A 115343-nucleotide genomic window follows, 5' to 3' on the forward strand; every position below is an offset into this window, starting at 1 on the left:
CGGCACGCGGGGGTCGTTGCCGCCGGTCGCCACCAGCAGAGGAATGCTGATCCGGTCCACGCTGTTCAGGGGCGAGATTTCCTGCAGCTTCGCGCGCTGGACGGGATCGCGCTCGTCGCCATATTCCACCCGACGCAGGTCGCGACGGTAGGACTGGGTGTTTTCAAGGAAGGTGACGAAGTTCGAGATGCCGACGTAGCAGCTGGCCCCCTTCAGCTGGTCGCTGTAGTGCACCGCCGTGGCGTAGCACATGTAGCCGCCATACGAGATGCCGGTCACGGCGAAGCGCGAGGCGTCCAGATCGGGGTTCTGCTTCAGCGCGTCCAGGAAGGCGCCGATGTCCTTGACCGTGTCCTCACGCTTGAACGGGCCGTTGTCCAGATTGACGAACCGGGCGCCATAGCCGGACGAGCCGCGCACGTTCGGGAAGAACAGGGCCACGCCCAGCTCGTTCAGCAGATAGTTCTGCGGCCCCAGGAAGTCCGGGCGGGTCTGGCCTTCCGGCCCGCCGTGGATGTCGATGATCAGCGGACGCTTGCCGGGGAATTTCGCCGCGTCGGGACGATAGAGGAAGCCCGAGATCACTTCGCCGTCGAAGCTGGGGATCTGCACCAGCTCCGGCTCGACATTGACGGCCGGGTCCAGACCGCCCGTCTCGCTGTGGGTCCACTGGGTCACGGCCAGGGTGCGGGGATCGACCGAGAAGGCGTCGCCCGGCGTACGGGCCGACGACATCGACAGGCCGATGGCGCCCCAGGGTGCGATCTCGATCGCATGGCCGATGCTGTAGGGGATCACGCCTGACGGCAGACCACTGACGGTGCGCACCGCCCCCGAAGACGTGTCCAGGATCTTCAGGCGCGATACGCCCGCCTCATTGACCGCATAGGCGATGAACGAGCCGTCAGGCGCGATGGCGTAGTCGCTGACATCCCAGCGCGGCTCAGTGCTGACCGGGGTGAAGCGACGATTGGAGATGCGGCCCAGCCGCAGGAAGTCAGAGTCCGCATTGGAGGTCGCCCAGATGGCGCCGTCCGGCCCGTATTGCGGATCGACGTAAGAGAATTCAGCACGCGGATTCGTCAGCTGCGTCATCCGCCCGCTGGCCAGGTCCAGTTCATAGACCTGCGCGTGGTTGATCGACATCCGGTTCAGGACCAGGGCCTTGGCCCCGTCAGCCGAGAAGTCGGTGATGTTCCAGCCGCCGCCCGAGACCTGGGCCACCAGTCGGTCGCTGGAGGGATCGCGCGGATCAACGACATACAGGTCCATGTCCGCGCCGTTGCGACGCGACGAGGCATAGCCGACCCGCTTGCCGTCGCGGCTCCAGGCGCCGAACCAGTTGCGGCTCTTGCCGTCGGTCACCAGCGTCAGGCGGCCCGAGACCAGGGTGTAGAGTTGATAGAATTCGTCGCCGCCATTGTCCTTCTGGACCACCAGCACGTCGCCGGAGGGGGACAGGGCGCCCGCCATCACCGGCTCGTTCTCAAAGCTGATCTGACGACGGGCGCCGTCAGGGCCTGCCACCGAATGGATCTGATCGGTGGCGCCGAAGCGCGTCTTGATCAGCATCGAACGGTCCGAGGCGTTCCATCCCAGGAAGGCGGCGCGGCGCGACTGCAGATAGGGACGGGTCTCGTTGGCCAGCGCATCGGGCACGGACGGCAGGCCGTCGGCGACGATGGCGGCGGGCTTGGGGACCTCGGCCAGAGCCACAGGGGCCAGGGCGAGCGGCGCCGCCGACATGGCCAGAGCCAGGGCGAGCGAAAGGCGGGAGATCATGAGCGGCCTCTTCAGGCGGGAAGAAAAGGAGCCGCCGACCCCCGGGGTGGAGACCCGGGAGCCGACGACATGAGGTTCGGAACCAGAACTAGAAGCGGTACCGAGCCCCAACCGTGACGTACCGGCCGATTACATCGTAATACGGCGAGAACGACGCCCCCACGGGGGGTTCTTTGTCGAACAGGTTCGTGGCCTTGGCGTACAGTTCGACGCCGTCTGCGCCATACTTCGCCAGGTCAGCCGTCACCCCCAGATCGACGTAGGTGAAGGCGTCGATATGGTTGTTCGAGATAGGGATGGTGGAGTTGTAATTGCCGGCCGAGATGTAGCGGGCGCGCAGATCGACGCCGAACACTTCGCCCTTCCAGCCCAGGCTGGCGTTCAGGCGCAGCTTGGGCACGCCCAGACCGAACGAATAGCCCTGCGACTTCACATATTCGATCTCGGTGATGCCGTCGTCGGTGGTCAGGCTGTTCACCCAGGTGCCGACCAGACGCATCTTCAGACGACCCGTGGCGCCAGGCACCCACAGATCAGCCGCCGACGAATAGGACACCTCGGCGTCCACGCCGTCCGTCTGATACTTGGCCAGGTTCACGAAGGTGGACATGGTGCGGACCAGGTTGCCGCCCGCGTCACGCTCGATCTTGGCGCACAGGGCCGTATTGCCCGAGTTGCAGCGGTTCACCAGATCCTGCGGCGCGATCGTCGTGATCACGTCGTCGATCTTGATGCTGTAATAGTCCAGCGACAGGTTCAGGCCCGGGATCGAAGGCGGCGCATAGGTGACGCCCAGGGTCAGGGTGTCCGCCGTTTCCGGCAGCAGGTTCGGGTTGCCGCCGCCATTGTTCAACACATAGACGTTGGCGCCGTTCTTGGCCGGATCGTTGATCCAGTTGTAGCCGATGGTCGTCGTCGTGAAGAGTTCCGACAGGTTGGCCGAACGGATGTCACGCGACTGGGTGATCCGGCCGCGGAAGCCGGGGAAGAACTCGTTCGTGGCGCCGACCTTCCACGACCAGATCGAGCCAGTTGTGTCGTAGTCGGAGATACGGGCAGCCGCGTTGAACTGAAGATTATTCAGGATCGGCAGATCGCGAACGATCGGCACCAGGACTTCGGCAAAGGCCTCCTTGACGGTGAAATCACCCGCCATGGCCGAGAAGCTGAAGGTCTTGAACGCCTTGGCGGCGTCCAGTTCGCTGACGGTCTGCTTCAGCGATTCCTTGCGGGCTTCGAAGCCGAAGGCCACCGAGACATCACCCGCCGGCAGGGTGACGGGCTCGCCGCGCAGGCTGAAACCGACCGAATCCAGCTTGGTCGTGGCGCGCTGCTGCGGCGTGCCGGTGACATAGTCGATGGCTTCCTGCGACGGCGAACCCAGGCCGAACAGATTGATCGGCACGCAGCCCGAGTTGGCGTTGGTCAGGGTGACGCGGCAGACCGGCTTGCCCGACACCGGGTCGATGACGCTGTCCACGGCGTTGGCGAACTGGGTCTTCAGCAGGAAGCCTGGAGTGTCGATGTTGTTCTCGAACTCGCCGTGGCTGTAGTAGGCGCCCCAGCGCCAGTTACGGCCGAACTCGCCGTCCACCGCCAGGGTGGCCTGGGTCGTCAGACGCTCGAAGTCGATGGTCGAATACGACAGGTCCGAGTTGAAGCGGCCGAACTTGAAGCTGGTCTCGCCTGCAGCCGCCATGGCGCTGCGGATGGCGGGCGACAGGAAGGCGTTGTCGATGCCGATGGTCAGGTCGCCACGGTCGTGGTCGCCGAACCAGATGTAGTTGTTCCACATCCGCGAGTGGCGGATGTCGGCGGTGACGCGCAGGGTGTCGCTGACCTCATAAGTCGCGCTGGCCATGGCGGTGTAGCGCTGCTGCGGCGTGACCAGCGGGCTCAGGTCATCGTTGGACGGGCCTTCGCCGCCGACGGTGTTGGAGCCGCTCTTCGTACCGAAGTTGAACGGACGCAGCGTGCCGTCCGGGTTGAAGACCTTGCCGTTGTTGACGCCCGACAGGATCAGGCCGCCGTAGGCCGCATCGGCCATGCCGACGTTCGGCGTCAGCGCGCCGTTGACGGTCGCCCAGCGGCCGATGTTCGGGCGCGAGTTCTTCGGGATCACGCCGTCGTTGTTCAGATATTCGCCGCCGATGACGAAGTGGCCGCGCCCATCGGCGAAACCACGCCCCCAAGCGCCCTCGTAACGCACCTGCTCGGCGTCGTCATAGGACGAGATGCCGTATTCGGCGCCCAGCTTGCCGCCGGTGAAGTTGCGGTCGATGCCGACGTTGACCACGCCTGCCACAGCGCCCGAGCCCCAGGCCGCCGAGGCGCCGCCGGTCACGACGTCGACGCTCTTCACCAGAACCGACGGGATGCTGTTCAGGTCGTTTTCGCTGGAGACGCGGCGACCGTCGATCAGCACCAGGGTGCGGCTGATGCCCAGGCCGCGCAGGTCCACGGGCGCATTGCCCGCGCCGGTGTTGGTGCCGGTCGTCTGGGGCGAGGTGGTGGCGCGGAACTGGGGCATGTCGTTCAGCGCGGCAGCGATGTTGGGACGGGCGCCGACCGACAGGTCTTCGGCCGTCAGGCGCACGGTCGGGGTCGGGGCTTCAAAGCCGGCGCGGTCGATGCGCGAGCCGGTGACGACGATGTCGCTGACGGATGCGGTCTGTTCCGGGGCGGGTTCTGCGGTCTGGGCCAGTGCGGCTCCGGCGCAGGACAACAGGGCGATGGCGCTGCTGCAGCTGATCAGGCGGGTGTTCAAGCGAGACAAGACGAGATTCCTCATGGACGGCGGCGACGTCCCCTCCCAGGGAAGTCCGATGCGGTTCGGCGCTCTGACGGCGCCATTTCACCCCCGCTGTCTTCGTGCCTGAGAGTTTCAGGCCATCGGCCCTTGCTCCTTCGGCGAAGGCCGCACCCCCCTCGGGTCGCCCTGCTCTCCAGCGTTCATCGTGCAGCTCGGTCCGTTTGCCTGAGCGTTTCCGGGGCGGTTGCGCCTTCGGCGTCGGGGAAGTGTCCGAACTCTCCCGAGCTGCGATCGCCAGTAAGATATCGCAGAGACCTGCTGTCAAACGTCGCGTTTTTGCGTTTTAAAGCCCACAAAACACCGATATATAGAATATTATTCCACTTTCGGTCGCAGCAGAGGCTTCAGCATAAGGCCCAAAACCGTCCAGCGCCCGGACGTGACGGCGTCGTGACAGAAATGCGGCCTTTGCATGATCAGAAGTTATCCACAGGAAACCCTCAGGGCGCGTGCGGATCCAGCGGCGCGCGCGGCGCCCCCTCCATGGCCGCACGCCAGCGGCCCAGCAGCTTCTCGCGACGCTCATGATCCAGATTGGCCAACAGGCCCGGCCCCACCCGAATGGGACGCGCGCCGGGCGGCGATGGACGCAGCGCCGGATCAACGTCATCCCGCGCCGGTCTCATGCCCGCCTTGGCGACCGCCGCCTGACCTTCGCGCGATAGCAGGAAATCCAGAAAAAGCCGCGCCGCATTCGGATGGGCCGCATTGCGCGGGATAAAGGCGACCCGCGAAATCAGCAGGTGGTAGTCCGTGGGCGTGACCAGGGCGATGTCGGGGTGGTCCCTGACCCAGATCCGCCCATAGGACTGGTTCATGTTGAATACGAACAGGGTCTGTCCCGTCGCCAGCCGCCACATCATCCGCTGCCCCGAGGTGTCGAGACGGGGCTTGCGGCGGCCCAGGGCCTCCATCATCCGCCAGGCGTCGGGATAGATCTGGGTGTCCGACGACAACTGCATCAGGGCCACGCCGCTCTGCTCGGCATCATAGACCGCCAGGCGACCGTCGAAGATTTCAGGCCGGGCTTCCAGCAGCCGGATCAGGTCCGCATGGCTGTTCGGCGTCAGCGCAGGCGGCAGCAGGCGACGGTTGTAGGCGAAGACCACCGGCTCGGCCGTGATGCCGAACCCCTGATCGCGCCAGACCATGCCGTCGGGCATGGCGCGCCGGTGGGGCGACCTGTAGGTCTGGGCATAGCCGTCGTTGATCAGCTTGATCTGCACGTCCATCGCGGAGCTCCAGACCAGGTCCGCGCCCGGCCGTCCGGCCAGCACATCCGACACCACATTGCTGGCCAGCATGGTGGAGTTCATGTCCTCCAGACGGATCTCCACCTTGGGATACCGCGCCCGAAAGGCGTCGATCACCGGCCCCAGCATGCTGGTGTTGGTGCGGATCAGCAGCGCGCCTTCCTGCTCGGCCCGCCAGCGGATGTGGGGCGCGGTGCCCGCCCCCTCCGGCTCGCGTCCGCAGGCGGTCAGGGCGAAGGCGGCGGCGAAGATCACGGCGAACAGACCCCACGCCTTCACCACTTCGGCTTTCTCGCTATTGTGGCGCCCATGTCCCCGCTCCCCGCATCTGTGACCCCATGAGAATACTCGTCGTCGAGGATGACAAGGCGCTTCAACATTCTCTGGACGCCAGCCTGCGCAGTGCGGGGTTTGAGCCACGCTGCACCGACCAGGGCGCCGAAGCCCTGAGGCTTGAGCAGACCGAGGATTTCGACGCCGCCATCCTCGACATCGGCCTGCCCGACATCGACGGGTTCGAGATTCTGGCCGCCCTGCGCCGTCGCGGCTCGACCACGCCGATCCTGATGCTGACGGCCCGCGACGCCCTGGGCGACCGGGTGGCGGGGCTGGACCTCGGGGCCGACGACTATCTGGTCAAGCCCTTCGCCCCCGTGGAACTGATCGCGCGCCTGCGCGCCATCGTGCGGCGCCGCCAGGGACAGGCGGCTGGCTCCGTCGTCATCGGCTCGCTGGTCTGCGACTGGCAGGCGGGCCGCGCACAGGTCGGCGACCGCGAACTGGCGTTGCGCCCGCGCGAATGGGCGGCGCTCAAGGTGCTGGCGTCACGCGTCGGACAGGTGGTGGACCGCGACATGCTGGCCGCAGAGGTCTTCACCCAGGACGAAGCGCCTTCGCTGAATGCGCTGGAGATCCACGTCGGCCGCCTGCGCCGCAAGCTGCAGCCTGACGGCCCCGCCATCACCAACATCCGCGGACGCGGCTATCGCCTCGACCCATGACGCGGGCGCCGAGCAAAACCTCGCACAGCCTGGTCAACCGCCTGCTGATCGCCCAGGTCGTGCCCCTGACGGTGTTCGCCATCGTGCTGCTGGGCGTGGGCGCCTGGACCGCGCACCGGGTGGTGGAGCGTACGTCCGACCGCCTGCTGGCCGGCGCCATGCAGACCATTCTGCAAAGCGTCTCTCTGGACGATCAGGGCGTGACCGTGGACGTGGCGCCCTGGTCCCTTGCCCTGCTGGACACGCCGGAACGCGACGCCGTCTTCTACGGCATCCGCGAGGGCGACCGCATGGTCACCGGCTATCACGAACTGCCGACGCTGAAGACCGCCAACACCGAACGGCCGGTCTTCGCCAACCTGACGGTGCGCGGCGTGCCGGTCCGCATGGCCCAGCAAACCGTCATGATACCGGGCCGCACCGCCCCGGTGGTCGTTTCGGTCGCCCAGAGCCTGGATTCCCGCCGGGCCAGCCTGCACGAACTGTACGGCAGCCTGCTTCTTCTGCCCGGCCTGCTGGTGGTGCTGGCGGCCTTGCTGATCTGGCCCGCCCTGCAATGGGGCCTGAACTCGCTCAGGCGGCTGGTCGATGAACTGGCGGCGCGGTCGTCGTCGAGCACCACGGATTTCGCCCCCGCCGCCGTCACCCTGGCCCCGCGCGAGCTGACGCCGGTTCTGACCGCGTTCAACGCCCTGCTGGCGGGGCTGGAGCGGTCGACGTCGGGGATGCACCGGTTCGCCGCCGACGCCTCGCACCAGCTGCGGACGCCGCTGGCGGTGATGGCGGCCAACCTGGATCTGCTGGCGGCGTCCAAACGCCCCTGGACCCGGACGGAGCAGAGGCTGCTGACGGACTCGCAATCGGCCGCCGCCAGCATGACCCATCTGATCAACCAGCTGCTGTCCACCGCCCGCGCGGACACCGCCCATTCGGACGCGACCGCCGACCTGGGCCGCGCCGTCAGAAAGGCCTATCAGGTCTTTGCCGACCGACACCCGCTGACGCCCGGCGCGCTGCGGCTCAGACTGCCGCTCGAAACCGTCGAGGTTCGGGGCTCGCAAGACCTGATCGTCGAGCAGTTGCTGAACCTGATCGACAACGGCTTTCGCCACGGCGCCGCGCCGGTCATCGTCCATGTCTCGAACAGCCCCGAGGGCGCCGCCGTCACGGTCTGGGACCACGGCGAAGGCGTCGACTACGCGGTTCTGCCCAGCCTGACCGAGCGCTTTTTCCGCAGCAATCCCAACCGCTCCACCGGCTCCGGCCTGGGCCTCGCCATCGTCGAAGCCCTGAGCACCGCCCAGTCCGGCCAACTGCGCCTGGCCAGTCGCGGACCGGGCAAGGGTCTGGCGGTCCGGCTGTCGTTCAGCAGCCCGGATGCTTCGCCCTCGACCTGAAATCAGGCCATGTCCCTATGGCCGCCCGGCGGGCGACAGGGTGCTGGCGGCGGCGGGGGAGGACAAGGTTCGCGGTGAGGAGCTGCCGGCCCCCGAACGGATCCGCATCTCGCAGGAGACCTGCCTCGTCTCGACGGCCGGGGCCAAAGCGCAGCGAGAGGACTTCAGCACACGGGTTGCAAACGAAGAGGGCATGACCTTGAATGCAGCGCGCATTCAAGATCATGCCGAAAAATGGCGGACAGAGAGGGATTCGAACCCTCGGTAGGCTTTCACCTACACACGCTTTCCAAGCGTGCGCGATCGACCACTCCGCCACCTGTCCATGTCGCCAGTCACTGCGAGGTCGCGTCACTACCTATCTGTATTGTCGGCGTCAATCCGGATTGGGCGGTTTAGGACAGATTGGCGATGGGTTGAGGGGTTGGGCCGCCCTCGCCGGTCGCCTGACGGATGGCGGCGGCGGCGGCGTCGATGACGACGCGCAGGCGGGGCAGCATGGGCGCATAGTCGGGCCACAGGGCGTAGATGGGGCGGTGGCCGGTGACGGCGTCGGGCATCAGGGCAGTCAGGCGGCCCGAGACGATATCGTCGGCGGCCAGCCATGACGGGATCAGGCCGACGCCGCGGCCCGCGCGGATGGCGGACAGGGCCAGGGCTGCGCCGTCCAGGATCAGGCGCGCGGGCGGAGCCCAGACCACCTCCCTGCCCGCTTCTGTGAAACGCCACGGGGCGGGGCGGCCGTCGATGGCGGTGGCGATCAGCTCATGGTCCTGCAAATCGCTGCGGTCCGCTGGCGCGCCGCGCGCGGCGATGTAGTCGGCAGAGGCGCACAGGGCCAACCGCTGCACGCCGATGCGCCGCCCGATCACCCCCGCGACATCGGGCGGGTCGCCGATGCGTATGGCCAGATCGACCTGCCCGCCGCGCAGGTCCACAGGCGTGCGGTCCAGGCTGAGGTTCAACGACAAGCGGGGGTGTTGGTCGGTCAGGGCGAACAGGGCCGGGGCCACGATTTCGGCGCCCAGCAGCGGCGGCAGGGTCACGCGCACAAGACCGGCGGGTTCGCTGGCGGACAGGGCCAGCGCCTCCTCCACCGCGCGGACGGATCCGACGGCGACGCGGCAGACGGCGCGGTAATGTTCGCCCTCCGGCGTGATGCGGAAGTGGCGGGTCGAGCGTTCAAACAAGCGCACGCCGATGCGGCCCTCCAGCCGCGCCACGCCCTTGGCCACTGCCGATGCGGTCAGGCCCAGCGATCCTGCCGCCCGCGCGAAACCGCCATGGTCGCAGACGGCCAGGAACAGCCGCACATCACCGCCGGGCCCGATGTCGCCCATCGTCATTGCCGAAAATCCTTCGCCACAGATCGGATAAATGAGCACGACTGGCGCGCACAGTTCCGCATTATGACCCATCCGCATGGAACACAGAACCTATGCGATCATCGGCGGAGGCTCGGGCATGGGGCTGGGCGTGGCCCGGGCGTTGGTCAGGCGCGGCGATCATGTGCTGATCGGCGGGCGCACCCAGGCGCGGCTGGACGCGGCGCAGGCCGAGTTGGGCCAGGCGGCGCGCACCCGTCAGGTGGACACGACCGACCGTGACAGTCTGGCCGCCTTCTTCGCCGACGCCCCCGCCCTGTCCGGCCTGTTCACGCCCGGCGCCGACTATCAGACAGGCGGGTTTCGCGAGTCGTCGCCGGAGACAGCCGAGAGCCCGTTCAGGAACAAATTCTGGGGCCAGTACTGGGCCGTCCACGCCGCTCTGCCCGTCCTGGCGCCGAATGCGGGGGTGGTGCTGATGTCGGGCGCGGCGTCGGTGCGGCCGCTGGGCAATCCGGCATACGCCGCCTGCAACGCCGCCATCGAGGGCCTGACGCGGGCGTTGGCGCAGGAGCTGGCGCCGATCCGGGTCAACTGCCTGTCGCCCGGCACGGTGGACAGCGACCTGTGGCGGCGCCGCCCGGACGAGGTGCGCGGCCCGGCCTTCGACGCCTATGGCCGCCTGTCGGTGGTCGGGCGGCCCGGCCATGTCGATGAACTGGTCGAGGCGGCGCTGTTCCTGTTGGACAACGGCAATATGACGGGCGCGACCCTGTATTCAGATGGCGGCTACAGCCTGCGCTGAGGCCCGATTGCGCGGCTGGCGGGCGACTGCGACCTGATGGCGCGCGCAGGAACCGGCGGGTTTAGGATGGCTTGTTTCTCTGCACGCAAAAAGGAGAAACCGATGACCGACATCAATCGAAAGCCCGATCCCAAGACCGAACAGGACGACGACAAGACGACCACCAAGCCACCCCGCAAGCTGCGCACGAACGCCGCCGGCAAGGCGCCGTCGGCGCCGGCGACAGGCGGCCTGGGCGCGGCCGGCGCAGGCGGTCCCAAGGGATTTGGAACAGGCGCTTAAGGCCTTCGCCTGTGCTGGCCCTCAGTAGCGCAGCAGGCGGTTCAGGAAGGCGTCGGCGCGCGGGCTGCGCACGCCGCCCTCAGCAAAGAACACCTTAGCGGGCGCGTCGTCCAGAATCCGCCCCTCGTCCATGAAGACCACGCGATCGGCGACACGGCGGGCGAAGCCCATCTCGTGCGTGACGCAGATCATGGTCATGCCGTCCGCGGCCAGACCGGCCATGACGTCCAGAACCTCGGCGACCATCTCGGGGTCCAGCGAGGAGGTCGGCTCGTCGAACAGCATGACCACCGGATCCATGCACAGGGCGCGGGCGATGGCAACGCGCTGCTGCTGGCCGCCCGACAGCTGGGCGGGGCGTTTGTCGCGGTGGTCGATCAGGCCGACCCGCTCCAGATAGATCAGGCCGCGCGCCTGGGCCTCGGCCTGGGACCGGCCCAGCACCTTCACCTGGGCCAGGGTCAGGTTCTGCATGACCGTCAGGTGTGGAAACAGCTCGAAATGCTGGAACACCATCCCGACGCGGCTGCGCAAACGGGTCAGGTCGACCCTAGGGTCATCCAGACGCACGCCGTCCACGGTGACGGCCCCCTGCTGGAACGCCTCCAGCCCGTTGACGGTCTTCAGCAGGGTGGACTTGCCCGAACCGGACGGGCCGCAGATGACCAGCACCTCGCCCCGCCGCACCGACAGGGCGCAGTCGTTCAGCACCTGGAAGGCGCCGTACCATTTGCTGACGCCCTGAATATCGATCACGACCGGGACATCGGTAGGGGCGGTCATGCGGGCAGGCTCCGGTAGCGACGCGCCAGCCGTCCGGCGGCGAGCTCAAGCCCCGCGCACAGAATGAAATAGAGGACGGCGACGAACAGATAGATTTCGGCGGGATAGACCATGACGCGGTTCGATACCTGGGTGGCGACGAACGACAGTTCGGCGACACCGATCACATAGGCCAGCGAGGTGTCCTTGGTCAGGGCGATCCACTGGTTGACGACAGAGGGCGCCATGCGGGGCAGGACCTGAGGGGCCACGACCAGCCACAGGGTCTGGCGGCGCGACAGGCCCAGCGCAGAGGCCGCCGCCCACTGGCCGCGCGGCAGGGCCTCGATCCCCGCATGGACCGTATGGGCCAGATAGGCCCCGCCGATCAGGGACAGGGCGGCAACGACCGAACCCACGCCCGGCACGTCCAGACCAAAGGCGATCGGCGCCAGGAAATAGATCCAGAAGATCAGCATCAGCACCGGAATGGCCCGGAACAGGCCCAGCCCCAGCCTGAGCACCGCCAGCCACGGTCCGCGCAGCACCGACAACAGGACGCCGAACACCAGACCCAGAACCCCGGATATGGCCGCCGACAGCACCGTCAGGATCACGGTCAGGGCCGCGCCGCCCAGCGGCCCCTGCGGCCAGGGACCGACCAGGAAATAGATCAAGTTGTCGGTGATGACGGAGGGGTTCATCGCGTGCCCCCCGTCGGCGGCGTGGAGCGACCCCACGTCAGCTGGCTGAACCCGCCGATCAGGGCCACCGCCCCGATGTAGAACAGGGTCGCCAGACCAAAGGCCTGAAACGCCTGAAACGTCTCGGTCTCGACCTGACGCGCGGCATAGGACAACTCGGCCAGACCGATGGCCATGGTCAGGGACGAGTTCTTGACCACGTTCATCACCTGTCCCGCCAGCGGCGCACGGGCGATGCGGACGGCCTGGGGCAGGATGACGGATAGCCAGATCCGGGTCGAGGTCATGCCCAGCGCACGACCCGCAGCCGTCTGGCCCGGCGCAACGCTGTAGATGCCGGCGCGGAACTCCTCGGCCATGAAGGCGGCGCTGTAGAGGGACAGGCCCAAAAGGCCCGCCAGCATCTCGAACGGCGGCCATGGCGCCCCGAAGGCCTCCACGCCGATGCGGTGCGGCGCATTCAGCCACGCCATCACACTGTCAGGCAGCAGGGCCGGCACCCCGAAATACCAGAAGAACAACTGCACCAGCAGCGGCGTGTTGCGAAACGCCGACAGCCAGGCGGCGGCCAGACCCGCGACCAGCCTGGACGGCGACAGACGCAGCACGCACAGCACAAAACCCAGCACCAGAGCGATCACCGACGCCAAAGCCGACAGGCCCAGGGTCACCCCCAGGCCATCGATCATCCAGCCGATGTAACGCGGCGCAAGAAACCCGTCGAACATCGAGACAATCAGTGGGCGGCGACAGCCGCGCTTTCACCGATCCGGTACGAACGCGCCAGAGGCGTGCGGGTGTCGGGACCGAACCAGCGGTCATAGATGCGCTGGGCCTGACCGCTGGCCTCCAACTCGACCAGGGTGGTGTCCACGAAGGTCTTCAGCGCCGTCTGCCCCTTGGGAATGCCCACGCCGATCAGGTCCTGCGAGATGGAGAAGGCCGGGATTTCATAGCCCGAGGCGTCGGGCGCATTGGCCAGCACGCCGATCAGCTTGGGTCCGTCCTGGCTGATGGCCTGCACATTGCCGTTGCGCAGCGCGGTGAAGGCGAAGGGGGTGTCGTCATAGGCGACCAGAACGGCCTGCGGATATTTCTCACGCAGATTGATCTCGTTGACCGTGCCCTTGTCCACGCCGATGCGCAGGCCGTTCAGTTGGTCGGGCGAGGTCAGGGTTCCGGTCTTGGCGATGAACTGCTGGCCAGAGGCGAAATAGGGGATCGAGAAATCCACCTGTTTGGCCCGCTCCTCGGTGATGGTGAAGTTGGCCAGGACCAGATCGACCTTGTTCGACGCCAGCAGGGGAATGCGGTTGGCCGGATTGGTCGGGGTGATCTCCAGCTTGACCCCCAGCTTGTCGGCCAGGGCCTGGGCATAGTCGACGTCCAGCCCCTCGATCTTGCGGGTGGTCGGATTGACCGAGCCGAAGGGCGGATTGCTGTCGAAGGTGGCGACCCGTAACACCCCGGCCTGGCGGATGGCGGCGAGACGATCCTGCGGCGCATCGTTGCGCCCGCAGGCGGCGACAGCCAGCGTCATCATCAGGGTTATGGCGGTCAGGGCCAGACGCATCGGTCATTACCTCAGGACGGGAGAAGGTCCGGGACCGATCAGCGACAGGGGCCGCAGGGTCAACCGCAGAAAAACTGACCCGGTTTTAGAAAAGATATTGGCCAGCACGCCTATCCGAACGTGGGGGTCCGGTACGCAGACGTGCTGGCCGCCGACGACGCGATCACGAAGCCCAGGGGCGGCGATACTGAGTTGCGACGTAGGCTTTCGAGGCGTCCAGCCAGCCTTTGGCAAACTTGCTCAGGGCAGCCGTCAGGGACAGACGGTGGAGGGCGGACGGGGCGTGTGCGTGATGCAGGGTCATGGGGAGGAACCTTGTTTCAGTCGGGGAGGACTGATCGCAATTCATCACAAACCCGGACCTTCCGCCAACGAATGGATCGACGCAGATGATAAGCTGTGATTATCATCTGCCATGCGCCCGCTTCCGCCCCTCGCCGCCGTCCGCGTGTTCGAAGCCGCCGCCCGGCATGAGAACTTCACCACAGCGGCTAATGAACTGGGCATGACCCAGGCGGCGGTCAGCCACCAGATCCGGCTGCTGGAGGAACGGCTGGGGATGCAGTTGTTCCGGCGCGAGAAACGCCGCGTCATCCTGACCGACGCCGCGCGCCGGGCGGCGGCGGGCATCGGGCGCGGGCTGGACGAGATCGAGGCCGCCTTCGCCGAACTGCGGGCCGAGGATCAGGGCACCCTGACCATCTCCACCACCCAGACCTTCGCCAACGCCTGGCTGGCCTGGCGTTTGGGCAGTTTCCAGATGGATCATCCCGAAATGGCCGTGCGCCTGCTGGTCAACAACAACCTGTCGGACTTTGCCTCAGAGGGTCTGGATGTCGCCATCCGCTCGGGCATCGGCCCGTGGGAGGGGCTGGATGCGCACCGGCTGCTGACCCAGGACTTCACCCCCATGTGCAGCCCCGCCTTTCTGAAGCGGCACGGCGGCCATCTGACGCCCCAGGACCTGACCCGCCTGCCCCTGATCAGCGCCCATGACCCGGCGTGGCGGCAATGGCTGAGCGACGCCGGCATCGACGCCCGCCCCCTGAACGTTCCGGGCGTGCGTCTGGATTCCCAGGCCAATGACGGACACGCCGCCATGGCCGGTCAGGGGGTGGCGATCCTCAGCCCCTTCTTCTGGCGCATGGACATGGCCGAAGGGCGGCTGGTGCGGCTGTTCGACCAGGTTTCGACCCTGGGCCACGCCTACTGGATCGTGTGCCAGCAGCACCGGCGCTCGGTGCCCAAGATCAAGCGGTTCCGCGACTGGCTGCTGACCGAAATGGACGGCTGATCCGCCCCCCGGCTGCCCGCTTTCAGTGAACCGGACGCGCCAGCTCCAGCGTGTCATAGACATGGGTGACGTCGTCGAAGCGCACGCGCGGCGGCTGGCTGCCGATATGGCCGGTGGTGAAGAAACGTCCCGTCGCGGACAGTTTCAGCGGATCATCGATCTTGTCGTTGTTCCAGCCCAGCAGCAGCAGTCCGCCCGGCTTCAGAATGCCCGCCATGGCCGTCATGGCCTGTTCCTGCGACGCGGGTGAATCCACGCCGAAGCCCAGCACCCCGTTGCAGACGATGGCGTCGAAGCGCAGGTCGTCGAAGACCTGATCGATCTGGCACAGGTCGCCGGTCTGGTGACGGCCTGCCCGGCCCCAGCGCGCGGCCTTGGGGTCGATGTCGGTGGTCCAGACCTCGGCGCCCCACTGCTCCAGCGCCGGATAATCCTCAGCCGTATAGGCCCGGCAGCCGACCCACAGGATGAGCCCGCCACGCGCCGCCAGCGCCGGAATATAGGCCGTGGCCAGCAGGCGGCGGTCGGGCAGGTCGCGGATGCGATCCGCGCCCCTCTTGCGACGCTGGAACAGGCCTTCAAACCGAACGGACAGGGCGGACAGGAGATCGGTCATCAAACAGGCCTGGTCAGGGTCGGACTAATGCGCGGGGCGCGGTCGACGGGTGGCTAGGGAACGGCTTTCGGTCAGGCGCAGACGCAGATCGTCCAGTTCTGCGGCGCGCAGTGCGGGCGCATGGGTCTGGGCGACGAAGGCCTGGGCCTCACGCGCCATGTCTGCCCGTTCGGCGTCATGGCGGACAAGATGCTGCATGGCCGCAGCCAGCCCGTCGGCCTCGGGCGGATCGACATAGATGGCGTGCGGGCCGCTGGCCTCGCGCAAGCCCCCTCGCCCTGACGAGATCAGGGCCGCGCCCGCCGCATGGGCCTCCAGCGCGGTCAGGCCCAGGGCTTCGGCGACGCGCGAGGGCACGACGGCGATGGCGGCGCGGCGGGCCACGGCGATGACCTGATCGGGCGACGCGGACCTGTGGATTTCGACCCTGTCGCCGAACCGGTCCAGCGCGCGCAGGTGCGGCTCGGCCCAGTCCCTGTTCCGCTCCCATTCGCCCAGCATCAGGGCGCCGCGCCAGTCAGGCGCCTGGTCCAGCGTCTCGGCCAGGGCCGCGCAGAAGGAATCGACTCCCTTCTCCTCCAGCGTGCGGCCGGAGAAGAAGATCAGGTTTTCGCGCTTGCCCGCATCCCCGCGCCAGACCTCGACGTCGATGGGATTGCAGATCACCACGGCGGCGGCGCCGAACCCCGGATAGTCGCGCAGGAACTCTTCGCGCGCCGCCCTGCTGACGAAGATCAGCCGATCGAACGCCTTCAGCCGCGCATGATAGCGCCAGCGGTCGATCAGGTTGGAGGCGGGCTTGAACCGCGTGTGGCGATAAAGGACGTGCACGCGTCCCGGCAGGCGCCTGGCGATGTCCGCCGCCCCGGCCAGCTGCTGGTGATATTCGATCACGTCGGGCTGGAAGGCCTCCAGCGCCGCGACCACGGCGGCGGTGTGGCCCCGCTTGCCCAGACCTGACGGCACGAACAGGGTCTGATCCGGTGCGGCGGGGTTGGCCGCCCCGTCCTCGCAGACGAAACGGATGTCGGCGTTGAAACGGCTCCAATGGTTCAGGGTCAGGGCGACCCGCTCCATCGAATTGATCTTGCCGACGTCGAACAGGCTGCCGCGCGGCAGGACGACGGCGATCTTCATGCCGCATCCGTTTGGTTGCGCCGACGCGGACCATTCAGCCCGAACAGGCGACGCAGCTTGTACTGCAGCTTGATCCGCTTCTCGGCCGGCGACCGGCGCAGCCCCTTCACGTCGATGACCGTCAGCCGCTGATCGCCCGACACCGTGTGCAGCCCGTCGGCGAACCCGTCCAACAGCCCCTTCGGCGTGATCCTGTGCACCAGGCTGGCGGAGAAGTCGGTCGGGGTCAGGGCGTCGATCCTGAGCAGCCGGATCGCCGCGCCATAGGTCGGTCGGCATTCCTGCACCGGCAGATAAAGGAGGCCCTCATGCGCGAACGCCGTCCCGCCCGGCCGCGATTCCAGAAACCCCGTCCGGACCGGATTGCCGGGGTGCGACATCCACGGCCCCTTCAGGTCGTCGGCATAGGCGACGTGCAGTTGACGCATGGCCCGGTCGTCCGGTCCCGGCAGGGCGTGGAACATCCACCACCGCCCGTCATGCTTGACCACGGTCGCGTCGATGGCGGGCAGGTCCAGCAGGCGCTGAACCGGCGTCCAGCGATCCGGGAAACGCTCGCACCGATACAGGGTCAGGCCGCCGCTCTTGTAGCCTTCCGGCAGCATATACAGTTCGCCGCCGTCCTCGATCAGACTGGGATAGGACAGGTGGAACGGCTCGGCCAGCGCCAGCCCCTGCCCGATCAGGGCGTCGCCCCGGTACTGATAATAATGGATTTCGCCACGTCGCACGCGATAGTCGAAGGCCTCGACGAAGATTGTCGTCACCCCGTCGCGCTCGATCCCGAACGGGTCGGCGATGAACTGGAAACTGCGCGGGCACGGCGGCAGCCAGACGATTGCGTCCGCCGTCAGCGCCTCCGGCTCAAGCACATGGTTTATCGGTCGCCGGGTGAAGCCGACCCGCCATTCGTCATACATGGCGCGCGCTCAGCGAAGTTCCGGCAGACGCCGCATCAGGGACCGTTGCAGCCGCAGACCCCGATCCGCCGCCGTCTTGGACTTGGTGCGCCCGCAGTAGCGCAAGCCCTTGCCCCATAGCGAATGGATGGGGTCGGCCAGATGCGGATGGCGGTCGTGCTGGTGGACGATGGGACTGAACCCGCCCGTGGGATTGACCACCCTGCCCTCATGGAAGTGCAGCATATCCCCCGGCGTCATGCCGATGGTGGCGACCCGGCGATAGTTGGGCTGGACCGACGCCCGGACCAGTCCGTAGTGGATGGCCATGTTGAAGACGGCCTGATCGGCCCCAAAGGCGCCGCCGATCTCCGACCGGGGAATGGCGGCCAGCATCAGCATGGTGCGGCACAGGCGCAGCACGTCGTCGCGCGGACCGATGATGGTGCCGACGCACAGGCAGGCCTTGTCGGCCAGGCTGGCGGCGATGTCCTCGCCGAACACGGCGGTCAGATGTTTGGTGTTGAAGGCGTGGGCGCCCAGGTCGCCGCCGTCCCACTCGTTGAAGACTTCCATCTGCGCCGGACGGGGCGCGAACGGATCGCCCTGGAAGACGACGTCGCGCACGTCGGTCACAAAGACGCTGTCTGCATCCGGCCAGCGTTCGATCAGGTCGGCATAGGCGGAAAAGCGCGCCACCACCGCATGGGGCTCCCAGCCCGCGGCCGGTTCGGGATGGACGGCGACGACCTCGTGTTCTTCCAGCAGGGCCAGGACATCATCGCGCCGGTCGACCACCAGGGCGATGGTTCCGTCAAACCACGACCGCAGCGAGCGCACGAAGGGCGCGATCACCGCCGCGTCATAGCCCGTCGCATAGCCCAGCACGAGATCGGCGCGCTCGGTCCGTTCGGGCGCGACCTTTTTCGCCGACGCCAATACGCGGGAAAGCCAGCCGAGATAGGCGGTTTTCGGCGCAACGGTCGTCATCATCGTCCTCGATCGGGTTTGCGGCTCTTGCGGCCCCTCGACTCAGATGACGCCGCCATCTGGCGCTTGCCTCACGACTTTCGCCACGGCATTAAACAAACGCAGTTCGAACAGGCTGTGCTGCGCCTGGCGACACGCGCATGGGCGTCCAGCGGAGATGAGTTCAGTTTGCCCCCGTTCGACCCGCCCCGCCTCACCACCGTCTATCTTGAGATGCGCGACGATCTGGGTCGGTTCGCGGCGTCGCGGCTGGGCGGACGCGGCGATGTCGAGGATGTCCTGCAGGAACTGTTTCTGAAGGTGTCGCGCACCCCGGCGGACGCCGAAATCCGTGATCCGCGCGCCTACCTCTATCGCCTGACCAACAATCTGTTGCTGGACCGGTGGCGCTCCAGCCGCCGTTCAGCGGCGCGCGACGGCGCCTGGCGGGTGGCCATGCACGGCGCCGAAGACGGCGACGACGTCGATGACGCCCCCTCGGCCGAGGCCGTGGTCGCGGGACGCCAGCGGCTGCAGACCCTGATGACGGCGCTGGACCAGTTGCCTGAAAAGACCCGCACGATCTTTCGGCTGCACAAGTTCGACGGCCTCAGCTACGCCGAGGTCGCTGAAAAACAGGGCATATCCCGCAGTTCTGTCGAGAAGCACATGATGGACGCCCTGCGTATTCTGGCCGCGAGGATGCGCAAATGAGCAGATGTCTCGACACCCGCTCACCCGTCGGTGACAGTATTCTTGGAGGCGCCGCCCGCGTGGCGACGTCGTATCCATGGGTGCTGCATGGTGCAGCACAGGGATGGGCGGGCGCATGACGCAGCACAGGCAAGTCGAGGAGCAGGCGCTGACCTGGTTCGTGCGCCTGAGCGACGTCGAGGCGTCGGAGGCCGACTGGCGCGCCTTCGGCGACTGGATCGCCGTCTCGCCCGCGCACCGCACGGCCTATGACGCCCTGGAGCAGGTCTGGGTCGATCTGGACGACGCCCTGGCCGCCGAACCCGTCGCGCCCGCCGTCGTCCCCATGACGACGGTGACGCCGCTGCGCCGCGCGGCCAACGATGACGCGCGCGTGTCACGCCGTCGCGTCTGGCTTTATCCGGTCGTCGGCGTGGCCGCGGCGGCTGCCCTGACGGCGGGCCTGTGGCCCCAGTTCATGGATCGGCCCCTCACCTATCAGACCCAGGACGCGCCCCAGACCATCACGCTTGAAGACGGCTCGACCGTCAAACTGAACCGCCATTCCAGCCTGCAGGTCCGTTTCAACGACGGCCGCCGCCAGGTCGCGCTGAAGGACGGCGAGGCCGCCTTCGACGTGGCGCATGACGCCGGCCGCCCCTTCACGGTCGAGGCGGACGGGCGCGAGGTCCGCGTGATCGGCACCGCCTTCAACATCGTCAGCCACAATGATGATTTCGTCATCGGCGTGGAGCGGGGCGTCGTCTCCGTCCAGCCGAAGTCGGCCAGCGCGCCCGTGCGCCTGACGGCGGGCCAGCGACTGCATCAGGTCGGCGGCGACGCCGTAGAATTGGGCGCCGTCGACGCCGACAGCGTCTCCAGCTGGAGCAGCGGCGTTCTGGTTTACCGCGACGCCTCCATCACCGATATCAGTCGTGACCTGTCGCGCTATTTCGACAAGCCGTTTACAGTGGCCGCCTCCGCGCGAGGCCTTCGTTTCACGGGCGCCCTGCGCATTGCAGATGAAACGACCATGTTGGCTCAACTTCGCGACTTTTCTCCCGTCACCGTAGAGCGCACCCCGAGCGAAGTGCGCCTGTCCGCACGCGTCCCCGGCTAGGCTGATCGCCTAGCCTTCGTCGCACATGCGTGGCTTGATGGAGCCGGCCCTCGGCGGCCTGGTGACGCTGCTGCTTGCGGCGTCGCCTGCGCTTGCCTCGTCGCCCCGAACCTTCAGCGCCAACATCCCCGCCCAGACCGTGCGCGGCGCCCTGCTGGACCTGGCGGTTCAGGCCCGGGTGTCGCTGGGCGGCGATGTGGCGTCCTGCACCGGCGCCTCGCCCCGTCTGACCGGGTCCATGCGGCTGGATACGGCCCTGACGCGCGTGCTGGCCGACAGCAACTGCGTCTATCAGATCCGCCCCGACGGCGCGGTCATCATCCGCCGCGCGGCGCGCCCGGCCGCCCCGCCGCCAGCGCCGCCCGCGCCCGCCCCCCGCCCGCCTGCACCGGTTACGGCCCTCAGCCCGACGCTGAGCGACGTCATCGTCACCGCCACCCGCAGTTCGGAATCGCCCCAGACCGCCCCCACCGCCCTGACCGCCTTCACCGGCCAGCAGATCATCGAAAGCGGCGCGGTCGGCGCCTCGGATCTCAGCGCCCTGGTCGCGGGCATGACGGTGACCAATCTGGGATCGGGCCGGAACAAGATCCTGCTGCGCGGCATGTCGGACGGCGCCTTCACCGGCCAGACCCAGTCCACTGTCGGTCTTTATCTGAACCGCGTCCCCCTGACCTACAGCGCCCCGGACCCGGACCTGAAGCTGATCGACATCAACCGGGTCGAGGTGGTGCGCGGCCCGCAGGGCGTGCTGTACGGCACCGGCCCCATCGGCGGGGTGCTGCGCATCGTGCCCCAGGCGCCGGACACGGAAAAACGCCTGCTCAGCCTGTCGGCGGGCTATGCCGACACGCGGGGCGGCGATCCCAGCGGCGAGACGGCGATCGTGGGCAACCTGCCGCTCCTTGACGGCCGGGGCGCGGTGCGGCTGGTCGCCTATGAGGAGGAGACGGGCGGCTATATCGACGACGAAGCCCTGAACCTGCGCCGGGTGAACAACGGCCGACGCTCGGGCGGGCGCCTGTCCTACAGCTTCGACCTCACGCCCGAATGGAACCTGTCGGGCGGCGGGGTGGGCCAGCAGATCAAGACCGAAGACACCCACTACATCTACCGCACCGTCAACGGCGCCCGGCGCGAGAACCTGGTGCGCGAGCCGCACGAGAACATCTTCAGCATGGGTTACGCCCGCCTGGTGGGCAATGGCGACTGGGGTCGTCTGGAGGCCACGGCGGCGCGGGTCAGCCATTCCTTCGTCAGCCGCTATGACGCCTCCAGCGGTCTGAAATTCTTCGGCTCCAACGGACGCATCGGCGCCCTGGACGACCACCGCGACATCGACCTGAACGTGCTGGACATCGCCTATAGTTCGCCGCGCGGCCAGCGTCTGCGCTGGCTGACCGGCCTGTTCTGGTCCGACACGGTGATCGAGAACAACGTCGACCTGACCGCCCTGTGGCCGACCCAGTACGCCGTCTATGACGAACACCGCCAGGACTGGCAGAGCGAGTTCGCCGGCTTCGCCCAGGCGACCTATGACCTGACCGACGACCTCAGCCTGATCTTCGGCGGGCGCTACTATGTCGTCGACTACGAGACCGCCTCCATGGTCCGTCAGGGCAAGGATGAGCGCCCGTTCGACGGTAAGGGGCGCACGTCCGGCTTCTCGCCCAAACTGGCGTTGAGCTGGCGGCCTGACGACAACTGGTCCTTCTACGGCCAGATCAGCCAGGGCCACCGCGCCGGGGGCTTCAACACCGCCGGCCCCATCACGGAACAGTTCGCCAGCGCCGTGGTCAGACCTCTGCGCGCCTATGGCGGGGACTCGCTGTGGAACTATGAGTTCGGTGCCAAGGGCGTGATGCAGGATGGACGCATCCAGATGCGCGCGGCCCTGTTCTACGCCGACTGGCGCAACCTGCAGAGCGACCAGTTCCTGCCCAGCGGCCTGTCCTACACGGTCAATGTGGGCGACGGGGCCAACACCGGGCTGGAGATCGAGGCGAACTGGCGCCCTATCGAAAGCCTGGAGATCCGAACCAACGCCCTGCTGGCCCATCCGCGGGTCACCAGGTCGTACGATCTGTTCAACTCAAAGGGCAACTCGGGCCTGCCGGGCGTGCCTGCGGTGTCGACCAACATCAACGTCAGCTGGCGCCGTCCGATGAGCGACCGGATGGACCTGATCGCCGATGGGTCCGTCGCCTATGTCGGGCCGTCGCGCCTGACCTTCGACGCCGAGAAACGCCACAAGATGGGGGACTATGTCACGGCCCGCGCCTCAATCGGCGTCGAGACGGGGCACTGGCGGGCCAGCGCCTATGTCACCAACCCCTTCAACACCTCAGCCAACACCTTTGCGTTCGGCGATCCCTTCCGCCTGCCCGAGGCCCTAACCACCACGCCGTTGCGTCCGCGCACCATCGGCGTGACCATGACCTGGACGACGAACTAGAGCCAGTCGAGATTCGTCCCACAAGCGTCATTCCGGGGCGTCCGCAGGGCGAACCCGGAACCCAGGAGACTCTCATCCGGCGGAGGGATGCGTTTAAGGGGCGCGACCGTAGCCCTGGGTTCCGGGTTCATCGCTTCGCTCGGCCCCGGAATGACGATCTGAGAGATCAGCCACACGAACGTCGATTAGGCTAGGCGCCAAACGCAAGACGGCGGCCCTTGCGAGCCGCCGTCAGACGATCAGAACCCGGTCCCGATCAGGTGACCTTCTTGGCCACCGTGAAGCCCAGGATCAGGAACACGGCGAAGACGATCAACGCCAGCACCGCCAGGAACTTGGCGATGCCCGCCGCCGCCCCTGCAATGCCGCCAAAGCCCAGCAGACCGGCGACGATGGCGATCACCGCAAAAATCAAAGCCCATTTCAGCATGTCGTCTCTCCTTGATGGGAAACGAACGATTCGATGCCGGGCCGGTTCCAGAAGATGGCATTTCATGGACAAGACCAAAAACCTGCGTCATGTGCGGCGTCATGACGCACGCAGAACCGCAGACCTTCTCGCCCCTGGAAAAGCGCGTGACCCTGATCGCGCTGATGATCGTCTTCCTGCTGTCCGCCCTGGACCAGACCATCGTCTCGACCGCCATGCCGCGGATCGTGGCCCAGCTTTCAGGGCTTGAGCTCTATCCCTGGGTGACCACCGCCTATCTGCTGGCCTCGACGGTCATGGTGCCGATCTATGGCAAGCTGTCGGACATCTATGGCCGCAAGCCGATCCTGGTGGTCGGCATCGCCATCTTCATCATCGGCTCGGTGCTGTGCGGTCTGTCGGGCGAGTTCGGCGACCTGCCTCTGCTGGGCGGCGGCATGGTCCAGCTGATCGTCTTCCGCGCCATTCAGGGTCTGGGCGGCGCCGCCCTGATCACCTCGGCCTTCGCCGTCATCGCCGATCTGTTCCCGCCGCGTGAGCGGGCCAAGCTGGGCGGCCTGTTCGGCTCCACCTTCGGTCTGGCCAGCGTGATCGGCCCCCTGATCGGCGGCTTCTTCACCGACCTGCCGACCGCCCACCTGCTGGGCTATGAGGTCGCGGGCTGGCGCTGGGTCTTCTACATCAACCTGCCGCTGGCGGGGCTGGCCCTGTTCATGATTCTGGTGAAGATGCCGCGCCTGACACATCGTGTGGGCGGCAAGATCGACTTCGCCGGGGCCGCGCTTCTGATCACCACCTTCGTGCCCCTGCTGCTGGCCCTGAGCTGGGGCGGCATGGCGGGCTGGAATGCGCCGCACATCCTGGGCCTGTTCGCCCTGGCTGCGGCGTCGCTGGTCGTCTTCCTGATCGTGGAGGCGCGGGTCGGCAACCCCATCATCTCGCTGGACCTGTTCAAGAACCGCACCTTCGCCACGGCCAATCTGGCGGCCTTTTTGATGTTCATGGCCTTCATGGGCATGGTGTCCTTCCTGCCGCTTTATCTGCAGACGGGTCTGGGTCTGGCGGCGACCACCAGCGGACTGGCCATGACGCCGCTGACGCTGGGCCTGATCCTGACGGCGACGGCCAGCGGCTTCCTGGTCAACAGGATCGGCCGCTACAAGATGGTCATGGTCGGGGGCGCGGCCCTGACGGCGTTCGCCGCCTTCCTGCTGTCGCAGACGCCGTCGGACGCAGGCCTGTTCGACATCATGTGGCGCGTGACCCTGCTGGGTCTGGGGCTAGGCCCGGCGCAAAGCGTGTTCAATCTGGCGACCCAGAACGCCGTGCCGCGCGACAAGCTGGGCGTGGTGACCAGTGCAGGCCAGTTCTTCCGTCAGGTCGGATCGACCGTTGGCGTCGCCGTGTTTGGTGCGGTGCTGACCCACAATCTGGCCGCCCCGATGAAGACCGCCCCGAACGCCGAACCGACCGCCCAGGTCCGCACCCTGTCGCTGGCCGAACTGGAGCGGATGACGGTCGAGGCCCATCAGTCGACCCGGAACGGCGCCCCCGTCGCCGTCGATCCAGAAGTGCGCGAGGCCGTCAGCAGCGCCATCCTAGGCGTCATCTTCGCCGGGTTCATCGTCTGTCTGCTGGGCTTCGCCGCGACCCTGCTTGTGCCCGACCTGCCTTTGCAGGCCAGCCGCAGACCCGAGCCCCTGAATGTGCGCGCCCTGGGCGAGGCGCCCGGCGAACCACCCGCGAACTGAGCCTCATGACCCGCCCAAAGAGCAAAATATTCGTGCGCTGATCGGCGCCAGCCCGTTTCGGTAACAAAGAATTTGCCGGAGATTGATAGCCCGGCAATCGCCGGAGTATCGCGATGTCCCCCATTCACAGCAGTATGGACCCCATTAAGGCATCGCCTGACGGGGACGAACAGCGTGAGGAGGGCGCGCGGGACTGCCTGTGCGACGAGCGGCTGGCGGTCCTGGACATGGCGGGGGTGGGCCACTGGCGCATCGACTGGGCCACCCGCGCAATCAAATGGACCGACACGACCTTTCGGCTGCACGGGCTGGACCCGGCGGACGGCGAGCCCAGTCTTGAAACCTTCCGCACCATGTTTCCAGAGGAGGACCGCGCCCGGATGGCTGCGGCGATCCAGCAGGTGGTCGCCACCGGGCAAGAACAGCATTACCGCCTGCGCCTGAACCGGCACGACGGCGTGCAAAGGCACGTCATGGTCCAGGCGCGCCCGGAACTGGCCCCAGACGGCGCCCTGAAGGCCATCTTCGGCGCGGTGACCGACATCACCGACCTGGAGCAGCAGGTGATCCAGGCCCGCAAGGATGAGGCGCGCTACAAGCTGCTGGCCGACAACGTCGCCGACGTCATCACCCGCGTCCGGCCCGACGGCACAAGCAAATACATCTCGCCCGCCATCTATAATCTGTTGGGCTGGACGCTGGAGGAGATGTCGGGCGATCCGCTCGACTACGTCTATCCGCCCGACCGCAGAAAGGTCAGCAAGGCGATCCAGGACGCGCTGAGAACGGGCGAGCAGAATCGTCTGGAGCACCGCGCCGTCCACCGCGACGGCACCGTCATCTGGGTCGAGTGCACCTTCAGGGCCACCGTCAACGCGCAACACGGGCGTGAAGACGCCATCGTCGTCATCCGCGACATCAGCGACCGCAAGGCGATGGAGGCCGAACTGCGCGAGGCCAAGGAGCGGGCCGAAAGCGCCGCCGCCGCCAAGAGCGAGTTCCTGGCCAACATGAGCCACGAACTGCGCACGCCCCTGACCAGCGTTCTGGGCTTCTCCAACCTGCTGACCTCCAGCAAGGCCCTGCCCGAGACGGAGCGCGGCTATGTCCACCGCATCGCCACGGCGTCGAAGGCGCTGCTGGCCGTCATCAACGACGTGCTGGACTATTCCAAGCTGGAGAAGGGGGCCATCGACCTGGACCCCCGCCCTTTCAATCCGGTCCAGTTGACCGACGACGTCAGGGAGATCATCGAGACCCAGTGCGCCGCCAAGGGACTGGCGCTGCAGGTCGCCGTCGACCCCGCCCTGCCCGCCTCTCTGCTGGGCGACGAAGGGCGGCTGCGTCAGGTGCTGCTGAACCTGCTGGGCAACGCCGCAAAGTTCACGGCCCAGGGCGCGGTCTGCCTGCACGTGGGGGGACACCCGGGCGATCATGACGACTGGCGCCTGAAGATCACGGTGACCGACACCGGCATCGGCATGACGCCGGACACCCTGGCCAATGTGTTCGAGCGTTTCGCCCAGGCGGACCCCTCGACCACGCGCCTGTACGGCGGCACCGGCCTGGGGCTGGCGATCTCCAGATGTCTGGTCGAGGCGATGGGCGGCCGTCTGTCGGCGGTCAGCCAGCTGGGCGAGGGGTCGACCTTCTCGTTCGAGGTCGGCCTGCCGCTCAGCGTCGGGGCCGCCGCGCCCCTTAGGGATGAGATCGGCGGCCTGAAGGGTCAGCCGCGCATTCTGGTGGTGGACGACACCCAGGCCAACCGCGAGCTGTTCTCGACAATCCTGACCAAGCTGGGCGTCCAGGCGACCACGGTCGACAATGGCGCAGAGGCCCTGAACGCCCTGCGGTTCGGCGCCTATGATCTGGTGCTGATGGACGTGCAGATGCCGGTGATGGACGGCCTGACCGCCACGCGCGAGATCCGCCGCCTGGAAGCCCCCGGCGACCGCCGCATCCCCGTCATCGCCCTGACCGCCAATGTCCAGCCCGAGCAGATCGCCCACTGCCGGGCCGCCGGGATGGACGACCATCTGGCCAAGCCGCTTCAGATGCCGCTGCTACTGGCCGTCCTGTCCAAATGGCTGGGCTGAGGCGCGCAGGGGGCGGACCGAAACCCGCCCCCCGCGCCCGCAATCACCACTTCACGCTGACGCGGCCATAGACGAACCGCCCGTTGAAGCCGAAAGGCGAGAAGGACGAATAGGGCGAACCGCCCGTCGACCCCAGGAAGGCGGCCGGGGTCTGCTTGGGATAGGTGTCCAGCAGATTGTCCGCGCCCAGGGCCAGCACCACGCCGTTCGACAGGGTGTAGCGTCCCTCCAGATCGACCACGCCGCGCACGCCCGTGCGCACGTCGCCGCTGCCATCCGCAGGCGTGCCTGCGTTCAGGGTGTCGCCATAGAAGGTGGTGCGGGCCGTCACGCCGAACGCCTCATAGCTCCAGTCCGTCTGGAAGTTGACCTTCCACTGCGGCACGCCCCGCTCGAAGCGGACGCGCTCGCGGCGGTCGAACAGATCGACCTCCTGCGGCAGGACCGTGGTCGAGGAGAAGGTGCGCGTCGTCGGGTAGCGGGTGACCTTGAAGTCATTGATGTTGCCCGCGACCGTGAAGTCGAACCGGCCGACATCGGCGCTGTTCCAGCGATAGCGGCCGACGATGTCGATGCCCTTGGTCTTGCTGTCGACGCCGTTGATGAAGAAGCGGGCCGAGGTGGCGCCGCCCGGCACCGAGTCCAGCAGATCAGCGATGATCTTGGCGTTGGTTCCCGCCGCCGCCGTGCGGTTGCCGCTGAGCAGACCCGACAGGATGATCCGGTCTTCGACATTGATCTGATAGGCGTCGATGGTCAGCTCAAACCCGCCGTAACGCCACACCGTGCCCAGCGAATAGTTGACCGAGGTTTCCGGCTCCAGGTCCGTGCCGCCCAGCGCGCGCCCGATGACGCTGTTGGAGGGGAAGGTGCCGGATTCGGTGAAGGTGGTCGGACCGCCCGGCGTCGCAGGCGGCACCAGGGTGATCGAGGTCTGGGTGAAATACTGCTGCTGCAGGCTGGGCGCACGGAAGCCCGTCGACACCGCGCCGCGCACGGCCAGGTGCGGATTGAAGTCGTAGCGCGCCGCGACCTTGCCCGTCAGGGTGTCGCCGAAGTCCGAGTAGTTTTCGTACCGCAGGGCCGCCGAGGCGGTGAAGTTCTCGACCAGTTCGCCTTCGACATCGACATAGACGCCGACATTGCTGCGGTTCTTGGACAGGACGTTGGAGGGCGCGAAACCGCCATAGCCCTGCGACGCCGAGCCCTTGCCCGCGACCGGGCCGCGATCATACGACTGGGGCTCGCCCGCGCCGATCTCATAGGTTTCGCGGCGGGCCTCCAGACCAAAGGCCACGTTCAACGGACCGGCCAGACCCACCTCATAGGCGCGGTTTGCGTCGATGCCGAACACCAGCTGATCATAGGTCACCGAACCGGCGTAGAAGTCGGTCTTGGACTGGGCGCCGTATGAGGCGTTGATGGTGTCATGGACGCTGTAGTCCAGCGCATTGCGGCCATAGCCCAGGCTGACGTCGATATCGAAGCCGCCCGCCTGTCCGCGCACGCCGCCGTTGGCCGTCAGGTCCTGGGTGTCCACGCCGATCAGCGGCAGATAGCCGTCAGGGAAGATTTCCGGCACGCTCTGCGTCGGCTGGGTCAGCGGATTGCGATAGCTGGCCGCCGACAGGGCCGAACGCTCCTGATAGCCCGCCCAGCCATAGGCCGACCAACTGGCGTTCAGCGGCTTTCCGGCGTTGGCGTAGATCGACCAGTCGGTGCTTTCCGGGTCGCCGAACCGGCCTGTGATCCGCTGCGGCACGGCGGTCGGGTTCAGGTCCGCGCGGTTGCTGTAGTCGCGGTCGCGGTATTCCGCCGACACCGTCAGGAAGCCGTCGGCGCCCAGGGCGAAGCCCTGCCAGGCCGAAACCGTCAGCTGCTTGCCGTCGGTGAAGTCCTTCTTGCCCGCATTGGGCAGGTTCACGCTGGAGAGATACGAACCATAGGTCGCCGAGGCCCCGCCGCCGCTGGAGGCTTCGCGCAGACGCAGGTTGATCACGCCCGCAATGGCGTCCGAGCCGTATTGGGCCGATGCGCCGTCGCGCAGCACTTCAACCCGGTCCAGGGCCGAACTGGGGATGGCGTTCAGATCGACCGGGGCCGAGCCGCGCCCGACCGTGCCGTTGGTGTTCACCTGGGCCGAGACGTGGCGGCGGATGCCGTTGACCAGCACCAGGGTCTGGTCCGGTCCCTGTCCGCGCAGGGTCGCCGGGCGCACCGAGTCCGTGCCGTCGGTCAGCGACGGGCGCGGGAAGGCGATGGAGGGCACAGCGACGGCCAGCTGCGACGCCAGTTCGGTCGTGCCGCGCTGCTGCAGCGCTTCGCTGGTGACGACGTCGACGGGCACCAGGGTGTCCAGACGGGTGCGGCCCGGAACGCGCGTCCCGGTGACGACGACTTCGTCAATATCAGCGGCGCTGGGCGCGCCTGCGCTTTGCGCGGCGGCGCCAGTCGCGATCGTCAGAACCGCTGTCGATGCGGCGGCGAACAGAAGGGCGCGATGGCCGGTGAATTGTCTCATGAAAAATCCCCTTGAACAGAAAACATGACAAGCCCGGGCGATCGGTTCGTGCCGTCGCCTTCCGTCTGCTGTCGTGTGTTACGTGGCCGCTGGTGACAGCGGATGTGCCGAAAACCCGGCCTAAAGCCGCGTCAGAGCCTCGATGTCTCGACATCGGATGATGCGCATTCGTGATCCCCTTTTAGTCAGTCGTCGAACTGACGCCCCCGTCAGATCATCCCCATCATCGCGACCACAGGGCCGCGGTCAACGGTGAAGCTTTTTAGAAATACTGTCGTTATCGTCAATTTTCCAGGCAGCGTGCGCGCGTGACCAAGCGTCATCACAGTGGTGCGGAGCCGCTTGCCTGACTGTGGAGGCGGGGCTGGATCAGCCGAAAAGCTGCAGTCCCGGGGGTGCGTATTGCACCGGCTGGCCTTGGCGGCGGCGCATGGCGTAGTCGACGGCGGTCTGGACGGCCTGTTCGTCGGCGGGCTTGGACAGGACGCCGATGGCCCCGGCGACGCCGTCGCGGACCATGCCGGGATTGCCGGTCATGAACAGCACCGAAACACCCAGGTCCTGCTCCAGCTCACGGCCCAGGTCGATGCCGGTCGGCCCGTCCGACAGGTGAATGTCCACCAGGGCCAGGTCGATCTCGGACTCATGGACGATGTCGCGGGCTGACTTGGCCGTCGCGGCGACGCCCACCACGTCGTGCCCAAGGTCTTCCAGCACGAAGCGAAGCTCCATGGCGACCAGGGCTTCATCTTCAATAATGAGGATGCGGGCGGGCATAAACTTTCAGTACCAATCCTAGTTAGCGTCTCGAACGCATGATGGGCCGCACAGTTTCAAATTTGTCCTAATCAGAGACTCTTTCCCGCCGCGCGGCGCCGTGACAGCGCGGCGGCGGGCAGATCCACGACCATTTGCAGGCCTTCAGGCCGCCATTCGCGCTCCAGCCGCCCGCCCAGCTGGGTCTCGACAGACAGGGTGGCCAGGGAAGAGCCGAAGCCGTTGCGCGTGGGGGCGCCGTTGATCGGCGGCCCGCCTGTCTCCCGCCAGCTCAGGATGAAACGGTCGCCTTCATGCCGGGTGTTCAGGTTGACGCGCCCGCGTGAGGCGGACAGGGCGCCGTGCTTGGCCGCATTGGTCGCCAGTTCGTGGAACAGCAGCGCCACCGAGGTCGCCGACTGGTCGTCAAAGACCGTGTCGTCGCCGCTGATCAGCACCCGTCCCTGCCCCTTCTCATCGGCATAGGCGCTGAACAGGTCGTGGAAGAAGGCGTGCAGGGTGGTCACGCCGACCGCGGGCTGCGACGTCTCGGTGTGCGGCCGGACAAACTCATGCGCCCGCGCCAGGGCGTTTATCCGCGTGCGCAGGGATGTGGCGAAGTCCCGCGCCTCGGGGTGCTGGCGCGCCGACAGGGCCACCAGGGCCGACACCACGGCGAAGATGTTCTTGATGCGGTGGCTCAGCTCCTGACTGACCAGCTCCCGCTCGTGCTCCAGCCGCTTCAGGTCGTCGATGTCGGTGCAGCTGCCGAACCAGCGCGTGATCTCGCCCGCCTCGTTGCGGGCCGCTTCCGCCCGCGCCAGCGCCCAGCGATAGCCCCCGGCATGGTGTTTCAGCCGGTATTCGACCTCATAGGGTTCGCCGCTCTCCAACGACTGCCGCCACAGGGTCTGACCGCGCGCGCGGTCGTCCTCATGCACCAGATTGTCCCAGCCCTGGCCTTCGCTGGAGCCGGGCGTCGTGCCGGTGAAGGCGTACCAGCGGGCGTTGTAATAGTCGGGATGGCCGTCCGGGGGCGAAGACCAGACCATCTGGGGCATGGCGTCGGCCAGAGAGCGGAACCGCGCCTCGCTGTCGGCCAGCTGCAGCACCGCCTCAGCCAGATGCGCGTCCTGGCGACGGCGCGCCGTGATGTCGGTGGCGATGCCGGGAAACCGCACCGGCGCCCCCTCGTCGTTCAGATAGATATGGCCGCGCGCCTGAATCCAGCGCTCGCCGTTCTCCTCGTGCAGGATGCGGTATTCGCTGAGGAAGGCCCCGCCCGTGATCATCAGGGCGTCGATCTCCGCCTCCACCCGAACGGCGTCGTCGGGATGCACATTGCGCAGAAAAGCGCTTAACGGCGCGCCTTGCGCGGCGACTTTCGGGTCCACGCCATAGATGTTGGCGAAACGTTCGTCGGCGACGATGCGGTCGCCGGGCACGTCCCAGTCCCAGGCCCCGACATAGTTCGACGCCGCCAGGGCGCGACGCGTCGTCTCCTCGCTCTTGGCCCGCTGGATCAGGGTGCGGCGCAGCTCCAGCTGGCTCATCACCTGCCCGGCCAGGGTTCTCAGCGCCATGGCCTGAACCTCGGTCAGCCCCTCAGGCCGAGGCTGGGTGTCCAGCACGCACAGGGTGCCCAGCGGCAGACCGTCCTGGGTCTTCAGCAACTGTCCGGCGTAGAACCGCAGATGGGTGTCGCCCGTCACCAGCGGATTGCATTCGAACCTCGGGTCCACCGTGGCGTCCGGCACCTGCATTCCGTCTTCCAGCAGCAGGGCGTGGGCGCAGAAGGATGTGGCCAGCGGCGTCTCGCGCACGCCCAGTCCGACCTCGGCCTTGAACCACTGGCGGTCCGCGTCGATCAGATTGACCACCGCGATCGGGGTTTCGCAGATGCGGGCGATCAGTTGGACGACATCGTCGAACGCCTGCTCTCGCTCCGTGTCCAGTATGTCGTAGGAGCCCAAGGCGTTCAGGCGTTCAAACTCATCCCACTGTGGAACATCAGGAACGGGGTCGGTCAAACAGGCGTCCTTTCGCGGTCGGAGACATCCGACCCAGATGAATGCGCCGAAGGGGGCTGGCGTTGCATTACCACATCTGCGCCGCGTCAGCTGGACGGACGTCCGACCTCCTCAACCGCCATCGGCGTGACCCCGACGGGCGCGACGGTGACGGCGGGCGCAGCAGGCTTGGCGGTTTCAAAGCTCTGCAGCCGCGCATTGATGGTGGCGACCTCTTGCGGCGTCGGCAGGCGGCGGCCCGCCATGCTGGCGACGCCGACAACACGCTGTTGGCCGTCGATCTCGACCGTTTTCAACGGCCCGTTCGGGGTCAGGGGCGCATCCGCCGCGCCTGTGCTGGCCGTCATCATCCGGGGACGGGCGAAGCGCGCCTCGTCGATGTTCGGCTCGCGGCCCTGATAGACGGTGCGGAAGGCGGCGGTTTCGCCATAGACGCCCTTCCAGCGATAGAAGATGTGCGCCCCGATCTGGTTCACCTTGGCCACCGTCGGCGCCCACCACGGATGGACATAGTCGGCGTGATAGTGGGTCGCCGTGCCGACCTGCTGGGCGACCTCGCCGTTCAGGGCCTTCTCGGCGACCTTGCGCGCCCGGTCCCAGGCCCAGGCGACCGGCGCCTGCGCCAGCGCGCCGTCGCAGGTGAAGCTGAACTGGCAGCCCGTCGTCCGCTCCGCCCCTTCGAACACCACACCGCAGACCGTATTGGCGTAGTTGGGATCGCGCACGCGGTTCAGCACCACCTGCGCCACCCCCGCCTGACCGGCATCGGGCTCCAGCGCGGCCTCGTAGTAGACCGCCTGGGTCAGGCAGCGCAGGGCGCGGCGGCGATCCTCGGCGCTGCCCTTGAAGACAAAGGGGCGCGCGGGCCGCAGCGCGCCCGCCGCCACCGCCATGGCCGCATTCAGCTTCTGGGCCTCGGCGCCGTATTCGCCCGGCATCACCTGCGCCTTGCCCGCCAGAAGCACCGCCTCCCAGTTCGGCGCCAGTCCGTGCAGGGCGGGGATCAGCAGGGTCGGATCATGGCTTTGCGCCAGCGCCAGCTGTTCGGCGGTCAAAGGCGCGGCCAGGCCGTCTGGCCCCGCAGATGCGACCTTGCCGTCCAAGCCCTCTGTCTGCACCTGCATCGCCTGCGCGCGGTCGGCGTCGGGCCTTGCGGTCGATCCCGCCGACATGGCGACGCCCAGCACAGCGCAGGCCGCCGGCAGGGCCGCCGCGCCGCGCCGCAGCGCCGCCCACATCGTGATCAGTCCGGACTGTTGCATTCAAAACCCAAAAAGCGACGCCCTATCTGATGAGGACGTCGCCATTTCCAAACCCTGCGCCTGATTATGGGCGGATTTCAGGCCATCAACAAACCGCTGTTATGGGTGTGGTTTCAACGCTAACTAAAGCCTGTCGGGCGATGACCGACGCCGGAACACAAGACCCGACACAGCGTTGGACAACATTCGAACGCCGTCCGCGCGCGACGAAGGCGGCTGGGGTCTGACAGAATATGAAGGCGGGGGGTATTCTGCAGCGCATTCCAAATGTCGATGAGGCCTTGCTGCGTCTGGCGCGCATCGACGTCTCGTCGCCGCTGAAGCAGGTTCTGGTCGGCCTGGGCTTCGCCGTCCTGGCGCTGGGCGTCCGCATTCTGCTGAAGTCGTTTTTCGGCGACATCACCGGCTTCGCCATCATGCTTCCGGCGGTGATGCTGGCGGCCCTGGCCGCTGGCAGACTGGGCGGACTGGTCGCCCTGGCCGCCGCCCTGATCGGCGCCTGGAGCGTGATCGTCATAGGCGTTCCGGGCGAACACAGTCTGGTGCGCATTGTCGCCCTGCCCGCCACCGCCACCTTCGTCTTCATCGGCCTGTTCTGCATCCTCGTCGCCGCCTCGCTGCGCAAGACCCTGACGCGGCTGGAGGCTTCGGCCTCCGCCCTGCGCCAGTCCGACGCCCGCGTGGACGAAACCGAAGACCGGCTGAAGGTCATCAGCGAGTTCGCCCCCACCATGCTCTGGATGAGCGATCCGCAGGGACGCTGCATCCACATGAACGCCGACCAACGCCAGTTCTGGGGCGTGCAGGAAGGCAGGATCGACTTTGACGCCTTCGACTTCCGCAAGATCATACACCCAGAAGATCACGACGCCTTCGTAGCGGATACGACCCACGCCCTGACGGCGGGACGCCCCTTCGAGGTCGAAGCGCGCCAGCGCCGCGCCGACGGCGTCTATCGCATCGTCCGGTCTCACGCCCGCCCGCGCATCAACCGCAACGGCGACTATCTGGGCATGATCGGCGTCAATCTGGACGTCACCGACGCCCGCGCCGCCGAAAAGGCCCTGCGGGAAAGCGAAGTCCGTTTCCGCCTGACCGCGGACACCGCCCCCTCGCCCGTCTGGCTGACCAACGCCAAGGGCGAGGTCGAGTTCGCCAATGAGGCGCTGGTGGAGTTCTACGGCCGACCCGCGCCCGAGATTCACGGCCACATCTGGAAAGGCAGCGTCCACCCCGAAGACGCCCCCATGGTCGCGGACGCCCAGGGCTTCGCCCGGCCCGCGCGCCAGCCCTATGGGTTCGAGGCGCGGTTCCGCCGACATGACGGCGAATGGCGCTGGATGCGCATTTCGGCCAAGCCCCGGTTCGACGACACGGGCGCCTTCCTGGGCTATATCGGCATCTCCTTCGACGTCACCGCGACCCATGAGGCGCTGGACGCCCTGGGCCGTCAGGAACGGCGCCAGACCTTCCTTCTGGCCCTGGTCGACCGGCTGCGCGACCTGACCGATCCCGACGCCATCATGGCCATGGTCGAAAGCTCGCTGGGCGAGCTGCTGGAGGCGGACCGCGTCGGCTATGGCGAGGTCGATCTGGACGCCGGAGTGATCGCCATGAGCCGCGACTGGACGGCGGGCGTCGCCAGCGCCAGCGGCCAGTTCAAGCTGATCGACCTGGGCGCGGAGCTGATCGCCGACCTGGCGTCGGGCCAGACCGTCCGCGTCGATGATGTCCGCACCGACCCGCGCACGGCGGCCGCCTGTGAAGTGTTCGACGACATCCAGACGCGCGCCCTGATCCGCGCGCCCCTGATCCGGGGCGGTCTTCTGCGGGCCTATCTCTACGTTCACTCCGCCACGCCCAGGGTCTGGACCGACGCCGAGGCCTCCCTGCTGGAAGAGGTCGCCGCCCGCACCTGGGCCGAAGTCGAACGCGCCCGCGCCGAGGCCAAGACGCGCGAAAGCGAGGCCCGCTTCCGCGCCGTCGCCGACATCGCCCCCGTTCTGATCTGGGTCAGCCGCAAGGACGGCAGCCGATCCTTCGTCAACCAGGCCTATTCCGACTTCTACGGCAGCCAGTACGAGGACGCGCGCGAGGCCGACTGGCTGGCCTCGGTCCATCCCGACGACCGCGAACGCATACGTCTGGCCTCGTTTGAAGGCGAAGCCTCGGGCGGCCCCTTCTCGCTGGAGGCCCGCTATCTGCGCCACGACGGCGAATGGCGCTGGATGAAGTCCTGGTCGCGTCCGCGCCGCAGCGGCGCGACCCTGCTGGGCTATGTCGGCGTGGCCTTCGACGTCACCGACATGCGCGAGGCCCAGGCGCGGATCGAGGAATCCGAGACCCGCTTCCGCATCGTCGCCGACAGCGCCCCGGCCCTGATCTGGATGAGCGACGACGCCGCCCAGCTGAATTTCGCCAACAGACGCTATCGCAACTTCTTCGGCATCAGCTCGTCGCGTCAACTGGTCGGCAGCTGGCGCGCCCTGATCCATCCCGACGACGAGGCGGTGTTCAGCGCCGCCTATATGCGCGCCTTCGAGGCCCGTGACATTTTCGAGGCCCTGGCCCGGGTCAACCACCCCACGCTGGGCCTGCGCTGGCTGCGGACCGAGGGCGTGCCCCGTTTCGACGCAGAGGGCCGGTTCCAGGGCTATGTCGGGGCCAGCCTGGACGTCACCGACGCCAAACGCGCCGAAGACGACCTGAAACGGATCAACGAACTGCTGGAGGAGCGTGTCAGCGCCGCCCTCGACGAAAAGGCCCTGGCCGAGGCCCAGCTGGCGCACGCCCAGCGGATGGAGGCGGTCGGGCGCCTGACGGGCGGCGTGGCCCATGACTTCAACAATCTGCTGACCGTCGTGATCGGCGCCCTGGACATCATCCTGCGCAGCGAAGACCCCGCCAAGCGCAAGAAACTGGCCGAAGCCGCCCTGGCCGCCGCCCGGCGCGGCGAAAGCCTGACGCACCAGCTGCTGGCCTTCTCGCGGCGCCAGGCCCTGCGTCCCGAGGAGATCGACCTCAACACCCTGATCCGTCAAAGCGCGCCCCTGCTGCGGCGGGCGGTCGGCGAAGCGGTGGATTTCAACCTCAGGCTCAAGCGCGGCGCCGCGCGCGTCCGGCTGGACCCGGCCCAGTTCGAGGCGGCGCTGCTGAACCTTGTCGTCAATGCGCGCGACGCCCTGGGCGACGTCACGGGCGGCCAGATCCGCGAAGGCGGCCAGGTCACCGTCCAGACCACCGCCCGCCGCATCGACGCGGGCGAGGTCGCCGAGCTGGCGCCGGGCGACTATGTCTGCGTCACCGTATCCGACAATGGCGAAGGCATGTCGCCCGAGGTCATTGATCGGGTGTTCGAACCCTTCTTCACCACCAAGGGCGTGGGCAAGGGCACGGGCCTGGGGCTCAGCCAGGTCTATGGCTTCGCCCGTCAATCGGGCGGCGGGGTGCAGGTCGCATCGACCATGGGCCAGGGCGCCGCCATCACCCTGTGCCTGCCGCGGCTGGTGACCCGGCGGACCAGCGTCCCGCCCCTGCCCCCGCCCCAGCCGGACGTTCCCTTCGCTCAGGGACGGCGCCTGCTGCTGGTCGAGGATGACGTCGCGGTCGCCGCGGTTGCCGTGGATCTGCTGGAAAGCTTCGGTCTGGAGGTTCAGCGCGCCGAAAACGGACCTGCGGCGCTGGAGGCCCTGCGCGCCAGCCGGTTCGACCTGATGCTGACCGACGTGGTCATGCCCGGCGGCATGAGCGGGGTCGATCTGGCGCGCCGGTCCGCCCGCGACTGGCCCGAGATGCGCATCGCCCTGACCTCCGGCTATATGGGCGAGGACGTGGACCAGATGCTGTCCGACAGCCCGTGGCCCTTCCTGCGCAAACCCTATTCCGCCGAGGCCCTGCGCAATCTGGTCGAAGGCCGCGCGCCCCAGGGCGTCGATTAGGCTTCAGGCAAAGAAAAACGCGCTGCAGAGGCGAATCCGCAGCGCGTCGATCCCTGAACAGACAGACCTGTCTTAGCGGCGCGCCTTGCGGGCGGCGTAGCGCGCGTCGCGCTTGGCCTTCTGCTCTTCCTTGGTCAGTTGCTTGCGCGCCTTGCGGTCGGCGCGCTTCTCGGCGTCGATCTCTTCTTGGGCCAGGCGTTCGGCCTCCAGACGGGCGGCTTCCTTTTCCGCCTTTTCACGGCGCAGCTCGGCCTTGGCCAGTTCGTGCTGTTGACGCAGGGCTTCCTTCTCGGCGGCGCGCTTTTCAGCGAGACGCTCGAATTCGGGGTCGGGGGCGGCGGCCTTCGGCTTGAACTTGGCGAGCAGGGCTTTCTTGGCTTCCTGCTGGGCGGTCAGGCGGTCGGTGAATCCGGTCTTCAAATCTTTCATGCGAAAGCGTTCAGGTTCCTTGTGGTCCGGCCGAAAGCGGCCGTCGGGGGGTCAGGCGGCGAAAACGCACGGCCGGAGCGGGCCGCACAAAACCGAAACCAGCGGCAAAATCAAGGTTCGTCATGAACGAACACGCGGCTTCGGGCGGATCGGGGGCCGATCCGCGCGCAGTGATGCAGATAGGTCGCGCCTCGCCAAAGGCAAGGGCGCGACCCTGTGCAGACGTCAGTTGGGCTTCTGGGCCTGGCCGACGGCGGTTCCAGCGGCGCCGCCCACGGCTGCGCCAACCGGGCCGCCGACGACGGCCCCGGCGACGGCGCCCGTGGCGGCCTTCTGTTCAACAGTGGCTCCGCAGGCAGCCAGCGCCAGGGCGCTGAAGACGGCGGCGGTCAAGACAATCGGACGGGTCATGTGTTTTTTCCTCCAGGGGCCAAGCTTCAACGTGAACCCGACAGGTTCGTTCCACCGCAAACAAACCCCCGAATACAGAAGCCGACACGCCACGAACAACTGTCACAATTGGATAAGCTGACTTCAACGATATGGCGCAAATAACGAACAACCTGCGTGTATCGGAATACAGTATTCGCGCGATAGATTGTCCGAAATTAAACCAAATACGACCACAATCTCGGATAACCCGAAAAAATACCTATTGGTTTCTAGGCCTTATCCAACATCTTGCGAATCAACCACATTCCGGTCACAAATAGCGGTATATAGGCCCGTCCTCCGACGCCCGGGCCCATCGAGCCGAGCGCCGGATTTGCAGGCTGGAACAGCGACCGCAGAGTCGCCCGGCTGGCGAGACTACCCCGGGGGCTGCGTTTCTCGCCCTGCTTAACAGGACTACCTCGTTGTCGCATTCCTCGCAGACGCGCGCCGTTTCGCGTGCCGAACGTGTGGCCAAGATCAAGCCCATGACGGCGGCCGCGGCCTTTGGCGGGCTCGTGGGACTGGCGATCGGCAGCGCCTATCTGGGCGGCATGACGGCCCGCGCGACGACGCTGCGGGTCCAGGCTGAACGGATTCAGGGCGCCACCGCCGCCGGCTTCACCGAAGAAGCCCTGGCCGCCGCCGCAGGCGGTCTGGACGCCAGCGCCCTGACGATTGCAAGACGACACGACCCCTACACCAGCGCAGGCTCCGCCCAGCGCGACCGCCAGGCCGAGCTTCTGGCCGCCCGCCTCGAACAACTCCGCGCCCCTGCCGACAACGGCCTCCGCCAGGTCAACGTCACCGCACCGACCGGCGCGCGCCCCTTCCAGATGGATCACGCCCTGGACGCCAGCCGCGACCTGGATTGCCTGACCCAGGCTGTCTATTACGAAGCGCGCGGCGAAGGCCGAGACGGCATGAAGGCCGTGGCTCAGGTGGTCCTGAACCGCGTCCGCCACCCGGCCTTCCCCAAGACCATCTGCGGCGTCGTCTTCCAGGGCGCCGCCCGCGGTTCGGGCTGCCAGTTCTCCTTCACCTGCTCGGGCGTCATGCGCGGCGGCGTCAACCGCGCCGCCTGGGACCGCGCCCGCGCCGTGGCGTCCGGCGCCATGTCCGGCTCGGTCTTCGCCAGCGTCGGCAACGCCACCCATTTCCACACCACCGGCGTGTCGCCCACGTGGCGCAATTCTCTGATCCAGGTCGGCCAGGTGGGCAGCCACCTGTTCTATCGCTTCGGCGGCCGCTCGGGCTCCAGCGATGCGTTCAACTATGCGCCGCGTCCCTCCGCGGGGGGTGAGCAGCCGCGCCTGATCCAGGCCGGGATCAATCCGGTCGAGGCCGCCCGTCAGGCCGGACAGGCCGTGGCCTATTCGCTGGTCCTGGCCCAGGAAGGCCTGTCAGGGTCCGAAACCCCGCGCCCCGCCGCAGCGCCGGCCGCCGCCGCACCCAAGGCCGAAACCCCGGCGCCCCGCGCACAAGCGCCGCAAACCGCCGCCCCGGTCGCCGCCGCCTCTGCACCGGCCCCGCGCCCTCAGCCTGCGGTTCAACCGGCCCGCACCGCTCAGACGGCGCCCAAGACCGAGGCCGCCACGGCCGCTACGCCCGCCTGACATCATCGTAACTGGACGCGCCTGGCTTCAGAGCGCGTCCAGACCGATGTCCAGCACCGGCGCCGAATGGGTCAGCGCCCCGACCGAAATCACGTCCACGCCCGTCTCCGCGATGCCGCGCACGGTCGTCAGATCGACCCCGCCTGACGCCTCCAGCGTGATCCGGCCCGCGACCCGCGCCACCGCCGTGCGCAGGTCCGACAGACTGAAGTTGTCCAGCATCACCACATCCGGCGCCGCGCCCTCGTCGATCAGGGCCAGAACCGCGTCCAGCTGATCCAGCCCGTCGACCTCGACCTCCACCTTCATCAGATGGGGCGCAAAGGCCTTCGCCCGGCGCACCGCCTGGGCGACCCCGCCGCAGACGGCGACGTGGTTGTCCTTGATCAGGATGGCGTCATCCAGCCCGAAGCGGTGGTTGATCCCCCCGCCGCAGGCGACGGCGTGCTTCTCCAGCGCGCGCAGGCCCGGCGTCGTCTTGCGCGTGTCAGCGATCCGCGCCTTCGTCCCCGCGACCGCCTCGACATAGGCGCGCGTCAGGGTGGCCACGCCCGACAGCCGCCCCAGCAGGTTCAAGGCCGTGCGCTCCGCCGACAGAAACGCCCGCGCATCGGCCTCGACCACCGCCAGCACCGCCCCCGCCTCAAACGCCGCGCCGTCGCTCAAACGCACGTCCACGGTCGCCTTGGGGTCCAGCGCCAGAACGGTCAGACGCACCGCGCCGATCCCCGCCAGTACGCCAGGCTTCCTCGCCGCGAAGGCCGCCTTCATGCGCGCGCCCTCGGGGATGCAGGCCTGGGCCGTCATGTCGCCCGCACGGCCCAGATCCTCGGCCAGGGCCATCCGCACCACGGGTTCGATCATCAGATCAGGAAGGGTCCGCATCATTCCGCCACCGCCAGGATCGCGGGCTGGACCAGCCGCACCCGCGTATGTTGCGCCACCACCGCCGTCTCGGGATAGTCGGCGCGGTAATGCCCGCCCCGGCTCTCATGCCGGTCCAGCGCCGCCTGCACGATCAGCCGCGCCGCCAGCAGGGCCGCCGCCGATCCATGCTGGCCCTCCAGCCGGTCGATCAGGGCGATCAGATGCGACAGACCCGCTTCGTCGCGCACCACCCCGGCACGATCCGTCATGCCCGCGCGCAATTCCGCCATCGCTTCATCCGGCAGGTCCGGCCCCGCTGCGGCAGGCAGGGGCTTGCCGCCGCCCGCCTCAGCCGCCGCCGCCACGCCCGCGCGCCGCCCGAAGGTCGCCGCCTCCAGCAATGAATTGGACGCCAGACGGTTGGCGCCATGCACCCCCGTCGCCGCGCATTCGCCCACGGCGAACAGGCCCGGAACCGTCGTGCGTCCGTCCGCATCGGCGGCGATCCCGCCCATGTGATAGTGGCAGGCCGCCATCACCGGAATGGGGCTGACGCGCGGGTCCAGACCGGCGCGCATGCAGGCGGCGAACACCGCCGGAAACTCGTGCGGGAAGGCCTCGCCTATGGCCGTGCGGGCGTCCAGACAGGCCCCGCGTCCAGAGGCCCGCGCCGCATGGACTGCGCGCGCCACCACGTCGCGCGGCTTCAGGTCCGCATCATCCTCTTCGCCCAGCAGAAACGCGCCCTGCCCGTCGATCAGCCGCGCCCCCTCGCCGCGCAGGGCCTCGGTCGCCAGAGGCGCGGGGTCCAGTCCGACGTCGATGGCCGTGGGGTGGAACTGCACGAACTCGGGATCGAGGATTTCAGCCCCCGCCAAAGCGGCCAGCGCCATGCCCTCGCCCTTCAGGGCCGCAGGCGTCGTCGTGGCCGCGAACAGGCCGCCCGCCCCGCCGGTGGCCAGCACGACCGCCGTCGCCGTGATCTGGGTCAGCTTTCCGCCCGGCCCGCGCGCGACCAGCGCCCCGACCACCCGTCCGTCGGCGTCCCGCAGCAGGCCCTTCAGCCGCGCGTCGTCCCAGACCTCGATCCGCTTCTCGGCCCGCACGGCCGCCACGATGGCCGTCAGGATCGCCCGGCCCGCGCCGTCGCCGCCGACCCGCGCCACCCTCGCGACCGAATGGGCCGCCTCCAGACTGACGACGAAGCCGCCGTCGGCATCCCGGTCGAACGGCGCGCCCAGGGCCGCCAGCCACTCCACCGTCTCGCGCCCGTTTTCGGTCAGGGCGCGCGTGGCCTCGGCCTCGACCAGACCGGCGCCCGCCGCCTCAGTGTCCCTGGCGTGGCGTTCGGCGGAATCCTCCGCCGTCAGGGCCGCCGCCATGCCCCCCTGCGCCCAGGCCGACGAACAGGCGTTCAGCAAGGGCTCCGGCGTGACCACCAGCACCTTTGCGCCGGCCTTCGCCGCCTCCAGCGCGGCCGACAGCCCCGCCAGACCTGCGCCGACGACCAGAGGCCCGTCATGTCGAACTCGGCTCACACGCGTACTCCGATATAGTTCAGGCCGAACCTCACGGCCTCGACCGCCGATCCGTCGGCCAGAGGCAGCAGGGCGCCGATCGCCGCCGCCGCACAGACCGCCGCCGTCGCCAGAAACAGCCCCAGGCTCTTGCCCGCCTCGGGCCAGCTCAGTTGGCCCCATTCCTCACGCCAGACGCCGCGCTTCAGATGGCCGAAGACCGAAATGGCCAGAAAAACCGCCAGGATGTAGCGCCCCGTCGAGACGCCCCACAGCACCACCCCGACCCCGATGGCCAGCAGCACCAGATGCTCCAGTCGCGGATGCACCCGCGCCAGCACCGGCCCCAGCGCCTTTGACCCGTCCAGCGGCGGCGCAGGCAGCAGGTTCACCAGATTGAGCATGGCGATGAAGAAGGCGCCCAACAGCCACTCGCCCTGACCTGTTACGGCCCACAGGCCCACGAACGGGACCATGGCCAGAAGCCCGAACGCCGGGCCCGCCAGCGACACCAGCACCCCGTGCCACTCGCTGTTGGGCGCCCTTTGCCCCTTGGCCAGGCCGCCCAGGAAGGGGATGATATAGATGCGCGCCGGGCCCATCCCGACCTTGTTCATCGCCAGAACGTGCCCGTATTCGTGGACGAACAGGCCGAACACCACCGCCACCGATACGACCCAGCTGCCGGTGATCCACCACAGGAAGCCGCCCATCAGCAGGGTGGAGATCACGGCCCAGCCGGGGCTCTGGCCCTTGTCCAGCGCGCCGGTTTCGGACTGCGGCCCACGCAAGTCCTTGGGCGCGTCCTTGCGCACGGCCAGGTCTTCAGGCTTGGGATCCCAGGGACCGGGACGGCGGATAGGTGTGTCGATGTCGCTCATGGCGTCCAGATGGGCGCACGCGACCCTTCCGCACAGGGGACGGATCGCCGCGCCATGGCCTTAGATCAGCTCAACGGCGACGTGGTGTTTGGCCTTGATCAGGTCATAGCGCGCCGGGACGACAGGCGGCGGCAGGTCGATCATCCGCTGCACGGCCTGACGCCCGCGTTCGATCATATCCTGCGGCACGGTCACCTCGAACTGCATGTGAAGCAGGCAGTCCCGGATATTCTCCAGCGTGATCCGCTTCATGTGCGGGCACAGGTTGCACGGGCCGATGAACTGCACGCCCGGAACGTCGCCCGCTACGTTCGACGCCATCGAGCATTCGGTGATCATGACCACCTGTTTGGGCCGTCTGGCCTCGACATAGTCGATCATCGCCGCCGTCGATCCGGCGAAGTCCGCCGCCGCCATCACGTCCTCGGGGCATTCGGGGTGGGCCAGGATTTCAGCGCCCGGATAGGCGGCGCGCATCTCGGCGATGTCGGCGGCGGTGAAGCGTTCGTGCACCTCGCACCGGCCCTTCCAGGCGAGGACGCCCACCGTCGTCTGGGCGGCGACATTGCGCGCCAGATATTCGTCGGGGATCAGGATGACGCGGTCCACGCCCCATTCGCGCGCCGCCCATTCCACCACCTGAACGGCGTTGGCGCTGGTGCAGCAGATGTCGGTTTCGGCCTTCACGTCGGCCGTGGTGTTCACATAGGTCACGACAGGCAGGCCGGGATAGCGCTGCTTGATCAACCGCACGTCCGCCCCCGTGATCGAGGACGCCAACGAACAGCCCGCGCGCAGATCAGGGATCAGAACGGTCTTTTCCGGCGACAGGATTTTCGACGTCTCGGCCATGAAGTGAACGCCCGCCTGGACGATCACCTTGGCGTCCGACCGCGCGGCCTCCTTGGCCAGGCCCAGGCTGTCGCCGACATAGTCGCCGACCCCGTGGAAGACTTCGGGCGTCATATAGTTGTGGGCCAGGATGACGGCGTTGCGCTCAACCTTCAGCCGGTTGATTTCGCTGATCAACCGGGCCTGTTCGGGCCATTCCATCGGGGTGACATGGTCCTTGACCTTGGCCCACACCCCGGCGGTCTCCCGCTCCAGTTCCTTCGTCAGACCAAAGGCGCCATCCGCCATGACCATCCTCCCACAACCCTTATGCTCAAAGTTAGCATAAGCAGGAACAATGTAGGCCGATGCGGCTGGCGCGCAAGTCACAACTTTAATCGCTCAGTTCGAACAGTGCGCCCAACGGCGCGTCCAGCGCCTTCGCCAAGGTCAGGGCCACCACGACCGAGGGCGTGAAAATGCGGTTCTCGATAGTGTTCACCGTCTTGCGGGAAACCCCGGCGCGATCCGCCAGCTCCTGCTGGGTCAAACCCGCCGCCGTGCGCACTTCTTTCAAACGCACGATCAATCTGGGCTCAGCCACGTGACGCCTGCCGGTCCAGCCACCAGTAACGAAGCGCGGCGGTGAGCGCCGAAATCTCGAATACGACAGGCATCCCCGCCGTCGCCAGCGGCGCATTGATAAGACCTGCAATATAGACCCCGGCCATCGCGATCAAAGCCGCCACAAAAGACCAGGTGACGGCGCTGCGCCGGAAATGGATCGTCAGTTCGTCAGCATCTTTCTCGGCGGCGCCTGGTCGCCTTTGCACCCTCTTGCCGCTCAAGATCATTTTGATGACGACGGCTGGCAAGGCCAAAGAAACCACCGCCGCCTGCCAGTCCGCCAGATCGCCATTCTGTAATGCGATCTGCCACGCCGCCCTCACACCGAACGTCATGTACAGCAGGCCAAACGCCGCCATAACGACAACTTGCAACGCCTCGGCGCTCTGCACCTGATCTCGATCCCAGGCCTCCCTGAGCGCATCTCGATCGGCGTCACGACGCCCCCAGAGGTCGAAGAACAGCAGGCACGTCAGCCCAAGGACAGTCAGAGACAGGGAAACGGCGACCATCGCCACCAGAGGCGGCACTGGGTTTTGAAACGCCATGACCATCAAGATCAAAGCCCCCGCCGCCAAACAGCCCAGCATCACCCCCTCGCGCCGGCGCCGCATCAAGCGCGCGCTCACCAGCATTTTTCGTTTTTCGACCTCGACCTGATCCACCACGTCCATGCACTCAATAACGATACCTGCAGGTTACATATAACCTACAGGTTACACTCGCAACCAAATTATCTTGCTGGCGACGCTAGATATTTACCCGGATCATATTATCTGGCATTTAACCCGGATAAATAGGAGATCGCCATGACTGGCGCCGCACGCAAAGACCTGATCGCCGCCTACAAGGAACGCCCCACGATCGCGGGGGTGTTCGCCGTCATGTGCACCGCCACCGGCCAGACCTGGGTGGGGCAGAGCCGCCATATCGACACCCAGCAGAACGGGCTGTGGTTCGCCCTGAAACAGGGCGCCAGCCCCTTCGCCTCGCTCCAGCAGGCGTGGAAGGCGCATACGCCAGAGGATTTCCGCTTCGAACAGCTGGACCGGCTGTCGCCCGATCTGTCGGATATGGCGCGCAAGGACGAGCTGAAGAAACGCGCCGCCCTGTGGGCCAACCGGCTGCAGGCCGACTTGATCTGACCGCGCCCGAGGTCCGGCACCGTTTTTGCTCGACCTTGGGCGCACACGCCCCTATCGACACATTCAATCCGGGCATCGCCTCAAATTCGATAGAAACGTGCAAGACACCATCCGCCGCATCCTGACCGCCCGCGTGTACGACGTGGCGGAGGAGACCCCGCTTGATCCGCTGCGCCGCCTGTCGGCGCGGCTGGACCGGCCCGTCCTGCTGAAGCGCGAGGACCTGCAGCCGGTCTTCTCGTTCAAGATCCGCGGCGCCTACAACAAGATCGCCAATCTGTCGGAGACGGAGCTGGCGCGGGGCGTCATCTGCGCCTCGGCGGGCAATCATGCGCAAGGGGTGGCCCTGGCCGCCGCGCGTCGCAACACCCCCGCGACCATCGTCATGCCGACCACCACGCCGGGCATCAAGGTCGCCGCCGTGCGCGCCCTGGGCGGCGAGGTCGTGCTGCATGGCGACAGCTTCGACGAGGCCTATGCCCACGCCCGCCATCTGGAGGCCCAGACCGGCGCCGCCTTCATCCACCCCTTCGACGATCCCGACGTGATCGCGGGGCAAGGCACCGTCGGGCTGGAGATCGCCCGCCAGCACGCCGACCCCATCGAGGCCGTCTTCGTGCCCATCGGCGGCGGCGGTCTGGCGGCGGGGGTTGCGGCCATACTGAAGTTCCTGCGTCCCGAAACCCGCGTCATCGGCGTCGAGCCGGTGGACGCCCCGACCATGAAATCGGCCATCGACGCAGGCGAGGTGGTCGCCCTGAACGAAGTCGGCCTGTTCGCCGACGGGGTGGCCGTGCGCCGTGCGGGCGACCAGACCTTCGCCCTGTGCAACGCGTTGCTGGACGAGATCGTGCTGGTGGACACCGACGCCATCTGCGCCGCCATCAAGGACATCTTCGACGACAGCCGCGCCATCGCCGAACCGTCCGGCGCCGTGGCCCTGGCGGGGCTGAAGGCCTGGTCCGCCGCCCATCCGGGATCGGGCAGCCTGATCGCCATCAACTCGGGCGCCAACGTCAACTTCGACCGCCTGCGCCACGTCGCCGAACGGGCCGAGATCGGCGAGGGCGCCGAGGCCCTGCTGGCCGTGGCGATGAAGGACGACCGCGACGACTACCGCCGCTTCCTGAACAGCCTGGACGGCCGCTCGGTGACCGAGTTCAACTATCGCTGGTCCGGCGACGGCCTGGCCCAGATCTTCGTCGGCGTGGCCCTACGCGACGGTCCTCACGAACGCGACGATCTTATCCAGAGCCTGCGCACGGGGGGCTATGCGGTCGAGGACATGAGCGACAACGAGACGGCGAAGCTGCACGTCCGCTACATGGTCGGCGGGCGCACCGTCGGCCTGCCGCACGAACGAATCCTGCGTTTCCAGTTCCCCGAACGGCCGGGCGCCTTCCTGCGCTTCCTCAACAGCCTGCAGCCGGCCTGGGCCATGACCCTGTTCCACTACCGCAACCACGGCGACGATGTGGGGCGGGTGCTGGCGGGCATCTGCGTGCCGCCGCAGGAACAGCATCTGCTGGAGGACGCCCTGGCCCTGCTGGGCTATCCCTATGTCGATGAGACCGCCAACCCCGCCTGCCGCCTGTTCCTTGACGGCGTCGCCTGACGAAAGTGCGTTCCGTCTCAGCCGACGGGCGCTGCTGGCCGCGCCGGTCGGCCTGAGCGCCTGCGCCGCCCTGCCCCAAACCGGCTGGCCCCGCGCGGGCTTGGCGGCGGACCAGACCGTCTGGACCTTCGACCGGCTGTCCGACATCGGCGGTTTCAGAACCACGGTCGAGGGCGCGCCGCGCCTGATCGACAGCCCGTGGGGTCAGGCCGTCTGGTTCGACGGCGCGGGCGACGCCCTGTTCATCGACAATCATCCGCTGGCGGGCGCCAGGACCTTCACCTTCGAAGCCCTGTTCCGCCCCGACGGCGGCGCCTTCGAACAGCGGTGGTTCCATCTGGAAAGCGACCCCGCGCCAGATGCGCCCGAGGCGCGGATGCTGTTCGAGGTGAGGGTCGTCGAACAGGGCTGGTATCTGGACACCTTCGCCCTTGGTCCCGGCTATCGCCAGCCGCTGATCTTCCCCGACCGCATCCACCCGCTGGGCCAGTGGAGCCATGTGGCCCAGACGTTCGACGGCGCGACCTACCGCGCCTATGTCAACGGCGTGTTGCAGGGCGAGGCGCCGCTGGCCTTCAAGCCGCAGGGACCGGGCCGCGCCTCGGTCGGCATCCGCATCAACCGCGCCTATCCGTTCCGCGGCGCCGTCCGCCAGGGCCGCTTCACCCCCGCCGCCCTGCCGCCGGAACGGTTCACCATGGGCTGAAGCCAACCTCGCCAAATACGGGTATTCATGCTTACTCTGGCGTTCCAAACAGACAGGAACGCACTTCATGCTTCGCATCCTGGCCGCCAGCCTTGTGCTCGCCACCGCGCCCTTGAGCGTTTCCGCACCCGCAACCGCTCAGACGGCGCAGCTTCGCGCCGCCAACTTCCAGACCCGTCAGGAGGTTCGCGACGCTCAGACCTATGACCGTGCAATCAAGGATTTTCAGTCGCGCGGCTATGCGGGTCTGACCCGCCATCTACCCGCTCTACGCGCTGCGTTTGACCGCATGCCTGACGACTATGCCCAGGTGGTCGTTCAGCATGAAACAAGCGTCGCGCGCCTGAGCGACGGCGGCGACGTCTTGCTGATGATGGTCATGCTGTCCGCGCCCGACGATACCGGCAAGTCCCGGGCCGCCATCACGCTTGCGAATGTCTATGGCGACATCGCCCTTCTGCTGGCCTCTGAGGCTGTGGAAGGCCGACGCTACGACGAAGCCCTCGCCTATCTGGACCGCGCCCTGAAGATCCAACCGGCCAACTGGCTGCTGCTCTCGGAAAAAATCGTCGCCCTGCAAGGCGCGCAACGTTGGGACGAGGCTCTGGCCCTTGCCGACGAAGCTCTGGACAGCGACGACATCCTGCTGACCTTGCACGATGATGCCTTTCATCGCCGACGCGGTTTCAGCCTGATCGAACTGGGCCGTCTGGATGAAGCCAAGGCCGCCTATGAGGCCGCGCTGGCCATTGACGAGGATGACGCCAACGCCAAGCGTGAGTTGGACTACATCAACAAGCTTCAGGCGGGTGCGCCGCCGACGGCGATCAACTTCGTCGCCCCCGCATCGACAACCCCGCCTCAGCCGCTGAATTAAATCAGCCGCCCGCCCGCTTCGTGCGCCAGCAGCCAGCGCTTGCGCTCCAGCCCGCCGGCATAGCCGGTCAGGGTTCCGTTCGCGCCGACCACCCGGTGGCAGGGCACGATGACGGCGATGGGGTTGGCGCCATTGGCCAGACCCACGGCCCGCACCGCCTTGGGCGATCCGACCGCCTCAGCCAGTCGTCCATAGGTCCAGGTCTCGCCTGCCGGAATGGTGCGCAGCGCCCGCCAGACCGACCGTTGGAAATCGGTGCCGCCGGTCTTCACCTCGACGCCGTCGAACGCCGACAGATCGCCGCCGAAATAGGCCTGAACCGCCCGCCGCACAGGCTCTGGCGCAGAACCTGGAACCAGGGTCACCTCGCCATAATGGCGGCGCAGCAGACGCAGGAACCGCGCCTCATAGTCATGAAAGTCGAGCGCCCGCACCGCGCTCTGGGCGTCGGTCGCCACCAGCACCTCGCCGACCGGGGAACCGATGCGGTCCAGCGTCAGGATCAGGTTTTCAAGCGGCTTCGTCATCACGCGTCTCCTTGATCGTGTTCCAGTACAGCGCCCCATAGGCGCGCCACGGCCTCCAGTGTTCGGCCCGTGCCGTCAGGGCCGCATCCGTCGTCGCCAGCCGGTCGCTGGGCGCATCCTCGCCCGCGTCGATCCAGTCTCCGGGCGGGCGCAGACCGGGCCGCGCCTCTATCGCCGCCGCCAGCGCCGGATCGTGCGAAAGGTCATGGGCGATGGCCTCTGGGTCGGCGGCCAGATCAAACACCCGCCGCACCCGCGCCAGAACCCCCGGCAGAGCCTTCAGCTCGGACACCCGCGCCTGGACCGCCAGCCGGTTCGCCGCGCCCGGCTGGACCGACACCAAGCCCTGCGTCCCGTCCGTGTCCGGCGTCAGGCGCCGCGTCCAGACGCCCGCCTCGACCGCCTCGTCGTCCGCGTCCCGTGCGCCCAGGGCCGCGATCATCGCGTCCCAGTCATAGGGCGGGCGATAGGCCAGACTGATCCGCACCGCCTCGCCGCGCGCCTCGTTCACCGTGCGACGGCGCAGTTCGGAAGGCGGGCGGCCGTACAGGGCCTGGAATGTCTCGTTGAACCGCCTGACGCTGCCGAAGCCGGACGCCATCGCCACCTCGGCCATCGACAGGTCGCTGTCGTGGATCAGCTGTTTGGCCAGCAGCACCCGCCGCGTCTGGGCCACGCTGACCGGGGCCGCGCCCAGATGCTGGCGGAACAGGCGGCGCAGATGCCGTTCGCCCACGCCCAGCCGCGCCGCCAGCGCATCGGCGTCCCCCGTATCCAGCGCCCCCGCCTCGATCAGGGCCAGGGCCCGGCTGACGGTGTTGGAGGTGCCGCGCCAGGCGCCCATCTCGGGCGCCGTCTCAGGCCTGCATCTCAGACAGGCGCGCAGACCCGCCTCCTGCGCCGCCGCCGCCGTGGGGTGAAACACCACATTGCCGCGATTGGGCGTCCGCGCCGGACACACCGGGCGGCAATAGATCCCCGTCGACAGCACGCCGGTGAAGAACCGCCCGTCGAACCGGACGTCCCGCGCCACCACGGCGCGCCAGCAGGCTTCCTGATCCAGCATCTGTTCCATGTCGGACAAGATGGGCGCTCGCCCGCCTCATGTCTCGCGGTTTTCGGACATGGATCGCCTGCACCGATGTTCAAGCCCAGCGAGATTCGATTCGCGCTCAGATCGCGACAGGCATAGCCTCACCCCGTCTGCACATAAAAAAGAGGGAGTAACGCCGTGGTTCGCCTGCCTCATCTCGTTGTCATCGGCGCCGTCGCCGCGATGGCTTTCAGCGCCTCCGCCCAGCAACGCACCAGTCCGCCCCGCCCGCCCGGCGGCGGCGTTCCGCCCGGCTCGTACCAGCAGACCTGTCGGGGCATATCCCTGAACGGCAATCTGCTACGCGCCCAATGCACCAATGAGCGAGGCGCGCCTGTCTCCTCGACCCTGGACACCAACAGCTGTCGCGGCAGCGACATCCGCAACGACAACGGCTATCTGCGCTGCGGTCCTGGCGGCGGCGGTCCTCGCCCGCCCGTGCCGCCCGGCCCCGGCCCACGCCCGCCTGAGCCTCCACGTCCTCCGTCCGGCGGCGCGTTCGAAGTCATCGCCTACACCCGCGCCAACTACAGCGGGCAGCAGCTTCGCATCCGCCACCCCATCGACAATCTGGCCGACCATCGCGGCTTCAACGACAATATCCGCTCGATCCGGGTCATCCGCGGCCGGGTCCAGATCTGCGAAGACGCTCGTTATCGCGGACGCTGCACCACGATCAGCCGCTCAACCGGCGATCTGAACCGTGTCGGCATGGCCAACAGGGTCTCCTCGATCCGCTGACCTGCACCGGCCCCGGCTGCAACCGGGGCCGGACTTCGGCTGCTCAGGACTCGCGCCCCACGATCAGCCGCGCCGTCGATTTGATCATGCGCCACACCTCGGCGATATAGCCCCAGACCACGGCGATCATGATCACGGTCGCCACCTGGAAGTCACCGCTGCGGAACAGGTCCACGACCCGCTGCCAGAAAGCCTCCGCCGTCGGAACCCAGATCAGCGGGCTCAGCGGCGAATGGAAGAACAGCCACCACATGGCCCAGGCCGTCGCCGCGGCGAACACCAGGTCGCCCAAGGCCGTCAGACGCACCGGCGATCCCGTCGCCGCCCGCGTGATGTCAAAGGCGATCCGCGCCAGGGCGAAGACGATCACGGGCCAGTACGCCGTCTCGACAATCCCGCGCAGGATGACGCCATAGTCCACGCCGCTGATCACGCCCGCCAGGTCCTGCGGCCGGACCGGCGTGATCGGCGTCAGATTGGTCCACCACAGCAGCAGCACCGTCCAGCCGATGGCGCTGGCCACCGCGCGCGCCGCCGGCGACATCTGGGCGTTCTTGCGGACCTCGACGCCCTTCTGGGCCTTGGGCCCGGACCAATCTCCCTTGGCCAGCCGCTCGCCCCAGGTCTCGGCGTCCAGATTGCCGATCTCGAACAGAGCCAGATCCTTGACCCGCCATTCCGAGATGAATTTCGGCTTCCTGTCCTGCCGCTCGATGAAGAAGCCGATGACGGTCAGAACCCCGACCAAGGTGAAGCCGCCGCTGATGAAGCCGTTGATCGCCTGGCCGATCGCCTTGCCGACATAGATGTCGCCGGTCGCCACCCGCGCCACGGCGCCCAGCACCGTCACGCAGACCAGCACCATCAGCGCCACCTTCACCGCGAACCACCACCAGGGATAAAGCTCCGCCCCGATCAGCGCCTGCGGGCCGGACCGATAGCGCGCCGCCACCGTCAGCGGATGCCCGACCTCGCGCAGCAGAGCCTCGACTTCATCATCCGTCGCCGCCCGCCCCAGACGCCCTTCCAGCGCCTCCAGACGCCCCATGATCTCGTCGCGCAGTTCGGCGACGATGTCCTCGCGCACATCCTTGGGCAGTTGCGCCGCAACGGCGCTCAGATAACGCTCCACCAGGTCCATCCCGGCCTCTCCCGTCTGATTTTCCGTTTTCACAGCATCTTCTCCAGCGAGGCCGACAGCCCGCGCCATTCCGTCGCCAGCCGCGCCAGCATCGCCTCGCCCCGCCCCGACAGCCGATAGAACCGCTTCTTCCTGCGGTCCTCCTCACGCCATTCGCTGTCCAGCAGGCCCTGGCTCTCCAGACGGCGCAGCAGCGGATAGAGGGTGCTCTCCTCCATCTCGATCCCCGCCTCGCCCAGCGCGACCCGTAGCGAATAGCCGTATTGCTCGCGCCTCAGACTGGCCAGCACCGCCAGGATCAGCGACCCCCTCCGCAGCTCCAGCCGCAGGCTTTCAAACAGAAGCTCCTCATCCTGACTCACCCGCCGCCACTCCATGCGCCGCATAGTGTGCGACACACAGTGTATGAGACATACTGTGTGAGGGAGTCAAGCACGCGCCTTCACATCCGCGCGCGCCGACCCTCCGCGCAAAGAAAAAGGGCGGCGGACCGAAGTCCGCCGCCCAAATTTCCAACCCGAAGGTTCGTCCGACTTAGAACGACTTGGTCAGGTTCAGGAAGGCCGTACGGCCCAGGTAGTCGTAGCCAGAGTACAGCGGAGCGTTGCCGATCCGGTTATACACGCCCGACGAGATGGTCGGGGGATCTTCGTTCAACAGGTTGCGAACACCCGCCGTCAGCGTCCAGCCTTCGCCCGAGTATTGAACCGAGGCGTTGTGCAGCCAGTAGTCGCCGACCGCGAGGTCGTACTGGCTCGTCGCCGGATCTTCCTCGTAATAGGCATAGCTGTCGGTGCCCTTGACCCACTCAACACCGTAACGCACCCGCCACTTGTCCCACGCATAGGAGACGTCAGCCGTGCCGGTGAACTCGGGGTTGTTGATCATCCCCTTGTAGTCTTCCAGCGGATCGTCCTCGAACAGCTTGTTCGAGACTTCCGTGTATTGAGTGATGGCCAGGTTGAACAGCGCCGTGCCAGGACCAACGTCCTTGCGATAGCGGACCGTGTAATCCAGCCCCTTCACGATGTCGGTAGCCAGGTTCACGTAGCTGTCGTGGACCGTCAGGGCATGCGTAACCGAGTCACGCTCGACCAGGCGGCAGAAGCCAACATCTGCATTGAAATCGGCAGGGTTGGAATCGTAGCAGCGCGTCAGGATGTTGGAGAACCCGGTGCGATCAACGCCGTTCTTGACCTCGATCTCATAGTAATCGACGGCGAAGGCCAGATCACCCCAACCCGACGGAAGCGGCGGTTGCAGCACCAGACCAATGGTCTTGTTGGTGGAGGTTTCCGCCTTCAGACCCGCATCAGCACCGCCAGCGGTGATGACCCTAACGCTCTGCGTGGACTGGTAGTCGGCAGCAAGACCTTCAGCCGTACAGTTGGCTACGCGGTTCGGGTTGACGCCCGGGGCAGTATAGTTGTTGCAACGATCCTGAGTGCTGGACTGGAAGCCGGTCGTTGCGCCAACGAACTGCTCGAACAGCGCCGGTGCGCGGTAGGAGGTGCCGTAGGTGCCGCGAACCGTGATCCAGTCGATCGGGCGATAGACCAGACCGATCTTGTAGGTCGTGTCGTCGCCGTAGGAATCATAGTCCGTGTAACGGAACGAACCATTCAGCGTCAGCTCCTTGGCGAACGGCGCATCCCGCAACAGAGGCGCTTCGATTTCACCGAAGGCTTCCCACACCGAGTCGGAACCACGAGTGATCGCCGACGTCGAGTAGTTGTAGGTATTGCCCGTTTGGGAATCCAGACCTGGCGTATCATCGATTTCCGACTTGCGATATTCCAGACCAAAGAAGCCGACGACCTGACCTGCGGGCAGGCTGAACAGCGGACCGTCGATACCGGCGCTTAGAATGGTCTCGGTGAACTCGGTCGTACCGCGAACCGGACGGAAGACGTAATCGACCCAATCCTTGGGCAGCTTGCCGCCGACAACGCTGCTGGACAGCGCCGGTGCAGCGATACAGCCGGGGTTAGACGCCAGTGCACGGCATTCGAAGCCGCCCGCACCATTGCTGACCACATCCAGGGTTTCAATCAGACGGTCCGTGAGGAACTGCTCGCTCGTGTAGTCCGAGCGCGACCGCGAATAGCTGGCCGACACATCATAGCGCCAGTCGGGCAGGAAGAAGTCGCCCTTCAGGCCTACCACGTAACGCGAGAAGTTCACTTCCTGCTTGGAGGTGTCATTGCCGAAGCCGATGAAGGCGCGAACACCCACATCCTGATCCTGGTTCAGGCCCTGATCGGGGGAGAAGGTGCTGAAGGCCAGGTTCGACGGGATCAGCGGGCTGCCCTTCGCATAGTCCAGCGCCAGCTGGCGATAGCCCGTCTGCGACGACTTGCGGTTATTGAACAGGACTTCGCCGTAGAGTTCGGCGTTACCCAGCGCATGAAGTTGATAACCGCCTTCACCATAGATGGTGGTGATCTCGACCGGCGAGATCAGCGATTCATTGAGCATACGGTCGTCGAAGGTGTCGCGAACGTTCAGATTGTTGGCGCCGCCGCCGACGCCTTCAAAGCCGATCACCCCTGAGTTCACGCCGGAGTTAGGACGCCAGCGATTGAACGAGGTCCCAACTGCGCCCTGCGCAGCAACGCCGGTCGCGAAGCTCGTTCCGATCGAGTTGATCGCCGACCCGTTCGAACCGGTCGTGGTGATCGGATAGCATTTCGATTTGCCGGTCAGCGGGTCGATATAGTCTTCGCCCTGCAGGAAACCGTCCGTTTGACAACGCGTGAACGCGCGGTCGCGCAGAGTCAGTTCGTCACGATCATAATGCTCGATCGAGCCAGCGGCCCGCCAGCGGTCGCCACGTGCGCCTGCCGTCAGCGAGAAACGGGTCGATCCGCCTGCGCCATTGGCTTCGAGCGGCTCATTACGTTGAGCTTCGAAAACAAGTCCTTCGAAGTTCTTGCGGGTTTCAATGTTGACCACGCCAGCCACGGCGTCAGAGCCGTACACCGACGACGCGCCGTCGCGCAGGACTTCAACGCGATCAATCATCGCGGTCGGCAGGACGTTCAGGTCGGCTGCGCCGACGGAACCGCGCGAACCAGCGGGCGAAACGCGACGACCGTTCAGCAGCACCAGGGTGCGGCTCGGACCCATTCCGCGCAGGCCAATGGTGTTGACGCCGCCGCCGCCGTTCACAACGTAGCCGCCGTAGGCATTGGTGATCTGCGACGTGCCGCCGGTGACAGCCGTGCTTTGCAGCGCCTCAGTGGTCGAAGCGAAGCCCTGCAGGGTCGCCTCCTCGCGCGTCACGACCTGCGTGGGCGACGGCGCATTATAATTGTCGCGGCGGATGCGCGAACCGACAACTACAACTTCGTCAACGTCCGAAGCTTGACTGTTAACCGAAGTCGCAGCCGCCTGCGCAAAAGCAGCGCCAGACGAAAGCAGCGTCAGAGAAACAGCAGCAGCCCCAGCGACTACTGTCGTGCTGAGGAGGAGATTCTTACGAGTACTCATATATCCCTATACCTATGAACGGTGAACAGGAAACACATCGTTACGCGAACGGTGTATTACGTACCAATGTTCGATCGTGTCGTGTCTTTGGTGCAATCATGGCTATGCAATACCCAAGTTAACAGCAACCAAAACAAGTCCAAAAAGCAACGCTATTCGAAAAGGTGCGGCATTTTTGACAACATTTGAACCAGAGAGCGACAACAATTGTCGATTTAGGCCGCATTGTGTTCGATATTGTTGGTATTGCGTCGATATATTGAAGTAATTTAGCCTTCCATTGTACTCTTTATCCTGAAGTCTCAAATTGAGCATGATTTAGAAAATCATTGTTTGCTGGATAGAGGTCATCCGGCTGCACTGGCGCGTACTCGCCCTGCACACTAAGTTCTGTTCATGCCTCGTTCCGCACCGCCGAAGTCGTCCGCGCCCCAGATCGCCAAGCCCGTCCATGTGCCGAACCCCGGCGTGCAGGAGGCATCGGCTCAGTTCATGCGCGAGACGGGAAAACCCGCGAAGGCCATGCCGATGTTCGCCCCCGTCACCGGCCCGCGCCTGACGCCGGAGGAGCCGGTCGCCGCGCCTGCGGGCTGGGCGCCGCACCGCCCCTCGCGCGAGGGAACCAAGAAGGGCGGCGTCTTCCGGCTGGAGACCAAATACACCCCCGCCGGCGACCAGCCCGCCGCCATCGCCGAACTGGTGGCTCAGGCCGAGGCGGGCGACCGGGATCAGGTGCTGCTGGGCGTCACCGGCTCGGGCAAGACCTTCACCATGGCCAAGGTCATCGAACAGACCCAGCGCCCGGCTCTGATCCTGGCGCCCAACAAGACCCTGGCGGCCCAGCTCTATTCCGAGTTCAAGGCCTTCTTCCCGGACAATGCGGTCGAGTATTTCGTCAGCTACTACGACTATTATCAACCGGAAGCTTATGTTCCAAGAACAGACACTTACATCGAAAAAGACTCGTCAATAAACGAGCAGATCGACCGGATGCGGCACTCGGCGACGCGGGCGATTCTGGAGCGGGACGATGTGATCGTGGTCGCCTCGGTCAGCTGCATTTACGGCATCGGGTCGGTGGAGACCTACACCGCCATGACCTTCAGCCTGAAGGTCGGGGACCAGATTGACGAGGCCAAGCTGCGCGCCGACCTGATCGCGCTGCAGTACAAGCGCAACGACCTGAACTTCGACCGGGGCATGTTCAGGAAACGCGGCGACGTGATCGAGATCTTCCCGGTCCACCTTGAGGACCGCGCCTGGCGCATCAGCCTGTTCGGCGACGAACTGGAGGCGATCCAGGAGTTCGATCCCCTGACCGGCAAGAAGACCGCCGACCTGACCGAGATCACCGTCTATGCGGCCAGCCACTATGTCACCCCGCGCCCGACGCTGAACCAGGCGACCCTGGGCATCAAGGCGGAGCTGAAGGAGACGCTGGACTGGATGGTCGAGAACGGCAAGCTGCTGGAGGCCCAGCGGCTGGAGCAACGCACCCGCTTCGATCTGGAGATGATGGAGGCCACCGGCTCCTGCGCGGGGATCGAGAACTATTCCCGCTGGCTGACGGGCCGCGCGCCGGGTGAGCCGCCGCCCACCTTCTTTGAATACATCCCCGACAACGCCCTGCTGTTCGTGGACGAGAGCCACGTCACCATCGGCCAGATCAACGGCATGTTCCGGGGCGACTACCGGCGCAAGTCGACGCTGGCGGAGTACGGCTTCCGCCTGCCCTCCTGCATCGACAACCGCCCGCTGAAGTTCGAGGAATGGGACGCCATGCGGCCCCAAACGGTTCACGTCAGCGCCACCCCCGGCCCGTGGGAGATGGAGCGGGCGGGCGGCGTCTTTGTCGAGCAGGTCATCCGCCCTACCGGCCTGATCGACCCGCCGGTCGAGATCCGCCCCGTCTCGGGCGCCACCCGCAACCAGGTCGACGACGTCATCGACGAGGTCAAGGCCACGACCCGCGCCGGCTACCGCTCCCTGGTCACCACCCTGACCAAGAAGATGGCCGAGGACCTGACCGAATATATGCATGAGCAGGGCATCCGCGTCCGCTACATGCACTCGGACGTGGACACGCTGGAGCGGATCGAGATCCTGCGCGACCTGCGGCTGGGGTCGTTCGACTGTCTGATCGGCATCAACCTGCTGCGCGAGGGTCTGGATATCCCCGAGTGCGGGCTGGTCGCCATTCTGGACGCGGACAAGGAGGGCTTCCTGCGCTCCGAGACCTCATTGATCCAGACCATCGGCCGCGCCGCGCGCAACGTCGACGGCCGCGTCATTCTATATGCCGACCGCATGACCGGCAGTATGGAGCGCGCCATCGCCGAGACGGACCGCAGGCGCGAGCGTCAGGTCGCCTACAACACCGAACACGGCATCACGCCCGAAAGCGTCAAGCGCGACATCAAGGAGATCCTGGAAAGCCCCTATGAGTCCCGCGACCTGGACCGCCTGACCAAGCCGGGCGTGGCCGAGGCCTCCAAACCCTTCGTCGGAACCAACTTCCAGGCCGCCCTGCGCGATCTGGAAGGCCGCATGCGCGAAGCCGCCTCCAACCTAGAGTTCGAAGAAGCCGCCCGCCTGCGCGACGAGATCAAGCGCATGAAGCTGATGGACCTGGAGTTCGCCAACGAAGCCCTGACCGGCGCAGGCGAAGAGGTGGATCGCTCAGCCCCGAAGAAATGGCGCAAGGAGGCGGCGGCGGAGGCGCAGGAGCGGTTCAGGAAGGGGCGGCTGTAGACTGGTCGATCTTAAGCTAAAGCAGCTGGACTCAGTTCAGCCCTAAATAGCCTTGACCGACGTAAGGTTCGTCTAGCTTCTTCGACCCACCCTCTGTCATTGGATGACTCGTCATAGAGGCATAGAGTTAAGCCATCACCTCGACCATGGTTTATCCGACGCGCAATGGCATGAAGTCCATGCCCACGAGGATCCGCCACCGCAACAGCATAGTCGAAATAATGTATTTTTCGATATTCCAGATACCTAAAAAGCTCAGAATGGATAAACTTTGGCCTCCTAAACACCGGCCTTGTGCGTATATCCAGCATAGAAACCACGGCATTTCTTGTCACAATATCGATTAGACCATCCTGATCGAGACTTTCCACATCGATAAACGCAATGAGGTTTGACCCGCAAACATGGTGTCCAAAAAGTTCAAGCTGAACTTCTTCGCGCTGCCTGTGCTCGCGATCACCAAATCTTGGAAGGCGAACGACGTTTTCCACAAAACCCTCACATCGTTGGGACCAGAGCTGCGGCACGCTCCTCGACATTAGCCATTTCCCGCAGCCTGACCGACTGGCTTGGCACGGTAGCTTCAGGAGAAACGTATACACCTCCAGGCCCCTTTAGTGCCACGCGCTTAGTGAAAAAGTCCTCGTACATTCTGGGCCCGACACCGGTGAACGGAAGAATGATCATCTTCTGTTGACGTTCGGTCACGCCCAATTCGGCATTTGAGATCGCATCGGAATGAAGTTCGATTGCCAAACTCTTAACATACGGCTCAACATAGAAAACCCGGCTAACTCCAGCACTCACCAAATGCCTTGCACAATTGTGACACGGATATGTGGTGCAATATAAGGAACTTGCAGTTGGTGAGTTACCGGATCTAGCAGCAGAAAGAATAGCATTCATCTCTGCATGTATCGCTCGCGAGTATTCGATCAATTCTTTCACACCAGGGAGCTCGCTCAACGCCGAGCCTTGGCTCAAGAAATATTCTCGAAAGTCCTTTGCAGAAAATTTTCGCGCCCGATCCGCAGTATCAGACCCCACAGCAGGTTTCGGATGCGCTATTAACGCCAGTTCGTCTGAAAACTTATCTGCGATCCAGCCCGCGATCTTTGTCCGCAATTGATCCTTTTTTCTATCATTATGGCAGCCGCGGAACTTTTCATTCGCAGGATCCCAGAGCCAAGCATGGCAACGATGATCTTGCGTCGAGTCCTCGCCGTAAACCCCGCCTCCAAATGCTGGAACGTCATTTGTCCCTGTTCCGATTATCTCACCGCTTGATGAGACGAGAACAGCACCGACTTGTCTAGACAGACACGAACTTTGCAAAGCAGCTGCATGAGCGTAGTTCATAGCGCGTTCGCCTGCGGTGGGACGAACTAGGCCGGCCCCCAACATAAGATTTACGAAACGCTCCACGTCCGCGTTCAAAGACGTGCCATCGGCCGCCCCCGTGTTGTTATCTAAAAAATAATCCGCAAGATAAAATGCATCTCGCACCTCTTGACCACTCTTGTTGACTCCGTCCTTCTCATCCCTATCCATGTAAGATCTAACAGACAGTTCGGACGCACCCCTATACTTAGCAGGCGAAGCCAATTGGCCTATTAATCGCCTTTCTCTAGCTGATCGCTCTCCGTGTATGGCGATCAGCCGAAATGCCTGCCCATACACATCTCGAAGAAACTCAACTTCAGATCTGTGCTTTATGGAATCTATTACGTAGGCAATTTTCTCATTTCCAGGTTCTGCTTGACCTCGCAGCTCTCTTATCCGTCTGACACCCAGTGAAGCTACGGCATAATTTCCATACTTACCGCGAAGATCATCTCCAAGATCTTGAAGCAATACAGCTCTTTCGAGCTTCATAATCCCTTCTTTTGGCCCCTCAATAGGCTGCATAGCGCCGGATTCTGGATAACTTTCTAGTATAAGTTCACTTAATCTCACCCTGTGAACAAGATATCCACTGTCCTCAAGAAAGACCTTTAATCTTTTTCCCGCAGTTGAACAGCCTGATCCAGCATACCCAACCAGACCGATAAATATTTCCTTAGAGAGTGGTGAGAGGTCGCCTGCTATTTCGGCTGAGTCATTGGCTGATTTCGGCTTGGAGATTACGGCTTGGGGCATTGAGCGATTATCCAATTCAATTCAACACAACCCTAAGCCGAATCGCAAACAGCCGGAAGATCACCAATCAACGTTAGAAAACAATCTTCACAACTCATTCAGCGCCTCCTCCATTCCTCCGCCTACACGATCCCGCGCTAGGTATTCAGGTAAAGGTCGCACCCTTTTGGGAGATGCGGCGGACCTGTTCGCACTCGATGACGGTATCAAGGTCAGCTTCGCGCAGCTGGATCTCGAGGACGTCCGATCCTGACGTTCGACGCTGCTACAGCGCGCCCATGACCTACGGCCCGATACGGAAAATCCGTTCTGAGAACACCTGGTGGGAGATCAGGCGGGCGTGGGAGCGGGGCGAGACGGGGGCGTCGCTGGCGTTGCGATATAATGTGGGGCTGTCGAACCTGTGGCGGCGGCGGGCCTCTGAAGGCTGGCGCAGGCTGAAGGGCGAAGACCCGCCGCCCGAGCCGCTGGAAGGTTGGCCTCGCTACGCCCGCCGACAGCGCGAGGCGTTCAATGAGCGACTGCGCGACGCACGCGATCTGGCCCAATGCCTGATGGAGACCGCCAAGGACGAGCGGCTGATGCAGGCGCCGCACTGGCACATACCCTGGCTGTACTGGTGGCGGGCCGAACATCTGGGACCGGCGGCGACGGCGCGTGACCGGGCGCGGGCGCGCGAGACGGGTCAGCCGTGGGCCGAGGTCTTCTGGGATGACGACGGGCGGCTGAGGCCGCTGGAGGTGCTGGACGCGGAAATGGCGCGGCTGCACCCGCAGGAACTGCGCGACGAACTGGGCGTGCCAGAGGACGTGGAGATATGACGCCTCTCCCTCCCCGTTCCGGGGAGGGTGGTCGAGCCGGAGGCGAGACCGGGTGGGGGCGGCAGGGCGACGTCCCACGGTCTATGGTTCAGCAGGTCAGTGCGGCCTTGCCGGGTCGGCCCCACCCGGCTTCGGCTGACGCCTCAGCCACCCTCCCCCGCAGGGGGAGGGAAAAGATCAGTGCGCGATCAATCCTCGTCCATCTTGAGCGCGGCGATGAAGGCTTCCTGCGGGATTTCGACCTTGCCGAACTGGCGCATCCGCTTCTTGCCCGCCTTCTGCTTCTCCAGCAGCTTCTTCTTGCGGGTGGCGTCGCCGCCGTAGCACTTGGAGGTCACGTCCTTGCGCAGGGCGCGCACCGTCTCGCGGGCGATGATCTTGCCGCCGATGGCCGCCTGAATCGGGATCTGGAACAGGTGCGGCGGGATCAGCTCCTTCATCTTCTCGACCATGCCCCGGCCGCGCGTCTCGGCCCGCTGGCGGTGGACCAGCATGGACAGGGCGTCGACCGGCTCGGCGTTGACCAGAATGGACATCTTCACCAGATCGCCGACCTTGTATTCGGTGATCTCGTAGTCGAACGAGGCGTAACCCTTCGAGATCGACTTCAGCCGGTCGTAGAAGTCGAAGACCACCTCGTTCAGCGGCAGCTCATAGACCACCATGGCGCGGCTGCCGACGTAGGACAGCTCGATCTGCTGGCCGCGACGGTCCTGGCACAGCTTGATCACCCCGCCCAGATATTCGTCGGGCGTCAGGATGGTGGCCTTGATCCACGGCTCGGCGATGGTCTCGATCTGCATCACGTCGGGCAGATCGGCCGGGTTGTGCAGGTCCATCTCGGAGCCGTCGCGCAGGCCGATCTTATAAACGACCGACGGGGCCGTCGCGATCAGGTCGAGGTTGAACTCGCGGCTGAGGCGTTCCTGAATGATCTCCAGGTGCAGCAGGCCCAGGAAGCCGCACCGGAAGCCGAAGCCCAGCGCCGCCGAGCTTTCCATCTCATAGGTGAAGGAGGCGTCGTTCAGGCGCAGCTTGCCGATGGCGGCACGCAGGTCCTCGAAGTCGGCGGCGTCCACCGGGAACAGGCCGCAGAAGACCACCGACTGGACTTCCTTGAAGCCCCGCAGCGGTTCGGCGGTGGGCTTCTTCTCGTCGGTGATGGTGTCGCCGACGGCGGCGTGGGCCACTTCCTTGATCTGGGCGGTGATGAAGCCGACCTCGCCGGGGCCAAGCTGGTCCACGGGGGTGTTCTTGGGCAGGAAGACGCCGACCCGGTCGATCAGGTGGGTCGAGCCGTTGCGCATCATCTTGACCCGCATCCCGGTCTTCAGCACGCCGTCGAACACGCGCACCAGAACCACGACGCCCAGGTAGGGGTCGTACCAGGCGTCGACCAGCATGGCCTTCAGCGGGGCGTTGATGTCGCCCTTGGGCGCCGGCAGCTTGGCGACGATGGCCTCCAGCACATCCTCGATGCCGATGCCGGACTTGGCGCTGCACAGCACGGCCTCGGAGGCGTCGATGCCGATGACGTCCTCGATCTGAGCGCGAACCCGCTCGGGCTCGGCGGCGGGCAGGTCCACCTTGTTCAGGATCGGCACGATCTCGTGGTTGTTGTCGATCGCCTGATAGACGTTGGCCAGGGTCTGGGCCTCAACCCCCTGCGAGGCGTCGACCACCAGCAGCGAGCCCTCGCACGCCGCCAGCGACCGCGACACCTCATAGGCGAAGTCGACGTGCCCCGGCGTGTCCATCAGGTTCAGCACATAGTCCTGACCGTCCTTGGCCTTGTAGTTCAGGCGGACCGTCTGGGCCTTGATGGTGATCCCCCGCTCCTGCTCGATCTCCATATTGTCCAAGACCTGCTCGGACATCTCGCGCGCGGTCAAACCGCCGGTGAACTGGATCAGGCGATCGGACAGGGTCGACTTGCCGTGGTCGATGTGCGCGACCACGCTGAAGTTGCGAATGTTCGAGATAGGGGGAGTCGTCATCCGCGCGCCCTATCACGCGGACGTGTCGGGGACCAGAGCGAGCGCTGATCTGCGCCTTTGTCAGTGCCAGATTAAGGGTTTGCAACAATCGCTTTCGGCGTTTGAGAGGAACAAACACAAGCTGTAAACAGCTTTGCCCTACAGGCTCGGCGCAAGCCGATGATCCGCTTCGCCTGCAACCGAGGATTTCCCCGTGTCAAAGACGACCCGAACCGCTCTGGGCCTTAGCGCCGTTGCGCTTTCCGCCCTGTTGCTCGCAGGCTGCGGCGGACACGGAGGCGATGAAAAGAAGGACGAAAAAGCGGGCAGTTCGCGTCAGACCGTCACGGCGGCGACCGTCGCCCAGACCAGTCTGAACCGCGTCATCACCGCATCCGGCACCGTGTCGGCCTGGCAGGAGGTGCCGGTCGGCGCCGAGACGGGCGGCCTGACCGCCGTGGCCCTGTATGTGGACGAGGGCTCCTACGTCCGCGAAGGCCAGCCGCTGGTGCAGATGAACGACGTGCTGCTGCGCGCCCAGGTGCAGCAGCAGCAGGCGGGCGTGCAGACGGCCGAAGCCAACAACGCCCGCGATGACGCCGCCCTGGCGCGTGCGCAGGAGCTTAAGGATCGCGGCTTCCTCAGCCAGGCGGCGCTGGACACGGCCCTGGCCAACCAGCGCGCCTCAGCCGCCAACCTGGCCTCGGCCCGCGCCTCGCTGGCGGAGACCCGCACCCGCCTGTCCCAGGCCACCATCCGCGCGCCCGTGTCCGGCCTGATCATCAGCCGCAGCGTCACCAAGGGCCAGATCATCGGCGCGGGAACCGAACTGTTCCGCATGGTCCGCGACGGTCGTCTGGAGTTGAACGCCCAGGTGCCAGAGACCCAGCTGGGTCTGGTCCGCGCCGGTCAGTCGGCGACCATCTCCTCCAGCGAGGGGGGCGATACGACCGGCACGGTCCGTCTGGTCACGCCGGAGGTCAACGCCAGCACCCGCCTGGGTCTGGCCCGCATCACCCTGGCCAGCGGCAGCCACCTGCGCCCGGGCATGTTCGCCCGCGCCGACATCGCGGCGGGTGATCAGCCCGCAACCACCGTGCCGACAGCGGCGGTCCTGTACCGCAACAACAAGCCGGGCGTCTTCGTGCTGAACACCGACAGTTCGGTCCACTTCCAGCCGATCACCGTCCTTTCGCGCAGCGACGCCCAGACGGCGGTCGAGGGCGTCGCCGTCGGCGCGCGCGTGATCGTGGACGGCGCCGGCTTCCTGAACGAGGGCGACCGGGTCACCGTGGCCCAGACGCCCGCCCCTGCCCCGACGCCTGCCGCCCAAGCTGCGGCCAAGTAGGACCGATCATGAACCAGATCTCGTCCTGGGCGATCAAGAACCCGATCCCGATCATCCTGCTGTTCGTCCTGCTGACGCTGGGCGGGGTGGTCGGCTTCTCGGGCATGCGGATCAACTCCAACCCCGACATCGACTTCCCGCTGGTTTCGGTCACGGCGGCCCGTCCCGGCGCGGCGCCCGCCGAAATGGAGGTGCAGGTCACCCGGCTGATCGAGGATTCCCTTGCCGGTCTGTCGGGCGTGCGCCACATCACCTCCAACATCAGCGACGGCGTGTCGTCCACGGTCATCGAGTTCGAGCTGGGCACGGACACCGACCGCGCCACCAACGACGTGCGCAACGCCATGACCGGCCTGCGCGCCTCCCTGCCCCAGGACATGCAGGAACCGGCGGTCCAGCGCATCGACATCACCGGCGACGCCCTGATCACCTATGTGGTCCGGTCGCCGACCATGACGCCTGAACAGATCAGCTGGTTCATCGACAATGAGATGAGCCGCGCCCTGCTGGCCCTGGGCGGGGTGGGCGAGGTCAACCGTTCGGGCGGCGTGGACCGCGAGATCCGCGTCGAACTGGACCCGCAGCGTCTGGCCTCATACGGCGTGACCGCCGCCCAGGTCAGCCAGGCCCTGACCAACGTCAACAACAACCTGCCCGGCGGCCGCGTCACCATCTCCGGCTCGGAGCGGGCCATCCGCACCCTGGGGGCCGCGGCTTCGATCGAGCAGCTTCGCGCCACCCTGATCCCCCTGGGCAATGGTCAGACCGTGCGCCTGGATAATCTGGGCGAGGTCGAGGACAAGTGGAGCGAACCGCGTCGCCTGGCCCGCTATAACGGCCAGGAAGCCGTCACCTTCAACTTCCTGCGCTCGCGCACGGCCAGCGAGGTCAAGGTCGCCGACAAGGTGCGCGCCGAGGTCAAACGGATCGACGACGCCCACCCGGAATTGACCATTCAGCAGGTCACGGCCAGCGTCGAGCAGATCGAGGAAAGCTATTTCGCCTCGCTGGAGGCCCTGGTGGTCGGCGCCATACTGGCGGTCATCGTCGTCTTCATCTTCCTGCGGGACTGGCGGGCGACCTTCATCGCCGCGACGGCCATGCCGATGTCGCTGATCCCTACCTTCGCCATTCTGGGCCCGCTGGATCAGTCGCTGAACGTGGTCACCCTGCTGGCCCTGTCGTTGACCATCGGCATCCTGGTCGACGACGCCATCGTGGAGATCGAGAACATCGTCCGGCACATGCGGGACGGCAAACCACCCTATGACGCCTCCATCGAGGCCGCCGACGAAATCGGTCTGGCGGTCGTGGCGACGACGGGCACGATCGTCGCCGTCTTCGCTCCCGTGGGCTTCATGCCCGGCATCATCGGCCAGTTCTTCAAGGCCTTTGCGCTGGCGGCCTGTATCTCGGTCGTCTTCTCGCTGGTGGTGGCGCGGACGCTGACGCCGCTGATGGCGGCCTTCATCCTCAAGCACACCCATCATGAGGACAAGGACCCGTTCTGGATGAACGGCTATCTGAAGGCGCTGCGCTGGTCGCTGGCCAACCGGTGGAAGGTCTTCATCCTGGGCATCCTGTTCCTGGCCGCCTCGGTCGGAACCTCGTACCTGGCCAGGATGTCGTTCGAGTTCATGTCGCCCGGCGATACCGCGCGCGCGGCCTTCCAGGTCGAACTGCCGCCCGGCGCGACCCTGCGCGAAACCGACCGGATCGTGCAGCAGGTCACCCGCAAGCTGGAGGCGCGCGACGAGGTCACCTCCGTCTATGCCGCCATCGGCGGGCAGGACGTGAACCAGGCCAATATCTACGCCGACCTGGTGCCGAAGGGCGACCGCAAGCTGAGCCAGCAGGTCTTCGCCCGCACCATGGTCGATGAGTTGAAGCAGATTCCCGGCGCCCGCATCCGCGCAGGCATCGCCCAGCAGGGCGGCGGCCCAGGCGACGGCACCACCTACACCTTCTCGATCCTGGGCGATAATCCCGAGACGCTGAACGCGGCAGCCCGCAAGGTCGAGGAGGAGATGCGGGGGGTCAAGGGTCTGGCCAATGTCGTCAACTCGGCCGCCATCGCGCGGCCCGAGATCCTGGTCACCCCGCGTCCTGACGAAGCGGCCCTGGCGGGCGTGTCCGCCGGCGCCATCTCCCAGGCCGTGCGTGTGGCCACCATCGGCGACGTCGATCAGTTCCTGCCCAAATACAACCTGGGCGACAGGCAGATTCCGATCCGCCTGCAACTGACCGAGGCGGCGCGCGAGGACATCACCGTGCTGCAGAACCTGCGGGTTCCCGCCAACAACGGCGAAACCGTGCCGCTGAGCGCCGTCGCCGACATCCAGTTCGGCGCAGGCCCGGCGACGGTGCGCCGTCAGGACCGTTCGCGCATCGCCTCGATCAGCGCCGAACTGGACGGCATCGCCACCGGCGCCGCCAGCGCGGCGGTGCAGAAGCTGCCCTCGGTCAAGAGCCTGCCGGAAGGCGTGCGTCAGGTTCCGGCCGGCGACCAGGAGTTCATTCAGGAGATGCTGAAGGGCTTCGCCATCGCCTTCGCCTCGGGCATCTTCCTGATGTACGCGGTGCTGACGCTGCTGTTCAAAAGCTTCGCCTATCCGATCACCATCATGGCGGCCCTGCCGCTGGCCATCGGGGGGGCCTTCATCGCCCTTGCCATCGGGGGGGCCAACTTCTCCATGTCGGCCCTGATCGGGGTGCTGATGCTGATGGGGATCGCGGCCAAGAACTCCATCCTGTTGGTCGACTATGTCATCATGGCCGAACAGGGCGGGATGCCGCGTCGCGAGGCCATTCTGGATGCGGCGCACAAGCGCGCCCGTCCGATCCTGATGACCACCTTCGCCATGGGCGCGGGCATGGTGCCTATCGCCCTGGGCGTCGGGGCCGACGTGCAGTTCCGCGCGCCCATGGCCATCGCCGTGCTGGGCGGGTTGATCTCCTCGACCTTCCTGTCCCTGCTCTACATCCCGGCGATCTTCACCCTCGTCGACGACTTCGCCCAGTGGATCCGCGGCATCCTGCACCGCAAAACGGCGGGCCAGCGCCAGTTGGCCCAGCCGAAGCCGAGGACGACGACCGAGTGAAGACAATCACCCTTTGCGGACCCTCGCTGGGTCCGCGAAGGGTGGGAAGCGGACCCCATCATCAATAGCTTCGCTGCATGTCAGAACTCATCGATCAAGCCCTTGCCGCTGTTGAAGATGCCCTTTCTGGACATCGGAGAGGTGATCCAGCGGCGCCGTTTTCGCCGAAATTCCTCGCTTCGGTCAGGGCGGACTTGGAGCGCATGGCCGTCTCGCCTCAGTATCAGCCAGCCTACCCACGCTTCGTTCTCGACTGGCCCGACAAATCCGGACCGTTGGGCAGTCTTCTTATGAAGGTGTCAGACGCACGATATCGTTCGACGAAGGGCCGCTGAGGGTCGAAAACCGAATTTGGGACCACATCTGAACACGGACATTGCGCCCATCCCCTGTTCGCACCCCAAGAAAAAGGGCCGCCCGGTTTCCCGGACGGCCCTTCGTCATTCAGCCATGCGGCTGGATGATCAGTATTTGACCCGCAGCGTCACGCCCCAGGTGCGCGGTGCGCCGAGGTAGGCGTTGTAGGTCGCCGTGTCGGTGGCCTGGTTGTAGTAGGTGCCGTTCGGCTGCGGCGTGTTGACGTCAGCAAAAGCCGTGCCCTGCAGCGGCGCGGCGAAGCCGACTTGGGTGTATTTTTCTTCGAACAGGTTCTGGGCCCAGACATCGACCGTCCAACGCTCGTCCTCGGCGCCGATGGACACCCGGCCGTTGACGACCGTGAAGGCGTCCTGATGCTTGTACGGCAGCAGGTCGGAGCCGGTGTTGTATTCGGTCGAATATTTGGCCGACAGGTTGAAGCCGCCACGCAGCCCGCCGCCCAGCGAACGGTCGAACGACAGGGCGCCGGTCAGCGACCATTCCGGAGCGAACGAAGCGCGCGCGCCCGGCAGCAGCGACAGCTGCGGGAAGCGGCCCGGGCTGGACATGTCGGCGGCGGTGAAGTGGCCGTATTTGGCGTCGGTGTAGGTCACGCCGCCCTGGAACATCAGGCCTTCGATCGGCGTGAACCAGACCATGTCGGCGTCGACGCCCTTGGAGCGCAGCTCAGGAATGGACTCCACCACGAAGGCGGTGCCCAGGAAGGTGTTGAGCTGGAAGTTCTCGAACTTCTGATCGAAGTACGAAATGTTCAGCAGCATGGTGCGGTTGAACAGGGTCGTCTTCAGACCCGCTTCATAGCTGTCGACCGTCTCGGCCTTGAACAGCAGCGAGGGATCAGGCGTCACGCCCGTCTGCACGCGGTCCATGTTGTAGCCCGCGCCCTTATAGCCGCGCGCATACGAGGCATAGGCCATGATCGACTTGTTGAAGCGGTAGGACGCCTTGAACGTGCCGCTCAGGTCCGTGTCATCGAACTTCTCGGAGATGGCGCGGTTGTTATACAGCGGGTTCGACCAGGGCAGGCACAGCAGACCCAGAGCGGCGGCCGGCGTCGCGACATTGGCGGTGCCAGGGATCGGCGACGGTACGCGATTGGCCGGATTCTGATTGGCCAGCGCGCCCAGGCAAGCCGATCCGTTGGCGCCCAGGTTCTGCTGAACGCCCAGCAGACGCTTGCTGTCATAGGTGTAGCGCAGGCCCAGGTTCAGTTCGAAGGCATCGGTCACGCGCCAGGTGTTGTTGGTGAACAGGGCCACCGACTGCGACGATTGCGAATAGTGGTCCTGATAGGCCTTACCCGTGCCGAAGGTCGGCGCCGTGGCGCTAGGCGGAACCAGACCCAGCGCACAGAGCGGTTGCCCAGCCGTGGCGCCCGCCGTGCCGACCAGGAAGCCTTGCGGATTCGTGAAGCAGCCGGTGCGCGACGGGCTGGGTCCGCCAAAGGCCGCCGGAACCGAAGCCGTCAGCAGCAGGGATACAAAGGCGTTGTAGTCCGAACCATAGACGTAGCTGTCGTCGCGATAGATGTCTTCCTTGGTCGCAAACAGGCCGACCAGCCAGTCGAAGCGGTCCGTCGTGCCGGCCAGACGCAGTTCCTGGGTCAGGTTGCGCACGCCATAGCCGTTCGAGCCGTCATTGTCCCGGTGCAGGATGTCGGCGCCGGTGTAGTCCAGGTCCATGCCCTGCTGGAACGACCAGTCGCGCCATGAGGTCTGCGACGTCAGGGTGGCGTTGATGCTGGGGAAGTCGATGGTGGCTTCCGCCGACAGACCCATGTCCTCCATCTGCTGCGGGGTTTCGCGGTTGGCGTAGGCCAGTCGCGAATAGGGCACGACACCGAAGCCTGCGACGGGCGGCGTCTGGCCCGGCCCCTTGGCGCCGGTTAGGGCGGCGATGAAGGCTTGCGACGGACCAACGCGGGTCTGGACGGCGGCGCAGCAGTATTCGTCGCGCTTGCTGTAGTCGGCGATCAGGCGGATCGAGACATCGTCGTTCGGCAGGATCAGCAGCTGGCCACGGCTGGTCCAGTAGTTCTGGGTGCCGTCGTCGGTGCGGGTGTTGGGGCCCTTGCCGTCGTTGACCTCATAGAAGCCGTCACGCTCGCGGTGGGCGACGAACAGGCGACCGGCGATCTTGTCGGTCAGGGGGCCGGTGGCCGAAACCGAACCGCCGATGGCGCCATAGTTACCTGCAGTCAGCTCGGCCTCGACCGAAGGCGTGAACGACGGACGCTCGGTGATGATGTTGATGACGCCGGCCGAGGTGTTCTTGCCGAACAGGGTGCCCTGCGGGCCCTTCAGCACTTCGATGCGGCTGAGCTCGCCCAGATCGCCGAAGCCGACGGCGTTGCGCGAACGATAGACGCCGTCGATGACCACGCCGACCGAGCTTTCCAGGCCGGGGTTGTCGCCCACGGTGCCGGCGCCGCGGATGCGGACGGTGGTGGAGGCTTCCGACTGGGTCGAGGTGACCGTCATGCCGGGGGTCAGGATCTGCAGATCCTTGATGTCCTGCACGCCCGCGCCGGTCAGCAGTTCCTGCGACAGGGTCGTGACCACGATCGGCACGTCCTGCAGGCTCTGCTCGCGCTTCTGGGCGGTGACGATGATGTCGTCGACGCTGGACGGGACCGACTGCTGGGCCGAGGCGACGCCCGCGAAGCCAAAGGCGGCGGCGCCGATCACGACGGCGGACACAGTGGTCTTGAGATGTTGAATTTGGCGCATAAGCGACCTCCCGGCTGGAGCCCGATCGCACTGGCGACCGCAGCGTTCCCTGTTCCCAATCGACCCGCCTCTGCGTGGAGACGAGTTCAGTAAGGCAGAGGCTAAGCGTGGTTCGGGCCGCCTCACAAGCGAGCGTTGTTCCCTGCGTCGATTTTTCGCCGCAGTTGCGGCCTGCTGTGACACGGAAGCGACATAAAATGCTTCCGCAAGGTCAGTATTTGCGTGAAAATTCTGTAATTTTGCAACGCACAAAGCCCCTCAGGTTGCGCTGCACAATCAAGGCCGTTCGACAACGTCGGGGCGGCGTCCGCGCCCCGCCAGGCCCAGCACCGCCGCCGCCGCGAGCGCCGACAGGATGGACCCGCCGATGACGCCCAGTTTGACCTCCACCTGTTCCGGCGAATCCACGGCGCCGGGGAAGGCCAGAACCCCGATGAACAGGCTCATTGTGAAACCCACGCCGCACAGCAGAGAAACGCCGTAAACCTGCAGCCAGCTGGCGTCCGTGGGCCGCGCGCCGATCTTGAGCGCCGAGGCGATCCAGGCCGCGCCGAACACCCCGATCTGCTTGCCGAAGAACAGGCCCAGGGCGATGGCGATGACCAGGGGCGCAAAGGCCTGCTCCAGCGACAGACCCGCGAAGGACACCCCGGCCTTGGCGAAGGCGAACAGCGGCAAAACCAGAAAGGCGTTCCACGGATGCAGGTCGTGGATGGCCTCCTTCAGCGGGCTCTGACCGTCTTCGACGCGCGGCTTGATCGGCACGATCATGGCGAAGGCCACGGCGGTCAGGGAGGTGCTGAGCCCCGACTGGACCGTCAGATGCCACACCGCTGCGAAGCCCAACACCCAGAAGGGGGTGGGAATGCGGATGCGATGGGCGACGACCCCGCCCACGGCCAGAAGGCCCAGGGCCCACAGCAACGGCGTCCAGTTCGCGCCTTCGCTGAACAGAATGGCGATCAGGGCGATGGCCCCGAGGTCGTCGACGATGGCCAGGGTCAGCAGGAACACCCGCAGCGAGGACGGCAGACCACGCCCGACGAAGCCGAAGATGGCCAGGGCGAAGGCGATGTCGGTCGCCAGAGGAATGGGCCAGCCCTCATGCGGCGCGCCGATCACGCCCGACAGCAGAAGATAGACCGCCGCTGGTCCGGCCATGCCGCCCAGCGCCGCCAGAACCGGCGTCGCCAGCTTGCGCGGATCGCTGAGCTCGCCGCGCACGATCTCGTATTTGATCTCCAGCCCCACCACGAGGAAGAAGACCGCCATCAGGCCTTCCTTGATCCAGTTGGAGATCGTCTCCTCCAGCCGGATCGGGCCGATCTGGACGATGTGATAGGATTTCAGCCAGCCGAAATAGTCCGCCGACCAGGGCGAGTTGGCCACGATCAGGGCAGCTATGGCCGCCAACGCCAGGGCCGCGCCGGATGCGGCCTCGGTCTTGAGGAAATCGAGAGTCAGTTTGCGCGCCACGGCGGCCTCCAAACGAAAGGAAGAAACGTCGTGACGCCAGGTTATCGACGGGCGTCGGACCAGATTCGCCGCCCGCAGGCGACGCCAGCCTGACCGCACAGGGCGGCCTGATGTCTGAAGGCAGAATAGCGGATGCGGCCCGGCCTCGCCACCCCTGCGCTCGTCCTTCCGGGGCGTCCGCAGGACGAACCCGGAATCCAGGAGGGCTTCTGCGGCGCTTGATGCGTCTGGCGTTCGCCTTGTCTTCCTGGGTTCCGGGTTCTTCGCGACACTCAGCCCCGGAATGACGTGGTGAAGGTTGCGCTCGCGCCGTCGGACACGCAACTAGCCCTCCATGCTCGTCTCCCCCGCCTATCGCCCCGAACCGCGCTTCATCGACCTTGGCCCCGACTATTCGGATGAGGTGAAATCGGCGGATTTCCCCCAGACCACCCTGCGGTTCCGCAACGACCGGGCCGCCGCCGAAGTCGGGCTGGAGGGACTGACGGACGCCGAATGGATCGCCGCCTTCGGCCGGTTCCAGCCCCTGCCCGGCCAGCCCGGCCCCATCGCCATGCGTTATCACGGCCATCAGTTCCGCCAGTACAACCCGGACCTGGGCGACGGGCGCGGCTTCCTGGCGGCCCAGATGCGCGACGCCAATGGGCGGCTGCTGGATCTCGGAACCAAGGGCTCGGGCCAGACCCCGTGGTCGCGAAACGGCGATGGCCGTCTGACGCTGAAAGGCGGGGTGCGGGAGATCCTGGCGGCCGCGATGCTGGAGGCGCTGGGCGTGCCGACCAGCCGCGCCTTCTCCCTGATCGAAACGGGCGAGGCGCTGGAGCGCGGGGACGAACCCTCGCCCACCCGGTCCGCCGTTCTGGTGCGCCTGTCGCACAGCCATGTGCGGTTCGGAACCTTCCAGCGCGCCGCCTATCTGGGCCGGACCGACCAGACGGAGGCCCTGCTGGAGCACGTCCGCAGCCTGTATCACCCGCAGATCGCACCCGGCGACGCGCCCGGCCTGCTGCGCGCCGTGGTCGAGGCCTCAGCCAGATTGACGGCCCGCTGGATCGCGGCAGGCTTCGTCCACGGGGTGCTGAACACCGACAATCTGAACGTGACGGGCGAAAGCTTCGACTATGGGCCGTGGCGGTTCCTGCCCCACTATGACCCGGCCTTCACCGCCGCCTATTTCGACCAGACGGGCCTGTACGCCTTCGCGCGCCAGCCCGAGGCCGTGTTCTGGAACCTGACCCAGTTGGCAGGGGCGCTGAAACCGGTCGCAGACGGGCCCGAGGGCCTGACCGAGGCGCTGAACAGTTTCGGCCCCGCCTATATCCGCGAACTGCGCGCCGCCTTCCTGATGCGCCTGGGGGTGCTCAGCCTGGGCGAGGCCGCAGACCAGCGCCTGCTGGATGCGGCGCTGGCCCTGCTGCGTGAAAACGGCGAGGCCATGCGGTGGGAGCCGCTGTTCTTCGACTGGTTCGGCGGCTTCGCCTCCTCGGCCCGCGCCCTGTCCGGCCCGCGTGGCAAACTGTACCAGGGCGAGGCCTTCGACGCCTTCCGCTTCGCCCTGATGGAGCACGAACCGGACCGGATCGAACGGCTGGAGCACCCTATGTTCGCCGCCCGCGAACCCGAGGAGATGCTGATCGACGAGGTCGAAACCATCTGGTCCGCCATCGCCGCCGACGACGACTGGTCGCCCCTGAACGCCAAACTGGCCCGACTGGAGGCGGCGCGCACGGCCTGGGGGTTCAGGGCCTGAGCCCCCATCGCGGATGCTCGTCGGCGCCCGACAACCTTATTCGGGATTGGACTCGTCAATGGCGCCCAGCACGGTCGTGGCGGTCAGGGTCGGGGCCAGGATGGCGATGTCATAGCCGAGCGCCAGATTGCGCCACTCCGACGGCGCGGACGCCAATCCGCCCGCACGCAGCCTGCGCAGATCGATCAGGATCCAGTCGTCCGGCGAGACGTCGGCGGGGCGCATGAGCAGGACATCCTTGCGCCAATCCGGGCCTTCGTCCTCCGTCACGTCGAACGGTTGCGCGGTGGCTGCGCGGCCCACGCCGGCATAGCTTCCCTCAGTCCCCTTGGCGCCCAGGACCATGACGTGCAGGGCGGTGACGCCTTCGCCCTCCGCCCGCTCGGCGACGAAGGCGCCGATATCGCGCTGATCCAGCGGATTGAGGCTCTTGTAGACGTGCCAGGCGCCGAACTTCATCAGCAGCCGCGCCTTCGGATTTTCCGCAAGGTGAGCCGCAAGGGTGCGTTTCATCAGACGCGCCCGACGGCCATTGGGGTCGCCCGAACGGGACTGCGAGGCGTGATAGATCGCATGGGTCTCGGTCAGGAGGCCAAACAGGTATCGGGCGCGCTCGCCGCCGTCGCGGGCGATGGCGGCGCCGGCCTGGTCCAAAGCCTCCTGCGTCACGTCGAACAGGAACAGGTCGCCGGGCGAACCGGATTCAAGTGCGGCGGCCGTCGTTTCCCGATCCTGTGCGGCCAGGCCCTCGATGGCGGCGCGGGCGATGGGGCCGGGGTTGGATTTCAGCATCTCCTCCAGCAGGTGGCCGCTGGCCCCGAGGAACTCCTGATCCAGCCCCCAGAGTTGGAGATCCGGCCCTGCAGCGGCGGCGCAGTCGGCAGCCATCTGGCCTTCGTCCCGCCCATTGAAGAAGGCTATGGCGTCGGGGTGTCGGCGCGCGAAGTCAGCGATGCGCGCCTCGCGATCAGGGGACCGCATCATGGAGCCCACGGCGCGCGCCGCTTCCGGTCCTGTCTCGATAGCCATTGCCGTCAGCCCGGTGGGCGCCATCAGGCGACAGACCTGGGTCGTGAAGGCGGGAATCTCCCGGCTCATATGGCTTTCGCCGATCAGCACATACTGACTGCCCGCCACGGCCTGCCCCAGCACAGACGCGCCTGCGCCTGAAAGACCGTTGGGACCGACGCCCAGGGGCAGGCTGGCCTGGCTGATCAGTTGCGTAAAATCGGCGGGCGGGGGCGTTTGCGCATAGGCCCCGCTCGCGAACACGGCCCAACTCGCCATTCCCATGGCGCAAGCCAGTTTCCGGATCTTCACTATCGATACCCCCTCACATTCATCCGCCGTTTAGCGAGGCGAGAGCGGGCCGCCCAGTGAACATGCGTCCATGTTGGCCACCAGAGCTTCCTGGGCGGAGACGACCCGGTCCCGGCGCCGCGGGTGCAAAACCTTACGAAAGCTTCATCTCGTTTATCGATAACGATATTGCTCGCTTATCGATAAATCCATATCGATAGTCGGGAAGACGTCGCAGAGAGCGTCGTCAGTGAGGATTATCGGATGAAGCTTATCGGCAAACGCTCCGCCGCCAGCGCCCTGCGCTGGGTGTTGGGGCTTCTGAATGTGTTTGTGATGCTGGCGGCGATCGGCGTGGTGGTCGTTCTGGCGCTATCGATGATCATTCCCGAGTTCGGGGCGACAGTGCTGGAGGCGCTGAACGAAAACCGCGTGCAGGCCGGGGCGATCACGGTCACAGGCCACCTGACCCTGTTGGGCGCCGCCATCTCGACCGGCCTGACCTGGTGGATCATCAATCGCCTGCGTCGCATCCTGTTGTCGGTCAACCAAGGGGACGCGTTCGAACCGGCCAATGTCGGGCGACTGCAAGCGGTCGGGTTCAGCCTGCTGGGGGTTCAGGCCGCCGCGCTTTTGCTGGCCACTGTCGCCCCCCTGTCCATCGGAGAATCCTCCATCGACTATGACCTGAGCCTGGGGTCGTGGCTGGGCATTCTGGTGGTCTTCATCCTGGCCGAGGTGTTCCGGCAAGGATCAGCGATGCGCGACGAACAGATGACCACGGTCTGAGGAGAGGGATCATGATCGTCATTCAACTGGACCGGTTGCTGCTGGAGCGCCGCATGTCCCTGACCGAGTTGTCCGACCGTGTCGGCGTGACCCTGGCCAATCTGTCGATCCTCAAGACCGGCAAGGCGCGGGCCGTTCGCTTCTCCACCCTGGACGCCCTTTGCCGCGAACTGGACTGCAGCCCCGGCGACCTGATCGGCCAGACTCCAGGAACACAGCCAGAGCCACAGGAATGAGGGCGTTTTGGAAAGCTTCTTTGTCTTGATGTAAAATACGCTTGACTACATCCATCCAACGAACGTAAAGCTCCCTTGTCACAACGACAGGGGAGCTTGTCATGAATAACCAGATCGAAACCCAACCCCATTCCGGCCAATCCAAGTCCGGCCAATCCAAATCCGGCCAGGATAAGATCACGCCCAGCCTGGCCATGCTGGTCGTGGTCGGGGTCACCGCCACCGCCGCCACGCCATTCTGGCCCAAGGCGCTGGGCGCTCCGCCCTCCATCGGCGCCGTCGTCCTGCTGGCGGGCCTGGCCGTCGCCATCGTGTGGCATTCGCTCATCTGGTGGCGCGACCTGAACGAGGCGCAGCGCCAGATCCACCGCAGGGCCTGGTGGCAGGGCGGAAACATCGGGATCCTGCTGGGCGCGGTCGGCCTGCTGGTCGTCCTGGCCGCGGGCGCGCCGATCGCCCCCCCGCCTCTGGCCGACCGCCCCGCCGTCTGGGCGCTGTTCGGCTTTCTGTCGCTGCTGGCCGGACAGGCTGTCGGCTATGGCGCGGCCTGGGTCTTTCACCGGGTGCGGGCATGAGCCCCCTGAACAACCGGGTGCGCGACCTGCGGAGCCGTCAAAGCCTGTCCGTCGCGCAGTTGGCCAACCGGATCGGCGTCTCGCGCCTGACGCTGCACGCCCTTGAATCCGGCCTCTATACGCCGTCGCTGCCGCTGGCGGTCCGCCTGGCCCGCGCCCTGAACCATCCGGTCGAAGACGTCTTCGTCGTCTGATCTCGCGACGCCCCGCCGCAAACCCTCTCAACACATCAAGGAACAAGACCATGAATCTCCAGATCGCTCTGGGGCGCGCCGCCTCGCGCCTGCAATTCATCGGCTTCGGCGTCGCCGTAGGCCTGGCCGCCAGCGTCGCCTTCCTGGCCGTGGACGCCCACGCGGCCGAAACGCCCCCCGCTGCCGCCCCCATCGTCCCCGCCCCCATCGCCCGGGCCGCCGGCGACGGTCCGGCCCTTTGGGTCATTCGCGATGCGGATTCGACCATCTATCTTTACGGCGCCATCCATATGCTGAAAGACGGCACGGCCTGGGGATCGGACAAGGTGGACGCCGCCTTCGACAGCGCCTCCAACGTCTGGTTCGAGGTCACCAATCCAGACGATCAGTCCGCCCTGGGCCCGCTGTTCCAGCAATATGCAATGTCGCCAGACAAACCTCTGTCCAGTTGGCTGACGCCGCAGGAGCAGGCCACCCTGGACACGGCGGTTCGCGCCGTCGGCATGAGCCCCGCACAGATCGACCCCGCCCGCCCCTGGTTCGCCGCCCTGATGATCGCCACCGGCCCGCTGAAGGCGGCAGGGTTCGCGCCCGAAAACTCCGTCGAACTGAACCTGCGCGCCCGGGCGCTGGCGGCGGGCAAATCCATCCACGGGCTGGAGACACTGGACCAGCAGGTCGGCGGCCTGGCCCGGATGAGCGACGAGGGTCAGATGATCTATCTGCGCAGCTATCTGTCCACCTATGCGACCGCCGCCGACCAGATGCAGCGCGCCGTCGCAGGCTGGAGCACGGGCGACACGACCGCGATGGATCGTTTCGCCTTTGAAAACGGCCGCGCCATCTCAGAAGAAGTCCACCAGATCTTCCTGGCCAAACGCAACGCCGACTGGGCGGACCAGATCGAGGGCCTGCTGAAGGGTTCGGGCGTCAGCTTCATCGCGGTCGGCGCCGCGCACCTGGCGGGCGACGACAGCCTGCAGGCCCTGTTGGCGGCGAAAGGCATCACCGTCACCCGCGAATAATCCCTCCGCGCCCGTTGCTTCGGCGGCGCGAATCGCCACAAGCGCGCCGCCCGAAACAATTCGTCATCATTCAAAGTCATCAGCTGATGTCATCGGGTGATGACTATTTTTAAAAGCGCAGCTATAGACCCTCTTGCGAAGCGGTGACGACGAACCGATATCGTCACTGTTACGGATTAGGCATTTCCTCCCCATGACCACCACCACCCTGACTTCGGGCCGCGCCCGGACCCATTCGACCTACAAGAATGTCGCTCTCTGGACCTTCCAGGGATGGATCGCGATGTTCTTCATCGCCGCCGGCTACGCCAAGCTGACCGAGCCGATGACCAATCTGATCGCCCTGATGGGCTGGCCCGCCGTCGCGCCCGACAACATGGTGCGCGGCGTCGGCGTGGTCGAGCTGGTGCTCGGCCTGGCGGTGCTGACGCCCCTGATCTCGTGGCGCGTCGGCCGTCCGATCCTGCTGACCGCCGCAGTCGGCCTGATCGCGATGGAGGCGACCATGCTGATGGTTCACGCCCTCAGCCACGACATCGGCCTGGCCGTCGTCAACCTGCTGCTGCTGGCCATCACGGTTCCGGTGCTGCTGGGCCGCCGCAAGGCCTGAGCCGCGCCACGGCTTCGATCGCCGGAAGCCCCCACCCTCAGCAACCGGCGTATCGCGCCCGGAACCACTCCCAGGTTCCGGGCTTTTTCTTGCCGGACCGCCTGCGACAAAAGCTTACCCTTACGTGCGCGTAAAGCCTCTTCCCTTTACGTACGCGTAAAGTTATGAAGGCGCATGGCCACTGCCGACGATCATCGCACCTATTCCATCCGCCAGCTGTGCCGCGAGTTCGGCGCGACGGCCCGTGCGCTTCGTTTCTACGAGGACAAGGGCCTGCTCACCCCTGCCCGCAAGGGTCAGACGCGGGTCTATGATTCCCGCGACCGGGCACGGCTGAAACTGATCCTGAGGGGCCGCCGCATCGGCTTCACCCTGCAGGAGATCCAGGACATGATGGATCTCTATGATCAGAAGGACCACAACGTCCATCAGATGGCGGTGGCGCTGGTGCGTCATCGCGCACAGATCGCGGCGCTGAAACAGCAGCTCGAAGACATCGAGGGCGCGATCGAGACGGCGGAAACCGCCTGCGCCTGGATGGAATCCAAGCTTTCAGAACACCGCCCGGACCTGCTGCCGGGCGCCGAGGACTATGAGAAGCTTCTCCAGTCCCGCCTCAACCACGACCATCACCCCTTCAAAGCAAGAGCGTAACTCATGGCCTATAAGTCGCCTGTCCGTGACTTCACCTTCATCCTGAATGAAGTCCTGGAAATCGACCGCTACACCAACCAGCCCGGTTTCCAGGACGTGTCGTCGGACCTGATCGGCCAGATCCTGGAAGAAGGCGCCAAGTTCGCCGACGAGGTGATCGCGCCGATCAACAATCCGGGCGACAAGGAAGGCTGTCACTGGGCCGAGGGCGGCGTGGTCACCGGTCCCAAGGGCTGGAAAGAAGCCTATAAGGCCATGTCGGAAGCGGGCTGGATGGCGCTGGCCGCCGACCCGGCCTACGGCGGTCAGGGCATGCCCAGCGTGGTCGCCTCGGCCTTTGGCCAGATGACGGCGGGCGCATCGGCCGCCTTCTCGATGTATCCGGGCCTGACGGCGGGCGCCTATGCAGGCATCCACGCCAACGCCTCGGAAGAGCTGAAGCAGAAATACCTGCCCAAGATGGCGACCGGCGAATGGTCGGGCACCATGAACCTGACCGAGCCGCAGTGCGGCACCGACCTGGGCCTGGTGCGCACCAAGGCCTTGCCGAACGGCGACGGCTCCTATTCGATCACCGGCCAAAAGATCTGGATCTCGGCGGGCGAGCACGACTTCGCTGACAACATCATCCACACGGTGCTGGCCCGCGTCGAAGGCGCGGTTCCGGGCATCAAGGGCCTGTCGCTGTTCGTGGTGCCGAAATATCTGGTCAACGAAGACGGCTCGCTGGGCGAGCGCAATACGCTGGAATGCGCCGGTCTTGAGCACAAGATGGGCATCCACGGCAACGCCACGGCGGTCATGCAGTATGACGGCGCCAAGGGCTGGCTGATCGGCGAAGAAGGCCGGGGCATGAACAACATGTTCGTGGTCATGAACGAGGCGCGCCTGGGCACCGGCCTGCAGGGTCTGGCCATCGGCACCGCCGCCTATCAGGCCGCCGTCGAGTTCGCCCGCGACCGTCTGCAGGGCCGTTCGCTGACCGGACCGAAGAACCCGGAAGGCCCGGCGGACAGCATCATGGTCCACCCCGACGTGCGCCGCATGCTGCTGGAATCCAAGGCCTTCGTCGAAGGCGGTCAGGCCTTCATCCTGTGGACCGCGCTGCAGGCCGATCTGGAGAAGTCCGAAGACGCCGCCGTCGCCACCAAGGCCAAGGACTACATGGGCCTGCTGACGCCTGTGCTGAAGGCCTATCTGACCGACAAGGGCTTCCACGTCGCCTCGCTGGGCATGCAGGTCCACGGCGGTTCGGGCTACACCGAACACTTCACCGCCTCGCAGTATCTGCGCGATGCGCGCATCACCATGATCTATGAAGGCACCAACGGCATCCAGGCCCTGGACCTGGTGGGCCGCAAGCTGCCCGCCAACGGCGGCCGCGCCATCATGACCTGGTTCGGCGAAATCGACGCCTTCGTCGCCGAGAACGGCGGCAATGAAGCCATCAGGCCCTTCGTCGACGGCCTGGCCGACGTGAAGACCAAGCTGCAGGAAGGCACCATGTGGCTGATGCAGAACGGCATGGCCAACCCGGACAACGCGGGCGCCGCCTCGACCGACTATCTGAACGTCTTCGGCCTGACGGCGCTGGCGTACATGTGGGCCCAGATGGCCAAGGCGGCCCAGGCGCAGGTGGAAGCCGGCTCGACCGATCCTTACTACGCCACCAAACTGCAGACCGGCCGCTACTTCGTCGAGCGCATCCTGCCCGACGCCGAAGCCCACCTGAAGAAGCTGAAGACTGGCGCCGACGTGCTGATGGCGATGCCCGCCGAGGCGTTCTGAGGCTTCGCGATTAAATACCGTCACCCTCGGGCTCGTCCCGAGGGCCCACGGTTCCACCGCACGAGAGGAACCGTGAATACGACGACCTGAACTGCGCGCCTATTCGCTCGTGCGGCGGATAGGTGGGTCCTCGGGACAAGCCCGAGGATGACGATTATAAAAAACATCAGGGACGAAACCGATGAACGTGCTGGGCAGCCCCGAACCCGCCTTCATGCAAGAAGAGGAAATCACCCTCTTCTCCGACAGCGTCGGCAAATGGATCGACGAGCACGCGCCGCAGGACAAGTTCCAGCAGTGGATCGCCAACTCCAGCGTGCCGCGCCAGCTGTGGAATGACGCGGGCGACGCAGGGCTCTTGGGCCTCAGCCTGCCGGAAGAGGACGGCGGCTTCGGCGGCGACTATCGCCATGAGGTCGTGCTGATGCGCCAGCTGGGCTGGAAGGGCGCCGACCACTTCGGCATCTCGCTGCACAATGCGATCGTGATGCCCTACATCTGGCACTACGGCACCGAAGAGCAGAAGCAGCGCTGGCTGCCGCGTCTGCAGACCGGCGAACTGGTCGGCGCCATCGCCATGACCGAGCCGGGCGCGGGTTCCGACCTGCAAGGGATCAAGACCACCGCCATCAAGTCCGGCAACGGCTATGTGGTCAACGGCTCCAAGACCTTCATCACTAATGGCCAACTTGCCAATCTGATCATCGTCGTGGCCAAGACCGACCCGTCGCAGGGCTCGAAGGGCACGTCGCTGATCGTGGTCGAAACGGACGGCGCAGAAGGCTTCGAACGCGGCCGCAACCTGCACAAGATCGGCATGGAGGCCAACGACACCTCCGAACTGTTCTTCAATGACGTGAAGGTTCCGGCCGACAACATCATCGGCGGGACCGAGGGTCAGGGCTTCGTCCAGCTGATGCAGCAGCTGCCGCAGGAGCGGCTGAACATCGCCGTTCAGGGCGTCGCCGCCGCCGAGCGCGGGCTGGAAGCCACCATCGCCTACGTCAAGGAGCGCAAGGCCTTCGGCAAGTCGATCCTGGACTTCCAGAACACCCAGTTCAAGCTGGCCGAAGTCAAGACCAAGCTGACCGTCGCCAAGGTCTTCACCGACCACTGCATCGGCCTGCACCTTGAGGGCAAGCTGGACGCCGCCACCGCCTCGATGGCCAAATACTGGGTCACCGACATCCAGGGCGAGACCATCGACGAGATGCTCCAGCTGTTCGGCGGCTATGGCTATATAAACGAATACCCCATCGCCCAGCTGTACAAGGACGCCCGCGTCCAGCGCATCTACGGCGGCACCAACGAGATCATGAAACTGCTGATCGCGCGCACCCTGTAAGTCTCTTGGCGCGGGCGGTTCGACAGGCGTAAGGCCTGCTGCATGATCGTCCGCGCCAAACCTACGCTGTTCGAGATCGCCTTTGCGCTGCGCGGCTCGATCCTGCCGCGCATCATCTGGCGGCTGGCGGCCATGACGGCGGTTTCAGCTCTGGCCGTCTGGCTGACCCAGCGCTGGCCCGGACTGGTCGGACAGCTCAGCGCCACGCCCTTCGCCCTGATCGGGCTGGCGCTTTCGATCTTCATGAGCTTCCGCAACAACGCCTGCTACGACCGTTGGTGGGAGGCGCGCAAGCTGTGGGGCGAGCTGATCATCGCCTGCCGGGGCTTCGCCCGCCAGACCTCCACCCTGTCCGCGCCGGAACGCGAGCCGATGCTGCGCGGCCTGATCGGCTTCACCTACGGCCTGAACGCCCGGCTGCGCGGAAACGATGAGGTTGTCGCCATCGCCCCGTGGAGCGCAGGCGTCGCCGCCGACCGCCCCAATCCCACCGACGCCGCCCTGTCGCAGGTCGGGGACCGTCTGGGCCGACTGATGCAGGATGAGCGGCTGACGCCGATCCATTATTCGGTGCTGGAGCTGCGGCTGGGCGAGCTGACCCATGTTCAGGCGGCGTGCGAGCGGATCAAGAACACGCCCCTGCCCTTCGCCTATTCGCTGCTGCTGCACCGGACGGCGCATCTGTTCTGTCTGTTCCTGCCCTTCGCCCTGGCCCCGGCGCTGGGCTGGTGGACGCCGCTGCTCAGCGTCATCGTCGGCTATGCCTTCTTTGGTCTGGATGCGTTGGGCGATGAACTGGAAGACCCGTTCGGCGAGGACGACAACGACCTGGCGCTGGACGCCATGAGCCGCACGGTCGAGCGCGAACTGCTGGACGCCATGGGCGTGCGCCCTCTGCCGGACCCTATCGCCCCCGTCCGCTATCACCTGACCTGACCGCCTCAGCGGCCCAACCACGCCCCTGCGATCAGGGCCAGGGCGATCATCCCGCCCGCGCCCAGGATCGACACGCCGATCCAGCGCCCGGCCTTCGTCACGGCCTCAGCTGTCTGCCGGTCGGAAGCCCCGGCCTGCCTGCCCGGATCATCCAGCAGACGCCGCGACACCGCGCGGATGAGGCGCGGCAGGTCGCCGCCTGACGCAGACAGGTCCAGAAGGGCGCCGATCACCTGGTTCTGCACCGCTCCCAGACTGCGCCGCGAGAACACCACCCGCTTCCAGGCGCCGCTCATCGCCCGCACCAGATCAAACTGGGGATCGACGCGCGACAGCACCCCTTCGATGGTGACCAGGGCCTTGAGGATCAGCATCAGGTCCGGCGGCGCCGAGACCCGCTCCTGACGCATCAGGGCCATCAGGTCGGCGACGATGGCGGGCAGATCGACATCCCCATTGCCGTGGCGCGCGATCAGCCGCTCCGCGCCTGCCGTCAGGCTTTGAGACGGGACATCGGCCCCCTCGGTCCAGTCAGCCAGGACCTCGGCCATCCGCTCGGCGTCGCTGCCTGCCAGCGCCTGGACAAAGCTGATCAGTTCGGCCCGGCGACGTGGCGTGACCGTGCCCACCATGCCGAAGTCCAGCAGCCCCACCCGGTCGCCCGCCATGCCCCGGAGGTTGCCGGGATGCGGGTCGGCGTGGAACCGCCCGTTGACCAGAACCATGTCCAGAACCGCGTCCGCCCCGATCTGGGCCAGCCGATGAGGATCGACGCCCCCCGCCCGCAGCCGCTCGGCGTCGATCGGCGCAATCCCGTCCAGATAGTCCTGAACCAGCACCCGGTCCGTGGTGTAGTCCCAATGGACGGCGGGAATGACCACATCGCGATTATGCGCGAAGTCGGCGGCGAAGCGGTCGGTGTTGCGTCCCTCGGTGGTGAAATCCAGCTCGTCCAGCATGGCTTCGGACAGCTGGGCGACCAGGGCGCGGGGGCGGTAGCGGGCGATCTCGGCGCTGGCCTGCTCAGCCTTGCGCGCCAGTTCGGCGATCAGGCGCAGGTCGGCCTCGACGCGGGGACGAACGCCGGGGCGGCGGATCTTGAGCACCACCTCGGTTCCGTCCTGCAGGGCCGCGCGGTGGACCTGTGCGATGGAGGCGGCGGCCAGAGGCGTCACATCGAACCGGGCGAAGACCAGCTCGGGGGGCCCGCCCAGGGCGGCCTCAACGTCCGGGCGCAGGACGTCGAAATCCAGCGTCACGCCGTTGCTCTGCAACTGCTCGAACTCTTCGATCCAGTCCGGGGGCAAAAGGTCGGACCGCGTCGACAGGATCTGACCCAGTTTGATGAAGGTCGGCCCCAGCGCCTCCAGCGCCTGACGCGTGCGGCGCGACAGCGGCTCGCCCCCCTCGTCGTCCGCGCCGCCCCCGCCCAGACCCAGCCGCGCCAGGACGGCGCCCAGCCCGAAACGGGCCGCGATGCCCGATATCTCCGTCAGACGTTTTCGGTCGCGCGCGGCAACAGCCAAGGTTGTGAACATGGCCAGACAAACGCCAGGCGCGGCGCGACGTTCCACATCGGCTGCGAACCCGCCGTCAGGGATTGGTTCAGGCGCCGAAACCGCGATATGCACGCGCCATGATCCGTCTGCATGTTCAGGGCGACCTTGCGCCCGCCGCCCCCGTCGCGCCCACGCTGGACCAGTCCCGTTATCTGACCCAGGTGATGCGGCTGAAGGTCGGCGACGACCTGTTGGTGTTCAACGGCCGTCACGGCGAATGGCGCGCCTCCGTCGCCGAGGTGCTGAAGAAGGGCGTCATCCTGCGCGCCGAGGAACAGGTGCGGCCCCAGACCTATGGCCCCGATCTGGAGTTGATCGTCGCGGTGGTGAAGAAGGCCCGCGTCGAGACCATCGTGGAGAAGGCCGCCGAACTGGGCGCGCGCCGCGTGCGGCTGGTCCTGACCAAACGCACCAACGCCGACCGCATCCGCCTGGACCGGCTGGACGCCATCGCCGAGGAGGCCGCCGAACAGACCGGGCGTCTGGATGTTCCCGTCGTCGATGATCCGGTCAAGCTGGATGCGGTTCTGGACGGCTGGGAGGACGGCCGCCGCCTGATGTTCTGCGACGAAACCGGCGGCGCGCCAGCGATGACCGCGCTGCGTGAGGCAGGCGAAGGCCCCTGGTCCATCCTGATCGGCCCCGAGGGCGGTTTCTCGCCGGAAGAAGGCGAGCGGCTGCGGTCCCTGCCCTTCACCACCGCCGTTTCACTGGGCCCGCGCATCCTGCGCGCCGACACCGCCGCCATCGCCGCCATGACGCTTTGGCAGGCGGCTGTTGGCGATTGGGAACGATAAGTGCGCCCTCAAGCAGCGAGCCGCCGCGCGGCGAGCGTTAGGGAAAGAAAGCCCGCCCCCTTGAGCATGGCGACAACCTCGCCCATCTAGCGCGACACGCCGTCGCGATGGTTGCGCCGGAGAGGGGCTATACTGCATGTCCGAAAACGCGCCGCTGACCCGGGACGCCCTGATCGAGGCCATGTCCAAGGGCGCCAAGCCCAAGGATCAATGGCGCATCGGCGCCGAGCACGAGAAGTTCGGCTTCGACAAGACCACCCTGGCGCGTCCCGCCTATGAAGGCGCGAACGGCATCAAGGCCATGCTGGAAGGCCTGCAGCGCTTCGGCTGGGCGCCGGTCGAGGAAAATGGCGTCCTGATCGGTCTGGAACGCAAGAACAACGAGGGCTTCACCGCCTCCGTCAGCCTGGAGCCGGGCGGCCAGCTGGAGCTGTCGGGCGCGCCGCTTCTGACCATCCACGACATCTGCAACGAGACCGGCCAGCATCTGATGGAGGTCAAACAGGTCGCCGATCAGATCGGCGTGGGCTTCCTGGGCGCCGGGTTCGACCCGCTGTGGACCCGCGAGCAGGTGCCGGTGATGCCCAAGGGCCGTTACGACATCATGCGCGCCTATATGCCCAAGGTCGGGTCGCTGGGCCTGGACATGATGCTGCGCACCTGCACCATCCAGGCGAACCTGGATTTCGACAGCGAAGCCGACATGGTGCTGAAGTTCCGCACCTCGCTGGCGCTGCAGCCCATCGCCACGGCCCTGTTCGCCTGTTCGCCCTTCACCGAGGGACGGCCCAACGGCTTCCTGTCGGCCCGCGCCAATGTCTGGACCGACACCGACGCCGACCGCACGGGCATGCTGGGCTTTGTGTACGACGACGGCTTCGGGTTTGAGCGCTACGCCGACTACGCTCTGGACACGCCGATGTATTTCGCCAAGCGGGGCGGCCATTACGTTGACGCCTCTGGCCAGTCGTTCCGTGATTTCCAGGCGGGCAAACTGCCTGCCCTGCCCGGCGAATATCCGACCATCAAGGACTGGAACGACCATCTGACCACCCTCTTCCCCGAGGTGCGGCTGAAGGCCTATCTGGAGATGCGCGGCGCCGACGGCGGTCCCTGGAGCCGCATCTGCGCCCTGCCCGCCCTGTGGGCCGGGGTCCTGTACGACGCCCCGTCGCTGGCCGCGGCCTGGGATCTGGTCAAGGACTGGGACATCGCCGACCACGAACGCCTGCGCCGCGACGTGACCCGGTTAGGTCTGAAAGCGGAAGTCGCGGGCCGCAGCGTGCGCGACATCGCCGTCGACCTGGTCAACATCGCCAAACAGGGCTTGAAGAACCGCGCCAAATTCTCGGGCGGCATGGTGGACGAGCGCGGCTATCTGTCCGAACTGGAAGACATCGCCGACAGCGGGATCACCCCGGCCGAACGCCTGCTGGACCTGTACCACGGCGCCTGGCAGGGCGATGTGAAGCGGATCTACGCCGACTTCGCGTACTGAGCCTTACGGAACCGTATAGTCGGAACAGTCCGGCAAGGGGCGGTCGGGTTGATAGACGCCGGTCGCAGCGTCGAAGGTGAAGCGGCGTTCGAAACTGCAGGTCGGATCACGCGTGGCGACCAGATCGGCAGGCTTCAGCGGCGGGTTCTCCAGCGAATCCTTGGACCGCGACACGCCGCGCGGAAAGGCGGTCGCGGTGGTCGCATAGATCAGGGTCGGCATGACGCCGGACCCGGCGTTCGGCGCCGCCGTCAGCTTGCCTTCGAAACTGTATTCGTCGTGGCAGGCCCCGGCGCGCTGCTCCATGTCCTTTTCGCCGAAACAGGCGCGGATAAGCACGGATGACATGACCGGAACGGTCAGGACCGGGCCGCCCATCGCGTCGCCCGCCGCATCCAGACGATACAGCGCCACCGTCGACGCCTGTCCCCCGCCGCCGGAATACATGGCGCTGGAGCCCACATCGACACCGGCCAGAAACCCGCCGTCGGCCAGCGACATCAGGCCGTTCCAAGGCTGATGGCTTTCCTGACCATAGCTCACGGCGCCCGTCGCGCCCGGCAGGGCGGAGCCGCCAGCGCGCACCACGGGCCGCACAGCCGTATCGTCGCCCGCCACCCCCTCCAGCAGGCCCACGCACCAGCGGCCATCGGCCGTGCAGGCGAAGTCGTCGTCGCGTTTCAACGGCTGGAACTGAGCCTCGGCGGTCGGCGCGGCGCCGACCTGCAGCAGAACGGACAGAAGGACGGGCAGAATCATCGCATCAGCCTAACGGGTTTTGAGTGACGAAACGCCGCGTCTGCGCCTAAGGCTGCGGCTCGTCATGGGGGATAAGCGAAGTGACCGCGTTCGAGTTCTTTTTCAGTTTCTACGGCCTGATCCTGGGCCTGTCGGTCGCCGTCATGGCCACGGGCGCCGCCCGCGCCTTCAAGCATCGCAAATCCATCCCGATCGGCTGGAAGACGCCGCTGCTGGCGGTGTTCGCGGCGCTGGACATCGTGACCTTCTGGGACTCGGCCTGGGTCAGTTTCAATAACGCCCCCTACAGCTATGGCCTGCTGGTGGCGGGTCTGGTGGTGGCCCTGATCTATTTCATCGCCGCCAGCCTGATCTTCCCCGACGCCGAGGACCGCGTCGCCAGCATGGACCAGCATTTCTGGGCCAACAAGCGGGCCGTGCTGCTGTTGCTGGTTCTGACCAATCTGCTGATGACCGGGGCGACCATCTGGATGAAATGGGGGCAGGCGGACGCCACGCATCTGCTGCTCATCTATGGCCAGAACCAGTTGCTGTATCTGGCGCTGATCGTGCCAGCGGCCCTGACTCGCCGCGCCTGGCTGTTCGCCACGACGGTCGGGCTGCACGTCGCCATATATATCGCCTTGGCGGCCCTCAGCATTGCTCTGCCGCAGAGGATGGCGGCCAACAGCCTGAACGAAGCCTCATCGCCCGTAACAGCATCGACGACGCCGTCGCAGCCCGCCGCCCCGTGATCCCGCTATCGATCAGGCCCTAAAACCGCGAACCGTTTCCTCGCCTCGCCGGTTGCAGTATCGACAGAGGATCATTTCAGCGGCGATCAAAGAGGCGCGGCCATGTCAGGTTCCATCTATGCAGGCATCGGCGGCTGGACGTTCGAACCGTGGCGCGGGGTCTTCTATCCCGACGGCCTGGTCCAGAAGCGCGAGCTGGAATACGCCGCGTCCAAGCTGACCTCGATCGAGATTAACGGCACCTATTATTCGACCTTCAAGCCCGACAGCTGGCGCAAATGGCGTGACGAGACCCCCGCCGGTTTCGTCTTTTCCGTCAAGGCCAGCCGCTACTGCACCAACCGCAAGGTGCTGGCCGAAGGCGGCGAAAGCTTCGACAAATTCCTGTCGCAGGGCCTGACGGAGCTGGGCGACAAGCTGGGGCCGATCAACTGGCAGTTCATGGGCACGAAAAAGTTCGACCCCGTGGATTTCGAAGGCTTCCTGAAGCTGTTGCCCAAGGAGAAGGACGGGGTGCGGCTGCGGCACGCGCTGGAGGTTCGCAACCCCAGCTTCGCCACCGAACAATTCTATGATCTGGCCCGCCAGTACGGCGCGGCCATCGTCTATGCCGTCGACGACGAGGAGCCGACCTGGCCCCAGATCGACGAGGCGACCGCCGACTTCACCTACGCCCGCCTGATGTCCAGCCGCGAGGACGAACCCACTGGCATGACCGGCGCCGAACTGGACGCCGTGGCGAAACAGGCCAAGGCCTGGGCCAAGCGCGGCGACGTCTTCGCCTACTTCATCTCGGGCGCTAAGGTGCGCAACCCGGCGGCGGCCCAGGCGCTGATCGCGAAGCTGAAATAGACCGCAGCCGTCTTGCGGTCGGTCAGGGCGGGCCACATCTGAGGGTCGCTTCCCGCCAAGCCTGAAGGACTTCCCCATGCCGATCGCCACGCGCGCCTTCGCCGCGACCGCTTCCGACCAGCCGCTGTCGCCCTACAGCTTCGAGCGGCGCGATCCGGGGCCGGACGATGTGGCCATCGCCATTAAATATTCGGGCGTCTGCCATTCGGACCTGCATATCGCCAAGAATGATCTGGGCGGCACGCGCTATCCTATCGTGCCGGGTCACGAGATCGCGGGCGTGGTCACGGCGGTCGGCGCCAATGTCACCCGTTTCAAGGAAGGCGACCGCGTGGGCGTGGGCTGCATGGTCGACAGCTGCCGCACCTGCCCCGCCTGTGTCGAGGGCGAGGAGCAGTACTGCGTGCCGGGCATGACCCAGACCTATGGCTCGCCCGACCCCAAGGGCGCCCCCGTCGGCCAGACCATCACCCAGGGCGGATATTCCGACGCCATCGTGGTCGATCAGAACTATGTGCTGCGCATCCCCGACAGCCTGCCGCTGGACGCCGCAGCGCCCCTGCTGTGCGCGGGCATCACCACCTGGTCGCCGCTGAGGGAGTGGAAGGTCGGGCCAGGATCCAAGGTCGCGGTGATCGGCCTGGGCGGGCTGGGCCACATGGCGGTCAAGCTGGCCGCCGCCCTGGGCGCCGAGGTCACGGTTCTGTCGACCTCGGACCGCAAGAAGGCCGACGCCGAGCGGATGGGCGCCAAATATTTCCTGATCAACTCCGACAAGGATGCGATGAAGGCGGCGGCCGAGAAGTTCGACCTGATCATCAACACGGTCTCGGCGACGCACGAGATCGCCAGCCATGTTCAACTGCTGGCGCGCGACGGCACCATGGTCATGTTGGGTCTGACGACCGAGGGCCTGCCGGTCTTCGCCCTGCCGCTGCTTCGCCGCCGCCGCCGCATCGCCGGGTCGCTGATCGGGGGCATCCGCGAGACGCAGGAGATGCTGGACTTCTGCGCCGAGCACGGCATCGCCTGCGACATTGAACTGATCGCGCCCGACCGGATCAACGAGGCCTATGAGCGGATGGAGAAATCCGACGTCCGCTACCGCTTCGTGCTGGACATGGAGAAACTGGCCGCCTGAGCCTGCGGCCAAACGTCCGTCTGAGCCAAGATGCTGAAGGAGCCGGTTTCCGTAACGGAAATCGGTTCTTGCGCGCAACCTGTGCGTCGTTACACCTTTAAGCCTGTGATCCCGCACAGACGGGCAACAAGGGACAAGGAACAATCATGGCGCGCGTAGCTTTCGTGACCGGCGGCACCAGGGGCATCGGCAAGGCCATTGTTCAAAGACTGAGCGAGGACGGCATCAGCGTCGCCGCCGGCTATTCCGGCAATGACGAGGCCGCGCAGGCGACGGCCAAGGCGCTGGGCGTCACCGTCGTAAAGGGCAATGTCGGCAGTTTCGAAGACTGCGCCCGCGCGGTGAAGGAGGTCGAGGACCAGCTGGGTCCCATCGATATCCTGGTCAATAATGCGGGCATCACCCGCGACGGCTTCTTCCACAAGATGAGCCACGACCAATGGTCCGACGTGATCCGCGTCAATATGGACAGCGTCTTCAACATGACGCGCCAGGTCATCAACGGCATGCGCGACCGGGGCCACGGCCGCATCGTCAACATCTCCTCGATCAACGGCCAGAAGGGCCAGATCGGCCAGACCAACTATTCCGCCGCCAAGGCCGGGATGATCGGCTTCACCAAGGCGCTGGCGCTGGAGAACGCGCGCAAGGGCGTCACCGTCAACTGCATCGCGCCCGGCTATATCGACACCGAAATGGTCGGCGCCATGGACGCCAAGGTGCTGGACGCCATCATCAGCCAGATTCCCGTCGGGCGACTGGGCAAGGGCGAGGAGATCGCCGACATGGTGTCCTGGCTGGTCGGAGAGCGTGCCGGATATGTCACAGGCTGCACACTCTCGTTGAACGGCGGTCAATACCTGGTCGGCTGAATCGCACCTTCGCCTAAAATCCGCCTCGTGCGGGTTTCATCCAAAGTCTCATGAAGTTGACGGCGACTGTCACGGCGAAAAAATCGCCAGGCCTGACGGCGATGGGGCTCACCGCCATCGTCGCCTTGCTGACACTCGCCCTCACAATCTATGCGTGCGATGCGGCGGCGCAGACACGTCGCAGCACGCCGGAGAGCGGACGCTATGTCTCCGGCGCCGGGCAGGCGTTCGTGCTGGACAGCTCGGGCCCCCGACCGCTGCTGCGGTTCGAGCGGTCCGCAGAGGTCTGGGTGCTGCGGCCGACCGCCGCCCCGCGCGGCGACATCATCTACCGCAACGACAACGGCGACCAGATTCTGCGCGTCACCTCCGACGGCGGCATCACCCTGTATTCGACACGCACGCCCCAGGGGTCGCCCGTCTCGCTGGCGGGCGAGGCCACGCGCCTGGAGACGCCGGACCTGGGTCCGATCCAGCTGTTCAACCTGATGGCCCGCCGCAGCGGCCTGGTCAGCGAGGCGCTGGGCCGTCTGATCCAGATCGACCTGGCGGGCAGCCAGTCCGAGGCCCTGTGCGTCGAGGCCTTGATCGTCACCACCGACGCCGTGATCCGCGTGGCCCGCAGCCCCTCGACCCGCGAACAGGTCAGCCGCCTGCGCAAGATCACCATCGCCGAGGGCGACCGCGCCTCGGTCACCTATATGCGCGGCGAACTGCGGGTCATCGTCGATCCGGCGCGCGGCGTCAGCGGACGTCCGTCATCAGCCTTGGTGATCCGCGCCCTGATGCCGAGCTGATCCGGATCAGAAGCCGTCCTTGGCCGCCCGACGCGCGGCGAAGTCGGCGGCGTCCCTGGCCCGCAGGAACGGATTGAACTTCAGCTCCGTCGCGATCGTGGTCGGCACAGTGGCCTCGCCCCGTTCACGCGCCGCAAAGATCGTCTCGGCATAGGCCTGCATCTCGGGCCGGTCATCCAGCGTCAGGGTGAAACGGGCGTTGGCCGCCGTATATTCGTGGGCGCACCAGATCACCGTCTCGGGCGGCCAGGCGGCCAGGGTCTGCAGGCTGGACCACATCTGTTCAGGCGAGCCCTCGAAGATGCGTCCGCAGCCCAGGGCGAACAGGGTGTCGCCGACGAAGGCCGCGCCCTCCTCGACCGAACGGAAGACGACGTGGCCCTGGGTATGGCCGGGCGTGTCCGTCACCTCGAACCGCGTCTGGCCCAGTTCGACCACATCCCCGCCTGCGACCACGCGGTCCAGCGGGGCGACGCGGCGCACCTCTTCCGGCCCCACGATCTCGCAGCCGGTCTGCGCCTTCAGCCGCTCGTTGCCCTCGGTGTGGTCTGGGTGCCAGTGGGTGTTCAGGATCAGGTCCAGCCGCCCCCAGCCCAGTTTCTCTAACTCCTCCAGAATCCGCGCCGCGTCCGGCGTATCGACCGTGGCGACCTGGCCGGTGGCCGTATCGCGGATCAGAAAGCCGTAGTTGTCGCTGCGGCAGGCAAACAGGTGAACATCCAGGGTCATGCGCGCATTCTAGCAGTCCCGCCCATCTGCGGCCTATAGTGATCCCATGCGGCGCAGCATCGACGAGCTTCGAACCTTCTACGGCGAACCGACCGGCGCGCTGGTGCGTCGGCTGCTGGCGCGACGCCTGAACGACGCCTGGGGCGAGGCGACCAACAGCGATGTTCTGGGCATCGGATACGCCACGCCCTGGCTGGACGCTTTTGTCGGCGCCCGCCGCGTGGTCGCGGCCATGCCGGGCGGTCAGGGCGTCGAACAATGGCCCACGGTCGGGCGCAACCGCACCCTGCTGGTCGATGACCGCCGCCTGCCCTTCGCCGCCGGTTCGTTCGACCGCATCCTGCTGATCCATGCGCTGGAAGAGGCGGATGATCCCGCCGCCCTGCTGACCGAGGCCGTGCGGGCGCTGGCGCCGACGGGGCGGATCATCCTGGTCGCGGCGGCGCGCGGCGGCCTGTGGGCCAGAGCCGAGAACACCCCCTTCGGCCACGGGCGCCCCTTCACCCGCCGCCAGCTGGAGCGGCTGGTGCGCGAAGCGGGGCTGGAGCCCGCAGCCTGGTCCCAGACCCTGTATGTGCCGCCGTGGACGCCGCTGCTGTCGCTGGCGGACGGGTTCGAACAGGTGGGACGTCGTGTCGCGCCGGGCGCGGCGGGCCTGATCCTGCTGGAGGCGTCGCGTCAGACCTATGCCCGACTGCGGCCCAGCGGCCATGCCCAGCGCGTCCGCAATCCGAACCTGACGCCCCAGCCCATCGCCCGCACCCCCGCCTCCGACGCTTGAAATGGCGATGGCTGACGCGGAGTTGACCACCGTGGCGACTGGCGAGCGGAGGCGAACGGCCTTATGGCGAGGCTCATGCATCGTTTGATCCTCATGCGGCACGCTCAGGCGCAGCCCTCCGCCCCTGCCGGCGGCGATGAAGCCCGCCCTCTGGCCTCCATCGGCCGCAGCGAAGCCGCCCTGATGGGTCGCGCCCTGGCGGAACGGGGGCTGAAGCCGGACCTGGCCCTGATCTCCTCCGCCGTCCGCACGCGCGAGACCTGGGAGCAGATGCACGACAGCTTCGGCGACGTCGAAATCCGCTACGAGCCCGCCCTCTACAACGCCCCGTCCGACGTGATCCGCCGCCTTGTCGAAAACTGCGAGGAAGAGGCGGGCTGCCTGCTGGTGCTGGCGCACAATCCGGGCGTCCATGTTCTGGCCGTCGAATACCTGACTGAGAGCGCGGCCTCTCCCGCCGTGCTGGACCGGATGGCGGGTGGTTTCCCGCCGGGCGCCGCCGCCCTGTTCACCGTCGATGTGGCCGGGCGGTGCACCTATGAAGGCTTCCTGACCCCGCGTTCGCTGGGCGCCCAATGACCGACATCGCCTACAAGGTGGTCGCCGCCGACGAATGGCGGGCAGCGGTGGCCGAGGGCCGCTACGAAGGCTCGGCTGTCGATCTGGCTGACGGCTATATCCACATGTCCACCGAGGACCAGCTGGCCGAGACCCTGCGCAAACACTATGCGGGCCAGACCAACCTGCTGATGCTGAGCGTGGACCTGACCAGGTTCGGCGACGACCTGGTGTGGGAGCCGTCGCGCGGCGGCGCCCTGTTCCCGCATCTATATGCGCCCCTGTCCGTCACGGCGGTCACGGCCTCGCGCAGGCTCTCGGTGACGACGGACGGCGAAATCATCTTTGAGGACGCGGCATGAGCGTGATCGACCTGGGCGGCGCCATCCTGCGCAATCTCGACCCCGAGACGGCGCACCAGTTGGCGATCAAGGGCCTGGCCTTCACGCCCCTGCCCTCGCCGCCCGCAGACGACCCGATCCTGCACACGACCCTCGCGGGTCTGATCCTGCCCAATCCGGTGGGTCTGGCCGCCGGTCTGGACAAGAACGGCGAGGCCCTGCGCGGCCTGTCGCGTCTGGGCTTCGGTTTTGTCGAATGCGGCTCGGTCACCCCGCGGGCCCAGCCGGGCAATCCCAAGCCGCGCCTGTTCCGCCTGACGCAAGATCGGGCGATCATCAACCGGATGGGCTTCAACAACGCGGGCCTCGACGCCTTCGCCGCCCGTCTGGACAACCGCCCGAAAGACGTGGTCGTCGGGGCCAATCTGGGCGCCAACAAGGACACCGAGGACAAGGCGGCGGACTATGTCGCGGGGCTAGAACGGCTGGCCGGACGCGCCTCCTACTTCACTATCAACATCTCCTCGCCCAACACGCCGGGCCTGCGCGCCCTGCAGGGTCGTGAGCAACTGGACGATCTGCTGGGCCGGATCGACGCCGCGCGCCCGGTCGACGGCGCGGCGCGCGTCCCCGTCTTCCTGAAGATCGCGCCCGACCTGATCTCTGACGAGGTCGCCATGATCGTAGAGGCCTCGCTGGCGCACCGCATCGACGGCCTGATCGTGTCCAACACGACGCTGGAGCGGCCCAAGACCCTGCGCTCGGCCCAGGCGCACGAGACCGGCGGCCTGTCCGGCGCGCCCGTGCGGCCGTTTGCGGAAAAGGCCCTGCGCGCCGCAGCCGAGGCTGCTGAAGGCCGCCTGCCCCTGATCGCCGTCGGCGGAATCGACAGCGGCGCCGAGGCCTACGCCCGCATCCGGCTGGGCGCCTCTGCGGTCCAGATCTACTCCGCCATGATCTATGAAGGGCCGGGACTGGTCGGCCGCATCAAGCGTGATCTGGCCGCCCGCCTGCGCGCAGACGGGTTTTCCACAGTCTCTGAGGCTGTCAACGCCTCGCGTTGACGGTGCGTTAGTGTCGTTATGAGACCTTAAGGACAAGCGGCCGAAAACACGCCGCACCTTGGGGGCTAGAATGCCTAAGCTGATCACCGACGAGACGGTGGCCGGCGGTTGGACGACCGCTGTCCGTCATCGCCGCAGCACCCTGGTTCAGCGCCTGACGCTGGGCTGCGGTGTGGCGCTTGTTGTCGCACCCATGATGGGCTGGCCGATCAGCGTCGGCTGGGCTGTGCTTTATGCGCTGGCGCAGGGCGTGGAGCTGGTGGTCTTCGCCCCGGTCAACCGTCCTGAGCCCCAGGAGATCGGCCTGGCCCGCAAGATTCTGGGCTGTCTGTGCCTGTTCATGAACGCCGCCCTGTTCGGGTCTCTGGCGGTGCCGATGTGGCTGATCGGCGGCCCCTTGGGCGGCGTCTGCGCCTCGGTCATGCTGCCGGCGGTGATGCTGTTCACCATGATGAACTCGCCGCGCTCTCTCGCCGTGCTGGTCTCGACCATCACGCCGCAGCTGCTCTATCTGGCCGCCACGCCCTTCTTCGCCGCCGCCTATGGCGCCACCCCGGCCCTGATCACCACCGTCACCGCCTCCATCGTCCTCTACACCCTCTACATCCTGATCAGCTGGCAGCGGATGAGCGAGGTCACAGAGGCCCAGATTCGCATCCACGCCGAGGCGGACCGCCTGCGCCTCAAGGCCGAGGCGGACCTGGCGGACCACACCGCCTTCCTGGCCGCCATCGGCCATGATCTGCGCACCCCCATCGGCGCCATCCTGACCGGCGCGTCGGAGCTGAAGGCCAGCGACCCGCAGTCGCGCGCCAACGCCAGCCTGATCTCGGACGCCGGCCTGATGATGAAGGCTCTGCTGGACGACCTGCTGGACCATTCCAAGATCGGCGCGGGCCGGATGACAGTCGAGACGGTCGATTTCAACCTGCGCATCATGCTGGCCCAGACGCTGCGTCTGTGGCGGGGCGCGGCGGACGCCAAGGGGCTGCGGCTGCGGCTGGAGGGCGCCAACCACATGCCGGCCTCGGTGCGCGGCGACCCCATGCGGCTGCGTCAGGTGCTGAACAACCTGCTGTCCAATGCCATGAAATTCACCGAGACCGGAGCCATCACCCTGCGGCTGGACGCCTGGGCCGAGGAGCCGACCGGCTATTCCATCCTGATCGAGGTGGCCGACACCGGCCCCGGCATGACCACCGAACAGCTGGAGCGCCTGTTCACCCCCTTCGACCAGACCGCAGACGGCGTCAGCGCCCGCCACGGCGGCAGCGGCCTTGGCCTGGCCATCAGCCGCGATCTGGTCGAGTTGATGGGCGGGCGTCTGACGGCCCGCAGCGCGCCGGGCGAAGGGGCCAGGTTCACCATCTCCCTGTTCCTGCCCAAGGGCGAAAGCACCGCCGCGCCGACGACGGCGCCCATCGACGACGGACGCCTGGCCATCGCCCGCGCCTTGTCGTCCACCAAGTTCGAAGTCACGGCCCAGCCTCCCGGCCACACCCCCGCTCCAGCCCCCGCGCCCGCCTCGCCTGCGCTCGCCCAGGACACGCCCGCGCCGCCGACGGACGACGCTGCGGCTGATGCGCCGGACACTGTCGAGGATGATGAAGAGCGCCCGCTGCGTCTGTTGGTCGTGGACGACCACGACATCAACCGCCGCGCCGTGCAGTTGATCCTTCAGCCGCTGGGGTGCGAGATCACCACCGCCGCCGACGGTCTGATCGCGCTGGACCGATGCGCAGAGACCGCCTTCGACGTGATCTTCATGGATGTGCGGATGCCGGAGCTGGATGGGCGCGAGACCACGCGCCGTCTGCGCGCCGGGACCGGCCCCAACGCCCGCACCCCGATCATCGCCGTGACCGCCGACACCGCCCCTGAGGACATCGCCGCCTGCCAGGCCGCGGGCATGGCCTATTTCGTGCCCAAGCCCCTGACGCCGCCCGCCCTGATCGGCGCCTTGCAGCATGTGCTCAACGATGTGGCCAATGGTCAGTCGGACGCCGCCGAAGCCGCCTGATCCCGAACGGCGTCGACCAGCGCCTTGTCGAAGCCCGGCGTCTTCATCCGGCACTCCCAGACGGTCAGCACGCGCCAGCCGTCCGCCTCCAGCGCCGTCTGCGCCGTCGCATCACGGGCGCGGTTGCGGTTGATCTTGGCGATCCAGTAGTCGGCGTTGGCCTTGGGCTGGCGGGCGCCGCGCGCGCAGTCGTGTCCGTGCCAGAAACAACCGTGGACGAAGATCACGGTGCGCCGCCCCTTCATCACCACGTCGGGCCTGCCCGGCAGACCGCATCCGCCCAGCCGATAGCCGACGCCCGCCGCCCTCAGAACACGGCGCACGGCCAGTTCCGGCGCGGTGTCGCGCCCCTTGATCCGCCGCATCACGGCGCTGCGCTTTTCAGCTGAGAAGACGTCGGTCATCACGGCTCAACGCAAAAGGCCGCCGCTCCAGGGGAAGAGCGACGGCCAAGTTGGGGGATCAGGTCAATAAAACACAATCCAAGCGAGTTATAAACACCCGCATAAATACTTACAGCTGAGCGATCAGGTGCTCGGCCGACGACACCTTGAACTCGCCGCCCTGTTCGATGTTCAGCTGCGAAACCGTGCCGTCCTTGACCAGCATGGAATAGCGCTGCGAACGGTCACCCAGGCCGAAGCCCGAGCCGTCCAGCACCAGACCCAGGGCGCGGGTCAGTTCGCCGTTGCCGTCGGCCAGCATGACGATGGAGCCGTCCTCGATGCCCTGGCTTTCGGCCCAGGCCTTCATGACGAAGGCGTCATTGACCGAGATGCAGGCAACCGTGTCGACGCCCTTGGCCTGGATGTCGGCCAGATGATCCTTGAAGCCCGGCAGGTGGCGTGCCGAGCAGGTCGGGGTGAAGGCGCCCGGAACGGCGAACAGGGCGACGGTCTTGCCGTTGAAGATCTCGGCGGTCGAGACGGGCTTGGGGCCTTCAGCCGTCGCCTGGGCCAGGGTCGCGGCGGGGATGCGGTCGCCGATCTGAATGGTCATGAACTCTCTCCGGGGAGGTCTGGGTGGAAATGAAACCGTGCGAGCGACACATAGACCCATGCCGCGCGTCCGCAAGCGTCAAGAGCCTGATCCGTTGGGATGGAATCGCTTCGCGATTTCATCGACGCGGTGAATCAGGCTCCAGATTTAAGCGAGAGCCCGATTCAGGTTTCAGCTGGAACGCAAAGCGGTTCGGCCGAAACGACTAAGGGCAATCGACATTCAACCCCAAATCGTCATTCCGGGGCGTCCGTAGGACGAACCCGGAACCCAGAAGGCTCACAATCCGGCGCCGAATACGCCCAGCAACGGCGCCGCAGCCCTAGGTTCCGGGTTCTTCGCTTCGCTCAGCCCCGGAATGACGATCTAGGATTTCGACCGACCGAATGTCGATTGAACCCAGGCTCTAGCGTCTTGCGCCCAGCCGTTAACCACCCGATTATGCCCCTATGACCGACGCCTCCTCCCTGACAGGCCGTCTGCTTGTCGCCATGCCCGGCATCAGCGATCCGCGGTTCGAACACGCCGTCATACTGATCTGCGCCCACGGGTCGGATCATGCGATGGGGCTTCGCATCGACCGCCCGGTGGACGGCATCGACCTGAAGACCGTGCTGGACAAGCTGGACGCCCCCGCGCCGGCCCAGGCCGTGGGCCGCGCCGTGCTGGTCGGCGGCCCGGTCGAACGCGAGCGCGGCTTCGTGCTGCACACCGACGACTGGATGATCGGCGACGACAGCCTGCCGTTCGGCGAGGGGCTGGCGATGACCGGCACGCGCGAGGCCCTGGCCGCCATGACCGACGATGTGTCCGGCCCGCGCCGCTCGACCCTGTTGCTGGGTTACGCCGGCTGGGGCGAGGGCCAGCTGGAGGACGAACTGGCTGAAAACGTCTGGCTGACCGCCGAGGCGGACCTGGACATCATCTTCGACACCAACCACGAGACCAAATGGACGCGCGCCCTGGCCCAGATGGGCGTCCAGGCCTCGCAACTGTCCAGCCAGGGCGGCAGGGCCTGAGGCGCGCTAACGCGTCGCCAGCGATATCGCCAAAAGCACGACCAGCAGCAGGCTGACCCCCTGCCAGAATCTGACCGGATCACGTTCGATCAGCGACAGGGTTCGCGGCGGCGGGGCGGCGGCGGCGCTGCCGGTCTCCAGCACCCGGATCAGTTCCTCGACATCGTCGAACCGGTCGTCCCGATTGGGGGCGATCGCTCTCAGGATGGCGGCGTCCAGCCAGGCGGGCATGTCCGGGCGATGGCGGCTGGGCGGGGTGGGCGCCTTGTCGAAACGCGGCGCATCGCTGGGATCGACCTCGCCCCACGGATAGGTCTTGGTGAACAGCCGATACAGGGTCACGCCCAGGGCGAACTGGTCGGTGGCGGCGTCGCCGACCTCGCCGTCAAACATTTCCGGCGCCTTGAAGCCGGGCGTGCCGGGGGCCTCGGCCTCGGCGAATTCCTCGGCCCGACGCAGGCGCGCGACCCCCAGATCGACCAGCTTCAGCCCGCCGTCCGCCTCCAGGATCACATTGTCCGGCTTGATGTCCCGGTGCGTCACGCCCGCCCGATGCAGGGCCGCCACCCCGCGCGCCAGCTTCAGGGCGATATCGATGCCCGGCGCGATCTCGGGCGGTCCGTCCTCGGCCAGGCGCCGATGCAGGGTGGTTCCGGCATAGAAGGGCTGGACGATATAGAGCCGCCCCTGCCGCCCTGTCTCCAGCGTCAGAACGCGGCCGACATGGGGGCTGTCGATGCGGCGGCCGATGAAGGCCTCGCGCAGGAAGGCGATCCGCGCGCCCCGTTCGGACACCACGGCGGTCTTGGGGAATTTCAGCACCACGGCCCCGGCGTCGCCCAACCCGTCCTTGGCAAGCGTGTCGCGCGCCAGAAACAGCCGCGTATAGCGCCCGTCCGCCACCAACCGCGTCAGGTGGAAACCATCGACATTGTCACCGACCTCGGGCGGGGGCTGGATGACCAGCCCCTCGGCCTCGGCTGTGATCGCCTCCCAGTCAGGCGCGCCGGTCTGAACCACGTCGATGACGATGGCGGTGGCGTTGTCGCGGGTTCCGGCCTCTGTCGCCGCCGCCACGATCGCCTTGGCGTCCGCGTCGGGTGATCCGCGCCGCCCCAGCAGGCGCACGATGGCTTCATCCGACAGGAGCCCGTGCGCCCCGTCCGTCGTCAGCAGCAGCCGGTCGTGCGGCTGCAGGCCGACATGGCGCACGTCCAGCTTCACATCCGCCTCGATCCCCACGGCGCGGTACAGCACATGGCCCATCCCCGCCTGGGCGCGGGTGTGATCCTCGGTCAGTCGGGTCAGGACGCCGTCGCGGAAATGCCAGGCGCGGCTGTCGCCGACGTGCAGGGCCGTCGCCTCGCGCCCGCGCAGGATCAGGGCGGTGAAGGTGGTCGCCGCCGCCTCCATCGCCGGATCAATCTTGCCGCGTGAATGGAGCCAGCGATTGAAGCCGCGCAGGGCCTTGATCCCGTTCGCCGCGATCCCGTTCAGCGGGTTCTGATCCAGATAACCGTCGATGAAGCTGCGGGTCGTCAGCTCCGCCGCCGCCCGCCCGGCCTTTGATCCCGACACTCCGTCGGCGATCACGGCGACGACGCCATGCTCGCGCTGCTCCGTCGCCGTGCCCAGATGCACCCCGCCAAAGTCCTGATTGTCGGGCTTGGGGCCCTGGGCGGTGGCGAAGCCTGCGGCGATTTCCAGTCTGGCGTCGGTCATGACCGACACTTTGTGCGATGCACACGGATCTGGCTAGATGGTGGACAAGCTTGGCCATGGCGGGCACATGTCTCGACGAAGGCGGTCGCCGCCGCCAATATGATCGCTGTTTACCAACGGGGTGCGTTTCATGCGTCGAATTCTGCTTCTGGCCGGTCTGGGACTGCTGGCGGGCTGCGCGACCGGGCCCGTGCGCGACACCCCTTTCGTCTTCCCCGAAGGCCTGCGGATCATGGAAAAGGGCTATCCCTATCCGGACGGCCCCTGCCGCCTGCTGGGCGAGACCTTCGCCACCTCCGAACTGCTGGACGACAGCGCCGATCTGCTGGGCTGCCCCTCCGACGCCATGAACGACCCCCGCGTCATCAGCCTGGGCCGCGTCGTCGGCCAGTTCGAGGGCGTGACCCTGGTGTCGGTGCCCAAGTCCAAGACGCGCTGATCCGGGTCACACCAGATCCGGCCTTCCTTCGTCAGGCCGAGCGCTGTTTGATCGGCGCTGATCCGTCGGCCAGGCTTTCGGCCAGATAGACTTCGGCCTCCTGGGCCGGAAGCGCGGGGGCGTAGCCGAAGCCTTGACCGTAGTGGCACTGGGCGTCCAGCAGAAGGCTGGCCAGTTCGGCGTTCTCGACGCCTTCCGCGACCACTTCCAGCGACAGGTCGCGGCCCAGATTGACCACGGACTTGACGATCTTGGCCGAGCCCTCGTCCTTCTTCATCGTCAGGACGAAATAGCGGTCGATCTTCAGCGTATCGAAGGGCAGGCGCGCCAGATAGGACAGCGACGAGAAGCCGGTGCCGAAATCGTCCAGCGCCAGCGACGCCCCGACATCCTTCAGCGACTGCAGCACCTCGGCCGCGCGCGCGGTGTCGCGCATGATGTCGCCCTCGGTCACCTCCAGCTTCAGCGCGCCGCGCGGCAGGCCGGTCTCCTTGATGATCCGCTCCACATCCTCGCACAGATGCGCGCGTTCGATCTCGCCCACCGACAGGTTGACGCTGCAGAACAGCTTGCCCGAGGTCGGGTGCCGCGCGATCCAGTCCGCCAGCTGGCGCGCCGACTGGGTCATCATCAGCAGGCCCAGTTCGTTCATCATGCCCAGCTCGTCGGTCAGGGTCAGGAACTCGTCAGGCGGCACCAGTCCGCGCCGGGGGTGACGCCAGCGGGCCAGGGCCTCGAACCCCGCCACAGCGCCGCTGTTCAGGTTCACGATGGGCTGGAAGAAGGGCACGATCTCGCCGCGCACGAAGGCGTTGCGCAGATCCGCCTCCAGCGCCAGACGGCTCAGGCTGTCGCTCTCCAGCGCGCGGCCATAGGCGGCCGATCCGCCGCGCCCCGCGCCTTTGGCCGATTCCACCGCCAGTTCGACCCGACGCAGCAGCTCGGCGGCGTCGGGCGCGTCCGGCCCGCCCTCGACGACCACGGCGCCGATGGAGACGGTGGGATAGATGTCAAACCCCGCGACCCGCAGCGGCTGCTCCAGCGCCTCGCGCATCCGATAGCTGGTGTGGGAGGCGGTCTTGGGCACGATGATGGCGAACTCGTCCTCGCCGATCCGGGCCGCCGAGGCGTCCTGGGAAAAGGCCGCCGCCAGACGCGAGCCCAGGGCTGACAGAACCAGGTCCGTCCGCTCATGACCCAGCGCCTCGTTCAGGCGCCGCAGTCGGTCGACGTCGCCGACCACCATCTCATATTCGCCGGGCGCGACCAGCACCTCGGTCACCCGGGCCAGAAAGGCGCGGCGATCCAACAGGCCCGTCAGCGTATCCAGGTCGGAGCCCGCGAACTTGTTCTCCAGCGCCACCACGCCCGCCGCCCGCAGCCCGTCCTCCAGCCAGACACCGCGCCACAGGCAGGTCTCCGCGCCGCGCATCCGCAGGCGGACCGAAATCTCGGTCCCCTCTTCCGAGGGTTTCAGCATCTTTTCGGCCAGCGACCGATCCTGCGGCAGGGCCGAGGCGACAAAACCCGCCGCCGAACATTCCGGCGCCAGAGGCCCCAGGCCCAGCGACCGCGTCGCGCCCGTGAACCGGATCTGGTCTTCAGCCGGGGTCCAGACCCACAGAGCCGTATCGGCCGCCGCCAGCGCTTCGATGGCGGTGGTGGCGTCCCAGGCCAGCGATCTGGATCGGGGGTTCAAGCGTAGGGACCCTTTGTCAGGACGAGGGACGACCGTCGCGATCGTATTCGTCCTCGATCAGGCCGAACAGAAGATGATCTGCCCACTCGCCGTTAATTTTCAAATAAGCCCGCGCCAGGCCCTCGTTGCGAAAGCCGGATTTCTCCAGCACGCGGCGCGAGCCGGCGTTGGTCGGCAGGCAGGCCGCCTCCAGCCGATGCAGCTTCAGCTTGTCGAAGGCGTAGCCGACGATCGCCCGAACGCCTGCGGTGCCGAACCCCTGTCCAGCGTAGGGCTGGCCGATCCAGTAGCCCAGGGTGCCCATCTCGGCGACGCCGCGGCGCACGTTCGACAGGGTCACCGCCCCGTACAGGGTCTTGCCGTCCGGGCTCAGCACGAAGAAGGGCCAGGCGTTGCCCAGCTCCATCTCGCGCCCATAGACCGACAGCCGCCGCCGAAAGGCCGGCTTGGTCAGGTCGTCTTCGGCCCAGGCGGGCTCCCACGGCTGCAGATAGTCGCGCGACGCCTCGCGCAGCGCCGACCACGCCGGATAATCGGACACGCGCGGCGGCCGCAGCAGCACGCCGTCCCCCCGGACAACAGGCCCGGACACATCGCTCATCCAGTCCAGAAGCGCCATTGCGCCAGATTAACGCGACGGAACACGCTTGGCGACGCCCCCACGCGATCTTGATTTTTGTTACAGTAACGGTCTTCAGGCGGCGTCAGAGGCCGGACTTTCCTTCGGCAGCTTGGAAATTCGGTTCAGGTCGGCCCGGATCGAGCTGCCCTGAAAATGAGAGATTTCCGCGCCGGAGTAGCCTTCGGCCGACAGGGCCTTCACAACATCTCCGGTATTCAAGCATTCGGCAGTGCGTGCCAGCTGATACGCGCGTTCGACCACATGGGTACGGTTCATATTTTGAGCCTTTCCTAGAAATACTTAACGCGTCAGAAGCTGTACTGTTCCCTAAACTTCACAATATGAGTCGTTTCGGTCCCGCTTGCATTTCTCGCAAAGACCTGTGCAAATGTCGTTCGTCGATCTCTCTGCGTAACGCCCACTCTCTCTGCGAACGCACGAGTCAAGGCCGCTCCATTCAGACCCGACAGGCCGCAGGGACGTTCCCTCGGTCAACTTCTAACGGAGGTCTACAAATGGCTACCGGCACTGTTAAGTGGTTCAACCCGACCAAGGGCTACGGCTTCATCCAACCCGACGACGGCGGCAAGGACGTCTTCGTCCACATCTCGGCTGTTGAAGCTGCTGGCCTGCGCGGCCTGGACGAAAACCAGAAGGTTTCCTACGAGCTGGAACGCGACAAGCGTTCGGGCAAGGAATCGGCTGGCCAGCTCCAGACCGTCGGCTGATCTCAGCACACGTCTAAAGGAAACGGCGGCTCCTCACGGGGCCGCCGTTTTCAATTCTGCGCCTGGTCATCTGCGGCCAGCAGCGCCTGCGCCAACAGATCGGGATGACTGATCATCGCGTCATGCGGCGCGTCGATCTCGACATAGGACCAGGCGGGGTCTGAGCGCACCCGCCGAACCGACGCCGCCAGCAGATCGCCCGGTGCCTGCGCGCAGCGGATATAGGTCTGGCGCTGCCCCGTCGGCGCATCGGCCAGCACAACGGGTTCGAAATAGGTTTCGACCGGCTGGGGCGTCAGTTTCGCATCGACCCAGGCCTGATCCTCAGGCCCCACGCCGAACGCCGCCGAAGGAATGGGCGGGATGTTCCAGGCCTCATCGGCATCCGCCGCCTGCCGATAGGGCGCGATCAGCGCGGGCGCGTGGTCCAGCAGAATCTCCCCCGCCACAGGCACGAAGGCGTCCAGCAGCACCAGGTGCAGCGCCTGCCCGCCCAGCCTGCGCGCCGCCGCCGTCGCGGGAAATCCGCCGTAACTGTGCCCGACCAGGATCACCGGCTGATCGCCCAGCCCGCGCACATGGTCGACGATGTCATCGACATGGGTGGTCAGGTTGATGCGGCGCGACACCTGACCGGCCCGCTCGGCCAGCCCGCTCAAGGTCGGCGCGGTGACCCTATGGCCAGCGGCTTCAAGCAGCCCCGCCGTCCGCGCCCAGCACCAGCCGCCATGCCAGGCGCCGTGTATCAAAACAAAATGGGTCACAGAGCCGCCCTCAAATACATTCGCCGCCACGTCTGGGGGCGCGCCTAGGACATTCAAGCCCATTGGCATTTTCGCCCTGATACCGCATTCAGTGGTCTGAGATGAAATCCGTCCGCCGACACATGATCGCCCTGGCTGGCGCCGCGCTTGCGGTGTTCGCCATGTTCATGGTCTCGACAGTCAGCTTCGCCGCCCCCGCCTTCGCTTCTACGCCCGTCACGTCCGCCGATTGCGCCGACATGGATATGGGCGCGCCCCGCGATCAGGCGCCGAACAAGGGCGTGCTTTTGTGCGCCAAGGATTGCGCGGTCATCTGCCACGCCCTGCTGACCCCGCCCGTCACGGCCGGCAAGATCACGACCTTCGCGCCAGTCGCCTATCTGACCCACCACCCAAGACTGACGTCTGTCGTCGTCGACAGGGACGATCCGCCGCCGCGTTGAGCGGCGCACGCCCAAATCGACACAGACACTCAATCAATCTTGGAATTCTGCATATGAAAAACGCATTCGCCATCGCAGGCCTGATCCTGCTCGCCTCCGGCACGGCCGCCTTCGCCGCCTCGCCAGAGACAGTGCTGCACGCGGTCGCCTCCTGCTGCGACGCCCTGGCCGCCTGCTGCCAGGGCGGCACGGCGCCCTGCTGCCCCTAGAGCCTGATCGGTTGAGATGGAATCGCTTCGCGATTTCATCGATGCCGTGAATCAGGCTCCAGATTAAAGCGAGAGCCCTGTCGGCTTAAGCCAGGGGAACGCCCGGTCGAAAGGCCGGGCGTTTTCTTTTGTCGATCAGGCCTTGGTCTTTTCGATCCAGGCCGCAAACGCATCAGCAAAGGTCTTCAGGAAGTCGCGCGTGCCGGGGTTGGTCAGCTTGCCATGCTCGTCCAGCAGGGCGGCGACATTGCCGATATAGGCTTCCGGCTGCTGCAGGGTCGGCATGTTCAGGAAGACCAGGGGCTGGCGCAGGTGGTGGTTGGCGCCGAAGCCGCTGACGGCGCCGGGCGAGACGCTGACGATGGCGGCGGGCTTGGCCTGCCACACGCTGTGGCCATAGGGACGAGAGCCGACGTCCAGCGCATTCTTCAGGCCGCCGGGAATGGAGCGATTGTATTCCGGCGTCACGAACAGCACGGCCTGCGTCGCCGCCACCTCCTTGCGGAACCGCGTCCAGGCCGCGGGCGGCGCATCCGTGTCCAGATCAGGATTGTAGAGCGGCAGGTCGCCGAACTCGACCGGAACCAGATCCAGCGCGGGCTGGGCCAGTTCCTTGATCGCCTGGGCGATATGACGCGAGTACGAGCCTTCGCGCAGGCTGCCGACGATCAGGGCGACGCGGACGGACATGGGGTTCTCCAGGACTGAGCGCCCCGGCTGCTTGCCGAAGCGTCAGCTTAACCGCCGCCGCCCGCCTGAAGTTCCGCTACAGGCTGAACAGGGCCGTGGCGAAGGCTTCGCCCGCCGCTGACGCCGACTTCGGCCCCAGCACGGCGCTGGCCGCCTTGCCGCTGGACAACAGCCGGGCGCCGACGGCGCGCACGTCCGCGATGCTCTGGGCCTCCAGCTTTTCGGTCATCGCCAGACTGGACACCGGGGCGCCGAAGATCAGGGTCTGGGCGGCGTTGCGTCCGGCGCGGCTCATCGGGTTTTCATCCGACATCCACAGCCCGGCCTTCATCACCGCCTTGGCGCGCGACAGCTCCCGGTCGGTGGGGCCATTCTCGGCCAGAGCGCGCACCTCGGCCGCCGACACCTCGGCAAGCTCCCTGGCCCGGTCCGCCGCCGCGCCTGCATAGATGCCCAGCACGCCCGTATCCTCATACGGCTCCTGATAGGCGTCGATGGCGTAGGCCAGGCCCCGTTCTTCACGCGCGCTCTGGAACAGGCGCGACGCCATGCCTCCGCCCAGGATCTCGCTGAACAGCCGCATGGACGACAGGGCCGGATCGGTCGCCGACAGGCCTGGAAGCTGGAAGACCAGATTGGCCTGTTCGATCTTGCGCGTCAGTTTGGCATGGCCGCCGACGAACAAGGCGGGCGCGGGCGCATCGACGGGCGTGGCCACGGCGTCGCCGAACCAGCGCTCGGCCAAGGCCAGAAGCTCGGTCTCGTCCACGGCGCCCGACACCGCCACCACCATCCGGTCGGGCGAATACAGACGCGCGCGCCACGTCTCGACCGTCGCCTTGTCGGCCGGTTTCAGGCTGGCGATAGAGCCCAGGATCGGGCGGCCCATCGGCTGGCCCGTGAAGGCGCGGGTCTGGACCATTTCGAACACATGGTCGTCGGGCGTGTCGAAGGCCTCGGCGATCTCCTGGGCGACCACGTCCTTCTCCCGCTCGATCTCGGCGGGGTCCAGCGTCGGTCGGAACACCAGGTCCGACAGCACCTGCATGGCCAGCGGCAAGGAGCCGTCCAGCCCGCGCACCTCGAAACTGGTCCGCTCATAGCCCGTTGCGGCGTTGATCGTGCCGCCCTCGGCCTCGATCCGCTCGACGATCTCGCGCGCCGCCATGTCGCCCGCGCCCTTGAAGACCAGATGCTCCAACAGGTGCGACCAGCCGGAGCGGTCCTCAGCCTCCCACCGCGCACCGCCCTTGACGGTGACGACGACGGCCAGGGTCTTCAGGCCGGGCATGGGATCACAGACGACGCGGACGCCGTTGGACAGGGTGTGAAGTGAAGCAGTCAGGGGGTGTCTTTCTTCAGACGACGGCGAAGCAGGGCCACATAGAAGCCCGCCAGCACAATCGCCAGCCCGAACCACGTCAGAGCATACCCGAAATGGTTGTTGGTGAAGGCGGCGGGCGGCGCAGACGGCTTCAAGGCCTCGATCTCGGGATTGGTCTGGGTCAGGGCATAGACCGCCTCGGGCCGGACAGGGCCGGTCACCTTCAGCGCCTTGGCCATGGCCTCGTTGTCGCGCCCGTAGAAGCGGCCGTTGCTGGGCGCGGGGGTCATGCCGTTGGGCCGGGAGAAGGTGCGGAACTCGCCGACCAGCACCAGCGGCAGGGTGCTGTCGATCACGCGCGGGCGGGCCGAGACGGCCTCAGGAATGAAACCACGGTCGATCAGCAGGCTGAAATCCTGACCTTCAGGGCGGCAGGCCGAGATCAGGCGAACACCGGGCTTGCCGTCATGAATGGTCTGAAGCTCGACATAGGGGGCGGTCGCCAGACCCCGGCACACCATCAGCGCCTTGCGGAACTCCAGATCGCCCTGCCCCAAAATCTCGACCAGAGGCGCGGGCGGTTTCGCCGCCGCCGCGTCGGCCGCGTCCATCAGGCCGACCTTCCATTGCAGGCGCTCGACCTGCCACACGCCCAGGCCGATCAGCAGGCACAGGGCCAGCGCCGTCAGCACGGTCAGGATCCAGGGAAAACGCCTCATCTTTGGTTCCGGTATTGCAGGCCGATCATCAGGCCCCGCCCTGGCCGCATCAAGGCCAGGGACAGCGCGATCACAAGGGGCAGCCACACGATCAGATGCACCCACATGGGCGGATGGAATCTGATCTCGACGAACAGGGCCGAGAAGCCGACGATGAAGCCCGCGATCTGCATGATGAATGTGGCAGGACCGTCACCCGTCTGGATTCGGGTGAAATCCAGCCCGCAGGCCTCGCAAGCGGGCCGCACCTTCAGAAATCCCTGAAACAGCCGCCCCTGGCCGCAGCGCGGGCATCCTCCGCGAATCGCCGCCTTGAGGGGGGTCGTAATCGGCGCGGCGGAAACGCCGACGGCGCGGGACGATCCCTCGTCCCGCGCCGCCTTCAGGTCTTCAGTCTTGTCTTGGATCAACCGAAGACGACGTAAACGAACGCGAACAGGAACAGCCAGACCACGTCCACGAAGTGCCAGTACCAGGCGGCGGCTTCGAAGCCGAAATGCTTCTGCGGGGTGAAGTCGCCCTGCAGCAGACGGATCAGGCAGACCGCCAGGAAGATGGTGCCGATCAGGACGTGGAAGCCGTGGAAGCCCGTGGCCATGAAGAAGATCGAACCATACAGGCCCGAGTTCACGGCTTCTTCGTTGAAGAACAGCTTCTCGTGCAGGATGTGGTGATATTCGTAGGCCTGAACACAGGTGAACAGAACGCCCAGGGCGACCGTGATGGCCAGGGCGATCTTGGCGCCCTTGCGGTCGCCGGTCTGGATCGCGTGGTGCGCCCAGGTGACGGTGCAGCCCGACAGCAGCAGGGTCACGGTGTTCAGCAGCGGCAGCTGCCACGGCGACAGGACCTCAACCCCCTTCGGCGGCCAGGTCGACCAGGCCTTGGCGGTGTCCGCCCAGGCGCCCATGTCGGGGGTCAGGGCCCGCGATTCGTGGAACAGGGCCATGTCGAAGAACATCCAGAAGAAGGCGACGAAGAACATCACCTCCGACGCGATGAACAGGATCATGCCGTAGCGTAGGCCGATGGAGACGACCGGCGTATGGTCGCCCGCCTTGGATTCCTTGATGACGTCCGACCACCAGCCGAAGGCGGACACCAGCACCCCCGCCAGACCGGCGAAAAAGATGGCGGGCTTGCCCTTGGCCAGGAAGTTGGCGGCGATGGGGCCGGCGTCGGCAGGGGCCAGGCCCTTCATCCAGATGACGGCGCCGATGAACATGATCGTAGCGGCGGCGGAAGAGAGCAGCGGCCAGGGGCTGGGTGGCACCAGGTGATAATCGTGCTGCGGAAGAGCGTGGGCGTCGGCCATGAATCGCGTCTCTTTGGTCGGCGAAAATTCGGTTATGCCAAGGCTATAGCCTCCCCTTTTCCACGACGCCAGAGCCGCGCCGCCTTTCCGCCTTTATCCGAGCCCGGATTAGCCGCAACTAAGGGAAAAGGCGGGCCTTTCCGCGATGTCGCGCCCCGTCGGCGTCAGCGCGGCCGTCCGTCGGGTTCGACGTCGTCATTGGCCCCGCCGCCTGCGCCGCCCATGCCCATGCCGCCGCCGCCCATTCCGCCCCCCATTCCTCCTCCTCCGCCGCCGCCTGAACCGCCCCCGCCGGACGCGCCGCCCTTGCCGCCCGCTGAGCCAGGGCGTGTCGGGCCTTGGGTGGGAATGACGATGTCCTTGGGAATGGGGTCCAGCTGCAGGGCCTCGCGGATGAAGTCGCGCAGGGACACCACCAGATCGTGAGTCTGAACCGGATGGCCCGCCACCAGCTCCGTCGCCGCCCGCTGGGCCAGCCTGACCTGTTGTTCGGTGCCCAGCAGGATGATGTCCGACAATGCCGCCTCCACCGCATCACGAATGCGCCGCGCCCGGTCAGAGGATTCCACTGTGGCGGCGCTCAGGTCGATGGTCGGCTGGGCCGGATCGGGCTGACGCAGGGCGCGCCGATGCGTGGGGTCCACCGTCAGGTCGCCGGTGAACGAGCCGCCCAGCACCTTATAGGCCGCGATCAGGGTCTTCAGCCGTTCATTGATCTGGCGGTTCATGCGCTCGCGGCGCTGCTGAATGGTGAACATCATCACCAGCCGGATGCCCATGCCGATCAGGGTCACCAGCGCCAGTCCCAGCACTGTGACCAGCAGATTTCGCCAGGAGCTGAAGTCCAGACCACGCATAAGCCGCCTCCCCTATCGCCTGTCGATGCGACAGGCTGGGCCGGAACGCGCGAGGACGCAAACGGCGCCGGTCAGGCCTGAACGGATTGCGCCTTCAGGGCCGCGAACGCCTTGACCGAAAAGGCCGACAACGGCTGCGGCAGGTCGTCCAGGTCGAACCAGCCGATGTCCGACAGCTTGTCCGGCTCGGTCAGGGACGGCTCGCCGGTGAAGTCGCGCGTCAGATACATCAGCGACACCCAGTGCTGGCCGTCGGCGGGGATGATCTCTTCGGACAGACACAGGAAATCGACAGCGCCGATCTTCAGGCCCGATTCCTCCTCGGCCTCGCGCCGGGCGGCGTCAGCCGAGTGTTCCATCATATCGACCTTGCCGCCGACGATGTTCCAGAAACCCGCTTCGGGCGCCTTCAGACGTTTGCACAGCAGCACGCGGCCATCAGCGCGCTGGATCACCAGCCCGCAGCCGACGCCGGGGAAGTCAACACCGGGCTTGGCCACTTATGCGGTCGGGGCGTCGACGGACGGATAGAAGGTGTAGCTGAGGGTGATGTCGCGCGCGCCCTTGGCCTCGCGGTCCGTCGCCAGCTCCGGGGCGATGAAATACTGCATCGGGAATTTGCGCGTTTCACCGGCGGCCAAGGTCTGGTCGGTGAAGCAGAAGCACTGCAGCTTCTGGAAATACGGGCCGGTGTATTCCGGCGACACATTGTAGCTGGCGCGGACCATGATCGGCTTGTCCGAGGTGTTGGTCACGTCGAAATAGGCCAGCCCCGTCTCGCCGATCCGCACCCGCTGGGTCGACTGCTCGGCTTTGAAGGTCATGGGCAGGCCGCGGACATTGGTGTCGAAACGCACCAGAACCGTCTGGTCCAGCACCGTGTCCGGCGCCACATCGGCCTTCATCGTCGTGCCGCCGAACCCGGTCACCTGACAGAACATCCTGTAAAGAGGCACCGCCGCGAACGCCGCGCCGGTCATCCCCATCACGGTGAAGACGCAGATGATGGCGATCAGGTTCTTGCGGCCGGGGTTCATTTCACGACCCTCGCCGCTCCGTTCGCCTGGCTTTCCAGCAGGGCGCGTTCATCGGCCTGGTTCTGCTGCAGGCGCAGGACCGTGGTGGTGAAGACCAGAACGATGAAGGCCACCAGACCCAGCGCGATCCACAGATTACGGCGTTTGCGCGCGCGCACTTCTTCGGGGGACAGAATGATCATTTACACTCCCAGGCCCGACAGGGCCTCGACCAGAAGCGCCGAGAACAGCGCCATCAGATAGAGGATGGAAAAGGCGAACAGGTCGCGCGCCGGTTTGGCCTGGGCGCGCACGTCATACAATGCGGCTTCACGTCCCACGGCCTCGGCCTTGTCGGGTTCATCGCCCGCACGCGAACGGAACAGCCGCAGCGCCAGCCCCAGGAAGGCCAGACCGCCGACGACCGACACCACGCCGTAGATCAGGCCCGCCATGCCGGTGAAGGCCGGCGCGATCGCCACCGGCACGAAGATCAGGGTGTAGATCAGGATCTGCAGGCGGGTGGACCGGGCGCCCTTGGCCACCGGCATCATCGGGATGCCCGCCTTGGCGTAGTCGCCTGCCGAATAGAGCGCCAGCGCCCAGCTGTGCGGCGGGGTCCACAGGAAGATGATCAGGAACAGAAGCCAGGCCTGCCACGGCGCCTGGCCCGTCGCCGCCGCCCAGCCGATCACGGGCGGAAAGGCGCCGGCCGCCCCGCCGATGACGATGTTCTGGGGCGTCCGGCGCTTCAGCAGCAGGGTGTAGAAACCGGCGTAATAGACGATGGTCAGCGCCAGAAGACCCGCCGCCAGCCAGTTGGTGTTCATGCCCAGCAGCATGACCGAGAACAGGCTCAGCACCACGCCGAAGGCCATGGCGTCATTCTTGCGCACCCGCCCTGCGGCGACGGGTCGCCCGCGCGTGCGGCGCATCAGGGCGTCGGTTTCGCCTTCCAGCGCCATGTTCAGGGCGCCCGCGGCCCCTGCGCCAACGGCGATGCACAGGATGGCGATGGCCGCGACGAAGGGGTTCATCGACCCCGGCGCCACGACCAGACCCGTCGCGGCGGTGAAGACCACCAGCGACATGACGCGCGGCTTCAACAGCTGGAAGAAATCCTCCGGCTGGGAGGTCGAGAGAACGGGTGTTGTCTGAGCTTCTGTCATCTGTGCGGGCCGCATAGCACACCCAAAAGCAGAAGGCCGCCCCTTCCGTTGGAAAGAGCGGCCCGCTGTTTCAGCTTTTGCCTGGGATCAGTGTTCGTCGTCGGCCTTGACCACGGGCAGTTCGTTGAACTGGTGCGTCGGAGGCGGCGAGGACAGCGTCCACTCCAGGGTCGTGGCGCCTTCGCCCCACGGGTTGGCCTCGGCCGGGCGACGGCGAATGGCCGCTTCCAGCAACATGATCAGGAAGACGCCGACGCCGACGATGGTGATCACATAGCCGATCGACGAGACGTGGTTCCACAGGGTGAAGGCGTCCGGATAGTCGATGTAGCGACGCGGCATGCCCTGCAGACCCAGGAAGTGCTGCGGGAAGAAGATCAGGTTCACACCAACGAACATGATCCAGAAGTGCAGCGCGCCCAGGAACTCGTTGTACTTCACGCCGAACATCTTCTCGAACCAGTAGTAGAAGCCCGCGAAGATGGCGAAGACGGCGCCCAGAGACAGCACGTAGTGGAAGTGCGCCACGACGTAATAGGTGTCGTGCAGGCTGTAGTCGATGCCGGCGTTCGACAGGACCACGCCGGTCACGCCGCCGACGGTGAACAGGAAGATGAAGCCGATGGCCCACAGCATGGGCGTCTTGAAGGTGATCGAACCGCCCCACATGGTGGCGATCCAGCTAAAGATCTTAACGCCCGTCGGCACCGCGATGATCATGGTCGCGGCGATGAAATAAGCGCGCAGGTTCACGCTCATGCCGACCGTGTACATGTGGTGCGCCCACACGACGAAGCCGACGAAGCCGATGGCGACCATTGCATAGGCCATCGCCAGATAGCCGAAGATCGGCTTTTTGGAGAAGGTCGAGACGATGTGGCTGATGATGCCGAAGCCCGGCAGGATCAGGATGTACACTTCCGGGTGACCGAAGAACCAGAACAGGTGCTGGTACATGATCGGATCGCCGCCACCGGCGGGATCGAA

General features: G+C 66.3%; 106 protein-coding genes, 1 tRNA gene and 1 riboswitch (2 of these 108 running past the window's edge). Of the genes, 49 read left to right on the forward strand and 58 right to left on the reverse strand.

Translation table 11 applies throughout. From position 1 onward, the window contains the following. From KWG56_RS11010 to KWG56_RS11020, 3 genes are all read right to left on the reverse strand, one after another. A protein-coding gene (locus KWG56_RS11010) for a S9 family peptidase (RefSeq protein WP_219354790.1) crosses the window boundary here: on the reverse strand, positions 1-1782 show its 5' portion. Its footprint begins 174 nt before the window's first position; 1782 of the gene's 1956 nt are visible here — the first part of the coding sequence; the start codon lies at positions 1780-1782; the stop codon falls past the left edge of the window. An 88-nt stretch (positions 1783-1870) separates the two neighbouring features. Continuing rightward, positions 1871-4558, reverse strand: coding sequence for a TonB-dependent receptor domain-containing protein (locus tag KWG56_RS11015; RefSeq protein ID WP_244999479.1), 2688 nt, complete (start codon positions 4556-4558; stop codon positions 1871-1873). Positions 4559-4737: 179 nt separating this feature from the next. Further along, a riboswitch (glycine riboswitch) is annotated at positions 4738-4827 on the reverse strand. Between the two features lie 207 nt (positions 4828-5034). Continuing rightward, complete coding sequence (locus tag KWG56_RS11020) at positions 5035-6126, reverse strand: ABC transporter substrate-binding protein (RefSeq protein ID WP_219354792.1); 1092 nt, start codon at positions 6124-6126, stop codon at positions 5035-5037. A 59-nt stretch (positions 6127-6185) separates the two neighbouring features. Here KWG56_RS11020 and KWG56_RS11025 point away from each other — a divergent pair, with 59 nt between their 5' ends. Beyond that, a complete protein-coding gene (locus KWG56_RS11025; RefSeq protein ID WP_201098962.1) occupies positions 6186-6848 on the forward strand; it encodes a response regulator in 663 nt (220 codons plus the stop codon). Beyond that, complete coding sequence (locus tag KWG56_RS11030) at positions 6845-8245, forward strand: sensor histidine kinase (protein WP_219354793.1); 1401 nt, start codon at positions 6845-6847, stop codon at positions 8243-8245. The genes KWG56_RS11025 and KWG56_RS11030 overlap by 4 nt, the downstream gene beginning before the upstream one ends. Before the next feature lie 235 nt (positions 8246-8480). On the opposite strand, the gene KWG56_RS11035 is transcribed toward KWG56_RS11030, so the two are convergent. After that, positions 8481-8570 (reverse strand) — tRNA-Ser (locus KWG56_RS11035). Between the two features lie 70 nt (positions 8571-8640). Further along, positions 8641-9591 carry a LysR family transcriptional regulator gene (locus tag KWG56_RS11040; protein WP_219354794.1) on the reverse strand — a complete coding sequence of 317 codons (951 nt, stop codon included), beginning with the start codon at positions 9589-9591 and terminating at the stop codon, positions 8641-8643. Between the two features lie 76 nt (positions 9592-9667). Here KWG56_RS11040 and KWG56_RS11045 point away from each other — a divergent pair, with 76 nt between their 5' ends. After that, positions 9668-10375, forward strand: coding sequence for an SDR family oxidoreductase (locus KWG56_RS11045; protein WP_219354795.1), 708 nt, complete (start codon positions 9668-9670; stop codon positions 10373-10375). A 102-nt stretch (positions 10376-10477) separates the two neighbouring features. Next, positions 10478-10657 carry a hypothetical protein gene (locus KWG56_RS11050; RefSeq protein WP_219354796.1) on the forward strand — a complete coding sequence of 60 codons (180 nt, stop codon included), beginning with the start codon at positions 10478-10480 and terminating at the stop codon, positions 10655-10657. Positions 10658-10678: 21 nt separating this feature from the next. Here KWG56_RS11050 and KWG56_RS11055 read toward each other — a convergent pair whose 3' ends face one another. The 5 genes from KWG56_RS11055 to KWG56_RS11075 all read right to left on the reverse strand — a co-directional run bounded on the left by KWG56_RS11055 (position 10679) and on the right by KWG56_RS11075 (position 14000). Continuing rightward, complete coding sequence (locus KWG56_RS11055) at positions 10679-11440, reverse strand: amino acid ABC transporter ATP-binding protein (RefSeq protein ID WP_280638378.1); 762 nt, start codon at positions 11438-11440, stop codon at positions 10679-10681. Continuing rightward, a complete protein-coding gene (locus KWG56_RS11060) occupies positions 11437-12123 on the reverse strand; it encodes an amino acid ABC transporter permease (protein WP_219354797.1) in 687 nt (228 codons plus the stop codon). The genes KWG56_RS11055 and KWG56_RS11060 overlap by 4 nt, the downstream gene beginning before the upstream one ends. Then, positions 12120-12851 carry an amino acid ABC transporter permease gene (locus KWG56_RS11065; RefSeq protein ID WP_219354798.1) on the reverse strand — a complete coding sequence of 244 codons (732 nt, stop codon included), beginning with the start codon at positions 12849-12851 and terminating at the stop codon, positions 12120-12122. Before KWG56_RS11065 ends, KWG56_RS11060 begins: the two co-directional genes overlap by 4 nt. Before the next feature lie 8 nt (positions 12852-12859). After that, the gene (locus tag KWG56_RS11070) at positions 12860-13696 is read right to left on the reverse strand and encodes an ABC transporter substrate-binding protein (RefSeq protein WP_219354799.1); all 837 of its coding nucleotides are present in this window, start codon (positions 13694-13696) and stop codon (positions 12860-12862) included. Between the two features lie 163 nt (positions 13697-13859). Beyond that, positions 13860-14000, reverse strand: coding sequence for a hypothetical protein (locus tag KWG56_RS11075; RefSeq protein WP_219373662.1), 141 nt, complete (start codon positions 13998-14000; stop codon positions 13860-13862). Between the two features lie 111 nt (positions 14001-14111). Between KWG56_RS11075 and gcvA the strand changes: the two genes are divergently transcribed. Further along, positions 14112-14990 carry a transcriptional regulator GcvA gene (gene gcvA / locus KWG56_RS11080; RefSeq protein WP_219354800.1) on the forward strand — a complete coding sequence of 293 codons (879 nt, stop codon included), beginning with the start codon at positions 14112-14114 and terminating at the stop codon, positions 14988-14990. Positions 14991-15012: 22 nt separating this feature from the next. Here the strand turns inward: gcvA and KWG56_RS11085 are convergent, their stop codons facing one another. The 4 genes from KWG56_RS11085 to KWG56_RS11100 are packed head-to-tail and all read right to left on the reverse strand — an operon-like array spanning position 15013 to position 18632. Beyond that, a complete protein-coding gene (locus KWG56_RS11085; protein WP_219354801.1) occupies positions 15013-15606 on the reverse strand; it encodes a class I SAM-dependent methyltransferase in 594 nt (197 codons plus the stop codon). Between the two features lie 24 nt (positions 15607-15630). After that, positions 15631-16743 (reverse strand): glycosyltransferase family 4 protein, encoded by a 1113-nt coding sequence (locus KWG56_RS11090; RefSeq protein WP_219354802.1) that lies wholly within the window; start codon positions 16741-16743, stop codon positions 15631-15633. Then, the gene (locus KWG56_RS11095; protein ID WP_219354803.1) at positions 16740-17663 is read right to left on the reverse strand and encodes a glucosamine inositolphosphorylceramide transferase family protein; all 924 of its coding nucleotides are present in this window, start codon (positions 17661-17663) and stop codon (positions 16740-16742) included. Before KWG56_RS11095 ends, KWG56_RS11090 begins: the two co-directional genes overlap by 4 nt. A gap of 9 nt (positions 17664-17672) precedes the next feature. Next, positions 17673-18632 carry a hypothetical protein gene (locus tag KWG56_RS11100; protein WP_219354804.1) on the reverse strand — a complete coding sequence of 320 codons (960 nt, stop codon included), beginning with the start codon at positions 18630-18632 and terminating at the stop codon, positions 17673-17675. 168 nt (positions 18633-18800) lie between these two features. On the opposite strand from KWG56_RS11100, the gene KWG56_RS11105 reads away from it, so the two are divergent. From KWG56_RS11105 to KWG56_RS11115, 3 genes are all read left to right on the forward strand, one after another. Further along, positions 18801-19325: an RNA polymerase sigma factor gene (locus KWG56_RS11105; RefSeq protein ID WP_244999480.1), complete on the forward strand. Its 525-nt coding sequence runs from the start codon at positions 18801-18803 to the stop codon at positions 19323-19325. A gap of 115 nt (positions 19326-19440) precedes the next feature. Continuing rightward, positions 19441-20424, forward strand: coding sequence for a FecR family protein (locus tag KWG56_RS11110; RefSeq protein WP_219354805.1), 984 nt, complete (start codon positions 19441-19443; stop codon positions 20422-20424). 37 nt (positions 20425-20461) lie between these two features. After that, positions 20462-22879: a TonB-dependent receptor gene (locus KWG56_RS11115; protein WP_219354806.1), complete on the forward strand. Its 2418-nt coding sequence runs from the start codon at positions 20462-20464 to the stop codon at positions 22877-22879. A 256-nt stretch (positions 22880-23135) separates the two neighbouring features. Here KWG56_RS11115 and KWG56_RS11120 read toward each other — a convergent pair whose 3' ends face one another. Beyond that, a complete protein-coding gene (locus KWG56_RS11120; protein WP_201096421.1) occupies positions 23136-23309 on the reverse strand; it encodes a DUF1328 family protein in 174 nt (57 codons plus the stop codon). 101 nt (positions 23310-23410) lie between these two features. Between KWG56_RS11120 and KWG56_RS11125 the strand changes: the two genes are divergently transcribed. Together KWG56_RS11125 and KWG56_RS11130 are read left to right on the forward strand one after the other, a co-directional pair. Beyond that, on the forward strand, positions 23411-25060 hold the full coding sequence (locus KWG56_RS11125; RefSeq protein WP_219354807.1) for an MDR family MFS transporter: 1650 nt from the start codon (positions 23411-23413) through the stop codon (positions 25058-25060). A gap of 113 nt (positions 25061-25173) precedes the next feature. Then, complete coding sequence (locus KWG56_RS11130) at positions 25174-27156, forward strand: hybrid sensor histidine kinase/response regulator (protein ID WP_219373663.1); 1983 nt, start codon at positions 25174-25176, stop codon at positions 27154-27156. A 43-nt stretch (positions 27157-27199) separates the two neighbouring features. On the opposite strand, the gene KWG56_RS11135 is transcribed toward KWG56_RS11130, so the two are convergent. The 4 genes from KWG56_RS11135 to KWG56_RS11150 form a co-directional block, all read right to left on the reverse strand. Continuing rightward, positions 27200-29677 (reverse strand): TonB-dependent receptor plug domain-containing protein, encoded by a 2478-nt coding sequence (locus KWG56_RS11135; RefSeq protein WP_219354809.1) that lies wholly within the window; start codon positions 29675-29677, stop codon positions 27200-27202. Between the two features lie 369 nt (positions 29678-30046). Continuing rightward, the gene (locus tag KWG56_RS11140; protein ID WP_219354810.1) at positions 30047-30454 is read right to left on the reverse strand and encodes a response regulator; all 408 of its coding nucleotides are present in this window, start codon (positions 30452-30454) and stop codon (positions 30047-30049) included. A 71-nt stretch (positions 30455-30525) separates the two neighbouring features. Then, positions 30526-32463, reverse strand: coding sequence for a PAS domain-containing protein (locus tag KWG56_RS11145; RefSeq protein WP_244999481.1), 1938 nt, complete (start codon positions 32461-32463; stop codon positions 30526-30528). Between the two features lie 86 nt (positions 32464-32549). Beyond that, positions 32550-33725, reverse strand: a complete 1176-nt coding sequence (locus KWG56_RS11150; protein ID WP_219354811.1) for a cell wall hydrolase — start codon at positions 33723-33725, stop codon at positions 32550-32552. Between the two features lie 233 nt (positions 33726-33958). Between KWG56_RS11150 and KWG56_RS11155 the strand changes: the two genes are divergently transcribed. Continuing rightward, complete coding sequence (locus KWG56_RS11155) at positions 33959-37663, forward strand: PAS domain S-box protein (RefSeq protein WP_219354812.1); 3705 nt, start codon at positions 33959-33961, stop codon at positions 37661-37663. Between the two features lie 72 nt (positions 37664-37735). Here the strand turns inward: KWG56_RS11155 and KWG56_RS11160 are convergent, their stop codons facing one another. After that, positions 37736-38092: a DUF6481 family protein gene (locus KWG56_RS11160; RefSeq protein WP_201096623.1), complete on the reverse strand. Its 357-nt coding sequence runs from the start codon at positions 38090-38092 to the stop codon at positions 37736-37738. A gap of 225 nt (positions 38093-38317) precedes the next feature. Then, positions 38318-38503: a hypothetical protein gene (locus KWG56_RS11165; RefSeq protein WP_201096621.1), complete on the reverse strand. Its 186-nt coding sequence runs from the start codon at positions 38501-38503 to the stop codon at positions 38318-38320. Between the two features lie 446 nt (positions 38504-38949). On the opposite strand from KWG56_RS11165, the gene KWG56_RS11170 reads away from it, so the two are divergent. After that, on the forward strand, positions 38950-40140 hold the full coding sequence (locus KWG56_RS11170) for a cell wall hydrolase (protein ID WP_244999482.1): 1191 nt from the start codon (positions 38950-38952) through the stop codon (positions 40138-40140). Positions 40141-40167: 27 nt separating this feature from the next. On the opposite strand, the gene nadC is transcribed toward KWG56_RS11170, so the two are convergent. The 6 genes from nadC to KWG56_RS11200 all read right to left on the reverse strand — a co-directional run bounded on the left by nadC (position 40168) and on the right by KWG56_RS11200 (position 45537). Beyond that, the gene (gene nadC / locus KWG56_RS11175; protein WP_219354813.1) at positions 40168-41028 is read right to left on the reverse strand and encodes a carboxylating nicotinate-nucleotide diphosphorylase; all 861 of its coding nucleotides are present in this window, start codon (positions 41026-41028) and stop codon (positions 40168-40170) included. Then, entirely contained in the window at positions 41025-42545 is a 1521-nt protein-coding gene (locus KWG56_RS11180; RefSeq protein ID WP_219354814.1) for an L-aspartate oxidase, read from the reverse strand. Before KWG56_RS11180 ends, nadC begins: the two co-directional genes overlap by 4 nt. Next, positions 42542-43405, reverse strand: coding sequence for a metalloprotease (locus KWG56_RS11185; protein WP_219354815.1), 864 nt, complete (start codon positions 43403-43405; stop codon positions 42542-42544). Before KWG56_RS11185 ends, KWG56_RS11180 begins: the two co-directional genes overlap by 4 nt. Before the next feature lie 60 nt (positions 43406-43465). After that, positions 43466-44545: a quinolinate synthase NadA gene (gene nadA, locus KWG56_RS11190; protein WP_219354816.1), complete on the reverse strand. Its 1080-nt coding sequence runs from the start codon at positions 44543-44545 to the stop codon at positions 43466-43468. Positions 44546-44630: 85 nt separating this feature from the next. Beyond that, positions 44631-44819: a helix-turn-helix transcriptional regulator gene (locus KWG56_RS11195; protein WP_317134887.1), complete on the reverse strand. Its 189-nt coding sequence runs from the start codon at positions 44817-44819 to the stop codon at positions 44631-44633. Between the two features lie 13 nt (positions 44820-44832). Then, entirely contained in the window at positions 44833-45537 is a 705-nt protein-coding gene (locus KWG56_RS11200) for a hypothetical protein (RefSeq protein ID WP_219354817.1), read from the reverse strand. Positions 45538-45672: 135 nt separating this feature from the next. On the opposite strand from KWG56_RS11200, the gene KWG56_RS11205 reads away from it, so the two are divergent. The 4 genes from KWG56_RS11205 (at position 45673) to KWG56_RS11220 (ending at position 49206) form a co-directional block, all read left to right on the forward strand. Beyond that, positions 45673-46008 carry a GIY-YIG nuclease family protein gene (locus KWG56_RS11205; protein ID WP_219354818.1) on the forward strand — a complete coding sequence of 112 codons (336 nt, stop codon included), beginning with the start codon at positions 45673-45675 and terminating at the stop codon, positions 46006-46008. Between the two features lie 97 nt (positions 46009-46105). Continuing rightward, entirely contained in the window at positions 46106-47623 is a 1518-nt protein-coding gene (gene ilvA, locus KWG56_RS11210; protein ID WP_219354819.1) for a threonine ammonia-lyase, biosynthetic, read from the forward strand. Then, positions 47607-48329: a LamG domain-containing protein gene (locus KWG56_RS11215; protein ID WP_244999484.1), complete on the forward strand. Its 723-nt coding sequence runs from the start codon at positions 47607-47609 to the stop codon at positions 48327-48329. Before ilvA ends, KWG56_RS11215 begins: the two co-directional genes overlap by 17 nt. Before the next feature lie 67 nt (positions 48330-48396). Further along, positions 48397-49206 (forward strand): tetratricopeptide repeat protein, encoded by an 810-nt coding sequence (locus tag KWG56_RS11220; protein WP_219354820.1) that lies wholly within the window; start codon positions 48397-48399, stop codon positions 49204-49206. Here KWG56_RS11220 and KWG56_RS11225 read toward each other — a convergent pair. Both KWG56_RS11225 and KWG56_RS11230 read right to left on the reverse strand, forming a co-directional pair. Beyond that, the gene (locus KWG56_RS11225) at positions 49203-49733 is read right to left on the reverse strand and encodes a methylated-DNA--[protein]-cysteine S-methyltransferase (protein WP_244999485.1); all 531 of its coding nucleotides are present in this window, start codon (positions 49731-49733) and stop codon (positions 49203-49205) included. The two genes, KWG56_RS11220 and KWG56_RS11225, sit on opposite strands and share 4 nt — an antisense overlap. Then, positions 49717-50808: a bifunctional transcriptional activator/DNA repair enzyme AdaA gene (locus KWG56_RS11230; RefSeq protein ID WP_219355281.1), complete on the reverse strand. Its 1092-nt coding sequence runs from the start codon at positions 50806-50808 to the stop codon at positions 49717-49719. The genes KWG56_RS11225 and KWG56_RS11230 overlap by 17 nt, the downstream gene beginning before the upstream one ends. 156 nt (positions 50809-50964) lie before the next feature. On the opposite strand from KWG56_RS11230, the gene KWG56_RS11235 reads away from it, so the two are divergent. Next, positions 50965-51567 (forward strand): beta/gamma crystallin-related protein, encoded by a 603-nt coding sequence (locus KWG56_RS11235; RefSeq protein ID WP_201096600.1) that lies wholly within the window; start codon positions 50965-50967, stop codon positions 51565-51567. A gap of 43 nt (positions 51568-51610) precedes the next feature. Here the strand turns inward: KWG56_RS11235 and KWG56_RS11240 are convergent, their stop codons facing one another. The 3 genes from KWG56_RS11240 to KWG56_RS11250 all read right to left on the reverse strand — a co-directional run bounded on the left by KWG56_RS11240 (position 51611) and on the right by KWG56_RS11250 (position 55993). Then, positions 51611-52741 (reverse strand): HAAS signaling domain-containing protein, encoded by a 1131-nt coding sequence (locus KWG56_RS11240; RefSeq protein WP_244999486.1) that lies wholly within the window; start codon positions 52739-52741, stop codon positions 51611-51613. Continuing rightward, positions 52738-53085 (reverse strand): PadR family transcriptional regulator, encoded by a 348-nt coding sequence (locus tag KWG56_RS11245; protein WP_236261010.1) that lies wholly within the window; start codon positions 53083-53085, stop codon positions 52738-52740. Before KWG56_RS11245 ends, KWG56_RS11240 begins: the two co-directional genes overlap by 4 nt. A gap of 157 nt (positions 53086-53242) precedes the next feature. Next, complete coding sequence (locus tag KWG56_RS11250) at positions 53243-55993, reverse strand: TonB-dependent receptor domain-containing protein (RefSeq protein ID WP_244999487.1); 2751 nt, start codon at positions 55991-55993, stop codon at positions 53243-53245. 603 nt (positions 55994-56596) lie between these two features. On the opposite strand from KWG56_RS11250, the gene uvrB reads away from it, so the two are divergent. Beyond that, positions 56597-58951, forward strand: coding sequence for an excinuclease ABC subunit UvrB (gene uvrB / locus KWG56_RS11255; protein WP_219354822.1), 2355 nt, complete (start codon positions 56597-56599; stop codon positions 58949-58951). A gap of 498 nt (positions 58952-59449) precedes the next feature. Here uvrB and KWG56_RS11260 read toward each other — a convergent pair whose 3' ends face one another. Then, positions 59450-61090 (reverse strand): anti-phage dCTP deaminase, encoded by a 1641-nt coding sequence (locus KWG56_RS11260; protein WP_219354823.1) that lies wholly within the window; start codon positions 61088-61090, stop codon positions 59450-59452. Positions 61091-61368: 278 nt separating this feature from the next. Between KWG56_RS11260 and KWG56_RS11265 the strand changes: the two genes are divergently transcribed. Next, complete coding sequence (locus tag KWG56_RS11265; protein ID WP_219354824.1) at positions 61369-61911, forward strand: hypothetical protein; 543 nt, start codon at positions 61369-61371, stop codon at positions 61909-61911. A gap of 188 nt (positions 61912-62099) precedes the next feature. Here the strand turns inward: KWG56_RS11265 and lepA are convergent, their stop codons facing one another. After that, a complete protein-coding gene (gene lepA, locus KWG56_RS11270; RefSeq protein ID WP_219354825.1) occupies positions 62100-63908 on the reverse strand; it encodes a translation elongation factor 4 in 1809 nt (602 codons plus the stop codon). 193 nt (positions 63909-64101) lie between these two features. Here lepA and KWG56_RS11275 point away from each other — a divergent pair, with 193 nt between their 5' ends. Both KWG56_RS11275 and KWG56_RS11280 read left to right on the forward strand, forming a co-directional pair. Further along, positions 64102-65235: an efflux RND transporter periplasmic adaptor subunit gene (locus KWG56_RS11275; RefSeq protein WP_219354826.1), complete on the forward strand. Its 1134-nt coding sequence runs from the start codon at positions 64102-64104 to the stop codon at positions 65233-65235. Between the two features lie 8 nt (positions 65236-65243). After that, entirely contained in the window at positions 65244-68336 is a 3093-nt protein-coding gene (locus tag KWG56_RS11280) for an efflux RND transporter permease subunit (protein ID WP_219354827.1), read from the forward strand. A 464-nt stretch (positions 68337-68800) separates the two neighbouring features. Here the strand turns inward: KWG56_RS11280 and KWG56_RS11285 are convergent, their stop codons facing one another. Both KWG56_RS11285 and nhaA read right to left on the reverse strand, forming a co-directional pair. Beyond that, positions 68801-71443 carry a TonB-dependent receptor gene (locus tag KWG56_RS11285; RefSeq protein WP_219354828.1) on the reverse strand — a complete coding sequence of 881 codons (2643 nt, stop codon included), beginning with the start codon at positions 71441-71443 and terminating at the stop codon, positions 68801-68803. 276 nt (positions 71444-71719) lie between these two features. Next, a complete protein-coding gene (nhaA, locus tag KWG56_RS11290; protein ID WP_219354829.1) occupies positions 71720-72919 on the reverse strand; it encodes a Na+/H+ antiporter NhaA in 1200 nt (399 codons plus the stop codon). Between the two features lie 334 nt (positions 72920-73253). On the opposite strand from nhaA, the gene KWG56_RS11295 reads away from it, so the two are divergent. Beyond that, positions 73254-74669 carry a protein adenylyltransferase SelO gene (locus KWG56_RS11295; RefSeq protein WP_219354830.1) on the forward strand — a complete coding sequence of 472 codons (1416 nt, stop codon included), beginning with the start codon at positions 73254-73256 and terminating at the stop codon, positions 74667-74669. Between the two features lie 36 nt (positions 74670-74705). Here the strand turns inward: KWG56_RS11295 and KWG56_RS11300 are convergent, their stop codons facing one another. Continuing rightward, positions 74706-75989 carry a hypothetical protein gene (locus KWG56_RS11300; protein ID WP_219354831.1) on the reverse strand — a complete coding sequence of 428 codons (1284 nt, stop codon included), beginning with the start codon at positions 75987-75989 and terminating at the stop codon, positions 74706-74708. Positions 75990-76232: 243 nt separating this feature from the next. On the opposite strand from KWG56_RS11300, the gene KWG56_RS11305 reads away from it, so the two are divergent. From KWG56_RS11305 to KWG56_RS11350, 10 genes are all read left to right on the forward strand, one after another. Continuing rightward, the gene (locus KWG56_RS11305; RefSeq protein WP_219354832.1) at positions 76233-76757 is read left to right on the forward strand and encodes a DUF2975 domain-containing protein; all 525 of its coding nucleotides are present in this window, start codon (positions 76233-76235) and stop codon (positions 76755-76757) included. Positions 76758-76768: 11 nt separating this feature from the next. Then, entirely contained in the window at positions 76769-76993 is a 225-nt protein-coding gene (locus KWG56_RS11310; RefSeq protein ID WP_373274054.1) for a helix-turn-helix domain-containing protein, read from the forward strand. A gap of 101 nt (positions 76994-77094) precedes the next feature. Beyond that, complete coding sequence (locus KWG56_RS11315; protein WP_219354833.1) at positions 77095-77568, forward strand: hypothetical protein; 474 nt, start codon at positions 77095-77097, stop codon at positions 77566-77568. Beyond that, positions 77565-77762, forward strand: a complete 198-nt coding sequence (locus KWG56_RS11320; RefSeq protein WP_308384596.1) for a helix-turn-helix transcriptional regulator — start codon at positions 77565-77567, stop codon at positions 77760-77762. The genes KWG56_RS11315 and KWG56_RS11320 overlap by 4 nt, the downstream gene beginning before the upstream one ends. A 50-nt stretch (positions 77763-77812) precedes the next feature. Beyond that, entirely contained in the window at positions 77813-78787 is a 975-nt protein-coding gene (locus KWG56_RS11325) for a TraB/GumN family protein (protein WP_219354834.1), read from the forward strand. Positions 78788-78980: 193 nt separating this feature from the next. Beyond that, positions 78981-79397, forward strand: coding sequence for a DoxX family protein (locus tag KWG56_RS11330; RefSeq protein ID WP_219354835.1), 417 nt, complete (start codon positions 78981-78983; stop codon positions 79395-79397). A 174-nt stretch (positions 79398-79571) separates the two neighbouring features. After that, positions 79572-80051, forward strand: coding sequence for a MerR family transcriptional regulator (locus KWG56_RS11335; RefSeq protein WP_201096571.1), 480 nt, complete (start codon positions 79572-79574; stop codon positions 80049-80051). 3 nt (positions 80052-80054) lie between these two features. Beyond that, on the forward strand, positions 80055-81839 hold the full coding sequence (locus tag KWG56_RS11340; RefSeq protein WP_219354836.1) for an acyl-CoA dehydrogenase C-terminal domain-containing protein: 1785 nt from the start codon (positions 80055-80057) through the stop codon (positions 81837-81839). Between the two features lie 181 nt (positions 81840-82020). Further along, complete coding sequence (locus KWG56_RS11345) at positions 82021-83184, forward strand: acyl-CoA dehydrogenase family protein (protein ID WP_219354837.1); 1164 nt, start codon at positions 82021-82023, stop codon at positions 83182-83184. 42 nt (positions 83185-83226) lie between these two features. Then, positions 83227-84120, forward strand: coding sequence for a bestrophin family protein (locus tag KWG56_RS11350; RefSeq protein WP_219354838.1), 894 nt, complete (start codon positions 83227-83229; stop codon positions 84118-84120). A gap of 5 nt (positions 84121-84125) precedes the next feature. Here the strand turns inward: KWG56_RS11350 and KWG56_RS11355 are convergent, their stop codons facing one another. Then, positions 84126-85658: an ABC1 kinase family protein gene (locus tag KWG56_RS11355; protein WP_219354839.1), complete on the reverse strand. Its 1533-nt coding sequence runs from the start codon at positions 85656-85658 to the stop codon at positions 84126-84128. 98 nt (positions 85659-85756) lie between these two features. Here KWG56_RS11355 and KWG56_RS11360 point away from each other — a divergent pair, with 98 nt between their 5' ends. Further along, positions 85757-86476, forward strand: coding sequence for a 16S rRNA (uracil(1498)-N(3))-methyltransferase (locus tag KWG56_RS11360; protein ID WP_219354840.1), 720 nt, complete (start codon positions 85757-85759; stop codon positions 86474-86476). Between the two features lie 136 nt (positions 86477-86612). After that, on the forward strand, positions 86613-87974 hold the full coding sequence (locus KWG56_RS11365; protein WP_201096561.1) for a glutamate--cysteine ligase: 1362 nt from the start codon (positions 86613-86615) through the stop codon (positions 87972-87974). A gap of 3 nt (positions 87975-87977) precedes the next feature. On the opposite strand, the gene KWG56_RS11370 is transcribed toward KWG56_RS11365, so the two are convergent. After that, complete coding sequence (locus KWG56_RS11370; RefSeq protein WP_219354841.1) at positions 87978-88733, reverse strand: hypothetical protein; 756 nt, start codon at positions 88731-88733, stop codon at positions 87978-87980. An 80-nt stretch (positions 88734-88813) separates the two neighbouring features. Between KWG56_RS11370 and KWG56_RS11375 the strand changes: the two genes are divergently transcribed. The 5 genes from KWG56_RS11375 to KWG56_RS11395 all read left to right on the forward strand — a co-directional run bounded on the left by KWG56_RS11375 (position 88814) and on the right by KWG56_RS11395 (position 93129). Continuing rightward, positions 88814-89467 (forward strand): hypothetical protein, encoded by a 654-nt coding sequence (locus KWG56_RS11375; protein ID WP_219354842.1) that lies wholly within the window; start codon positions 88814-88816, stop codon positions 89465-89467. Positions 89468-89569: 102 nt separating this feature from the next. Next, positions 89570-90319, forward strand: coding sequence for a DUF72 domain-containing protein (locus KWG56_RS11380; RefSeq protein WP_219354843.1), 750 nt, complete (start codon positions 89570-89572; stop codon positions 90317-90319). Positions 90320-90395: 76 nt separating this feature from the next. Beyond that, a complete protein-coding gene (locus KWG56_RS11385; protein WP_219354844.1) occupies positions 90396-91460 on the forward strand; it encodes an NAD(P)-dependent alcohol dehydrogenase in 1065 nt (354 codons plus the stop codon). A gap of 146 nt (positions 91461-91606) precedes the next feature. Next, on the forward strand, positions 91607-92332 hold the full coding sequence (phbB, locus tag KWG56_RS11390; RefSeq protein WP_201096553.1) for an acetoacetyl-CoA reductase: 726 nt from the start codon (positions 91607-91609) through the stop codon (positions 92330-92332). A gap of 101 nt (positions 92333-92433) precedes the next feature. Further along, positions 92434-93129, forward strand: coding sequence for a DUF4908 domain-containing protein (locus KWG56_RS11395; RefSeq protein WP_236261008.1), 696 nt, complete (start codon positions 92434-92436; stop codon positions 93127-93129). Positions 93130-93135: 6 nt separating this feature from the next. On the opposite strand, the gene gloB is transcribed toward KWG56_RS11395, so the two are convergent. Continuing rightward, the gene (gene gloB, locus KWG56_RS11400) at positions 93136-93858 is read right to left on the reverse strand and encodes a hydroxyacylglutathione hydrolase (RefSeq protein WP_219354845.1); all 723 of its coding nucleotides are present in this window, start codon (positions 93856-93858) and stop codon (positions 93136-93138) included. Between the two features lie 46 nt (positions 93859-93904). On the opposite strand from gloB, the gene KWG56_RS11405 reads away from it, so the two are divergent. From KWG56_RS11405 to KWG56_RS11425, 5 genes are all read left to right on the forward strand, one after another. Then, entirely contained in the window at positions 93905-94639 is a 735-nt protein-coding gene (locus KWG56_RS11405; protein WP_219354846.1) for a class I SAM-dependent methyltransferase, read from the forward strand. Positions 94640-94714: 75 nt separating this feature from the next. Next, positions 94715-95218, forward strand: coding sequence for a SixA phosphatase family protein (locus tag KWG56_RS11410; protein ID WP_219354847.1), 504 nt, complete (start codon positions 94715-94717; stop codon positions 95216-95218). Beyond that, entirely contained in the window at positions 95215-95559 is a 345-nt protein-coding gene (locus tag KWG56_RS11415; protein WP_219354848.1) for a DUF952 domain-containing protein, read from the forward strand. Before KWG56_RS11410 ends, KWG56_RS11415 begins: the two co-directional genes overlap by 4 nt. Further along, a complete protein-coding gene (locus KWG56_RS11420; RefSeq protein ID WP_219354849.1) occupies positions 95556-96602 on the forward strand; it encodes a quinone-dependent dihydroorotate dehydrogenase in 1047 nt (348 codons plus the stop codon). Before KWG56_RS11415 ends, KWG56_RS11420 begins: the two co-directional genes overlap by 4 nt. Positions 96603-96672: 70 nt before the next feature. Then, a complete protein-coding gene (locus tag KWG56_RS11425) occupies positions 96673-98622 on the forward strand; it encodes a hybrid sensor histidine kinase/response regulator (RefSeq protein ID WP_219354850.1) in 1950 nt (649 codons plus the stop codon). Here KWG56_RS11425 and KWG56_RS11430 read toward each other — a convergent pair. Further along, on the reverse strand, positions 98595-99026 hold the full coding sequence (locus KWG56_RS11430) for a very short patch repair endonuclease (protein ID WP_219354851.1): 432 nt from the start codon (positions 99024-99026) through the stop codon (positions 98595-98597). The genes KWG56_RS11425 and KWG56_RS11430 overlap by 28 nt on opposite strands. A 109-nt stretch (positions 99027-99135) precedes the next feature. Beyond that, a complete protein-coding gene (locus KWG56_RS11435; protein WP_201096537.1) occupies positions 99136-99621 on the reverse strand; it encodes a peroxiredoxin in 486 nt (161 codons plus the stop codon). Between the two features lie 449 nt (positions 99622-100070). Here KWG56_RS11435 and KWG56_RS11440 point away from each other — a divergent pair, with 449 nt between their 5' ends. Continuing rightward, positions 100071-100640, forward strand: coding sequence for a YqgE/AlgH family protein (locus KWG56_RS11440; RefSeq protein WP_219354852.1), 570 nt, complete (start codon positions 100071-100073; stop codon positions 100638-100640). Positions 100641-100646: 6 nt separating this feature from the next. On the opposite strand, the gene KWG56_RS11445 is transcribed toward KWG56_RS11440, so the two are convergent. Beyond that, positions 100647-102362 carry a bifunctional protein-serine/threonine kinase/phosphatase gene (locus tag KWG56_RS11445; protein WP_219354853.1) on the reverse strand — a complete coding sequence of 572 codons (1716 nt, stop codon included), beginning with the start codon at positions 102360-102362 and terminating at the stop codon, positions 100647-100649. Positions 102363-102492: 130 nt separating this feature from the next. On the opposite strand from KWG56_RS11445, the gene KWG56_RS11450 reads away from it, so the two are divergent. After that, on the forward strand, positions 102493-102801 hold the full coding sequence (locus tag KWG56_RS11450; RefSeq protein ID WP_219354854.1) for a hypothetical protein: 309 nt from the start codon (positions 102493-102495) through the stop codon (positions 102799-102801). 31 nt (positions 102802-102832) lie between these two features. Here the strand turns inward: KWG56_RS11450 and KWG56_RS11455 are convergent, their stop codons facing one another. The 3 genes from KWG56_RS11455 to KWG56_RS11465 form a co-directional block, all read right to left on the reverse strand. Beyond that, positions 102833-104500, reverse strand: coding sequence for a putative bifunctional diguanylate cyclase/phosphodiesterase (locus KWG56_RS11455; RefSeq protein ID WP_219354855.1), 1668 nt, complete (start codon positions 104498-104500; stop codon positions 102833-102835). 16 nt (positions 104501-104516) lie between these two features. Next, the gene (locus KWG56_RS11460; RefSeq protein WP_201096528.1) at positions 104517-105119 is read right to left on the reverse strand and encodes a GNAT family N-acetyltransferase; all 603 of its coding nucleotides are present in this window, start codon (positions 105117-105119) and stop codon (positions 104517-104519) included. Positions 105120-105194: 75 nt separating this feature from the next. Further along, the gene (locus KWG56_RS11465) at positions 105195-105398 is read right to left on the reverse strand and encodes a hypothetical protein (RefSeq protein WP_201096526.1); all 204 of its coding nucleotides are present in this window, start codon (positions 105396-105398) and stop codon (positions 105195-105197) included. 239 nt (positions 105399-105637) lie between these two features. Here KWG56_RS11465 and KWG56_RS11470 point away from each other — a divergent pair, with 239 nt between their 5' ends. Further along, positions 105638-105850, forward strand: a complete 213-nt coding sequence (locus KWG56_RS11470) for a cold-shock protein (RefSeq protein ID WP_166622634.1) — start codon at positions 105638-105640, stop codon at positions 105848-105850. 50 nt (positions 105851-105900) lie between these two features. On the opposite strand, the gene KWG56_RS11475 is transcribed toward KWG56_RS11470, so the two are convergent. Continuing rightward, the gene (locus KWG56_RS11475; protein WP_219354856.1) at positions 105901-106614 is read right to left on the reverse strand and encodes an alpha/beta fold hydrolase; all 714 of its coding nucleotides are present in this window, start codon (positions 106612-106614) and stop codon (positions 105901-105903) included. Positions 106615-106715: 101 nt separating this feature from the next. On the opposite strand from KWG56_RS11475, the gene KWG56_RS11480 reads away from it, so the two are divergent. Both KWG56_RS11480 and KWG56_RS11485 read left to right on the forward strand, forming a co-directional pair. Continuing rightward, positions 106716-107057, forward strand: coding sequence for a hypothetical protein (locus KWG56_RS11480; RefSeq protein WP_219354857.1), 342 nt, complete (start codon positions 106716-106718; stop codon positions 107055-107057). A gap of 53 nt (positions 107058-107110) precedes the next feature. After that, entirely contained in the window at positions 107111-107266 is a 156-nt protein-coding gene (locus KWG56_RS11485) for a hypothetical protein (protein ID WP_219354858.1), read from the forward strand. A 135-nt stretch (positions 107267-107401) separates the two neighbouring features. On the opposite strand, the gene KWG56_RS11490 is transcribed toward KWG56_RS11485, so the two are convergent. The 11 genes from KWG56_RS11490 to ctaD form a co-directional block, all read right to left on the reverse strand. Further along, positions 107402-107956: an NADPH-dependent FMN reductase gene (locus KWG56_RS11490; RefSeq protein ID WP_219354859.1), complete on the reverse strand. Its 555-nt coding sequence runs from the start codon at positions 107954-107956 to the stop codon at positions 107402-107404. Between the two features lie 76 nt (positions 107957-108032). After that, positions 108033-109247, reverse strand: coding sequence for a M16 family metallopeptidase (locus KWG56_RS11495; protein ID WP_219354860.1), 1215 nt, complete (start codon positions 109245-109247; stop codon positions 108033-108035). Positions 109248-109297: 50 nt separating this feature from the next. Continuing rightward, positions 109298-109999, reverse strand: coding sequence for an SURF1 family protein (locus KWG56_RS11500; RefSeq protein ID WP_219354861.1), 702 nt, complete (start codon positions 109997-109999; stop codon positions 109298-109300). After that, entirely contained in the window at positions 109996-110409 is a 414-nt protein-coding gene (locus tag KWG56_RS11505; RefSeq protein ID WP_219354862.1) for a DUF983 domain-containing protein, read from the reverse strand. Before KWG56_RS11505 ends, KWG56_RS11500 begins: the two co-directional genes overlap by 4 nt. Continuing rightward, positions 110406-111314: a cytochrome c oxidase subunit 3 gene (locus KWG56_RS11510; RefSeq protein ID WP_201096512.1), complete on the reverse strand. Its 909-nt coding sequence runs from the start codon at positions 111312-111314 to the stop codon at positions 110406-110408. The genes KWG56_RS11505 and KWG56_RS11510 overlap by 4 nt, the downstream gene beginning before the upstream one ends. A gap of 164 nt (positions 111315-111478) precedes the next feature. Beyond that, complete coding sequence (locus KWG56_RS11515) at positions 111479-112171, reverse strand: hypothetical protein (RefSeq protein WP_219354863.1); 693 nt, start codon at positions 112169-112171, stop codon at positions 111479-111481. A 71-nt stretch (positions 112172-112242) separates the two neighbouring features. Next, the gene (locus tag KWG56_RS11520) at positions 112243-112671 is read right to left on the reverse strand and encodes an NUDIX domain-containing protein (protein ID WP_219354864.1); all 429 of its coding nucleotides are present in this window, start codon (positions 112669-112671) and stop codon (positions 112243-112245) included. Next, a complete protein-coding gene (locus KWG56_RS11525) occupies positions 112672-113208 on the reverse strand; it encodes a cytochrome c oxidase assembly protein (protein ID WP_201096508.1) in 537 nt (178 codons plus the stop codon). It abuts the gene before it with no gap. Beyond that, positions 113205-113390 (reverse strand): hypothetical protein, encoded by a 186-nt coding sequence (locus KWG56_RS11530; protein ID WP_236261006.1) that lies wholly within the window; start codon positions 113388-113390, stop codon positions 113205-113207. The genes KWG56_RS11525 and KWG56_RS11530 overlap by 4 nt, the downstream gene beginning before the upstream one ends. Continuing rightward, positions 113391-114356, reverse strand: coding sequence for a heme o synthase (gene cyoE / locus KWG56_RS11535; protein ID WP_236261005.1), 966 nt, complete (start codon positions 114354-114356; stop codon positions 113391-113393). 87 nt (positions 114357-114443) lie between these two features. Beyond that, positions 114444-115343, reverse strand: partial view of a cytochrome c oxidase subunit I gene (ctaD, locus tag KWG56_RS11540; RefSeq protein WP_244999488.1) — the 3' portion only. The gene runs 786 nt beyond the window's last position; 900 of the gene's 1686 nt are visible here — the last part of the coding sequence; the start codon falls outside the window, past its right edge; its stop codon occupies positions 114444-114446.

The sequence above is a fragment of the Brevundimonas nasdae genome (assembly GCF_019395145.1).
Taxonomy (GTDB): domain Bacteria; phylum Pseudomonadota; class Alphaproteobacteria; order Caulobacterales; family Caulobacteraceae; genus Brevundimonas; species Brevundimonas nasdae.

Coding starts and splice junctions, on each gene's coding strand:
- KWG56_RS11025 (WP_201098962.1), top strand. CDS start 6,186: ATGAGAATACTCGTCGTCGAGGATGACAAGGCGCTTCAACATTCTCTG.
- KWG56_RS11030 (WP_219354793.1), top strand. CDS start 6,845: ATGACGCGGGCGCCGAGCAAAACCTCGCACAGCCTGGTCAACCGCCTG.
- KWG56_RS11040 (WP_219354794.1), bottom strand. CDS start 9,591: ATGACGATGGGCGACATCGGGCCCGGCGGTGATGTGCGGCTGTTCCTG.
- KWG56_RS11045 (WP_219354795.1), top strand. CDS start 9,668: ATGGAACACAGAACCTATGCGATCATCGGCGGAGGCTCGGGCATGGGG.
- KWG56_RS11050 (WP_219354796.1), top strand. CDS start 10,478: ATGACCGACATCAATCGAAAGCCCGATCCCAAGACCGAACAGGACGAC.
- KWG56_RS11055 (WP_280638378.1), bottom strand. CDS start 11,440: ATGACCGCCCCTACCGATGTCCCGGTCGTGATCGATATTCAGGGCGTC.
- KWG56_RS11060 (WP_219354797.1), bottom strand. CDS start 12,123: ATGAACCCCTCCGTCATCACCGACAACTTGATCTATTTCCTGGTCGGT.
- KWG56_RS11065 (WP_219354798.1), bottom strand. CDS start 12,851: ATGTTCGACGGGTTTCTTGCGCCGCGTTACATCGGCTGGATGATCGAT.
- KWG56_RS11070 (WP_219354799.1), bottom strand. CDS start 13,696: ATGCGTCTGGCCCTGACCGCCATAACCCTGATGATGACGCTGGCTGTC.
- KWG56_RS11075 (WP_219373662.1), bottom strand. CDS start 14,000: ATGACCCTGCATCACGCACACGCCCCGTCCGCCCTCCACCGTCTGTCC.
- gcvA (WP_219354800.1), top strand. CDS start 14,112: ATGCGCCCGCTTCCGCCCCTCGCCGCCGTCCGCGTGTTCGAAGCCGCC.
- KWG56_RS11085 (WP_219354801.1), bottom strand. CDS start 15,606: ATGACCGATCTCCTGTCCGCCCTGTCCGTTCGGTTTGAAGGCCTGTTC.
- KWG56_RS11090 (WP_219354802.1), bottom strand. CDS start 16,743: ATGAAGATCGCCGTCGTCCTGCCGCGCGGCAGCCTGTTCGACGTCGGC.
- KWG56_RS11095 (WP_219354803.1), bottom strand. CDS start 17,663: ATGTATGACGAATGGCGGGTCGGCTTCACCCGGCGACCGATAAACCAT.
- KWG56_RS11100 (WP_219354804.1), bottom strand. CDS start 18,632: ATGACGACCGTTGCGCCGAAAACCGCCTATCTCGGCTGGCTTTCCCGC.
- KWG56_RS11110 (WP_219354805.1), top strand. CDS start 19,441: ATGACGCAGCACAGGCAAGTCGAGGAGCAGGCGCTGACCTGGTTCGTG.
- KWG56_RS11115 (WP_219354806.1), top strand. CDS start 20,462: ATGGAGCCGGCCCTCGGCGGCCTGGTGACGCTGCTGCTTGCGGCGTCG.
- KWG56_RS11120 (WP_201096421.1), bottom strand. CDS start 23,309: ATGCTGAAATGGGCTTTGATTTTTGCGGTGATCGCCATCGTCGCCGGT.
- KWG56_RS11125 (WP_219354807.1), top strand. CDS start 23,411: ATGACGCACGCAGAACCGCAGACCTTCTCGCCCCTGGAAAAGCGCGTG.
- KWG56_RS11130 (WP_219373663.1), top strand. CDS start 25,174: ATGTCCCCCATTCACAGCAGTATGGACCCCATTAAGGCATCGCCTGAC.
- KWG56_RS11135 (WP_219354809.1), bottom strand. CDS start 29,677: ATGAGACAATTCACCGGCCATCGCGCCCTTCTGTTCGCCGCCGCATCG.
- KWG56_RS11140 (WP_219354810.1), bottom strand. CDS start 30,454: ATGCCCGCCCGCATCCTCATTATTGAAGATGAAGCCCTGGTCGCCATG.
- KWG56_RS11150 (WP_219354811.1), bottom strand. CDS start 33,725: ATGCAACAGTCCGGACTGATCACGATGTGGGCGGCGCTGCGGCGCGGC.
- KWG56_RS11155 (WP_219354812.1), top strand. CDS start 33,959: ATGAAGGCGGGGGGTATTCTGCAGCGCATTCCAAATGTCGATGAGGCC.
- KWG56_RS11160 (WP_201096623.1), bottom strand. CDS start 38,092: ATGAAAGATTTGAAGACCGGATTCACCGACCGCCTGACCGCCCAGCAG.
- KWG56_RS11165 (WP_201096621.1), bottom strand. CDS start 38,503: ATGACCCGTCCGATTGTCTTGACCGCCGCCGTCTTCAGCGCCCTGGCG.
- nadC (WP_219354813.1), bottom strand. CDS start 41,028: ATGATGCGGACCCTTCCTGATCTGATGATCGAACCCGTGGTGCGGATG.
- KWG56_RS11185 (WP_219354815.1), bottom strand. CDS start 43,405: ATGAGCGACATCGACACACCTATCCGCCGTCCCGGTCCCTGGGATCCC.
- nadA (WP_219354816.1), bottom strand. CDS start 44,545: ATGGCGGATGGCGCCTTTGGTCTGACGAAGGAACTGGAGCGGGAGACC.
- KWG56_RS11200 (WP_219354817.1), bottom strand. CDS start 45,537: ATGGACGTGGTGGATCAGGTCGAGGTCGAAAAACGAAAAATGCTGGTG.
- KWG56_RS11205 (WP_219354818.1), top strand. CDS start 45,673: ATGACTGGCGCCGCACGCAAAGACCTGATCGCCGCCTACAAGGAACGC.
- KWG56_RS11220 (WP_219354820.1), top strand. CDS start 48,397: ATGCTTCGCATCCTGGCCGCCAGCCTTGTGCTCGCCACCGCGCCCTTG.
- KWG56_RS11225 (WP_244999485.1), bottom strand. CDS start 49,733: ATGACGAAGCCGCTTGAAAACCTGATCCTGACGCTGGACCGCATCGGT.
- KWG56_RS11230 (WP_219355281.1), bottom strand. CDS start 50,808: ATGGAACAGATGCTGGATCAGGAAGCCTGCTGGCGCGCCGTGGTGGCG.
- KWG56_RS11245 (WP_236261010.1), bottom strand. CDS start 53,085: ATGGAGTGGCGGCGGGTGAGTCAGGATGAGGAGCTTCTGTTTGAAAGC.
- uvrB (WP_219354822.1), top strand. CDS start 56,597: ATGCCTCGTTCCGCACCGCCGAAGTCGTCCGCGCCCCAGATCGCCAAG.
- KWG56_RS11260 (WP_219354823.1), bottom strand. CDS start 61,090: ATGCCCCAAGCCGTAATCTCCAAGCCGAAATCAGCCAATGACTCAGCC.
- KWG56_RS11265 (WP_219354824.1), top strand. CDS start 61,369: ATGACCTACGGCCCGATACGGAAAATCCGTTCTGAGAACACCTGGTGG.
- lepA (WP_219354825.1), bottom strand. CDS start 63,908: ATGACGACTCCCCCTATCTCGAACATTCGCAACTTCAGCGTGGTCGCG.
- KWG56_RS11280 (WP_219354827.1), top strand. CDS start 65,244: ATGAACCAGATCTCGTCCTGGGCGATCAAGAACCCGATCCCGATCATC.
- KWG56_RS11285 (WP_219354828.1), bottom strand. CDS start 71,443: ATGCGCCAAATTCAACATCTCAAGACCACTGTGTCCGCCGTCGTGATC.
- KWG56_RS11295 (WP_219354830.1), top strand. CDS start 73,254: ATGCTCGTCTCCCCCGCCTATCGCCCCGAACCGCGCTTCATCGACCTT.
- KWG56_RS11305 (WP_219354832.1), top strand. CDS start 76,233: ATGAAGCTTATCGGCAAACGCTCCGCCGCCAGCGCCCTGCGCTGGGTG.
- KWG56_RS11310 (WP_373274054.1), top strand. CDS start 76,769: ATGATCGTCATTCAACTGGACCGGTTGCTGCTGGAGCGCCGCATGTCC.
- KWG56_RS11315 (WP_219354833.1), top strand. CDS start 77,095: ATGAATAACCAGATCGAAACCCAACCCCATTCCGGCCAATCCAAGTCC.
- KWG56_RS11320 (WP_308384596.1), top strand. CDS start 77,565: ATGAGCCCCCTGAACAACCGGGTGCGCGACCTGCGGAGCCGTCAAAGC.
- KWG56_RS11325 (WP_219354834.1), top strand. CDS start 77,813: ATGAATCTCCAGATCGCTCTGGGGCGCGCCGCCTCGCGCCTGCAATTC.
- KWG56_RS11330 (WP_219354835.1), top strand. CDS start 78,981: ATGACCACCACCACCCTGACTTCGGGCCGCGCCCGGACCCATTCGACC.
- KWG56_RS11335 (WP_201096571.1), top strand. CDS start 79,572: ATGGCCACTGCCGACGATCATCGCACCTATTCCATCCGCCAGCTGTGC.
- KWG56_RS11340 (WP_219354836.1), top strand. CDS start 80,055: ATGGCCTATAAGTCGCCTGTCCGTGACTTCACCTTCATCCTGAATGAA.
- KWG56_RS11345 (WP_219354837.1), top strand. CDS start 82,021: ATGAACGTGCTGGGCAGCCCCGAACCCGCCTTCATGCAAGAAGAGGAA.
- KWG56_RS11350 (WP_219354838.1), top strand. CDS start 83,227: ATGATCGTCCGCGCCAAACCTACGCTGTTCGAGATCGCCTTTGCGCTG.
- KWG56_RS11355 (WP_219354839.1), bottom strand. CDS start 85,658: ATGTTCACAACCTTGGCTGTTGCCGCGCGCGACCGAAAACGTCTGACG.
- KWG56_RS11360 (WP_219354840.1), top strand. CDS start 85,757: ATGATCCGTCTGCATGTTCAGGGCGACCTTGCGCCCGCCGCCCCCGTC.
- KWG56_RS11365 (WP_201096561.1), top strand. CDS start 86,613: ATGTCCGAAAACGCGCCGCTGACCCGGGACGCCCTGATCGAGGCCATG.
- KWG56_RS11370 (WP_219354841.1), bottom strand. CDS start 88,733: ATGATTCTGCCCGTCCTTCTGTCCGTTCTGCTGCAGGTCGGCGCCGCG.
- KWG56_RS11380 (WP_219354843.1), top strand. CDS start 89,570: ATGTCAGGTTCCATCTATGCAGGCATCGGCGGCTGGACGTTCGAACCG.
- KWG56_RS11385 (WP_219354844.1), top strand. CDS start 90,396: ATGCCGATCGCCACGCGCGCCTTCGCCGCGACCGCTTCCGACCAGCCG.
- phbB (WP_201096553.1), top strand. CDS start 91,607: ATGGCGCGCGTAGCTTTCGTGACCGGCGGCACCAGGGGCATCGGCAAG.
- KWG56_RS11395 (WP_236261008.1), top strand. CDS start 92,434: ATGGGGCTCACCGCCATCGTCGCCTTGCTGACACTCGCCCTCACAATC.
- gloB (WP_219354845.1), bottom strand. CDS start 93,858: ATGACCCTGGATGTTCACCTGTTTGCCTGCCGCAGCGACAACTACGGC.
- KWG56_RS11405 (WP_219354846.1), top strand. CDS start 93,905: ATGCGGCGCAGCATCGACGAGCTTCGAACCTTCTACGGCGAACCGACC.
- KWG56_RS11410 (WP_219354847.1), top strand. CDS start 94,715: ATGCATCGTTTGATCCTCATGCGGCACGCTCAGGCGCAGCCCTCCGCC.
- KWG56_RS11415 (WP_219354848.1), top strand. CDS start 95,215: ATGACCGACATCGCCTACAAGGTGGTCGCCGCCGACGAATGGCGGGCA.
- KWG56_RS11420 (WP_219354849.1), top strand. CDS start 95,556: ATGAGCGTGATCGACCTGGGCGGCGCCATCCTGCGCAATCTCGACCCC.
- KWG56_RS11425 (WP_219354850.1), top strand. CDS start 96,673: ATGCCTAAGCTGATCACCGACGAGACGGTGGCCGGCGGTTGGACGACC.
- KWG56_RS11430 (WP_219354851.1), bottom strand. CDS start 99,026: ATGACCGACGTCTTCTCAGCTGAAAAGCGCAGCGCCGTGATGCGGCGG.
- KWG56_RS11435 (WP_201096537.1), bottom strand. CDS start 99,621: ATGACCATTCAGATCGGCGACCGCATCCCCGCCGCGACCCTGGCCCAG.
- KWG56_RS11440 (WP_219354852.1), top strand. CDS start 100,071: ATGACCGACGCCTCCTCCCTGACAGGCCGTCTGCTTGTCGCCATGCCC.
- KWG56_RS11445 (WP_219354853.1), bottom strand. CDS start 102,362: ATGACCGACGCCAGACTGGAAATCGCCGCAGGCTTCGCCACCGCCCAG.
- KWG56_RS11450 (WP_219354854.1), top strand. CDS start 102,493: ATGCGTCGAATTCTGCTTCTGGCCGGTCTGGGACTGCTGGCGGGCTGC.
- KWG56_RS11460 (WP_201096528.1), bottom strand. CDS start 105,119: ATGGCGCTTCTGGACTGGATGAGCGATGTGTCCGGGCCTGTTGTCCGG.
- KWG56_RS11465 (WP_201096526.1), bottom strand. CDS start 105,398: ATGAACCGTACCCATGTGGTCGAACGCGCGTATCAGCTGGCACGCACT.
- KWG56_RS11470 (WP_166622634.1), top strand. CDS start 105,638: ATGGCTACCGGCACTGTTAAGTGGTTCAACCCGACCAAGGGCTACGGC.
- KWG56_RS11480 (WP_219354857.1), top strand. CDS start 106,716: ATGAAATCCGTCCGCCGACACATGATCGCCCTGGCTGGCGCCGCGCTT.
- KWG56_RS11485 (WP_219354858.1), top strand. CDS start 107,111: ATGAAAAACGCATTCGCCATCGCAGGCCTGATCCTGCTCGCCTCCGGC.
- KWG56_RS11490 (WP_219354859.1), bottom strand. CDS start 107,956: ATGTCCGTCCGCGTCGCCCTGATCGTCGGCAGCCTGCGCGAAGGCTCG.
- KWG56_RS11495 (WP_219354860.1), bottom strand. CDS start 109,247: ATGCCCGGCCTGAAGACCCTGGCCGTCGTCGTCACCGTCAAGGGCGGT.
- KWG56_RS11500 (WP_219354861.1), bottom strand. CDS start 109,999: ATGAGGCGTTTTCCCTGGATCCTGACCGTGCTGACGGCGCTGGCCCTG.
- KWG56_RS11510 (WP_201096512.1), bottom strand. CDS start 111,314: ATGGCCGACGCCCACGCTCTTCCGCAGCACGATTATCACCTGGTGCCA.
- KWG56_RS11515 (WP_219354863.1), bottom strand. CDS start 112,171: ATGCGTGGTCTGGACTTCAGCTCCTGGCGAAATCTGCTGGTCACAGTG.
- KWG56_RS11525 (WP_201096508.1), bottom strand. CDS start 113,208: ATGAACCCCGGCCGCAAGAACCTGATCGCCATCATCTGCGTCTTCACC.
- KWG56_RS11530 (WP_236261006.1), bottom strand. CDS start 113,390: ATGATCATTCTGTCCCCCGAAGAAGTGCGCGCGCGCAAACGCCGTAAT.
- cyoE (WP_236261005.1), bottom strand. CDS start 114,356: ATGACAGAAGCTCAGACAACACCCGTTCTCTCGACCTCCCAGCCGGAG.